This is a genomic window from Streptomyces sp. NPDC037288, assembly GCF_055603265.1.
On the sequence record NZ_JBVJVY010000013.1, the window covers coordinates 114,394 to 195,666 of the forward strand.

General features: G+C 71.7%; 68 protein-coding genes and 3 pseudogenes (1 of these 71 only partly in view). 40 read left to right on the forward strand and 31 right to left on the reverse strand.

Going from position 1 to position 81,273, the window contains the following annotated elements; genetic code table 11:
- The 3 genes and pseudogenes from ACZ7GZ_RS17720 to ACZ7GZ_RS17730 form a co-directional block, all read left to right on the forward strand.
- A pseudogene (locus ACZ7GZ_RS17720) lies at positions 1-126 on the forward strand (aromatic amino acid lyase); its annotated part reaches 267 nt to the left of the window's first position; the annotation flags it as partial.
- Positions 123-1,013: a MurR/RpiR family transcriptional regulator gene (locus ACZ7GZ_RS17725; protein WP_471025003.1), complete on the forward strand. Its 891-nt coding sequence runs from the start codon at positions 123-125 to the stop codon at positions 1,011-1,013. The pseudogene ACZ7GZ_RS17720 and the gene ACZ7GZ_RS17725, both read left to right, overlap by 4 nt.
- A 97-nt stretch (positions 1,014-1,110) precedes the next feature.
- Positions 1,111-1,695 (forward strand): hypothetical protein, encoded by a 585-nt coding sequence (locus ACZ7GZ_RS17730; protein WP_471025004.1) that lies wholly within the window; start codon positions 1,111-1,113, stop codon positions 1,693-1,695.
- On the opposite strand, the gene ACZ7GZ_RS17735 is transcribed toward ACZ7GZ_RS17730, so the two are convergent.
- The 5 genes from ACZ7GZ_RS17735 to ACZ7GZ_RS17755 form a co-directional block, all read right to left on the reverse strand.
- Positions 1,696-2,070, reverse strand: coding sequence for a roadblock/LC7 domain-containing protein (locus tag ACZ7GZ_RS17735; RefSeq protein ID WP_471025006.1), 375 nt, complete (start codon positions 2,068-2,070; stop codon positions 1,696-1,698). It lies immediately after the preceding gene.
- A 30-nt stretch (positions 2,071-2,100) separates the two neighbouring features.
- Positions 2,101-2,613 (reverse strand): roadblock/LC7 domain-containing protein, encoded by a 513-nt coding sequence (locus ACZ7GZ_RS17740; protein WP_471025007.1) that lies wholly within the window; start codon positions 2,611-2,613, stop codon positions 2,101-2,103.
- Between the two features lie 31 nt (positions 2,614-2,644).
- Positions 2,645-3,463 carry a transcriptional regulator gene (locus ACZ7GZ_RS17745; RefSeq protein WP_471025009.1) on the reverse strand — a complete coding sequence of 273 codons (819 nt, stop codon included), beginning with the start codon at positions 3,461-3,463 and terminating at the stop codon, positions 2,645-2,647.
- Positions 3,460-3,843 carry a hypothetical protein gene (locus ACZ7GZ_RS17750; protein WP_471025010.1) on the reverse strand — a complete coding sequence of 128 codons (384 nt, stop codon included), beginning with the start codon at positions 3,841-3,843 and terminating at the stop codon, positions 3,460-3,462. The genes ACZ7GZ_RS17745 and ACZ7GZ_RS17750 overlap by 4 nt, the downstream gene beginning before the upstream one ends.
- Positions 3,844-4,022: 179 nt before the next feature.
- Positions 4,023-5,447 (reverse strand): type III PLP-dependent enzyme domain-containing protein, encoded by a 1,425-nt coding sequence (locus ACZ7GZ_RS17755; RefSeq protein WP_471025011.1) that lies wholly within the window; start codon positions 5,445-5,447, stop codon positions 4,023-4,025.
- Positions 5,448-5,553: 106 nt separating this feature from the next.
- Here ACZ7GZ_RS17755 and hutU point away from each other — a divergent pair, with 106 nt between their 5' ends.
- The 4 genes from hutU to hutI are packed head-to-tail and all read left to right on the forward strand — an operon-like array spanning position 5,554 to position 11,091.
- Positions 5,554-7,218 (forward strand): urocanate hydratase, encoded by a 1,665-nt coding sequence (gene hutU / locus ACZ7GZ_RS17760; protein ID WP_471025013.1) that lies wholly within the window; start codon positions 5,554-5,556, stop codon positions 7,216-7,218.
- Positions 7,215-8,561 carry an allantoate amidohydrolase gene (locus ACZ7GZ_RS17765; protein ID WP_471025014.1) on the forward strand — a complete coding sequence of 449 codons (1,347 nt, stop codon included), beginning with the start codon at positions 7,215-7,217 and terminating at the stop codon, positions 8,559-8,561. The genes hutU and ACZ7GZ_RS17765 overlap by 4 nt, the downstream gene beginning before the upstream one ends.
- Positions 8,558-9,895 (forward strand): formimidoylglutamate deiminase, encoded by a 1,338-nt coding sequence (locus ACZ7GZ_RS17770; RefSeq protein WP_471025015.1) that lies wholly within the window; start codon positions 8,558-8,560, stop codon positions 9,893-9,895. Before ACZ7GZ_RS17765 ends, ACZ7GZ_RS17770 begins: the two co-directional genes overlap by 4 nt.
- A gap of 20 nt (positions 9,896-9,915) precedes the next feature.
- Positions 9,916-11,091, forward strand: coding sequence for an imidazolonepropionase (hutI, locus tag ACZ7GZ_RS17775; RefSeq protein ID WP_471025017.1), 1,176 nt, complete (start codon positions 9,916-9,918; stop codon positions 11,089-11,091).
- 15 nt (positions 11,092-11,106) lie between these two features.
- Here the strand turns inward: hutI and ACZ7GZ_RS17780 are convergent, their stop codons facing one another.
- A complete protein-coding gene (locus tag ACZ7GZ_RS17780; RefSeq protein ID WP_471025019.1) occupies positions 11,107-12,675 on the reverse strand; it encodes a ricin-type beta-trefoil lectin domain protein in 1,569 nt (522 codons plus the stop codon).
- A gap of 298 nt (positions 12,676-12,973) precedes the next feature.
- The gene (locus ACZ7GZ_RS17785) at positions 12,974-13,870 is read right to left on the reverse strand and encodes an RNA polymerase sigma factor SigF (protein ID WP_471025102.1); all 897 of its coding nucleotides are present in this window, start codon (positions 13,868-13,870) and stop codon (positions 12,974-12,976) included.
- A 245-nt stretch (positions 13,871-14,115) separates the two neighbouring features.
- On the opposite strand from ACZ7GZ_RS17785, the gene ACZ7GZ_RS17790 reads away from it, so the two are divergent.
- From ACZ7GZ_RS17790 to ACZ7GZ_RS17820, 7 genes are all read left to right on the forward strand, one after another.
- Positions 14,116-14,493 carry an STAS domain-containing protein gene (locus ACZ7GZ_RS17790; RefSeq protein ID WP_471025020.1) on the forward strand — a complete coding sequence of 126 codons (378 nt, stop codon included), beginning with the start codon at positions 14,116-14,118 and terminating at the stop codon, positions 14,491-14,493.
- A 317-nt stretch (positions 14,494-14,810) separates the two neighbouring features.
- Complete coding sequence (locus ACZ7GZ_RS17795; RefSeq protein WP_471025022.1) at positions 14,811-15,371, forward strand: ATP-binding protein; 561 nt, start codon at positions 14,811-14,813, stop codon at positions 15,369-15,371.
- 338 nt (positions 15,372-15,709) lie between these two features.
- Positions 15,710-16,993, forward strand: a complete 1,284-nt coding sequence (gene serS / locus ACZ7GZ_RS17800; protein ID WP_471025024.1) for a serine--tRNA ligase — start codon at positions 15,710-15,712, stop codon at positions 16,991-16,993.
- 190 nt (positions 16,994-17,183) lie between these two features.
- A complete protein-coding gene (locus ACZ7GZ_RS17805) occupies positions 17,184-17,906 on the forward strand; it encodes an LPXTG cell wall anchor domain-containing protein (RefSeq protein ID WP_471025025.1) in 723 nt (240 codons plus the stop codon).
- A gap of 140 nt (positions 17,907-18,046) precedes the next feature.
- On the forward strand, positions 18,047-19,330 hold the full coding sequence (locus ACZ7GZ_RS17810; protein WP_471025027.1) for a COG1470 family protein: 1,284 nt from the start codon (positions 18,047-18,049) through the stop codon (positions 19,328-19,330).
- Positions 19,327-20,430 carry a hypothetical protein gene (locus ACZ7GZ_RS17815; RefSeq protein WP_471025029.1) on the forward strand — a complete coding sequence of 368 codons (1,104 nt, stop codon included), beginning with the start codon at positions 19,327-19,329 and terminating at the stop codon, positions 20,428-20,430. Before ACZ7GZ_RS17810 ends, ACZ7GZ_RS17815 begins: the two co-directional genes overlap by 4 nt.
- Positions 20,427-21,701 carry a hypothetical protein gene (locus ACZ7GZ_RS17820; RefSeq protein WP_471025031.1) on the forward strand — a complete coding sequence of 425 codons (1,275 nt, stop codon included), beginning with the start codon at positions 20,427-20,429 and terminating at the stop codon, positions 21,699-21,701. The genes ACZ7GZ_RS17815 and ACZ7GZ_RS17820 overlap by 4 nt, the downstream gene beginning before the upstream one ends.
- Before the next feature lie 64 nt (positions 21,702-21,765).
- On the opposite strand, the gene ACZ7GZ_RS17825 is transcribed toward ACZ7GZ_RS17820, so the two are convergent.
- Complete coding sequence (locus tag ACZ7GZ_RS17825; RefSeq protein WP_471025033.1) at positions 21,766-23,271, reverse strand: peptide MFS transporter; 1,506 nt, start codon at positions 23,269-23,271, stop codon at positions 21,766-21,768.
- Between the two features lie 528 nt (positions 23,272-23,799).
- Here ACZ7GZ_RS17825 and ACZ7GZ_RS17830 point away from each other — a divergent pair.
- Together ACZ7GZ_RS17830 and ACZ7GZ_RS17835 are read left to right on the forward strand one after the other, a co-directional pair.
- Positions 23,800-24,477: a response regulator transcription factor gene (locus ACZ7GZ_RS17830; protein WP_030653180.1), complete on the forward strand. Its 678-nt coding sequence runs from the start codon at positions 23,800-23,802 to the stop codon at positions 24,475-24,477.
- A 41-nt stretch (positions 24,478-24,518) separates the two neighbouring features.
- A complete protein-coding gene (locus ACZ7GZ_RS17835; RefSeq protein WP_471025034.1) occupies positions 24,519-25,790 on the forward strand; it encodes an ATP-binding protein in 1,272 nt (423 codons plus the stop codon).
- A gap of 18 nt (positions 25,791-25,808) precedes the next feature.
- Here the strand turns inward: ACZ7GZ_RS17835 and ACZ7GZ_RS17840 are convergent, their stop codons facing one another.
- Positions 25,809-26,315, reverse strand: a complete 507-nt coding sequence (locus ACZ7GZ_RS17840) for a GtrA family protein (protein ID WP_471025036.1) — start codon at positions 26,313-26,315, stop codon at positions 25,809-25,811.
- Positions 26,316-26,497: 182 nt separating this feature from the next.
- On the opposite strand from ACZ7GZ_RS17840, the gene ACZ7GZ_RS17845 reads away from it, so the two are divergent.
- Genes ACZ7GZ_RS17845 through ACZ7GZ_RS17855 form a run of 3 tightly spaced genes read left to right on the forward strand, consistent with a single transcriptional unit; the run spans position 26,498 to position 29,372 of the window.
- Positions 26,498-27,661, forward strand: coding sequence for a 5-(carboxyamino)imidazole ribonucleotide synthase (locus tag ACZ7GZ_RS17845; protein WP_471025037.1), 1,164 nt, complete (start codon positions 26,498-26,500; stop codon positions 27,659-27,661).
- Positions 27,658-28,179 carry a 5-(carboxyamino)imidazole ribonucleotide mutase gene (gene purE, locus ACZ7GZ_RS17850; RefSeq protein ID WP_471025038.1) on the forward strand — a complete coding sequence of 174 codons (522 nt, stop codon included), beginning with the start codon at positions 27,658-27,660 and terminating at the stop codon, positions 28,177-28,179. The genes ACZ7GZ_RS17845 and purE overlap by 4 nt, the downstream gene beginning before the upstream one ends.
- 5 nt (positions 28,180-28,184) lie before the next feature.
- Positions 28,185-29,372 carry a dipeptidase gene (locus ACZ7GZ_RS17855; RefSeq protein WP_471025040.1) on the forward strand — a complete coding sequence of 396 codons (1,188 nt, stop codon included), beginning with the start codon at positions 28,185-28,187 and terminating at the stop codon, positions 29,370-29,372.
- On the opposite strand, the gene ACZ7GZ_RS17860 is transcribed toward ACZ7GZ_RS17855, so the two are convergent.
- Entirely contained in the window at positions 29,312-30,451 is a 1,140-nt protein-coding gene (locus ACZ7GZ_RS17860) for an alkene reductase (protein ID WP_471025041.1), read from the reverse strand. The two genes, ACZ7GZ_RS17855 and ACZ7GZ_RS17860, sit on opposite strands and share 61 nt — an antisense overlap.
- Before the next feature lie 60 nt (positions 30,452-30,511).
- Between ACZ7GZ_RS17860 and ACZ7GZ_RS17865 the strand changes: the two genes are divergently transcribed.
- Positions 30,512-30,871 carry a MerR family transcriptional regulator gene (locus ACZ7GZ_RS17865; RefSeq protein ID WP_471025042.1) on the forward strand — a complete coding sequence of 120 codons (360 nt, stop codon included), beginning with the start codon at positions 30,512-30,514 and terminating at the stop codon, positions 30,869-30,871.
- Between the two features lie 19 nt (positions 30,872-30,890).
- Here the strand turns inward: ACZ7GZ_RS17865 and ACZ7GZ_RS17870 are convergent, their stop codons facing one another.
- Both ACZ7GZ_RS17870 and ACZ7GZ_RS17875 read right to left on the reverse strand, forming a co-directional pair.
- Complete coding sequence (locus ACZ7GZ_RS17870; protein ID WP_471025044.1) at positions 30,891-31,277, reverse strand: VOC family protein; 387 nt, start codon at positions 31,275-31,277, stop codon at positions 30,891-30,893.
- Between the two features lie 340 nt (positions 31,278-31,617).
- A complete protein-coding gene (locus tag ACZ7GZ_RS17875; RefSeq protein ID WP_471025045.1) occupies positions 31,618-32,961 on the reverse strand; it encodes a UDP-glucose dehydrogenase family protein in 1,344 nt (447 codons plus the stop codon).
- Between the two features lie 180 nt (positions 32,962-33,141).
- Here ACZ7GZ_RS17875 and ACZ7GZ_RS17880 point away from each other — a divergent pair, with 180 nt between their 5' ends.
- Positions 33,142-34,299, forward strand: coding sequence for an acyl-CoA dehydrogenase family protein (locus tag ACZ7GZ_RS17880; RefSeq protein WP_471025046.1), 1,158 nt, complete (start codon positions 33,142-33,144; stop codon positions 34,297-34,299).
- A gap of 377 nt (positions 34,300-34,676) precedes the next feature.
- Here the strand turns inward: ACZ7GZ_RS17880 and ACZ7GZ_RS17885 are convergent.
- From ACZ7GZ_RS17885 to ACZ7GZ_RS17905, 5 genes and pseudogenes are all read right to left on the reverse strand, one after another.
- Positions 34,677-35,024, reverse strand: a pseudogene (locus ACZ7GZ_RS17885) (hypothetical protein); the annotation flags it as partial.
- 82 nt (positions 35,025-35,106) lie between these two features.
- Positions 35,107-35,331, reverse strand: a complete 225-nt coding sequence (locus ACZ7GZ_RS17890) for a DUF397 domain-containing protein (protein WP_471025048.1) — start codon at positions 35,329-35,331, stop codon at positions 35,107-35,109.
- Positions 35,332-35,858: 527 nt separating this feature from the next.
- A complete protein-coding gene (locus ACZ7GZ_RS17895) occupies positions 35,859-36,689 on the reverse strand; it encodes a helix-turn-helix domain-containing protein (protein ID WP_471025049.1) in 831 nt (276 codons plus the stop codon).
- Complete coding sequence (locus ACZ7GZ_RS17900; RefSeq protein ID WP_471025050.1) at positions 36,686-37,210, reverse strand: DUF6879 family protein; 525 nt, start codon at positions 37,208-37,210, stop codon at positions 36,686-36,688. The genes ACZ7GZ_RS17895 and ACZ7GZ_RS17900 overlap by 4 nt, the downstream gene beginning before the upstream one ends.
- Positions 37,194-37,383, reverse strand: a pseudogene (locus tag ACZ7GZ_RS17905) (hypothetical protein). The gene ACZ7GZ_RS17900 and the pseudogene ACZ7GZ_RS17905 overlap by 17 nt, the downstream one beginning before the upstream one ends.
- Before the next feature lie 496 nt (positions 37,384-37,879).
- Here ACZ7GZ_RS17905 and ACZ7GZ_RS17910 point away from each other — a divergent pair.
- A complete protein-coding gene (locus ACZ7GZ_RS17910; protein ID WP_471025052.1) occupies positions 37,880-38,242 on the forward strand; it encodes a four-helix bundle copper-binding protein in 363 nt (120 codons plus the stop codon).
- 63 nt (positions 38,243-38,305) lie between these two features.
- Here the strand turns inward: ACZ7GZ_RS17910 and ACZ7GZ_RS17915 are convergent, their stop codons facing one another.
- Complete coding sequence (locus ACZ7GZ_RS17915) at positions 38,306-39,637, reverse strand: LCP family protein (RefSeq protein WP_471025053.1); 1,332 nt, start codon at positions 39,635-39,637, stop codon at positions 38,306-38,308.
- A gap of 119 nt (positions 39,638-39,756) precedes the next feature.
- Here ACZ7GZ_RS17915 and ACZ7GZ_RS17920 point away from each other — a divergent pair, with 119 nt between their 5' ends.
- Positions 39,757-40,317 carry an acyl-CoA thioesterase gene (locus ACZ7GZ_RS17920; protein ID WP_471025054.1) on the forward strand — a complete coding sequence of 187 codons (561 nt, stop codon included), beginning with the start codon at positions 39,757-39,759 and terminating at the stop codon, positions 40,315-40,317.
- Positions 40,318-40,389: 72 nt separating this feature from the next.
- Here the strand turns inward: ACZ7GZ_RS17920 and ACZ7GZ_RS17925 are convergent, their stop codons facing one another.
- Positions 40,390-41,889: an LCP family protein gene (locus ACZ7GZ_RS17925; RefSeq protein WP_471025056.1), complete on the reverse strand. Its 1,500-nt coding sequence runs from the start codon at positions 41,887-41,889 to the stop codon at positions 40,390-40,392.
- Between the two features lie 128 nt (positions 41,890-42,017).
- Between ACZ7GZ_RS17925 and ACZ7GZ_RS17930 the strand changes: the two genes are divergently transcribed.
- Complete coding sequence (locus tag ACZ7GZ_RS17930) at positions 42,018-43,058, forward strand: glycosyltransferase family 2 protein (protein ID WP_471025057.1); 1,041 nt, start codon at positions 42,018-42,020, stop codon at positions 43,056-43,058.
- 38 nt (positions 43,059-43,096) lie between these two features.
- Here ACZ7GZ_RS17930 and ACZ7GZ_RS17935 read toward each other — a convergent pair whose 3' ends face one another.
- The 4 genes from ACZ7GZ_RS17935 to ACZ7GZ_RS17950 all read right to left on the reverse strand — a co-directional run bounded on the left by ACZ7GZ_RS17935 (position 43,097) and on the right by ACZ7GZ_RS17950 (position 48,945).
- Entirely contained in the window at positions 43,097-44,695 is a 1,599-nt protein-coding gene (locus tag ACZ7GZ_RS17935; RefSeq protein WP_471025103.1) for an LCP family protein, read from the reverse strand.
- A 130-nt stretch (positions 44,696-44,825) separates the two neighbouring features.
- Positions 44,826-46,586 (reverse strand): LCP family protein, encoded by a 1,761-nt coding sequence (locus tag ACZ7GZ_RS17940; RefSeq protein WP_471025059.1) that lies wholly within the window; start codon positions 46,584-46,586, stop codon positions 44,826-44,828.
- Between the two features lie 230 nt (positions 46,587-46,816).
- Positions 46,817-47,980, reverse strand: a complete 1,164-nt coding sequence (locus ACZ7GZ_RS17945) for an LCP family protein (RefSeq protein ID WP_471025061.1) — start codon at positions 47,978-47,980, stop codon at positions 46,817-46,819.
- A 209-nt stretch (positions 47,981-48,189) separates the two neighbouring features.
- Entirely contained in the window at positions 48,190-48,945 is a 756-nt protein-coding gene (locus tag ACZ7GZ_RS17950) for a TIGR03089 family protein (RefSeq protein WP_471025062.1), read from the reverse strand.
- 129 nt (positions 48,946-49,074) lie between these two features.
- Between ACZ7GZ_RS17950 and ACZ7GZ_RS17955 the strand changes: the two genes are divergently transcribed.
- From ACZ7GZ_RS17955 to ACZ7GZ_RS17965, 3 genes are all read left to right on the forward strand, one after another.
- Positions 49,075-50,505 (forward strand): peptidoglycan recognition protein family protein, encoded by a 1,431-nt coding sequence (locus ACZ7GZ_RS17955; protein ID WP_471025064.1) that lies wholly within the window; start codon positions 49,075-49,077, stop codon positions 50,503-50,505.
- Between the two features lie 185 nt (positions 50,506-50,690).
- Entirely contained in the window at positions 50,691-51,773 is a 1,083-nt protein-coding gene (gene manB, locus ACZ7GZ_RS17960; protein ID WP_471025066.1) for a mannose-1-phosphate guanylyltransferase, read from the forward strand.
- A 271-nt stretch (positions 51,774-52,044) separates the two neighbouring features.
- On the forward strand, positions 52,045-53,334 hold the full coding sequence (locus ACZ7GZ_RS17965; RefSeq protein WP_471025068.1) for a serine hydrolase domain-containing protein: 1,290 nt from the start codon (positions 52,045-52,047) through the stop codon (positions 53,332-53,334).
- A 99-nt stretch (positions 53,335-53,433) separates the two neighbouring features.
- Here the strand turns inward: ACZ7GZ_RS17965 and ACZ7GZ_RS17970 are convergent, their stop codons facing one another.
- Positions 53,434-54,678, reverse strand: coding sequence for an MFS transporter (locus ACZ7GZ_RS17970; RefSeq protein ID WP_471025069.1), 1,245 nt, complete (start codon positions 54,676-54,678; stop codon positions 53,434-53,436).
- A 137-nt stretch (positions 54,679-54,815) separates the two neighbouring features.
- On the opposite strand from ACZ7GZ_RS17970, the gene ACZ7GZ_RS17975 reads away from it, so the two are divergent.
- Positions 54,816-55,751, forward strand: coding sequence for a LysR family transcriptional regulator (locus ACZ7GZ_RS17975; protein ID WP_471025071.1), 936 nt, complete (start codon positions 54,816-54,818; stop codon positions 55,749-55,751).
- A 327-nt stretch (positions 55,752-56,078) separates the two neighbouring features.
- On the opposite strand, the gene ACZ7GZ_RS17980 is transcribed toward ACZ7GZ_RS17975, so the two are convergent.
- The 4 genes from ACZ7GZ_RS17980 to ACZ7GZ_RS17995 form a co-directional block, all read right to left on the reverse strand.
- The gene (locus tag ACZ7GZ_RS17980) at positions 56,079-57,101 is read right to left on the reverse strand and encodes a DNA-3-methyladenine glycosylase family protein (RefSeq protein ID WP_471025073.1); all 1,023 of its coding nucleotides are present in this window, start codon (positions 57,099-57,101) and stop codon (positions 56,079-56,081) included.
- Positions 57,102-57,170: 69 nt separating this feature from the next.
- Positions 57,171-58,478, reverse strand: coding sequence for a coenzyme F420-0:L-glutamate ligase (locus tag ACZ7GZ_RS17985; RefSeq protein WP_471025075.1), 1,308 nt, complete (start codon positions 58,476-58,478; stop codon positions 57,171-57,173).
- The gene (gene cofD / locus ACZ7GZ_RS17990; protein WP_471025076.1) at positions 58,475-59,434 is read right to left on the reverse strand and encodes a 2-phospho-L-lactate transferase; all 960 of its coding nucleotides are present in this window, start codon (positions 59,432-59,434) and stop codon (positions 58,475-58,477) included. The genes ACZ7GZ_RS17985 and cofD overlap by 4 nt, the downstream gene beginning before the upstream one ends.
- A gap of 33 nt (positions 59,435-59,467) precedes the next feature.
- Positions 59,468-59,962 (reverse strand): cysteine dioxygenase, encoded by a 495-nt coding sequence (locus tag ACZ7GZ_RS17995; RefSeq protein ID WP_471025078.1) that lies wholly within the window; start codon positions 59,960-59,962, stop codon positions 59,468-59,470.
- A 601-nt stretch (positions 59,963-60,563) separates the two neighbouring features.
- On the opposite strand from ACZ7GZ_RS17995, the gene ACZ7GZ_RS18000 reads away from it, so the two are divergent.
- The 3 genes from ACZ7GZ_RS18000 (at position 60,564) to ACZ7GZ_RS18010 (ending at position 66,204) form a co-directional block, all read left to right on the forward strand.
- Positions 60,564-60,827 (forward strand): WhiB family transcriptional regulator, encoded by a 264-nt coding sequence (locus ACZ7GZ_RS18000; RefSeq protein WP_010986447.1) that lies wholly within the window; start codon positions 60,564-60,566, stop codon positions 60,825-60,827.
- Positions 60,828-61,009: 182 nt separating this feature from the next.
- Positions 61,010-64,681 (forward strand): glycosyltransferase family 2 protein, encoded by a 3,672-nt coding sequence (locus ACZ7GZ_RS18005; protein WP_471025080.1) that lies wholly within the window; start codon positions 61,010-61,012, stop codon positions 64,679-64,681.
- Entirely contained in the window at positions 64,678-66,204 is a 1,527-nt protein-coding gene (locus ACZ7GZ_RS18010) for a DUF5719 family protein (protein WP_471025081.1), read from the forward strand. Before ACZ7GZ_RS18005 ends, ACZ7GZ_RS18010 begins: the two co-directional genes overlap by 4 nt.
- A 469-nt stretch (positions 66,205-66,673) precedes the next feature.
- On the opposite strand, the gene ACZ7GZ_RS18015 is transcribed toward ACZ7GZ_RS18010, so the two are convergent.
- Positions 66,674-67,057, reverse strand: a complete 384-nt coding sequence (locus ACZ7GZ_RS18015; protein ID WP_351247885.1) for a metallopeptidase family protein — start codon at positions 67,055-67,057, stop codon at positions 66,674-66,676.
- A 473-nt stretch (positions 67,058-67,530) separates the two neighbouring features.
- Here ACZ7GZ_RS18015 and ACZ7GZ_RS18020 point away from each other — a divergent pair, with 473 nt between their 5' ends.
- From ACZ7GZ_RS18020 to ACZ7GZ_RS18045, 6 genes are all read left to right on the forward strand, one after another.
- The gene (locus tag ACZ7GZ_RS18020) at positions 67,531-67,956 is read left to right on the forward strand and encodes a DUF3499 domain-containing protein (protein WP_471025083.1); all 426 of its coding nucleotides are present in this window, start codon (positions 67,531-67,533) and stop codon (positions 67,954-67,956) included.
- A 135-nt stretch (positions 67,957-68,091) separates the two neighbouring features.
- Positions 68,092-69,456, forward strand: a complete 1,365-nt coding sequence (locus tag ACZ7GZ_RS18025) for a phosphomannomutase/phosphoglucomutase (RefSeq protein WP_471025084.1) — start codon at positions 68,092-68,094, stop codon at positions 69,454-69,456.
- A 157-nt stretch (positions 69,457-69,613) separates the two neighbouring features.
- Entirely contained in the window at positions 69,614-69,784 is a 171-nt protein-coding gene (locus ACZ7GZ_RS18030) for a Trm112 family protein (RefSeq protein WP_073901335.1), read from the forward strand.
- A 51-nt stretch (positions 69,785-69,835) separates the two neighbouring features.
- A complete protein-coding gene (locus ACZ7GZ_RS18035) occupies positions 69,836-70,963 on the forward strand; it encodes an SIS domain-containing protein (RefSeq protein ID WP_471025086.1) in 1,128 nt (375 codons plus the stop codon).
- A gap of 114 nt (positions 70,964-71,077) precedes the next feature.
- Positions 71,078-72,229, forward strand: coding sequence for a mannose-6-phosphate isomerase, class I (gene manA / locus ACZ7GZ_RS18040; RefSeq protein ID WP_471025087.1), 1,152 nt, complete (start codon positions 71,078-71,080; stop codon positions 72,227-72,229).
- A gap of 162 nt (positions 72,230-72,391) precedes the next feature.
- Positions 72,392-73,372, forward strand: a complete 981-nt coding sequence (locus tag ACZ7GZ_RS18045) for a cation diffusion facilitator family transporter (RefSeq protein ID WP_471025089.1) — start codon at positions 72,392-72,394, stop codon at positions 73,370-73,372.
- Between the two features lie 178 nt (positions 73,373-73,550).
- Here the strand turns inward: ACZ7GZ_RS18045 and ACZ7GZ_RS18050 are convergent, their stop codons facing one another.
- Positions 73,551-75,689, reverse strand: coding sequence for a fructose-specific PTS transporter subunit EIIC (locus ACZ7GZ_RS18050; RefSeq protein WP_471025090.1), 2,139 nt, complete (start codon positions 75,687-75,689; stop codon positions 73,551-73,553).
- A 514-nt stretch (positions 75,690-76,203) separates the two neighbouring features.
- Here ACZ7GZ_RS18050 and ahcY point away from each other — a divergent pair.
- Positions 76,204-77,661 (forward strand): adenosylhomocysteinase, encoded by a 1,458-nt coding sequence (ahcY, locus tag ACZ7GZ_RS18055; protein WP_471025091.1) that lies wholly within the window; start codon positions 76,204-76,206, stop codon positions 77,659-77,661.
- A 173-nt stretch (positions 77,662-77,834) separates the two neighbouring features.
- Entirely contained in the window at positions 77,835-78,449 is a 615-nt protein-coding gene (locus ACZ7GZ_RS18060) for a hypothetical protein (RefSeq protein WP_471025093.1), read from the forward strand.
- Between the two features lie 106 nt (positions 78,450-78,555).
- Here ACZ7GZ_RS18060 and ACZ7GZ_RS18065 read toward each other — a convergent pair whose 3' ends face one another.
- Complete coding sequence (locus ACZ7GZ_RS18065) at positions 78,556-79,518, reverse strand: RDD family protein (RefSeq protein ID WP_471025105.1); 963 nt, start codon at positions 79,516-79,518, stop codon at positions 78,556-78,558.
- A 143-nt stretch (positions 79,519-79,661) separates the two neighbouring features.
- Here ACZ7GZ_RS18065 and ACZ7GZ_RS18070 point away from each other — a divergent pair, with 143 nt between their 5' ends.
- Complete coding sequence (locus tag ACZ7GZ_RS18070) at positions 79,662-80,669, forward strand: stage II sporulation protein M (RefSeq protein ID WP_471025094.1); 1,008 nt, start codon at positions 79,662-79,664, stop codon at positions 80,667-80,669.
- Positions 80,670-81,273 lie beyond the last annotated feature (604 nt).

An 81,273-nucleotide genomic window follows, 5' to 3' on the forward strand; every position in this document is an offset into this window, starting at 1 on the left:
GCGTTCGCGCTCGCCGGGACGGTCCTCGACGCCGATCCGGCCGACCGGCCGCTCACGGGCGACGTGACGGCGGCGGCCGCACTGCTCGACCGGTTCACGGACATCTGGAGGGGGAGCGCGTCATGAGCGTGGACAGGAGTACCGGTGTGGCCTCCGGCGATGTGACCTCCGGTGGCGGGAGCGACAGCCCCGCGAACCGCCTGCAGGCGCTCTTCGAAGGGCACCGGCTCACGCCGACCCAGCGCCGGATCGCGCACAGCATGGTGCGGCGGGCCGCCGACGTGCCCTTCCTGTCCAGCGTGGAGCTGGCCGAGCTGGCCGGGGTCAGCCAGCCGTCGGTGACCCGGTTCGCCGTCGCGCTCGGCTTCGACGGCTATCCGGCGCTGCGCAAGCACCTGCGCGAGGTCGTACCCGCCGAACCGGCCGCCGAGGCGGGCGCCTTCAACGAGTACCAGCAGGCCGTCGAGGCCGAGATCGAGAACCTGCGGCACCTCGCCGACCTGCTGGCCGACCCGCGTCCGGTGCAGAGGGCCGGCCGGATCCTGGCCGCCTCGCGTGCGCTGCCGGTGCTCGGCCTGCGCGCCGCCGCCTCCCAGGCGTACGGCTTCGCCTACTTCGCCGCCAAGGTGCACCCGGACGTCCGGCTGCTCAACGAGGGCGGCACGATGATCCAGGACCGGATCGACGCGGCCGTCCGCGCCGGTGCCTCCGCGCTGCTGTGCTTCGCGCTGCCCCGCCATCCGCGCGAGGTCGTCGACACCCTCGCCTACGCCAAGGACGTGGGCCTGACGACCGTCACGGTCGCCGACTCCGCGTTCGCTCCGGTCGCCAAGTACTCCGATCTGCTGCTGCCCGCCGCCGTCGGCACCGGGCTCGCCTTCGACACCGCGTGCGCGCCGATGCTGCTCGGGCGGGTGCTGCTGGAGGCGGTCTGCGACGACCTGCCCCAGGCGCAGGCCCGGCTGGAGGAGTTCGACGCGAAGGCGGCGGTCCGGGGTCTGTTCGTGGAGTGACCGGCCGTCCTCCGCGTGTGCTCTCAGATTCGTCTCACGTTCTGCCGCTAGGTTCCCTGCGAGGCATGTTCGCGGACACGTGACACGGGAGGATGACGTGGCGCGCGGAGGACAGGGGCTGGCCCGGGTGGCCGTCGTCGTACGGGCGGGGGCCGCACCGCTGTGGTGGTCCGGGGTGTTCGCCACCGGGATCGGTGTGCTGCCGCAGGGGATGACCGGGCGCCGGATCGGGGTGCTCGCCGGGGCCGCGTTGTTCCTCGTGGGCGCGGCCGCCATGGCGCTCGTACGACGCCGGCGGTACGGCGACCTCGCTCGCGGTGCGGCCCGCGCGGGCAAGTACGACGTGCTGCAGGACCGTGCGGTGACGGTGCGCAACTGGCGCCGGGGGCACCGCGGGTGGCTGCTGCTGGCCTGCGCCGCCGCGCTCGGTTCGGCCTTCGCCGTGCCCGCGGCCGGCGGCATGCTGCTGGCCGGGCTCGGCACCGGGCTGTGGCTCAAGGCCGCCTGGATCGGGCGGCGGGAGCGAGCCGGGGAGACGCTGCTGTGGGTGCGTGTCGACTGGCTCGACCGGCGCGGCGGGGGCCCGGCGGGCAGGTCCGTGAAGGGTCTGCGCGGTACGGGCATCGCGGCCGGCGACGCGGCCCCGGGCGGGGCCCGCCGCCGTACCGCGGCCCTCGTCTGACTAGACCTCCAGCTCCTCCTCGATCCTCTTCAGCTGGTGCCGGGCCATCGCCAGGTTGGCCCGGGAGGAGTCGAGGACCAGGTAGAGGAACAAGCCGTTGCCGCCGCGGCTCTTGAGCAGGCGGACCAGGTGGTACTGGTCCGTCAGTGTGATCAGGATGTCCTCGATGCCGCCCTTGAGGCCCAGCATCTCCATCGTGCGCATCTTGGCGCGGATCACGTCGGTGTTGCCCGCTGCGGCCACGTTCAGGTCGAAGCTCTTGCTGCCGCCCATCGTGCCCAGCGCCATTCCGCTGGTGTAGTCGACGAGCGCGACGCCGGTGGCGCCCTCGATGGACGTGAGGGCTTCCTTCAGCGCGGTCTCGGTGTTGGCCATGGTGGTCCTTTCGGAACGGTCGGGTCTGTCTCAGCCGTCGGTCGCGGTGTGCGCCTCGGCGGCCGTGGTGCGGGGGGTGCGGGTGGTGCGGGTACGGGTCGGGGGCGCGGTGCTGACGGCGCCCAGGGGCCGCACGGGCCGGCGGGCCTCCCGGGCGGCGGCCTCGGCGGCGTCCAGCAGCTCCCCGATGCGGGCGCCGGCCCGGCGGCCCTCCAGGTGCAGCCGGCCGACGTTGACCCGGCCTTCGGCGAGCAGGGTCAGTACGGCGGTGCGGCCGGCCGTGTAGGTGGCGACGTAGCCGCTCTCGCCGCGCACCAGCAGTTCCCGGAAGCCGCCGTTGCCGGTGGCGTCGGTGACCCGCACGGCGACGCCGAGGGCGGCGGCGGTGAGCGCGGACAGGCCCTCCGGGTCGACTCCGGGAGTGTCGTGGGCGACGACGAGTCCGTCGACGCCGGCCGCCAGGGCGCCGGTGAGCTGCGGCACCCGGGTGCGCAGCCGGTGCAGCTCGGCCAGGACGGCCTGGAGGTCCTCCTCGGACACCATCAGCTCTCTCCTCTCGGCGGGGCGGTGCCGTTCAAAGCGCCTCCAGCGCATCCCTGAGCCTCTTCAGCAGCGCGATGTCGGGGTCGGTGACCGGGGGTGGGGGCGGGGGCGGCGGGGCGGGCTCCGTGACGACGGGTGCCAGGGGGGTGACCCGGCCGGCCGCCGCGAGCCGGCGTACGTCGACCAGCGTGTGGAAGGCCTGCCGGCCCAGGTTCCGGGCGATCGCGGTGGCCGTGCGGACGCCGTCCACACGGTCCAGGACGGCCCGCTGCCGGGGTGTGACGGGCGCGGTGGCGGCCGGTCCGGCGGCCGGGTCCGCGCGGATCAGCGGGGCGCTGTCGGCGGCCGGGTCCGGCCACAGCCGGTGCAGCATCAGGCGGCGGCGCAGTGTCTCGCGTTCCAGGGCGACGACCGGGACCGAGGGCAGCGGGCCGATGCGGGGCGCGTTGTCGTAGCGGAAGTGTCCCGGGGTGCTGCTGGGGGCCAGCGTGAAGTACCCGGCGTCGTACAGCGCGTCCAGATGGCACAGCTCCAGCGCGCCGGCCGGTAACAGCCCGGCCTCCAGGAGGAGTTCGGCGGCCTGCAGCGGGCCGGCGGCCTGGGAGGCGGCCCGCTGCCAGGCGGCGGTCGCGAGGGTGCCGTGGGCCGTGAGGAGCACGTCGAGACCGGGGGCGAGGGGGCTCTCGGCGTGTACCACCCGGCCCTCGGCGAGGTACAGGGTGCCGTGCTCGCGCACCAGGACGCCGGTGGCCCGCTCCTCGGCGAGCCGGGTCAGCATCGGCGACAGCGCCCGGGGGGCCGACTTGTCCCGCACGGGCAGCGGCGGCGGAGGTGTCTGGACCACGGTCATCCGAGCACCAGCCGGTCCGCCATCTCGCCGAGCCGGATCCGGGCGAGCGCGAGATTGCCCTCCTCGCGGCCCAGCCACAGGTGCAGGAAGACGCTGCTGTCGAAGGACGTGTCCACGAACCGCAGCAGGTGGTAACTGTCGTGGTTGCTGACGATCACGTCCTCGACGGGCGGGTGCCCGTCCCCGTGGACCGCGAAGGCTCCGTGCTCGGCGGCCATCCGCGCCAGTTCGGCGGCCTCGGCGGCGGTCGTCTCGTGATCGCCGCCGGGCGCCTCCCCGACCGTGCCGAGAGCCAGTCCGCTCGTCCAGTCCACCAGTGCCGCACCCCGCGCACCGGGTAACCGCATCGCTTCCAGCAGGCACTCGTCGATTCCGGGCACCGTGGGTTCCCCTCCCGCCTGGGACTCCGGCTGAGTGACAGTGACACTACGCACCGTGCGCGCGGAAGTGGGAGCCTTTGGCATTTTCCAGTGGAACATGCGTCCGGCGTACTAGTGTGGGTCAACTGACGTGTGCCCTCAGGCGGTTGACCTATTTGTTCGAGGGTGCCGGGGGCGTGTCAACGGCTCCCGGGCGCCCGGAGGGTGGTGAGCGCGGGCGCGTGCGCTCCGCCGGACTCCGCCACCACCTCGGCGACCGTCTGCGGCTCCCGCACGGTGGCGAAGGCCACCCCTCCCGAACCGTCCGGTGCGAAGCCGTAGACGCCGGGCCGGGCCAGGGAGTTGTAGGCGTAGTGGTGGGCGAAGTAGTACGCGCCCGTGTCCAGCGCCGCCGCGTAGTCGCCCTGCTCCAGCAGCGGCAGTGCGCGGCCCTCCGCCAGCAGGTCGCCCGAGAAGCAGGCCGGCCCGGCCACGTCCTGCACCACCTCCGGCCCCGGCTTCGGCCGCCCCTTGGCGTCGTACGCGCCGATCCTGAGCGGCCACGCCCCCGGTGCGTACACGGTCCGCGTCGCCACCTGCACGCCCGCGTGCGTCACCGCGATCCGCCGCCCGCCCGCGCTCTTCGTGTACTCCACCCGGGCCACCACCGTGCCGTGCTTGGCCAGCAGCGACCGCCCGAACTCGGTCACCAGCCCGTACCGGCCGTCGAACAGCCCCGGCACCTGTTCGGCCAGCAGCCGGGCGTACCGCGCGTACGACGGCGCCGTCGCCTCGGCCGCGAAGTTCACCGGCAGTCCGCCGCCGATGTCGAGCGTGTCGATCTGCCGCCGCCCGGCCCGCTCGTTGACCTCCTGCGCGAGCGCGTACGCCTCCGCCGCGCCCCGCGCCAGCAGCGACAGCGGGATGCCCTGCGAGCCGGTGTGCGCGTGCAGCCGGGTCAGCCACGGCCGGTCCAGGTACGCCCGTACGACCCACTCGCGCGCGCCCTCGTCGCGCAGCGCCACCCCGAACTTCGAGGTCTCGGTCGCCGTCGAGGTCGCCCCGATCGTGCCGCCGCCGACCTGCGGGTTCACCCGGATGCCGAGCGGGGACCGGCTGGGCGTGGCCCGGACGAGGGCGTCCAGGCGGTCCAGCTCCTGCGGATTGTCGGCGTTCACCGCGATCCCCAGCGCCAGCGCCTCGCGCAGCTCCGCCGGGGTCTTGGCGGGCGAGTCCAGCACGGTCCGGCCGGCCGGCACCCCGGCCGCGCGGGCCAGCGCCAGCTCGCCCGGGCTGGCCACCTCCGCGCCGATGCCCGCCTCGTGCAGCAGCCGCAGCACCGGCACCAGCGGGGTCGCCTTCACCGCGAAGGCGTGCAGTACGGGTGTCCCGGGCGGCAGGACCGCGTCGAAGGCCGCCCGCAGGGCCGCCGCCGACTCCCGGATCCCGGTCACGTCCAGCAGCCCCGCCACGGCGGCGTCCGGCCCCAGCAGTCCCTGCTCGACGGCGGCCCGCACGGCCTCGTCCCGCCGGGCGGCGCGCTCCCGCGCCTCGGCGGCCTCCGTTTCGATCTCCCGCTCCACGACCTCTCCCCTCGTGTCCCCTCGTGCCCGTTCCGCGTACATCCAGCCAAACACCGGCGGCACGCGGACGGGTGCGCCCCGACGTATTGACTAGTTCTATTCAGGGCTGCAGGATGTGAATAGATGTAGTAACAGGAGGAGGCAGACGATGTCGGGACCCCGCCCCGTACGAGCACCGCGCGGCACGGAACTCAGTGCCCTGGGATGGCAGCAGGAAGCCGCCCTGCGCATGCTGCAGAACAACCTCGACCCCGAGGTCGCCGAGCACCCCGACAAGCTCGTCGTCTACGGCGGCACCGGCAAGGCCGCCCGTGACTGGCGCTCCTTCGACGCCATGGTGCGCACCCTCAGGACCCTCAAGCAGGACGAGACCATGCTGGTCCAGTCCGGCCGCCCGGTCGGCGTCATGCAGACCCACGAGTGGGCCCCGCGTGTCCTGATCGCCAACTCCAACCTGGTCGGCGACTGGGCCAACTGGGAGGAGTTCCGCCGCCTGGAGGCCCTCGGCCTGACCATGTACGGCCAGATGACCGCCGGCTCCTGGATCTACATCGGCACCCAGGGCATCCTCCAGGGCACCTACGAGACCTTCGCCGCCGTCGCCGCGAAGAAGTTCAACGGCACCCTCGCGGGCACCATCACCCTGACCGCCGGCCTCGGCGGCATGGGCGGCGCCCAGCCCCTCGCCGTGACGATGAACGACGGCGTCGCCCTCTGCATCGACTGCGACCCGCGCGCCATCGAGCGCCGCATCGAGCACCGCTACCTGGACGTGAAGGCCGACTCCCTCGACCACGCGCTGCAGCTGGCCGTCGAGGCGCGTGACGCCCGCCGCCCGCTGTCCATCGGTGTCCTCGGCAACGCGGCCGAGCTGGTCCCGCAGCTGCTCGCGATGAACGCCCCCATCGACATCGTCACCGACCAGACCTCCGCCCACGACCCGCTGGCCTACCTGCCGGTGGGCGTGGCCTTCGAGGACATGGCCGACGCCGCCGCGAAGGACCCGGCCGGCTTCACCACCCGTGCCCGGGAGTCCATGGCGAAGCACGTCGAGGCCATGGTCGGCTTCATGGACGCCGGCGCCGAGGTGTTCGACTACGGCAACTCCATCCGTGGCGAGGCCCAGCTGGCCGGCTACGGCCGGGCGTTCGCCTTCCCCGGTTTCGTGCCCGCCTACATCCGCCCGCTCTTCTGCGAGGGCAAGGGCCCGTTCCGCTGGGCTGCCCTGTCCGGCGACCCCGCCGACATCGCCAAGACCGACAAGGCGATCCTGGAGCTGTTCCCGGAGAACGAGTCCCTGGCCCGCTGGATCAAGATGGCCGGCGAGCGGGTCCACTTCCAGGGTCTGCCCGCGCGTATCTGCTGGCTCGGATACGGCGAGCGCGACAAGGCCGGCGAGCGCTTCAACGACATGGTGGCCTCCGGTGAGCTGGCGGCTCCGCTGGCGATCGGCCGCGACCACCTGGACTGCGGGTCGGTGGCCTCGCCGTACCGCGAGACCGAGGCGATGCTCGACGGGTCCGACGCGATCGCCGACTGGCCGCTGCTGAACGCGATGGTCAACGTGGCCTCGGGCGCGTCGTGGGTCTCCCTCCACCACGGCGGCGGTGTCGGTATGGGCCGTTCCATCCACGCCGGTCAGGTCACCGTGGCCGACGGTACGAAGCTGGGCGGCGAGAAGATCCGGCGCGTGCTGACCAACGACCCCGGCATGGGTGTCATCCGGCACGTCGACGCCGGGTACGACATCGCGGAGTCGGTGGCGACCGAGCGGGGGGTTCGGGTGCCGATGCGTGAGGGTGACGAGGCGTGACCACTGGTGAGGGCGGGCCCGGCAACTCGTCGGCGGGGGTTGAGCTCTCGTCGCCGCCTGCGGGTTCGGCTGTGCCCGCCCGTTCCGCCTTGCGGAACGACTGCCCGCGGCCCGTGCCGGCCGCCCGTTCCTTCCACGAGATGTGGACGGAACTGCTTCCCGTCGGGCGGCACGCCGACTCCGGTGGTTACCGCCGTTACGCCTGGACTGGGGCCGATGCCGAGTGCCGGGACTGGTTCAGGGAGCAGGCCGAGGGGCGCGGGCTGACGTACGAGGTCGACCGGAACGGGAACCAGTGGGCCTGGCTGGGCGACCCGACCGCAGGTGACGCCGTGGTCACCGGCTCGCACCTGGACTCCGTGCCGGACGGCGGGGCCTTCGACGGGCCGCTCGGCGTCGTGTCCTCCTTCGCCGCGCTGGACGAGCTACGCGGCAGGGGCGCGCGGTTCGGCAGGCCCCTGGCCATCGTCAACTTCGGTGACGAGGAAGGGGCCCGGTTCGGGCTCGCCTGTGTCGGGTCCCGGCTCACCGCCGGGCAGTTGAGCGTCGAGCAGGCCCATCGGCTCACCGACGGCGACGGGGTCACCCTGCCGCAGGCCATGGAGGCCGCCGGGTACGACCCCGAGGGCATCGGGGCCGACCCCGAGCGGCTGGCCCGGATCGGCGCCTTCGTCGAGCTGCACGTCGAGCAGGGACGGGCCTTGGACCTGTCCGGGGACCGGGTGGGCATCGCCAGTGCCATCTGGCCGCACGGGCGCTGGCGGTTCGACTTCCGGGGCGAGGCCAACCACGCCGGCACCACCCGGCTGGCCGACCGGCGCGACCCGATGCCGTCCTACGCCGAGACCGTGCTCGCCGCCCGCCGCGAGGCCGAACTCGCCGGTGCCGTCGCCACCTTCGGGAAGATCATGGTGGAGCCCAACGGGGTCAACGCGATCCCCTCCCTCGTGCGCGGCTGGCTCGACTCCCGCGCCGCCGACCAGGAGACCCTGGACACGGTGGTCGGGGGCGTGGAGAAGGCCGCACGCGAGTACGCCGACGCCCACGGCATCGACCTGGACGTCGTGCGCGAGTCCTTCACCCCGGTCGTGGAGTTCGATCACGCGCTGCGCGACGAACTCGGCCGCATCCTCGGCAAGGACACCGGCCTGAAGGTGCCCGTCCTGGGGACCGGGGCCGGACACGACGCCGGAATCCTCTCCGGCAGCATTCCGACCGCCATGCTGTTCGTGCGCAACCCCACCGGTGTCTCGCACTCCCCGGCCGAGTTCGCCGCCGAGGACGACTGTGTGGCCGGGGTGCGCGCGCTCGCCGACGTACTGGAAGGGCTGGCCTGCAGGTGACCAAGCGGACCTACTGGTTGGAGCACGCCTGGCTCGGCACGAACGTCGAGCCGGGGGTCGTGCTGGAGGTCGAAGGCGGGCGGATCGGCACAGTCCGCACCGGCGTCGCCACCCCGCCGCCCGGTGCCGAGATACTGCGCGGGCTGACCCTGCCGGGGCTCGCCAACGCCCACAGCCACGCCTTCCACCGGGCACTGCGCGGCACCGTCCAGGTCGGCTCCGGCACCTTCTGGACCTGGCGCGAGGTGATGTACTCCGTCGCGGACCGGCTGACCCCGGACACCTACCACGCCCTGGCCCGCGCGGTGTACGCCGAGATGGCCCTGGCCGGCATCACCGGTGTCGGCGAGTTCCACTACGTGCACCACGCGCCCGGCGGCACCCCCTACGCGGACCCCAACGCCATGGGGGAGGCGCTGATCGACGCCGCCGCCGAGGCCGGCATCCGGATCACCCTCCTCGACACCTGTTATGTGTCGGCCGGCTTCGGCGAGCCGCCCAACACCCACCAGCTGCGCTTCTCCGACGGCGGCGCGGAGGCCTGGGCCGAACGCTGTGCGGTTCTCAAGGCGCGGGACCACGCGCGGATCGGGGCGGCGATTCACTCCGTACGGGCCGTACCGGCCGACCAGTTGGCGACCGTCGCCGGGTGGGCGCAGGAGCGGCGGGCACCGCTGCATGTGCACCTGTCGGAGCAGACCGCCGAGAACGACGCCTGCCTCGCCGCACACGGCTGCACACCCACCCGGCTGCTCGCCGACCACGGTGTCCTCGGTGCGCGCACCACCGGTGTGCACAACACCCACCTCACCGACGAGGACATCGCTCTGCTCGGCGGCTCCCGTACCGGCACCTGCATGTGCCCGACGACCGAGCGGGACCTCGCCGACGGCATCGGCCCGGCCGTCGCCCTGCAGCGGGCCGGCTCACCGCTCTCCCTCGGCTCCGACAGCCACGCCGTCATCGACCTGCTCGAAGAGGCGCGCGCGATGGAGCTGAACGAGCGGCTGCGCACCCGCACCCGGGGGCACTGGACGGCCGCCGCCCTGCTGCGCGCGGCCTCGGCGGACGGTCACACGGCGTTGGGCTGGGAGGAGGCGGGCACCCTGGAAGCGGGGGCACTGGCCGACTTCACGACCCTCGCCCTCGACTCCGTCAGAACAGCGGGGCCGGTGCCGCGTCTCGGCGCCGAGACGGCCGTATTCGCGGCGAGCGCGGCGGACGTACGGCATACGGTCGTGGGCGGCCGGCATGTCGTACGCGACGGGGCGCACACCCTCGTACCCGATGTGCCGCACGCCCTCGCGCGGGCAGTCGAAGCCCTCCGCGCCTGACGACCACCCACGAGGACACCATGAGCAGCAGCACCGTCATCACCAACATCGCCACGCTGGTCACCAACGACCCCTCCCTGGGTGACGGCTCCCCCCTCGGTCTGATCCAGGACGCGGCCGTCGTCATCGACGGCGACCGCGTCGCGTGGACCGGTGAATCCAGCAAAGCACCCGCCACTGACAACCGGGTCGACGCGGGCGGCCGGGCGGTGCTGCCCGGCTTCGTGGACTCGCACTCCCACCTGGTCTTCGCCGGGGACCGCACCCAGGAGTTCAACGCCCGCATGTCCGGCCGCTCCTACACGGCGGGCGGCATCCGCACCACGGTCGCCGCCACCCGCGCCGCGACGGACGCGGAACTGGAGGCGAACCTCACCCGTTACCTCGACGAGGCCCTCCGGCAGGGCACCACCACCTTCGAGACCAAGTCGGGATACGGCCTCACCGTCGAGGACGAGTCCCGCGCGCTGCGCCTCGCGGCGCGGCACACCGACGAGGTGACCTACCTCGGCGCGCACATCGTCTCCCCGGACTACGCCGACGACCCGGCCGCCTATGTCGCCCTGGTCACCGGCGAGATGCTGGACGCCTGCGCGCCGCACGCCCGCTGGATCGACGTGTTCTGCGAGAAGGGCGCCTTCGACGGCGACCAGGCCCGCGCGATCCTCACCGCCGGCAAGGCGAAGGGCCTGCACCCGCGCGTCCACGCCAACCAGCTCTCCTATGGCCCCGGCGTCCAGCTGGCCGTCGAGCTGGACGCGGCCAGCGCCGACCACTGCACCCACCTCACGGACGCGGACGTCGACGCCCTGGCGAACGGCGACACGGTGGCCACGCTCCTGCCCGGCGCCGAGTTCTCCACCCGCGCCGAGTGGCCGGACGCGCGCCGCCTGCTGGACGCGGGCGTCACGGTCGCCCTGTCCACGGACTGCAACCCCGGTTCCTCCTTCACCTCCTCCGTGCCCTTCTGCGTCGCCCTGGCCGTCCGCGACATGCGGATGACGCCCGACGAGGCGGTCTGGTCGGCCACGGCGGGCGGCGCGGCGGCCCTGCGCCGCACCGACGTCGGTCACCTCGGCCCCGGCGCCTGCGCGGATCTCACGCTGCTGGACGCCCCCAGCCACGTCCACCTGGCGTACCGCCCGGGCGTCCCGCTGGTGACCGGGGTGTGGCGGCGCGGGGTGCGGGTGGTGTGAGGGGCGGCGCGTCGGTCACCTCGCCCCGGCCCGCCACCGCTGGTCGCCGCTGCCGTCCAGCGGCTGCAGGTCCACCCCGTACCGGCCGTCCGGGGTCACCGCCGTCTCGATGGCGATGTCCGGGCGGATCGTGCCGTCGGGGTCGACGGTGAAGCGCAGGTTGTCGCCGTTGTCGCTGTAGACCGCGTCGCACTCCCAGATGCCGACGCCCCGGTCCGCCGAGCCCCGGCTGTCCAGGCAGAAGCGGTCGTCGGCCGCCGAGCGCAGCACGCCCAGGTACGGGTCGAAGCGCCAGCGCTGGGTGCCGGCGGAGGAGCAGCGGGCCGTGATGACGTCGTTGCCCTCGGACAGATCGCCGTCGCGGATGTCCAGGCAGCGGCCCGTCGCCAGGTTCACCACCTGGGCGAAGGAGGTGCCGGGGGGTGCGAAGGAGGGTGTCGGCCGGGGGGTGGTGGTGTGCCGGGGCGGCGGCGGGGGTGTGGTCGTCCGGTGGGCTGGACTCCGCGTCGCGGAAGGGGACTTCGAGGGGGACGCGGACGGGGGCTTCGTGGGGGAGGCCGTCGGGGACGGGGTGAGGGAGACCGTCGCCGTCACCGTCACCGGGGGAGGCGTGGGCGTCGCGGCCGTCGGCTGCTGGTCGTCGCCGTGGGCCGGGGTGAGCAGGAACACCAGCAGCGGAGTCAGGGCCACACCCACGGCCGCAGAGGCCAGCAGGACGCGGCGCCGGGGCGGCAGGGTCACCCGTACGGCAGGCGGACCGGGGACGGCCGGCGGCTCCTCGGCGCGTAGGTACGCCGTTGCGCCGAACGGCAGCAGGCCCTCCGCCAGGGTCTGCCGGGGCGCGTCCCGCAGGGCCCTCAGCTCCTCGAACGCGGCCGTGCAGTGCGGACAGCGGGCCATGTGGGCGTCCAGGTCGGCGCTGTGGCGCGGCCCGTCCGGCCGTACCGCCTCCTCGATCAGCCGCCGGAAGTCGGCGCAGCGCGGGTCGTCGGAGGCGGCGAGGCGCCGGCGCAGGCAGGCCTGGGCCAGGGCCTTGAGGGCCTGCGGGGTGCCGTAGGCCACGTCCGCGCGGTTCAGCCCGAGAAAGGCGGCGGTCCGCTCCTGCGGCTCCTCCTCCAGTACGCCGTACCAGACCAGGCCCTGGGTACGGGACGGCAGCGACTGGAACGCGGGGAGGAGGGGCGGGGTGGGGCCGTCGGGGAGGCCGGACGTGTTCAGGACGAGCAGCACTGCGGGGTCGACGCCGGCGGAGCGCTCGTCGCGGGCCCAGCCGGCCGCCAGTCCGGCGGTCAGCAGCAGGAGCCGGTGGCGCAGCGGGACGGCCGGCTCGACCCCGCGGGCCGTCTCGCGGGCCGCCGCGGTGACGGCCTCGGCCGCCAGCCGGCGGGCGGCGGACTCGCTCGCGGCGCACAGCCGGGCATAGGCCAGCACCGCCGGGTGGTGCCGGCGGCGCAGTTCCTGCAGCGCGGGGTACGCCGTCGCGGCGGCGGAGCGCAGCAGTTCGGTCAGCCGGGCGTCGGGTACGTGCTCGTACTCACCGCCCGCCTCGGTCCCGCCCGTCCCGGCCCCGTCCCCCTGAGCCATCGTCCCGCCTCCTCGCACCACCGGCGGCCGCGTCGTTGCGGTCCCGGTCCGGCCTACCAGCCGGTATGGGGGGCCATAGTGGTCGAGGGGGACGGCTGGGGAAAGAGGTTTCCGCGGGTAACCCCATAACGGTTGGGACGCCGGGGCGAGTTCGCCCCGAAGGGCGGCGGGAATCCGGGAATGGCCGCACGGACCGTGGATACCCGCGCACTTCGAGAGGTGGGCCACGGCACACGGAAGCGGTCCGGCTCCGACGGCCGGGCCGCTTCCGCGTGTCACCGCGGCGGGGGTGCGCCGGTCACTCCTCGAGCGTCAGCCCCTTGCGCAGCCGTACCAGCGTGCGCGACAGCAGCCGGGAGACGTGCATCTGGGAGATGCCGAGCTCCTCACCGATCTCCGACTGGGTCATGTTCGCCACGAACCGCAGGGAGAGGATCTTCCGGTCCCGCTGCGGGAGTCCGGCGATCAGCGGCTTGAGCGACTCGATGTACTCGATGCCCTCGATCCCGTGGTCCTCGTACCCGATGCGGTCCGCGAGCGCGCCCTCCGTCTCGTCCTCCTCGGGCTGGGCGTCCAGCGAGGAGGCGGTGTAGGCGTTCGAGGCGGCCATGCCCTCGACGACCTGGTCGTTGGAGATGCCCAGCTGCTCGGCCAGTTCCGCGACCGTCGGCGCGCGGTCCAGCCGCTGGGCCAGCTCGTCCCCGGCCTTGGCCAGGTCCAGGCGCAGCTCCTGCAGTCTGCGCGGCACCCGCACGGACCACGAGGTGTCGCGGAAGAAACGCTTGATCTCGCCGATGATGGTCGGCATCGCGAAGGTGGGGAACTCCACACCGCGGGCCAGTTCGAAGCGGTCGATCGCCTTGATCAGGCCGATGGTGCCGACCTGGATGATGTCCTCCATCGGCTCGCTGCGGGAGCGGAAGCGGGAGGCGGCGAACTTGACGAGCGCGAGGTTCAGCTCGACGAGGGTGTTGCGGACGTACGAGTACTCGTGCGTCCCTTCCTCCACCGACTCCAGGCGCTCGAAGAGGGTCTTGGACAGGGCCCGCGCGTCGACCGGGCCGATCTCGTCGTACGGGGGGATCTCCGGGAGTCCCTCGAAGGCGTCGAGGGCGTCGATGGGATGATCCAGTTGTTCCGGTGGGGGTGTCGACGTCGCGAGCGGGGTATGCGATGCGTCGAGCCGGGGTGACATGGTGTCCTCCATCGTTCTCGGCATATGGCTGCCGAAGCCGTGCGTGCACTGCGGTGTGCGGCGCCTCCAAAGCCGGCGTGTAGCGGTAGGTGTCCTTACTAGCCCTACCCGCTTCACCGAGACGATCGCAAGTGCGTTCTGTTCGCGTATGTCCGTTTCTGTGAGGTTCTTCGGGTGCCGGAGTGTGCAGGGAAGGCGTAATGTTCGACAGCAGTCAGCGTCCACGACCTCGGGAGAGAGACGGCATGGACCACGGGACGGTCGGCAGCGCACAGTCGGGCCGGCTTCTGGTGGAGGTGCGGGAAGAGGGCTCCAGCGCCGTTGTGACACCTGCGGGTGAACTCGACCACCACACCGCCGATCTTTTGCGTGAGCCCCTCGACGACCTTCTGGCCAAGGGCTTCTCGCGCCTCGTCGTGGACTGCTCGCGCCTGGAATTCTGCGACTCCACGGGCCTGAACGTCCTGCTCGGCGCCCGGCTGAAGGCGGAGGCCGCCGGTGGCGGGGTCCATCTGGCCGGGATGCAGCCGGTGGTCGCCCGGGTGTTCGAGATCACCGGGGCCGAGGCGGTCTTCACCGTGCACGACTCCGTGGAGGCGGCCCTGGTCGACGGCGCCGACTGAGCCCGCCGTCCCCGCCCTCCCGTGTGCCGCCGGCTCCCGGGCGTTGCGTTCGTCACGCCGAAGACGGGGGTGTCGTGCCGGATCGGCCGGGCAGGAGAGGGCAGGAGAAGCGGGAGACCCCCGACAACCGCCGGGCGCCCGGACCGCCCCGGGACCGGCGAAACGACTGAACGGGACGCACGTGCGACGGACGGGCGAGCAGGACACCCCGCGCGGGCGACGGGCGGCCGACGTACGGCCGACGTACGGACCCGCCGGCACGGACCGGTGCCGGCCTTTTGAATCGTGAACCGGTGAATCGGTGAGGTGAAGCGCTGATGAGCACCACCCGGCCTTACTCGCCGGGCGACCGCGGCCCGGAGCCCAGCGGCGCTTCCGGGGCGTCCGAGGGGGGCACGCCGACCGCAGGCGTGCCCACGGGGGCAGCCGCGCCGTCCGGACCCGCCGGCGGCACTCATGACACCGGCGGGCCGCAGGTCCGCAGACTCGGCCTGCTCGGCGAGAGCGGGGTCGTCCCGCTCGCCCGCGACTTCGCCCGCCAGGCGCTGTACGCCTGGGGCTGGCTGCCCGCTGGCGGCGCCGACCAGCGGGCCGCCGCCGAGGATGTGCTGCTCGTCGTCTCCGAGCTGGTCACCAACGCCTGCCTGCATGCCGAGGGGCCCGACGAACTGCTCCTGGCCTGCGACAACAAGGTGATCCGGGTGGAGGTCTCGGACCGCGGCACCGGTCAGCCGGCACCCCGCACCCCGCACCGCGCCGGCCGCCCCGGCGGCCACGGCATGTTCATCGTGCAGCGGCTGTGCCTGGACTGGGGCGTCGTCCGCGCGGCGGGCCGGCCGGGCAAGACGGTGTGGGCGGAGCTGGGCGCACCGGCGTAGGCCATCGGTACCCCGGCGCACGTGGCGCGGGGAAATTCGGTTTCCGCCGGGTACGGCACTGCCTACGCTGGGCGCAACGCGCTGACGGAGACAAGTAGCCCGGGGCCGGCGAGCCGAGAGAGCCGCCACCCGCTGTGAAGGCGGCCTCGCACCCCGGGGTGAATCCCCTCCCGAGTGCGGGGAGGAAATGCCCCGCCGGCCGGCCCCCGTCATCGGGCCCGACGAGGCCGTCGTACGACGGCGAAGGCGTGGTGGCACCGCGAGCACCCTCTCGCCCACGCCCCGAGGGACCGACCCGGGGCGGACCGTGCCGTCCCGCCGCACAGTTGGGCAGCGCCATGCTTGACATCACCCTCATCCGCCAGCACCCCGAACGTGTCCGCGAAGGCCTGGCCAAACGCGGCCTGGATGTGGACCTCGACACCTTCCTCGCCCTCGACGCACGGCTGCGTGAGGCCCTTACGGCCCTGGAACGGCTGCGCGGCGAACGGCGCCGCGCCTCGGCGGACGTCGCGGCCCGGCGCCGGGCGGGCGAGCCGGCCGGCGAACCGCTCGCCCGGGCCGCGGAACTGGCCGACCGGGTCGCGGCGGCGACCGCGGCACACGGCCGGCTGGAGGCCGAACACCGCGCGTTCCTCGACGTCCTGCCGAACCTCCCCGACCCGGACGTGCCCGCGGGCGGCAAGGAGCACAACGAGGTCGTCCGCACCGGGGGCGCCCGCCCCGGGTTCGGTTTCCCGCCCCTGGACCACGTGCGGCTCACACAGGACCTCGGCCTGGTCGACCACCGGCGCGGCGCCGCGCTCGCCGGCAGCGGGCACTGGGTCTACCGGGGCGAGGGCGCCGCCCTGGAATGGGCGCTGCTCAACCACTTCCTGGACGGGCACCGCCGGGCCGGCTACACCTTCGTCCTGCCGCCCCACCTGCTGACCTGGCAGGCCGGCTACACGGCGGGCCAGTTCCCCAAGTTCGCCGACGACGTCTTCGTCACGGACCGCGCGGCCGACGGCCGTCCCGAGCGGTTCCTGCTGCCCACCGCCGAGACGGCACTCGCCGCCCTGCACCACGGCGAGACCCTGGACGAGCGCGAGCTGCCCCTCAAGTACGTCGCCTACACACCCTGTTACCGCAAGGAGGCCGGCGGCTACCGCACCGCCGAGCGGGGCACCCTGCGCGGCCACCAGTTCAACAAGGTCGAACTGTTCCAGCTCACCCGGCCCGCCGACTCGGACGCGGCCCAGCGCGAACTGCTCGCCCGCGCCGAGGAGTTGGTCGCCGGCCTGGGCCTGCACTACCGCGTCACCCGGCTCGCCGCCGGGGACACCGGCGCCGCCCAGGCCGGCACGTACGACGTCGAGGTCTGGCTGCCCAGCCTGGGCGCCTACGCGGAGGTCAGCTCGGTGTCGAACGCCCGCGACTACCAGGCCCGGCGCGGCGGCATCCGGTACCGCCCGGCCGGCGGCGGCAGGGCGGCGTACGTCCACACCCTGAACGCCTCGGGCCTGGCCACCAGCCGTCTGGTGCCGGCCCTGCTGGAACAGCACCAGCGGCCCGACGGCACCGTCGCCGTGCCCGAGGTGCTACGGCGCTGGGGTCTGCCGGAGGTGCTGCGCCGGCCGTAGGGCGCCCGGGCCCACCCTCCACTCCAGCCACCCGTCACACACGCCGGATCGCCACAACTCCGGCGTGTGATGCGTCTTCCCTCCTCACGGCGCCGGGCGTACCTTGACGGCCGAATCTGATGTGCCGTCAGGAATGCTGGCGGAAACGCTGTCCGGAACTCTCATCGGGAATGAATGGGGTGGACCGACCGTGTCGTACCCGAAACGAACCGCCGCGCTCGCGTCCGCCGCGGCCCTGGCCGGCTCGGCGGTGCTGCTGTCCGCGCCGGCCGCCCACGCCGGCGTGGTCGACGTCGACTACCGCTGTCAGACCCCGATCGGCGTCAAGAGCGCCGTCTCGCCCATCGACATCACGGGCGTCCGGAGCGGCAGCGGGTACAAGATCACTATGACCTGGCAGAAAGGTGTCTCCTCCAGCCCGGTCGAGCTGGGCAAGGGCGCGATGAGTCCGAGCGCCACCATCAGGCTGGGCGGCGCCGACAGCGGCACGCTTGCGGTCAGCGGGCCCCCGAACGCGGCCGCGATCCCCGCCGACACGCCCATCAGGATCAGCGACTTGAGCGGGACGTACACGCCGAGGAAGACCGGCAAGGTCACCTTCACGCCGGGCAGGCTCGTCATCAAGGCACTCGGTACGACGACGACCTGCACGCCGGCCAACAGCCCCGAACCGGGCCTGACCCTGGACGTCACCGCAGCCGGCGGCTCCTCGTCCTCGTCCTCGTCTTCTTCGTCTTCTTCGTCTTCTTCCTCGTCCCCGGCTTCCGGTGGCTCCTCCTCCGGCGGACAGCTCCCGCAGACCGGCCCCGACGACTCCGCCGTCGCGCTCGGCACCCTCGGCGGCACGGTGCTCCTCACCGGCACGGCGGGCGCGCTCTGGCTGACCCGGCGGGGGCAGACGGTACGGCGTTGATGTGCCGGACCGGCGGTACGGGTCCCGCCCCGCCGAGCGCACCCCTTGCTGAACCCCGCCCTGCCGAGCGCACGCCTCGCTGAACCGAGGCCCACTCAACCCGAGGCCCCACTGCGTCCTGGGCCCCGCTGGAGCCGCCCATGCCGTCCGCCGCCCGCGCCCTGATCCGCCAACGGCGCCTGCCCCGGGCCCGCGCCCTACTCCAGGCCTGCGCCGTCCTGCCCGCGACCCTTTGCCTGTGCGCCGCGCCGGGTGCCGCGCCCCGTCTCCCGGCCGCCGTGGGCTGGTCCGTCGCGCCCGGGGGCGGTGGCCGCCCGTCCTTCTACGCCGAGGGCACGCCCGGGACGGTCCTGCAGGACACGGTGTCCGTCACCAATCCCGGACGGGCGCCGGTCGTCGTACGGCTGTCCGGCACCGGCGTGCGGACCGCGTTCGCCGAGAAGGCCGGGAAAGGGATACGCGTCCCGGCCCGCACTCGCGCCGAGGTGCCCTTCACGGTGACCGTGCCGGTCGGGGCGGCGCCCGGCGACCGCTCCGGTGCCGTCGTCGCACGGGACACCGGGGGTCATACGGCGACCGTCCCGGTCCGGCTGCGCGTGGGCGGCCCCGCGCTCGCCGCGCTGACCGTCGAGCACCTCGCCGTGCGCGCCGACCGCATCACGTACGAGCTGGTCAACCGTGGTACGACCGTCCTCGTGCCGAGGGTCGCCGTGCGTGCGGAGGGCATCCTCGGCCCCGTACTGGACCGTGCACCGCGCACGCTCCCCGTCCGCCTGCGCCCGGGTGCACGCCTGAAGCTCACCGAGCCCTGGCCCGGCCGGCCCGCGCTGGACGCCGTCGACGTACGGCTGACGGTCACGGCCCCGGGGGGAGCCCACGGCACGGCGACCGCGACGGCACACTTCGTGCCGTGGCCGGCGCCGGCGACCACGGGCGGCGCCGTGCTGCTGACCACGGCCGGACTGCTGGCCGCACACCGGCACCGACGCCGTCGGCGGGCCCGCGACTCGGCCCCCGTCGGCCTGCTGCCGAGCGCCCAGACGTCGGACGATCCGGCGGCCGTACCCTCGACACCCGCCCGCCCGACGGCCGGCGGCTCGGCGCCGCCTGGCCCGCGGCTCGACGGCTCGGCGACCGGTGGCCCGGGAGCCGGACTCCTGCCGACTCATGTCCGGTCGCCCGCCCGCCCGGCGCTCGGCGGCCCGCCGGCCGACCACCCGCCGGCCGACCGCTCGGCCGCCGACCAGCCGTCGGCCGGCCAGCCGGCCGCCGGAATCCCGGCGACCGTCCTTCCGGCGGTCGAACACGCGGCAACCGGTGCCCCGATGAGCGGGAGGGGCGGCGGTGTGCCGACCGGTGGGGTGGAGGGCGTCGGCGGGGGCGGTCCTTGTGGTGATGCGTCGGCGGAAGGGGCGGTGAAGTGAGCGGGAACGTACGGGCTCCGCGGCTGTCGGCGTGGGCGGTGGTGCTCGCGCTGTTCGCGGTGTCGTTGTCCGGGCGGGCGGCGGTCGCGGCGGACGGGCCGGTGGTGAAGCTGTCGGTGTCGCAGGGGGGTGCCGGGGGAGCGGTCACCGTGAGCGGCAGCGGCTGGCGGTCGCACACGTTGCTGATGCTGTTGGTGTGCGGGCGGGCCACACCGTCCCGGGGGGTCGTCGGCGGTACCAACTCCTGTGCCAACGGCGACGGCCGCGCCGTGACCACCGACGCCCGGGGCACCTTCAGCCGGAAACTCCCGGTCGCCGAACCGCCCGTGCCCTGCCCCTGTGTGGTGCACGTGGCCACCGTCACCGGCGCCGAGGCGCAGGCGGACGCCGTCCTGCAGGTCGCCGGGCACCCCGTCGCCCCGCTGCCCGCCGAACAGTCCGGGGGCCGGCTGGCGGTTCTGTCCGACACCCGGCTGACCGGATCGAGCGGACCGCTCACCTGGTTCGGGGCGCCTCCGAGCCGCACCCTGGTCTTCACCGTCGGCAACACCGGCACGAGCGCGCTCAGGGACCCCGTCTTCCAGGTCGGCTCCGCGCACGGAGTCTTCGCCCCGCAGTGGGACGACCGGCGGTGGCACGGCACCCTGGCGCCCGGCGGACGCGCCGAGGTCAGGCTGCCGGTCGAGCTGTCCGCCGGGGCGCACGGCGACTACACCGTGTCCCTGAAGTACGACGGCAAGGTCCTCGCCGAACAGCCGTGGGGCGTGGGCCGTCCCTGGGGCGTGACGCTGTTCTGGATCCTGCTCTGCCTGGTGGTCCCGGCCGCGCTGTTCCGCATCGGCATGGCCGTGGTGGACCGGGTACGGCCGAGCCGCCCGGGCGGTTCCCGCGGCAGCGGCCACAGGCTGCCGTCCCGGCCCGTCCTGCGGCTGCCGCTGTCGCCGCCGCGCGCCCGCCCCTCCGAACCGCCCCCCACGAACCCGACCCTGCCGTGGTTCGCCCCGGGTTCCGTCCCGGGCGACCCGGCCGGCCGGCTCTCCGCACCGCACTCCGACAGCCCGTCGAGTCCTACGACTCCCACCACGAAAGGACCCACGTGAGCATCCGAAGGAGAGGTACGGCCGCGGGCGCCGCGCTGGCGCTGAGCGGTGCGGGCGTCCTGCTGGGCCTCGCCGCGAGCCCCGCGCAGGCGGCCGAGGTGTCCTACGCCACCCACTGCGTGCCGCCGGCGGGCATCAGCCCCGTCGACGGCACCACGAAGGTCGAGATCACCGCGCCCGCCACGGCGAAGGTCGGTGACACGGTGGACGTCGTCTGGAAGTTCGTCCAGGCCGCGTCCAAGAACCCCGACATCATCGACCTGCCCGCCAACTCGGTCCAGCCGTCCGGCGTGCTGAAGGCGGCCGGCGCGCAGACCGCCGACCTCGCGATGCAGGGGACGCGCACGAACCCCGCGATCCCCAAGGGCGGCGACATGGTGCTGTCCGACATGAAGGGCAGCCTGAAGCTGACGGCGGCCGGTGCGGTGACGCTGACGCCGGACGTGTACACCGTCAACGCGATGTCGACGGACACCAAGTGCACGCCGAAGGAGACCGTGCAGAAGGCGGCGACGATCCGGGTGACGGGTGGGGGTGGCGGCACGTCGAGCACGACGCCGACGCAGTCGGCCACCGCGACCGGGTCGGCGACCCCGACCCGGTCGAGCACCCCCACGGCCACCGCGACCGGCGGCAGCGGGCAGAGCGACTTCACCGGCAAGGAGGTGCAGATCCCCTACGCCTGCAAGACGCCGATCGGCGACAAGAACGCGACCTCGCCGGTGCAGATCAACGCAAAGAGGAACGGCGGGGACTTCGACCTCACCGTGCAGTTCAAGAAGTCGGTGATGAACAGCCCCGCCGACATCCCGAAGGACTCCGTGAAGCCGTCCATGGAGGTGGTGCTGGGCGGCGCCGACAAGGGCACCGTGCACGTGGAGGGGCCGGCCAACGCCAACCCCGTCAAGTCCGGCGACCCGATCCAAATCCCCGACCTCACCGGCACCTACAGGCCCGGCGCGAGTGGCAGCTCCACGCTGTCCCCGGGTGTCCTGACGGTCAAGGCACTCGGCACGACCACGACGTGCACCCCGACCAGGACGGAGGTCTCGCTCACGCTGGACACGAGCCGGCAGCCGGGCGGCTCGTCCGGAGGTACGTCGACGTCGGGAGGCACCTCCTCGGCCGGCGGCAGCAGCGGCTCCGGCGGTCTCGCCGAGACCGGCGCCGGCGACCACGGCGCCCTGAAGGCACTGGGCCTGGTGGCGGGCACGGCGATCCTCCTGGGCGGCGCGGTCTTCACGTTCCTGCCGGGACGCAGGACACGCTAGGCCCGGACGTACGCAAGAGGGCCACCGCATCCGGGGATGCGGTGGCCCTCTTCGGCGGGTTACGTCAGCGGACGTCGCCCATCAGCTTGTTGACCTTCTTGCGGTACATCCACACCGCCAGACCGGCGATCACGGCGAGCGCCGCCTCCAGGCCGACGTAGCCCATCTTGTCGAGATTGACCCCGCCGATGGCCGGGTTCGACATCAGCGCGGTGAGCGAGTCGCCCGCGGTGACGGCGAGGAACCAGACGCCCATCATCTGGGAGGCGTACTTCGTCGGCGCCATCTTCGTCGTCACGGACAGGCCCACCGGCGACAGCGTCAGCTCACCGATGGTCTGCACGAAGTAGATCGCGACCAGCCACATCGCCGCGGCCTTGTGACCGCCCTCGGCGATCGACAGCGGGGCGAGGAAGACGAAGAAGGACACACCGATCAGCACGAGGCCGGAGGCGAACTTCACGATCGTGCTCGGCTCCTGGCCGCGCCGGTTCAGCCACAGCCACAGCCAGGCGAAGACCGGCGCCAGGGCCATGATCATGACCGGGTTGACCGACTGGTACCAGGAGACCGGGAACTCCCAGCCGAAGATCGAGTTCTTGGCGCTCTTCTCGGCGAACAGCGACAGGGTCGAACCACCCTGGTCGTAGATCATCCAGAAGACCGCGGCGGCGACGAAGAACCAGATGTACGCCCGGACCTTCGACTTCTCGGCCGAGTTCAGGTCCTTGTCGCGCAGCATCCGGGCGATGACCAGGATCGGCACGATCAGACCGATGACGGTGAGCGGGATCAGCGCCCAGTTCAGGGTGAAGTGGCCGGTGCCGCCGACGACGCCGTAGAAGACCGCGGCGACGGCCAGCCAGGTCAGGCCCTTGCGCAGGGTGACGGACTTCTCGTCGGCCGACAGCGGGGTGGGGACCTCGCTGCTCTTCGCGCTCAGGTGACGGCCGCCCAGCAGGTACTGGGCCAGACCCAGCGCCATGCCGAGCGCGGCGATGGCGAAGCCCAGGTGCCAGTTGACGTTCTCACCGACGGTGCCGATGACCAGCGGCGCGACGAAGGCACCGGCGTTGATGCCGATGTAGAAGAGCGTGAAGCCGCCGTCCCGGCGCGGGTCCTCCGGACCCTTGTAGAGGTGGCCGACCATCGTGGAGATGTTGGCCTTCAGCAGGCCCGAACCGATGGCGACGAGACCCAGGCCGACGAAGAAGCTGGCGGCCACGGGCAGTGCGAGGCACAGGTGGCCGAGCATGATGATCAGGCCCGCGACGGCGACCGTCTTGCGGGGGCCGAGGAAGCGGTCCGCGACCCAGCCGCCGGGAAGGGTGAGCAGGTACACGAGCGACACGTACACCGAGTAGATAGCGGTCGCCGTGCCCGCGTTGAGGTGCAGGCCACCCGGGGCCACCAGGTACAGCGGGAGCAGCGCCCTCATGCCGTAGTAGGAGAAACGCTCCCACATCTCGGTCATGAAGAGAGTGGCCAGGCCGCGGGGGTGGCCGAAGAAGGTCTTCTCGGAACCGGGGGTGCCCGGGCGGACCGAGTCCTTCATCAGGCTGGACGCCATGTCGTTCCTTGCTGGTCGGGGCGCGCTGCCGGTGGGGGCGCCCCCGGCCCGAGCGGAGCCGAGGGCTGGGGGAGTTGCGCGCCCGTGGGGGTGCGGCCGGCACCGGCAGGGTCGGTCGTCCACCCCCAACGCCCAGGGGGAGCCCGTTCCCGGATCGCGGAAGCGGCGGACGGCGACCACCGGGATCCACGCCCCGACGCGACGATGCGTCCGGAGCCCGGCCAGAGGTCATTCCTTCAAGGCTGATCTTGATCAGCCCGCACACAAAAGAGACCCTCAGCGTCATGTGCTCGCCAAAGGTCCCCGGTGTACTACAGGCGTTCAGGTCACCATACGGCAGGACACTGCCGGATATGGAAGGACTTGAGACGGGGATCACAGGTGTCGGGGGAACCGCAAACCCGGATTCGAAGGTCTCTCCTACGATCGCATCCCCGGACCAATGGTTCGTACCAGCAGGTACGAAGGTAAGAGTCCGTGGAAGCGATCACACCCCAGCACCGTGTGCGGGCGGTCTACCATCACTGCATGACCCGTGTACTGCTCGCCGAGGACGACGCGTCCATCTCGGAGCCGCTGGCCCGCGCCCTGCGCCGGGAAGGTTACGAGGTCGAGGTGCGCGAGGACGGACCCGCCGCGCTCGACGCCGGAATGCAGGGCGGCGTCGATCTGGTCGTACTGGACCTGGGCCTGCCGGGTATGGACGGCCTGGAGGTCGCCCGCCGGCTGCGGGCCGACGGCCACACCGTGCCGATCCTCATCCTGACCGCGCGGGCCGACGAGGTGGACACCGTCGTCGGCCTGGACGCGGGCGCCGACGACTACGTCACCAAGCCCTTCCGGCTCGCCGAACTGCTCGCCCGGGTGCGGGCGCTGCTCAGGCGCGGTGCCGCCGAGCCGCAGCAGCCGCCGGCCACGCACGGGGTACGGATCGACGTCGAGTCGCACCGGGCCTGGATGGGCGACGAGGAACTGCAGCTCACCGCCAAGGAGTTCGACCTGCTGCGGGTGCTGGTGCGGGACGCCGGCCGGGTCGTCACACGCGACCAGCTGATGCGCGAGGTCTGGGACACCACGTGGTGGTCGTCCACCAAGACCCTGGACATGCACATCTCGTGGCTGCGCAAGAAGCTCGGCGACGACGCGGCGAACCCGCGCTACATCGCCACCGTACGAGGCGTGGGCTTCCGCTTCGAGAAGAGCTGAGCCCCTGCCGGGGGCCCAGCGATCACCCCAGGTAACGGAACATGCGCCGACGTCTCATCCAGTCCACCCTCGCCGTCGTCCTCGTGGTGATCGCCGTCTTCGGCATCTCCCTGGTGATCGTCGAGACCCGGACGATCAGCAACAGCGCCCAGGAGCGGGTGGAGTCCGAGGCGGTGCGGCTGGCCAGCATCGTGGACAGCCGGATCCTCGCCGCCGAGAACGTGAACGCGGACGTGCTGCGCAACCCGGTCAGCAAGGACCAGTACGCGGTGATCCGCATGCCCGGCAGGCCGCCGATAGAGATCGGCACCCAGCCGCGGGGCGACGTCATCAGCGCCTCGCAGACGGGCGAGGAGGGCGAGCAGGTCACCGTGCAGGAGCCCCGCTCCGCGGTGACCCGCGAGGTCGGCCGGACCCTGCTGATCATCGCACTGGTGGCGCTGCTCGCGGTCGTCGCCGCCGTCCTGCTCGCCGTACGGCAGGCCAACCGGCTCGCCTCCCCGCTGACCGACCTCGCCGAGACCGCCGAACGGCTCGGCTCCGGCGACCCGCGCCCCCGGCACAAGCGGTACGGCGTTCCGGAGCTGGACCGGGTCGCCGACGTGCTGGACTCCTCCGCCGAGCGGATCGGGCGCATGCTGACCGCCGAGCGGCGTCTCGCGGCCGACGCCTCCCACCAGCTGCGCACCCCGCTGACCGCGCTGTCCATGCGCCTGGAGGAGATCACCCTCACCGACGACCCGGACACCGTGAAGGAAGAGGCGAACGTCGCACTCACCCAGGTCGAGCGGCTCACGGACGTGGTCGAGCGGCTGCTGACCAACGCCCGCGACCCGCGCACCGGCTCCGCCGTCACCTTCGACCTGGACGAGGTCATCCAGCAGCAGCTCGCCGAGTGGCGGCCCGCCTACCGCAGTGCCGGCCGGGCCGTCGTCAGCTCCGGCAAGCGGCACCTGCAGGCCGTCGGCACGCCGGGAGCGGTCGCCCAGGTGCTGGCGGCGCTGATCGAGAACTCCCTCATGCACGGCGGCGGCACGGTCGCGCTGCGCACCCGGGTCACCGGCAACCAGGCCGTGGTCGAGGTCACCGACGAGGGGCCCGGCGTCCCGGCCGACCTCGGCGCGCGCATCTTCGAGCGGACGATCAGCGGACGGAACTCCACGGGGATCGGCCTGGCCGTCGCCCGCGACCTGGCGGAGGCCGACGGTGGCCGCCTTGAGCTGCTGCAGGCTCAGCCGCCGGTCTTCGGTCTCTTCCTGTCGCGCACACCACCGGCCCGCAGGCCGGAGGAGGACCGGCCGACGGTCCGCTGAGACCGGCTGCGCGTGGGGTCAGAGAACCCGCTGGGACTTCGCCTCGGGCTCGGGGTGGGGCCTCTTCGACTCGGCCACCAGGATCGACTCCGCCTCCTGCGCCGGCTGCACGCGGAACACCCACGTGCGGTACGACCAGAAGCGGAACAGGGTCGCGATACCGATGCCGACGAACTTGAAGACGTTGCTCTGCAGCGGGCTGTCCCAGCCGAACCCGTAGGTCGCCGCGAACAGCACGCCGTTCTCGATCACCAGGCCGATCGCGCTGAAGAACAGGAACAGCGTGAGTTCCTTGGTGCGGCCGCCCTTGTCGCGTTCCCGGTACGTCCAGTAACGGAAACCGACGTAGTTGAACGCGATCGCGACCACCGTCGCGATGATGCTGGCGCGCACCACCGGCAGGTCGGAGACGTGCCGGACCAGGTTGAATACGCCGAGATTGACAAAGATGCCCGCAACGCCGACGGTGCCGAACTTGGCCACCTCGCGTACGAGCCGTTGCAGCCCCGAGGAACGAGGTTCCATGGCTGTGCAGCTCCCGTCGGTAGGTTTCGTCAGCCCAGCCATGCTATCCAGGCGGGCTCACCGATGCCTCCGCACTGGGCCACAGCTCGGAAACAGGTCGGAAAGAGGGCGGAAAGCTACCGGTAAGAGACCGTGAGAGGGACGCGATCCGGCCGCCCCGCCGTGGCCGATACGCTAGGGGTGTGACGTTCCCGGTAGTCGGCATGGTCGGCGGGGGGCAGCTCGCGCGTATGACGCACGAGGCGGGCATCCCGTTGGGCATCAGGTTCAAGCTTCTCAGTGACACCCCTCAGGACTCGGCGGCGCAGGTCGTGAGCGATGTCGTCATCGGCGACTATCGCGACCTGGACACGCTGCGTGAGTTCGCGCGCGGTTGCGATGTGATCACCTTCGATCACGAACATGTACCCACCGAGCACCTCAGGGCCCTGGAGGCGGAGGGCATCCCCGTGCGTCCGGGGCCCGACGCGCTGGTGCACGCCCAGGACAAGGGTGTGATGCGCGCGAAGCTCGACGCGATCGGCATCCCGTGCCCGCGGCACCGGATCGTGGCCGATCCGGAGGACGTGGTGCGGTTCGCGGCGGAGCTGGGCGGGTGGGAGGGAGGTGGCACAGGCGGCTTCCCGGTCGTCCTGAAGACCGTCCGCGGCGGCTACGACGGCAAGGGCGTGTGGGTCGTGGAGACCGCCGAAGAGGCCTCCGACCCGTTCCGGGCCGGCGTCCCGGTCCTGGCCGAGGAGAAGGTCGACTACGTCCGCGAGCTGGCCGCCAACGTCGTACGCTCCCCGCACGGCCAGGCCGTCGCCTACCCCGTGGTGGAGTCACAGCAGGTCAAGGGGGTCTGCGACACGGTCATAGCCCCCGCTCCGGACCTGGATGAGTCCCTCGCGCTGCAGGCCGAGCGGATGGCGCTGACCATCGCCAAGGAGCTGGACGTCGTCGGGCACCTCGCCGTGGAGCTGTTTCAGACCCGCGACGGCCGCATCCTCGTCAACGAGCTGGCGATGCGCCCGCACAACTCCGGCCACTGGACCCAGGACGGCGCGATCACCTCGCAGTTCGCCAACCACGTCCGCGCCGTCCTCGACCTCCCGCTCGGCGACCCGCGCCCGCGCGCCCCGTGGACCGTGATGGTCAACGTCCTCGGCGGCGACTACCCGGACATGTACTCCGCCTACTTGCACTGCATGGCCCGCGACCCCAAGCTCAAGATCCACATGTACGGCAAGGACGTGAAGCCCGGCCGCAAGGTCGGACACGTCAACACCTACGGCGACGACCTGGACGACGTGCTGGAGCGCGCCCGTCACGCAGCCGGCTACCTGAGAGGCACGATCACCGAATGAGCCCTGTTGTTGGCATCGTCATGGGGTCGGACTCCGACTGGCCCGTCATGGAGGCCGCCGCCAAGGCCCTGGACGAGTTCGAGATCGCCTACGAGGTCGACGTCGTCTCCGCGCACCGCATGCCGCGCGAGATGATCACGTACGGCGAGCAGGCCGCCGACCGCGGCCTGAAGGTGATCATCGCCGGGGCCGGGGGCGCCGCCCACCTGCCGGGCATGCTCGCCTCCGTCACCCCGCTGCCGGTCATCGGTGTGCCGGTGCCGCTGAAGTACCTGGACGGCATGGACTCGCTGCTGTCCATCGTGCAGATGCCGGCCGGTGTCCCGGTCGCCACGGTCTCCGTCGCCGGTGCCCGCAACGCCGGTCTCCTCGCGGCCCGCATGCTCGCCGCGCACGACGAGGACCTGCTGCACAGGATGCGCGACTTCCAGCAGGACCTCAACGACCAGGCCACCGAGAAGGGCAAGCGGCTGCGTACCAAGGTCGAGGGTCAGGGCCACTTCGGCTTCGGGAAGTGACGCGGATGACCTCCCTGGACGAGGCCCGCGCGCTGCTGCGTGACTTCCCGGTCGTCGACGGCCACAACGACCTGCCGTGGGCGCTGCGCAAGAAGGCCGGCTACGACCTCGACACGCTCGACATCGCCACCCGCCAGACCGCGCAGCTGCACACGGACCTGCCGCGGCTGCGCGAGGGCGGCGTCGGCGCGCAGTACTGGTCGGTGTACGTGCCCTGCGAGCAGCCGGAACCGGTGGCGGCGACACTCGAGCAGATCGACTGCGTCCGGCAGCTGCTGGCCCGCTACCCGGCGGACCTGGCGCCCGCGCTGACCGCCGGTGACATGGAGGCGGCGCGCCGGGACGGCCGCATCGCCTCGCTGATGGGCGCCGAGGGCGGCCACTCCATCGCCAACTCGCTCGGCACCCTGCGCGGCCTGTACGCGCTCGGGGTGCGCTACATGACGCTCACCCACAACTCGAACGTGGACTGGGCGGACTCCGCGACCGACGAGCCGAAGGCCGGCGGCCTGACCGCCTTCGGCCGCGAGGTCGTCCGCGAGATGAACCGGCTCGGCATGCTGGTCGACCTCTCGCACGTGGCGGCGACGACCATGCGGGACGCCCTGGACGCGACCTGCGCGCCGGTGGTCTTCTCGCACTCCTCCGCCCGCGCGGTGTGCGACCACCCGCGCAACATTCCCGACGACGTGCTGGAGCGGCTGCCGGCCAACGGCGGGGTAGCGATGGTGACGTTCGTGCCGAAGTTCGTGCTCCAGGCGGCCGTGGACTGGACGGCCGCGGCCGACGAGAACCTGCGCGCCCACGGCTTCCACCACCTCGACACCGGCGCCGAGGCGATGAAACTGCACCGCGCCTTCGAGGAGCGCACCCCGCGCCCGGTCGCCACGGTGGCCACGATCGCGGACCACCTGGACCACATGCGCGAGGTGGCCGGCATCGACCACCTGGGCATCGGCGGCGACTACGACGGCACCGCGTTCACCCCGGACGGCCTCAGCGACGTCTCCGGCTACCCGAACCTGCTCGCCGAACTGCTGGACCGCGGCTGGTCCAAGGCCGACCTGGCCAAGCTGACCTGGCAGAACGCGGTGCGGGTGCTGGGCGCGGCCGAGGACGTGGCCCGTGACCTTCAGGCGACCCGGGCGCCGTCCCACGCCACGATCGAGTCACTCGACGACGGCACCGCCTGACCGTCCAGGGCGGGGTAGTCGTTGTAGCCCTCCGCCCCGCCCACGTACATGAAGTACCGGTCCCGGACCGGGTTGAGGGGTGCGCCCAGGCGCAGCCGCTCGACCAGGTCCGGGTTGGCGAGGAACGGCCGGCCGAGCGCCACCAGGTCCGCGCCGGCCGCCAGCATCTCCCGCGTGGCCCGGGTGACGGCCTCGGTGGAGAGGCCGGCCAGGTCCGGGTTGCCGATCAGGAAGCCGGGCCAGTCGGCGCGGATCCGCCGGTACCAGCCGGTGGCCGGGTCGGAGCGCACCAGGTGCAGATAGGCGAGGCCCAGCCCCTTCAGGCGGTCCAGGAGCGCGGCGTACAGACCGTCGGTGTCGTCCTCGCGGACGCCGTTGACGCTGCTCGCGGGGGAGATGCGGCTGCCCACCCGGTCCGCGCCGACCGCGTCGGCCACCGCCTCGGTCACCTCCGCCGCGAACCGCACCCGCCGCCGGGCCGAGCCGCCGTAGCCGTCCGTACGGCGGTTGGTGTTGTCGGCGAGGAACTGGTGCAGCAGCATCCCGTTGGCCGAGTGCACCTCGACGCCCTCGAAGCCCGCCTCGATCGCCCGGCGGGCGGCGGCGGCGAAGTCGGCGACCGTGGTGCGGATGTCGTCCGCCGTCATCTCGCGCGGGACGGCGGCCGGCTGGTGGCCCCTCGGAGTGAAGATCGTCTCCGGCAGCGGGACGGGCGAGGGCGCCACGGGGGTCAGTCCGGTGGTCGCCGGGTGGCTGACCCGGCCGCCGTGCTGGAGCTGGAGGAACATCCGCCCGCCGGCCGCCCGCACCGCGTCGGTGACCTGCCGCCAGCCGTCCGTGTGCCGGTCGGTGTGGATCGCGGTGATGTCCGGGTACGTCTGCCCGGCCGCGTTCGGCGTCGAGCCCTCCGCGACGATCAGTCCGGCGGAGGCGCGCTGGGCGTAGTGGGCGGCCATGAGCGCGGTCGGAGTGCCGTCGGCCTCCGCGCGGTTGCGGGTCAGCGGGGCCATCACCAGGTGGTTCGGGAGGGCGAGCCGGCCGAGGCGGGCCGGGGCCAGGAAGTCCGTTGTCTGCGTCATGCCGGCACGGTAGAACTTGACACTGATGTCAGGTTCAAGCCCTCTTCGAGGAGGCGGCAGATGCGGATCGGCGAACTGGCCCGGCGCACCGGCGTGAGCGAGCGGTCGCTGCGCTACTACGAGACCCAGGGGCTGCTCCTCGCCGAGCGCACCCCCGGCGGCCACCGCGACTACCCCGACGCGGCCGTCGACCGGGTCATCCGCATCCAGGAGCTCTACGCGGCCGGGCTGCACAGCGAGAAGATCCGGCGACTGCTGCCCTGCATGCGCGACCGGGACGGCGGACCCTCCGCGACCGCCACCCCGAAGCTGGTCGCCGACCTCACCGCCGAACGCGACCGCATCGACCGGATGATCGCCGACCTGCGGCGCTCCCGCGAGACCCTGGACGAGGTGATCCGCACGGCCCGCGGGGCCTGAGCGGACCACCCCGAACGCCTCACTCGATCCGGCACAGGCAGAAGGGGTGGCCGGCCGGGTCGGCGTACACCTGGAAGTCCTTCTTGTCGCGGTCCTCCAGGTCCAGCGGCCGGGCGCCCAGCGCGAGCACCCGCTCATGGGCCGCGTCGACCTCCGCCCAGGTCCGGCCGGCGTCGAAGTCGAGGTGGAACTGCTGGCCGTTGCGGTCCGCGCGCGGCCACTCCGGCGGGGTGTGTCCCTCGGCCCGCTGGAAGGCCAGCCGCGGTCCGTCCGGGACCTTCAGCACGACCCAGTCGTCGTCCTCGGCCTGCGGGGTGCCGCCGGCCACCGCCGCGTAGAAGGCGGCCAGCGCATGCGGATCGGGGCAGTCGAGCACGACGGAACGGAATCGGGCGACGGACGCCATGATGTCCTCCTCGGGACGGCTCAGCAGGCGCACGGACGTTTCAGCGGACGCGCCGACGTTTCACAGACGCGCCCACGTTTCAGCAGGCGCGCGCGGACGTTTCAGCAGGCGCGCGCAGAGAACGGGTGCCCCGCCGGGTCGGCGCACACACGAAAGGCCCGCCCGCGATCCTCGCCCCTGCCGACGCCCCCTGTTCCCCCGCTTCCCTCCGCGTTCCCCCGCGCGACATGCGCCGGTACCGGGCGTAGGGGCCGTGACGGACAGGGTCTTGGGGCAGAATGCGGAAAGACGCCGGTTCGGCCGACTGAGCCTCGGCCGAACCGGCGTCACCCGTACGTCCTCAGGCCGTCGGGCGGCCCATCGCCCGGTACGTCCAGCCCGCCCGGCGCCACAGTTCCGGGTCGAGCGTGTTGCGGCCGTCCAGGATCACCCGGTCCGCCGCGACCTCGCCGAGCGCCGCCGGGTCCAGCTCGCGGAACTCCCGCCACTCGGTGAGGTGCAGGACGACATCGGCGCCCCGGACGGCGTCCAGCGCCGTGTCGGCGTACCCGAGGGTGGGGAAGACCCGGCGGGCGTTCTCCATGCCCTTCGGGTCGTACACGGTGACCTGGCCGCCCTGGAGGTGGATCTGACCGGCCACGTTCAGCGCCGGCGAGTCACGGACGTCGTCCGAGTCGGGCTTGAACGTGGCGCCGAGCACCGCCACCCGCTTGCCGAGGAACGAGCCGCCGCCGAGCGCCTCCCGGGTCATCTCCACCATCTGGCCGCGCCGGCGCATGTTGATGGAGTCGATCTCGCGCAGGAAGGTCAGCGCCTGGTCCGCGCCCAGCTCGCCGGCCCGCGCCATGAACGCCCGGATGTCCTTCGGCAGACAGCCGCCGCCGAAGCCGATCCCGGCGCGCAGGAACTTGGCCCCGATCCGGTCGTCGTGCCCGATGGCCTCCGCCAGTTTCGCCACGTCACCGCCCGCGGCCTCGCAGACCTCCGCCATCGCGTTGATGAAGGAGATCTTCGTCGCGAGGAAGGAGTTCGCGGCCGTCTTCACCAGCTCCGCGGTCGGGAAGTCGGTCACGACGAACGGCGTGCCCTCTCCGACCGGCGTCGCGTACACCTCCCGCAGCAGCTTCTCGGCGCGCTCGCTGCGCACGCCCGCCACGATCCGGTCCGGGTGCAGGGTGTCCTGTACGGCGAAGCCCTCGCGCAGGAACTCCGGGTTCCAGGCCAGCTCGGCGTCGCCGCCCGCCGGGGCGTGCTCGGCGAGGTAGCCGGCCAGCCGGTCGGCGGATCCCACCGGCACGGTCGACTTGCCCACGACCAGGGCCGGGCCGTGCAGATGCGGGGCGAGCGAGGAGACCGCGGCCTCGACGTAACTCATGTCGCAGGCGTACTCGCCGTGCTTCTGCGGCGTGTTCACGCACACGAAGTGCACGTCACCGAAGGCGCCGACCTCGGCCCAGTCCGTGGTGAACCGCAGCCGCCCGGTGGACCCCTCGAAGCCCGCCACGTGCTTCCTCAGCAGCTCCTCGAGCCCCGGCTCGTACATGGGGGTCTCGCCGCGCTCCAGCATCGCGATCTTCTCGGGTACGACATCGAGCCCCAGCACCTCGAATCCCAGCTCGGCCATGGCCGCGGCGTGCGTGGCGCCGAGGTAGCCGGTGCCGATCACGGTGATCTTCAGGCTCATGGATGTGCTCCAGATCGGGTACGTCGGTGATGCGGAGCCGAGCATAGTCGGGCCGTGCACCGGGCAATTTCCCCGCTGTCGCCAAGCTCACGTAGGCGTCCCACGGGCCGCCCTCTAAAATTTGAGTTACTTAACGGTAATTAGCGTCAGTATCACTGCGTCTTTGGAGCGTGAGAGACCGTGGCCGGATCGGCTGACTTCGACCTGTACCGCCCGTCCGAGGAGCACGACATGCTCCGGGACGCCGTTCGTTCCCTGGTCGAGGCGAAGATCGCGCCGTTCGCCGCGGCGGTGGACGAGGAGGCCCGCTTCCCGCAGGAGGCCCTCGACGCCCTCGTCGCAGGCGACCTGCACGCGGTACACGTCCCCGAGGAGTACGGCGGCGCCGGCGCCGACGCGCTCGCCACGGTCATCGTGATCGAGGAGGTGGCCCGCGCCTGCGTGTCCTCCTCCCTCATCCCCGCCGTGAACAAGCTGGGCTCCCTCCCGGTGATCCTCTCCGGCGGCGAGGAACTGAAGAAGAAGTACCTGGGCCCGCTCGCCAAGGGCGACGCGATGTTCTCGTACTGCCTCTCCGAGCCGGAGGCGGGCTCGGACGCGGGCGGCATGAAGACCAAGGCGGTCCGCGACGGCGACCACTGGGTCCTCAACGGTGTGAAGCGCTGGATCACCAACGCGGGCGTCTCCGAGTACTACACGGTCATGGCCGTGACCGACCCGGAGAAGCGCACCAAGGGCATCTCCGCCTTCGTCGTCGAGAAGTCCGACCCGGGCGTGTCCTTCGGTGCCCCGGAGAAGAAGCTCGGCATCAAGGGCTCCCCGACCCGCGAGGTCTACTTCGACAACGTCCGCATCCCCGCCGACCGCATGATCGGCGAGGAGGGTACCGGCTTCGCGACCGCGATGAAGACGCTGGACCACACCCGCATCACCATCGCCGCGCAGGCGCTCGGCTGCGCCCAGGGCGCCCTCGACTACGCCAAGGGCTACGTCCAGGAGCGCAAGCAGTTCGGCAAGGCGATCGCCGACTTCCAGGGCATCCAGTTCATGCTCGCCGACATGTCGATGAAGATCTCGGCGGCCCGCGCCCTCACCTACCAGGCCGCCGCCGCCTCCGAGCGCGGCGACGCCGACCTCACCTATCTGGGCGCCGCCGCCAAGTGCTTCGCCTCGGACGTGGCCATGGAGGTCACCACGGACGCCGTCCAGCTCCTCGGCGGCTACGGCTACACCCGCGACTACCCGGTGGAGCGCATGATGCGCGACGCGAAGATCACCCAGATTTACGAGGGCACGAACCAAGTCCAGCGGATCGTGATGGCGAGGAACCTTCCCTAGCAGGGGCAGATGCCGGGCTGAAAACGGCCACTGACCTGCACAAACAACACAGCCCCCGGCATGACGCCGGGGGCTGTTGTCGTATGCGGATCAGGCGACCTCTGATGCCTCCGTCGGGTCGTCGGCGCCGGGCGTCAACATCATTGCGATGGCGGCCCGACCACGCTGCTCGGGTAGAAGTACGACGCGTAGAGGTAGCCAGTCCGCGTCACGTGGGGGAAGAGGAGCCGCCGCTCCGGCTGATGTGCCGTCGAAGCTCGAAGGCGACGTTCGGCGGGAGGGGGACGGTACGCCCTGGCTCGCCTTCATCACGAGCCTTGATGTGCCGACGCTGGATCGCGCCGTTTAGTGAATTGCCCCGCCCTATGAGGTGGGCCCAGTTCTTCGGCAGCAGCATGCACTATCCGGGCCAGGCGCGTGGTGTCGCGGTACCTTTCCGACGCGAACCGAGATGCGTACTCGGCCAGCCGCTCACCGAGCCATGATGCCGCCTTCTTCGCCTCATCCCACGTGCCTCGAACCACTGAAGGGGGCTTGATGAGCCAGTACGCCGTTTCAAGAGGCGGGAGGTCCGACGTGGGGAACTCTAGGGCGACCTCGCGGTAACGCTGGATCAGTTCCGGCTTGCTGCCGGCCGGGGGTGGGTCAGGGTGCGGGGGACGTCGTAGAGCCTCGTTGTCGAAGCGCTCTTTCGGGCCGGTCCATAGATAGCCGTGGTGGTGCACCAGTCGTTCCCGTTCGAGAGGTGCCAGCCGGGCCGGACCCAGGGACGGGGGATGGACCCGGCACGACTGGCGGGAGGGGGGATCAGACGTTCAGGCCGAAGCGCGCCGGGTCGATACCGGCCGCGTCCAGCTCCTCTGTGGTGAACCGCAGAGGCTGCGCGTCCGGCCGCTTGCTGTCACCGAGCGCCCAGAGACCGTCGCCGATCCGGGCCAGTGTCACGCACCCCTCCGTGCAGGGGCCGCCGCACGCCTGGGCGAACGAGGCCCCGCTGATGTCGAGCGCGTACAGGTCGGTTCCGTTCTGCATCACTGCACCTTCCTGCTAACTGATCACGGCCATGGCTGGCCGTCGCCGCCCGAACGGGCGGGAGTCAAAGGGGGAGAGCCGCGCTTCAGCGGTTGGAACGCTTGCCGGACTCGGCGCATCGCGCGCACTCGCACGGCGGCCACGCGGAAGTCACGAGAGGTGCCAGATCATCGCTCGCGGATACTGCCTGCTCGGGCCCCCACGATCGCCCGGAGTCACGGGAAACGCGCATCGTCATCAGCGGCCGGTCAGCGAAGAGACGCTGCGCCGCTCCCTTGCGCGTCACGCGTGTACCTCGGCTTGGTGGCGGCGGAGCTTTACGTTGCCGTCTGAAACCCCGCTGTAGTCCCCTGCGGATCGCGCGTTCTCCCGAGCGACCGACAGCGAGAGGCACGTACGGCATCCAGGCTTAGGGGACGGCTCACTTGTCCCCTCCATCAGGCTGATTGCCGATGCGGTCGACTTCGGCTCGGAAGTTCTCTCTTCGCTCCCCATGACGCCATCTTCGGCTGGCCGGGGGCGCGCCTCTAGGCTGTTTCCTGTTCCCGCAAAAAGTCGTTGCGGATGTCTTCGAGTAGGCCCCGTATTCTGTCCCCCGACAGAGCTACGGCCGCGAACCCATTGAACTTATCTACGTACAGCCCAACGTCTCTCGGGTCCGTAACGACCACTTCAGCGTGCACGGTCTCTATCGTCACCATGTGGTCATCGCGGATAACGAACGCGTGATTGGCGATGTCGTGTTGCTGAATCGCCAGCGGCACCACCCGAACATCCACGTGAGGCAGGCGCGATATGGAGGCGATGCGGTCCAGCTGCGCCGCCATCATCTGCGGTGGGACGATTCTCCACCTCAGCACGGGTTCCGTGATGACGAACTGAAGTGATTTCGTGCTGTCGTACAGAACCGCTTGCCGTTCGAGCCTTCCGTTGATCGTGCGTGTGAGGGCGTCTTCACTCAGGTCGTGCCGTTTCAGAACGGCCCGGATGTACTCCGGGGTTTGGAGCAGGCCGGGGACCAGTGCCGGTTGAAAGAGCCGCAGCGTCGACATCTGGGCTTCCAGGGCCTTGGCGGCTTGCTGCCCCTTGTGGACGCCGATGCGCTTCAGCAGCCGCCACGCTGTCGCTTCGGTCGCGGATGCGCGGGCGGCCTCCGTGTACTCGGCCTTGACTGCATCCGAGACGCCGATGGCGGTCAGGATGCGTTCAACATCCGTGGCGCTCGGTGCGAGCTTGGCATTCTCGATCTTGGACAGCTTGGACGGAGACATGAGGGCGCTGCGGGCCACTGCCTTGGCTTCTTTTCCAGATGCCATTCGCAGCGCTCGCAGCGCGGCCCCCAGCTGTGCTCTGTTCACGCCCCGTACTTGGCCCACCATTCGGTAAATGGCTCCGCGTGGGCGAGTGCCATGTCGCGGTACCTGGTGAACTTTGCCACATGTTCCGGCTCCAGTACTTCCGAGCCCAGGTACTTTCCCGCCTCGTCGTAGTTCATCACGGCCACGGACTCGGAATCGAAGCACCAGAAGTCCGGCACGCCGGCCAGGGGATTGGGTTCCTCGGTGACGTCGAGGATGAAGAACTCTTCACCTCCGGTCATGTTCTTCCGGTAGCCCCACCCGAGTTCGAACAAAAGATAGTCCGTGAGTGGGCGCGACAGAATGTGAACCCGATAGACCCGCTTACCGTTCCCGATATGCGAGCGGAGTTCTTCCACCCACCCGGCGTTGTAGTCCTCCGGCTGCGGCTCCCCGGCCAAGTAGGCGTGATACGCGTCGACGTTCCCGGACTTGCTGTAGTCGTTCAGGATTTCCAGACGGAAAGCCTCACGCTGGAAGGAGTCGAAGAGGTCGCCGAGGGTCTTAGATGAGCTTGTCACGGATGGCCTTCTGGAGCAGTTCCATCGGAATCTCGACCAGGGTTTCATGAGGGAATCTGAAGCCCGTGGTCCGTTGGCGTCTCACCCTGCACCAAGAAGGTGCCGCGATCCGTCGCGTAGATCGTCGGGCAGTCCTTGATGTCGCACGTGCTGACCAGCTTGGTGACCTTCATGGTCCGGGTTCCCCTCCCATGCCGCTGTCAGTGCCTCGCGTCTGGAGTGATGCTCCCGAAGGCCGGGCGTGTGGGTCAAGCGATCACGGTTGACGGAACGGGAAACCGCGTGACGCCCTCCAAGCCTGCTCGTCTGCTGCCGTCTCAGGCTCGGCTTCAAGGCGGCTGGGGTGACCTGCGCAGACTGTTGACGATCATGGGGAAATGCTGGGGAGCCCTCCTCTGAGAGGGCTGTTCATGCAGGTCAGGGCCGTGTGACCTGTAAAGCACCCAGATTTACGAGCACGAACCAGGTTCAGCGGATCGTGATGGCCCGCAACCTGGCGTAACGGCCCGGGAGGGGCCTTTGGATGGCTTCGGAAGGCGCCCTGCGGGGCGCCTTTCCGCTGCCCGGGACGCACCTGCCGACCGGTCGGTCACATGCGGGGCGGGGCGTGGGGACGTAGGACGGAAGCACACGGGACCCGTCCCGGGTCCCCGCCTCCGAGGAGGAGCCATGACCCAGCCCGGAACGATGACGCCCATGACCCAGCAGATGCAGGACTGCGTCAACGCCTGCATGGCCGCGCACACCATGTGCGAGGAGACCATGAGTTCCTGCATGCAGATGGGCGGCCAGGCCCAGATGCAGATCATGCGCGCGCTCATGGACTGTTCCGAGACGACCCGTATGTGCGCCGACATGATGATGCGCCGCTCGCCCATGTCGGGCGAGATGTGCGCGATGTGCGCCAAGGCGTGCGAGATGTGCGCCGAGGCGTGTATGGCGATGCCGGACGACCCGCAGATGATGCGCTGTGCGGAGGCGTGTCGCCGCTCGGCGGAGATGTGCCGCGCCATGGCGGGCGCCAAGATGTGACCCACGCCTGAACGCGGTCGGGGCACCCGCGCGGGTGCCCCGACCGTCGTACGGCGATGACCGTCAGTTGCCGGAGACGGTGATCTTCTGGTCGTTGTTCAGTTCGTCCACGAGCGTCTTCACCTTCGCCTTGTCCCAGACCAGGTTGCCGCCGACGGAACCGGAGATCGGCATGTTCAGCGACGTGCCGTCACCGCCCTGGACGCCCTTCATCGCCCAGAACATCGAGGCCAGGTCCCACAGGGACATGTCCTTGTCGACGATCAGGGAGTCCAGGCCCGAGCCCATGACCGGGTAGAACTTGAAGGGGTTGAGCACCGTGGACGGCGTGGCCACCTGGTGGGCCAGTGCCGACAGGAACTTCTGCTGGTTCTTGGTGCGCTGCAGGTCGGAGGCGGCGAAGGCGTGCCGGGTGCGGACGAAGGCGAGGGCCTGCTGGCCGTTCAGGGTCTGCTTGCCGGCCTTGAAGTCGGCGCCGGACCACTTGTCCTTGAAGCCCTTGTCGATATCGATCTCGACACCGCCCACCGCGTCCACGATGTTGGCGAAGCCCTGGAAGCCGATCTCCACGTAGTGGTCGATGTGCAGGCCGGTGTTGGCCTCGACCGTGCGGACCAGCAGGGTCGGGCCGTCCTCGGCGTAGGTCGCGTTGAGCTTCTCCTGCCGGCCCGTGGCGGGGTAGGTCTTCCCGGACGTCCCCTTGAACGACGGGACGGTCACGTTCGAGTCGCGCGGCAGCGAGACCAGCGTGTCGCCGTTGTCGCCGACGTGCAGGATCATCATCGAGTCGGTGCGCTTGCCCTCGGCGCCGCCGGTGTGCAGCTTCTTCTCGTCCGCCTTGGACATGCCCTCACGGCTGTCCGAGCCGACGATCAGGTAGTTCGTGCCGGAGCCCGAGGCGGGCCGGTCGATGACCGTGGACAGGTCGACCTCGCGGCGCAGCTTGGAGTCGGCCCAGAAGTAGGTCGCGACCGAGGTGACGACCAGCACGGTCGCCAGGGTGATCGTGGTCCACTTGATCCGGCGGCGCCAGTTCGGGCGCGGGCGGTACCGGCCGAGCTCCGGGTCCGGGTCGTTGTCGTTGGGTACGAAGCCGCCGCCGCGGCGCCCGCCGCCGTAGACCTGGCCGGTGTTGTAACCGCTGTCGTAGTCACCGTTGCCGGCGCCCTCGTCGTATCCCCGGCCGTCCACGTACGACGGCTGCTGCGGGACACCGGCCCCGTACGGCGGCGCCGACGGGCCGGGGTCGCCGTACGAGCGCTGCCCGGGCGGTACCCCCGGGCCGCGCCGCACCTGACGCATCACGCGGGCGCTCTCCGGCTGCGCGCCGCCACTGCCGCGTCCGTACCGCGGGCCGCGGTTGTCGTCGGACCATGCCTCGGGCCAGTCATTCATGCGCCCCAGTGTGCAGGGCACCGCCATGGGCCGTACAAGGGCTGTCGGAAAATAAGAGCGGCGCTGTTGCGAAGCTGACACAAATTCCGCGAATGTCGCTTCGGCATAAGGTGGAGGGCATGACAGACCAGGCCACGGACGCGGATCCGGACATCGAACCGGGCATCCCCGGCAAGCCGACCTCCGCCTCGCGCACCACGCTCAGCCACATCATGACCCACAACGACACCAACCTGCTGGGGACGGTGCACGGCGGTGTGATCATGAAGCTGGTCGACGACGCGGCGGGCGCCGTGGCCGGCCGGCACTCCGGCGGCCCCGCCGTCACCGCGTCCATGGACGAGATGGCCTTCCTGGAGCCGGTCCGCGTCGGTGATCTGGTCCATGTGAAGGCCCAGGTGAACTGGACCGGCCGGACCTCCATGGAGGTCGGTGTGCGCGTCCTCGCCGAGCGCTGGAACGAGTCGGCCCCGCCCACCCAGGTCGGCTCCGCCTATCTGGTCTTCGCCGCCGTCGACGCCGACGGCAAGCCGCGCCGGGTGCCGCCGGTGCTCCCGGAGACCGACCGTGACCGCCGCCGCTACCAGGAGGCCCAGATCCGCCGCACCCACCGTCTGGCCCGCCGCCGCGCGATCCGCGAGCTGCGCGAGAAGAGGGTCGCGGAGGGTTTCGAGGACTGACCAACTTGCTTCCTGAGCCGACCAGGTCAGGTGCCCCCTCCTGAGCCGGGCGGGGCGGGTGCGCCTCGTCGGCTAGCCGCCGGAGCACACCACCTCGTTGCCGCGCACCACGTTCTGCTGCGGCTGCTGCGGGTCGTCGAAGCGGACCTTGCGCACGTCCTTGAAGTCGGTCCCGGCGATCACCTTCAGCAGCGGCCCCTGGCCCGGTACCGGGCGCAGCTCGGCGCCGGGCAGGGCGGCGGCCAGGGAGCGGGCGGAGCGGTCCCAGCGGGGGTCGTAGGAGATGACCGTGCGCGGCACGTGGGCGGGGGCGTCCACCGGCTGGTGCGTCGTGGCGAAGCCGGTCGCCGCGAGCGCCGCGTCGGCCCGTTTCGCCAGGCCGGCCGTGCCGGTGCCGTTCGCCACCAGGACCCGGATCTGCCGCGGATCCACCTCCACCGGTGTGGCCGGTGCCGGGCCGTGCTGCGGGCGGTCCGCGGTGAGCGGCTTGTCGTCGCGCAGGGACGCGAAGAGCCGGGCCGTCCTGGCCTCGTCCCACTTCAGGGTCGAGCCGACGCCCTTGACCGGGTAGTTCATCTGCCCGATGGGCACGGTGGTGAACTCGGAGGAGGACGGGGAGAAGTTCCGCATGGCCCGGCCGAGGTCGAGCAGCTCGTCGGTGCCGAAGCCCACGTCGGCGCGGACCGAGCCGAGCACAGCCCGGGTCACGTCCCTGAACCGCATCGGGTTCAGCAGCACCCCGGAGGAGGTGGCCCTGTCGATCAGCTCGGCCAGGAACTGCTGCTGCCGCTTCATCCGGCCCAGGTCGCTCGCCCCGTCGATGTGCCGGGCCCGCACGTACTGCAGGGCCTGGCCGCCCATGAGGGTGTGGGTGCCGGGGGCGAGGTCCAGGCCGGTGTAGGAGTCCTTCAGCGGTGTCGTCGTACACACGGGGACGCCGCCGAGGACGTCCACGGTCTTCATGAAGCTGGCGAAGTCGACCTCCAGATAGTGGTCGATCTTCACATGGGTCATGTTCTCCACCGTGCGCACGGTCAGCTGCGGGCCGCCCTCGGCGTAGGCCGCGTTGAGCCTGATCGGGTGCGGTCCGTGCTGCAGTCCGGTGGCCGGGTCGGTGTGCGCGGGCACCTCGGCGTAGGAGTCGCGGGGCAGGCTCACCACGGTGGCCCGGTCCCGGTTCTCCGAGATGTGCACGATCATCATCGTGTCGGTGCAGTGGCAGGGCGCCCCGCCCAGCCGGTACGCCCGCCGGTCCTGCTCGGTGATCCGGTCGCGGCCGTCGGTGCCGACCAGCAGCACGTTCGTGCCGTGGCCCGCGCGCGGCCGGTTCTTCATGTCCTTGAAGGCGTCGACCCGGGCGATGCCCGCGTCCAGGCTGCTCATGACCGCGTGCCCGATCCCGGCGGAGGCGAGCACCACGACCGACAGCGTGGTCACCGCCCGCATGGCCCAGCGGGGCCGCGGCCGGGGCGGCCGGACGGACCGCACGGGCCGCTCGGGCGGACGCGGCACACGGCGGGACGGCTGCGGTCGGCGCTGCGGACGCGCAGGGGACCGAGGCGGGCTGGCCAAAGGGGACACCTCCGGACGAGGCCGTACGTGGGATCCGTGAGCACCGTAGGCCGATACGATCTCCAGCCCGGTCTTACGCCCCTGCGGCGCGCACCGGTGTCCCCCGTTCGCGGTAACGTGAGGCCCCTATGAACGCCAAGCCCGACGTGCAGCTCCCCGCTGTTTCCGTGATCATGCCCGTCCTCAACGAGGAGCGGCATCTGCGCGCGGCCGTCCAGGCGATCCTCGCGCAGGAGTACGCCGGTGAGATGGAGGTCGTCATCGCCCTCGGTCCCTCCACGGACCGCACGGACGAGATCGCCGCCGAGCTGGTCGCCGAGACCGCGTCCAGCGCGAGCAAGCGCGTGCACACCGTCCCGAACCCGACCGGCCGCACCCCCGCCGCGCTGAACGCGGCGATCAAGGCCTCCCGGCATCCGATCGTGGTGCGCGTGGACGGCCACGGCATGCTCTCGCCGGACTACATCGCCACCGCCGTGCGGCTCCTGGAGGAGACCGGCGCGCAGAACGTCGGCGGCATCATGCACGCCGAGGGCGAGAACGACTGGGAGCACGCGGTCGCCGCCGCGATGACCTCCAGGATCGGTGTCGGCAACGCCGCCTTCCACACCGGCGGTGAGGCGGCCCCCGCCGAGACCGTCTACCTCGGCGTCTTCCGCCGCGAGGCCCTGGAACAGCAGGGCGGATACAACGAGGAGTTCATCCGCGCCCAGGACTGGGAGCTGAACTTCCGCATCCGTGAGGCGGGCGGACTGATCTGGTTCTCGCCCGAACTGAAGGTGTCGTACCGGCCGCGGCCGAGCGTGCGTGCGCTCGCCAAGCAGTACAAGGACTACGGCCGCTGGCGGCACGTCGTCGCCCGCTACCACTCCGGGTCGATCAACCTGCGCTACCTGGCCCCGCCGGCGGCGGTGTGCGCGATCGCCGCGGGAATCGTGGCCGGTGCGGCGCTCACCCCGTGGGGCTTCGTCGTCCCCGCCGGCTATCTGGCGGCGATCGCCGCGGGCTCGGTCCCGGCGGGCCGGGGGCTGCCCCTGAAGGCCCGGCTGCAGATCCCGGTGGCCCTGGCCACCATGCACATGTCGTGGGGCTGGGGCTTCCTGACCAGCCCGAAGTCGCTGGCCAGGAAGGTCATCGCGGCACGGCGGCCGGCGGTCCTCAGCGCCTGATCATCCGTCGGGGCCCCGTTCTGGGGCCCCGACACCGGTCACCACTGGTAGGGCCTGTACACGTCCATGCACGTGCTGGTGTCCGCACCGTTGATCGAGTCGGTGTTGCCCGGCATGTCCCCGGCCTTCGGCTTGGACTGCTGGGGGTAGCCGGGGCCGGTGCGCCAGTCCGCGCCGACGACGACCGTGACCCCGGAGACGGCGGTCGACTGCTTCACCGCGCTCATCGGGATGCCGAGCGCCTTGGCCACGGCCTGCGCGTCACCCTGCAGGTCCGCGCTCGGGTACTGCACGAGCGTGCTCTGCTCGGACAGCGTTTGCGAGGTGTCGGCCGTCGCGCGGGTGTAGCCCTTCTGCGCCAGCACCCGGCTGATGTCGCTGGCCCGGCCGCCGACCGCCGTCTGGGTGGAGGTCTGGGTGGCGTTGCGCACCAGCACCCCCAGCCGACCCGGGTCCGTGGAGGGCGACTTGGCCGCCGGGGTCTTGTTCGCGACCTGCTTCGTGGCCGACGCCTTGCCGTTCTTGTCGAACGGCACGTCGTCGCGCAGCATCTCCCACACCTTGTCGGCGTTGGTCCCGTCCGGCACGACGTGCTCGCTGTTGTGCGAGTCCTCGACGTGGGGCATCGTCATCGACGTGATGCGGTTCGTCGGCACCGACTTCAGCTCCATGGCCAGGTCGTACAGCTTCTTGACCGAGCCGATCTCCTCGGAGACCTGGAGCGACTTGGTGGCCGCCTCGGCCAGGTCCATCAGCCGCCCGCTGTCCGTGAAGACGTTCTGGTGCTTCAGGGAACGGACCATCGAGTTCAGGTACATGTGCTGGGCGCGGGCCCGCATCAGGTCGCTGCCCCAGGCGTGCCGGGTGCGCAGCCACTGCAGGGCCTGCTCGCCGTAGACCTTCTGGGTCCCGGCCTTCAGCTTCAGCCCGGAGCCGCCGGGCTGGGCCTGCGTCGGGTGGTCCCAGACGTTCTGCTTCACACAGACCTCGACGCCCCCGATGGCGTCCGCCATGTTCACCACACCCGCGAAGTCGATCATCATCCAGTGGTCGATGTAGACCCCGGTGAGGCTCTCCCAGGTGGCCAGCGTGCAGCCGGCCCCGCCCCGGGCGAGGGTGGTGTTGATGATGTCGTCGGTCTCCGGGTACTTCTTACCGGTCTTGGGGTCCGTGCACTTGGGGATGTGCACGCGGGTGTCGCGGGGGATGCTCACCATGGCGGCGCTCTTGCGGTCCGCGGACAGGTGGATGAGCATCTGCACGTCGGCCAGCGGAGGCGCGCCGACGCTCTGCCGGTGTCCGCCGAGCTTCAGGTCCTGTGGCGTGTTGCGGCTGTCGGAGCCGATCAGCAGGATGTTCATCGGCGTCTGTCCGGCCGCGTTCGCCGGCGTCTTGTACGCCTTGGAGTCGTCGGCGCTGCTGCGCTCACCCTTGCGGATGTTCGCGTTCAGGTGCTGGTAGTACAGGTATCCGGCGCCCGCCGTGCCCAGTATCACCACCGCCAGCACGGTCGCCGACCAGCGCAGGGCGCGCCGTCTGCGCCGTGGCCGCTCGGGCCGGGAATCTCCTCTGCGCCGCCCCCCGTCGTGCCGGCCGGACCCCTCAGCTGTCTTCCGGGTCTGCGGTACGAGCGACATCGTGTCGTCGACCGCAGGATCCTGCCCGCGCACATCGCTCTGCGCCAAACTTCCTGCCCTCCCCACCCTTGCGCCCTGCAACGGGTCCGTCCCGCGCCCAGTTAGACGCACGACGGACCCGTTGGGTTACCTACGAGGCGCACTTCACCTTGTCTGCCGTGGACTTGTCGACGTCCGGCGCCTTCGACGGAGCGCTGAGGGAGACTCCCGCACCCTTGAAGTCCTTGCCCAGGGTCAGCGTCATCGCCGGCAGGCCCTGGGAGTTGGTCACGCTCCTGCCGGGCTTGAGCGCGGCACCGGGCAGGCCCATGAGGTGGGCCAACTCCCTTGCCTGGGCGGCCTGGTCGGGCGCGTACTCGAGGGTGGTGCTGCCCAGCGGTGCCGGCGCGTTGCCCGCGTTCTCGGACTTGAGCACGCCCTCCTTGGTCTGCAGCCAGGACAGGGTCTCCTGCGCGCTGCCGGCGTCGGCACCGCCGTTGAGGATCCGCACCCGGACGTCGGAGGGGGCGGACCGGCTGCCCTTGAGGCGCGCGGCCTGCGCGTCCTTCTCCGCCTTCTGCTTCTTCTTCACCTCGGTGAAGGAGACGTCGTTCTTGATGGCGTCGAAGACCTGGGGGGCGGTGGTCTGGTTGACGATGACGGTCTTGTGGACGACGCCGTCGGCCGGGTTGTCGATCACCGGCACCGTCACGAACGAGATGTTCTTCGGCGGCACCTTCTTCAGCTCCAGCGCGATGTCCTTGAGCGTGCTCACGGAGCCGATGCCCTTGTCGACGGTCAGCGCCTTCGTGGCGGCCTCGGCGAGGTCGAGCAGCTTGGCCGGGTTGGTCAGCGTGTTGCCGGAGGACATCTTGCGCATCAGCGAGGCCATGAACTGCTGCTGCACCTTGATGCGGTCCAGGTCGCCCTGGTTGCCCCAGCTGTGCCGGGTCCGGACGAAGGCCAGGGCCTGCTCGCCCTCGATCTTGTGCTCGCCGGCGGGCAGGTTCAGGTGCGAGTCCTTGTCGTTCACCGCGTGGGCGAGGCACACGTCCACGCCGCCGACCGCCGTCGTCAGCGTCTTCACCGCGTTGAAGTCCACCATCATGAAGTGGTCCGGCACGATCCCGGTGACTTCCTGCACGGTGCGCATGGTGCAGCCGGGGTCGCGTCCGTCCTGGCCCAGGCTGGTGTTGAAGCGCACGTCGTCCGTGCCGGGGATGACCTTGGTCGAGTCGTCGGGCTGCTTGGTCGGGCAGTCCGGCACGTTCACCATCAGGTCTCGCGGAATGCTGAGCGCGGTCGCGTTCGTCCGGTCCTTGGAGACGTGCAGCAGGATGTTGGTGTCGGCGTGCCCGACGCTGCCCTTGTCGCCGTAGCCCTCGTTGCCCTTGCCGGTGCGTTTGTCGGTGCCGATGATCAGGATGTTGAAGGCGTCGTCCTTGCTGAAGCCGTTCTTGGCCGCGCTGCCGACGTCCGTCGTGGTGACGTTGCCCTCGAGGTGCTTGAGATACAGGTAGCCGGCGGTGCCGATGGCGACCAGCACGAACGCCGTGCTGCCGGCGGTCCACGCCAGCACCTTCTTCGCCTTGGACTTCTTCTTCACCGGCCGCCGGGCCGCCCGCCGCCCCTGCGGCGTCTCCGGCTCGCCGCCCCGGCGCCGGGCCGAGCGCGGCGGCGGTACGTCACCGCCGCGCGCCTGGCGCGTCTGACGGCTGGCGCCGGGCGCCGCGTCGTGACGGCGGCGCGGCGCACGCGCGTTGTCACCGGGAGCGGGTCTGCGGGGACTGGGGACCGACGACTGCGGTGCGGAAGGACTCAGTCGCAGTTCGTATTCGCCGGTGTTCGGATTGAGCACCCACTGGTCTGCGGGGTCGATGTTGTCCGCCCGCCCACGGCCTTGCGCGTCCACGGTTGTCCGAATCCTCCGTCGGGGCCACGCGGCGCCTTCCCCCCAAAGGCGCTCGGGTCTCGGTGAAACAGTGCACGACCCCAGGACGGACCTCGCGGCCAGGTGCACCGGGTCGCTCACCCTATCCGCCCAGTTCAGCGTCGAGCGACGCCGATGACAAATTCCACCTTCCTACAACTGGGCAATCCGGCGCATTTCCTGGATGGAGGTTCGGTGTCTTGATGTGCGCATTACTCGCAGCTGTGTTCGGCGGCGGTGTTCCCCTGGAACGTGGGCACGGGCGAGGGGTCGCTCTTGCCGTCCGCCCCCGAGGCGTCCCGAGGCGTGTTCCGGGCCACCGTCACGGGCTGGTCGGACCGCAGCCGCGCGAACAGCTTCTCGGCTTCCGGCTCCACGAGTTGGTCACGGTTGGCGTCGTAGACGTACGACTCCCTCGGTACGGTCAGGAACTGCACCCGTTCGGTGGGGATGTCGCGCAGTCCGCGCACCAACTGGTACAAGCCGCGCAGACTGGCCAGTTCCGGATCGGTGGTCAGCGAGGAGGTCGCCGCGTCCAGCACCGGATACAGCTTCACCGGGTTCAGCAGGACGTCGTTGCTCTGCATCTTGTCGACGAGCGCGCCGAGGAACCGCTGCTGGCGTTCCATCCGCTCGGTGTCGCTGCCGTCGCCGAGCGACTTGCGGGCCCGCACATACCCGAGCGCCTGCTCCCCGTCGAGGACGACCTTCCCCGCGGGCAGCCTCAGCTTGGCCGCACTGTCGTCGATGGGTTCCTTCAGGCAGACCTGCACCCCGTCGACGGCGTCCACCATCTCCTTGAAACCGCGGAAGTCCACGACCATGTGATGGTCGATCCGGATGTCCGTCAGCTTCTCGACCGTCCGGATCGTGCACGCCGAACCCCCCACCTGGAAGGCGTGGTTGAACATCGCGAACACCGGCAGGCTGCGGCTGCCGTCCGACTGCCGGCAGCCGGGGATGTCCACCATCAGATCCCTCGGCAGCGACACGGCGGTGGCGCTGCGCCGGTCGGCGGCCAGGTGCAGCAGGATCGTCGTGTCCGACCGCTCGCTGCCCAGATCCCGGCCGTACGCGGAGTTCCCGTCCCCGGCCCGCGTGTCGGACCCGATCAGCAGGATGTTCTGCGCGCCCCGCACCAGCGCGGTGGGCCGCTCCCGCTCGTAGCGGGCCAGTTCGCGGGCGGCCGCCTCGTCCGGGGTGATGTTCGCACTGAGCTTGGCGTAGACGGCCCAGCCGGTCCCCGCGGCGGCCGCGACGAGCAGGAAGAGCCCGACCGCCGCCCCCTTCACCCACCGCCGACGCCGCCGCACCCCGTCCCCGGCGGCCGAGGCCCGCGGACCGCGCCCGGAAACCCTGCGAGCGGAGTCGGTCACGGCCGGGGCACCCCCTCATGGCGTACGAGCGTCGTGTCCTGCTCTTACGACGATGGAGGGGGAGGGGGAGGGAAGCGCCCTGTACTACTCCAGTCGGGGGACGGCGGTACCGCTGAGGGGCGCGGGGCCGTACCGATGTGCGGCTCCGCCGTGCGGGCGCGGGAAACCCCGGCGACGCCGCACCCGCCGTACGGGCGAAGCGCCCCCTGTCAGCGGCGTACCGCGGTCACCCGCTCACTCTCGACCCGCTCGGCAAGCGCATCCTCATCCAGCCGCTCCAGGTGCCGGCACAACACCACGGACCCCCCGACGGCCAACGGCGAGTACAGCCCCGCGCTGACCCCCTCCCACGTGTCGTACGACAGCCCCGACAGCAACCTCGACCCCGGCCCCGTCAGACCCAGCGCAGGCGCCTCCGCCAGGGCCCGCTCGACGACCTCCGCCCCGCTGAACTCCCGCCCGGCGACGATCAGCGCGGCCTCCTCCGCGTCCACCGGAGCGAACGGCGCGAACCGGTCGCCCTGCCCCGGCACTTCCACGGCGTAGTCGGCGAACCCCGCGGGAGGCTGAGGGAACCGCCCGCCCAGCGGCCGCAGCGCGAGGGCCACCCGCTCCCCGCGACACGCCCGCGCCGCGTCCAGCGCGTCGGGCCCGCTGACGACGACATCCGCGGCGGCCGGATCCCCGCCGAGGTCCGCGACCGCACCCACCGACGAACAGGCCAGCAGCCACACCGCCGTCTGCCAGTGCGCGGGCAGCAGCAGCGCGACCCGGTCACCGGGCGTGGCGCAGAGATCGCCCTGCAGGAGATTCGCGGTCTTGGCCACCCAATTGGCGAAGGTGGCCACGGACAACTCGACGCGTTCGCCCGTGGCGTCGTCGTAGAAGGTCACCAGCGGGCGGCCGGGGTCCGCGGCGAGCGCGGAATCCAGCAGGTCGGCAGGGGTGCGATCGGTGGCGTTCACCCGGGAAAGGGTACGCGCGGGCGGACGCCCGCAGCGTGCGGTGGGGGCACCGGTTCGGCGGAACGGTCGCCGACGGCCCGTCAGTTCGCCGTTGGACATATTTGTATGACTATGTTCAAGATCGTACGCATGCGTGGATTCCTGACTTCGCCCATCGGCGCACCGTCCGCCGGCGCACCGTCGATCGCCGTCTGCTCGATCGGCGTGCCCTGCGCCGCGGCCCTCGCACTCGCGCTGCCCCCGCCCGTGTCCGCCGCGCCCGCACCCGCTGCCGTCACCCGGAGCGCCGCCGATCCCGCGATCCCCGGAAACACCCGTTCGCTGCCGCTCGTCCCGCTCTCCGACGAGCGTGTCCTCGGCACCGCCCCGGAACAGGGGCTGTACCGGCCCGAAGGCGAGCACTTCTCCCTCGTCGGGGTCGTCTGGCGCGACCCGGGCAGTGAACTGCGCGGCCGGGTCCGGGTGCGGACCCGGTCGGCCGCGACGGGGCAGTGGTCCGGCTGGCAGGACCTCGACACGCACCACGCCGACCACGGCGCCGACCCGGGCACGGCGGAACGGGACGCGCGGCGGGTGCGCGGGGCGACCGCACCGCTGTGGGTGGGCGACGCGGACGGCGTGGACGTACGGGTCCGCGCCGACGGCACGGGCGCGCGGGGCGGCCGTACGGACGCGCGGGGCGGCCGTACGGGCGGGCCGCGTCCGCCGCGGGCGTCGCGTCCGCCGCTGCCGTCGGGGCTGCGTCTGGAACTCGTCGACCCCGGCGACGAGGCGCCGCACGCGGGCGCGCCGGCCGACGCGCCGCACACCGGCCTGCACACGACCGCGGCACGGGAGGCCTCGGCCGCCAACACCGACATCACCGGCTTCGGCGCCCTGCAGATCCCGGCGCTGGGCAAGCAGGCCACCGAGCGGGAACTCACCCGCCTCCAGGGGCCGGTGCGGGGCAAGCCGCACATCGGGCCGCGCCCGCGGATCGTCACGCGCCGCGGCTGGGGCGCGGACGAGTCACTGCGCCAACGCGGGTTCGCCTACGCCAAGAAGATCAAGGCGGCCTTCGTGCACCACACGGCCTCGGGCAACACGTACACCTGCTCCCAGTCCCCCTCCGTCATCCGCGGTATCTACCGCTACCACGTCACGAGCATGGGCTGGCGGGACATGGGCTACAACTTCCTCGTCGACAAGTGCGGAACCATCTACGAGGGCCGGGCCGGCGGCGCGGCGAAGGCGGTCCTCGGCGCGCACACCGCCGGCTTCAACACCGACACCATGGGCATCGGCGTGATCGGCACGTACGGCTCCACGAAGCCGTCGAAGGCCGCGGTGACGGCCGTCGCCCGGCTCACCGCGTGGAAGCTTGGGCTCTACGGGGTCAATCCGCGTGGCAAGACATATCTCACGTCGGCCGGTGGCAACCTCTACCGCAAAGGTAAGAAGGTACGACTGAACGTGATCTCCGGTCATCGGGACGGATACGCCACCGAGTGCCCCGGCAAGCGGCTGTATGCCAAGCTCGGCAAGGCCCGGTCCAGCGCGGCGCACTACCAGGGGCGCTGATGCGGCCGGGGAGCACGTTCGGAGCCGTCTCGGGGGGCCCGCCGGTCTCACACCGTTCTCATACCGGTCTCGGGGGGAAACGCGTGGTCGTCAAGGGCGCCGCCGCTACGGTCTGCATACACTGACCGGCCGAAACGAGTAGAGCGAGCAGTTCGGCCGGTCCCGGCAGGAAGCAGAGACGACAGGTGACAGAAGCGATCCTCCTGGTCGGCGGCAAAGGCACCCGGCTGCGTCCGCTCACGGTGCACACGCCCAAGCCCATGGTCCCGGCCGCCGGGGTGCCGTTCCTCACGCACCAGCTGGCGCGCGCCAAGGCGGCGGGCGTGGACCACATCGTCCTCGCCACCAGCTATCTGGCAGAGGTCTTCGAGCCGTACTTCGGCGACGGCTCCGCGCTCGGTCTGCACATCGAGTACGTGACCGAGGAGGAACCCCTCGGCACGGGCGGCGCCATCCGCAACGTCGCCTCCCGCCTGCACTCCGGACCCGACGACCCGGTGCTGATCTTCAACGGCGACATCCTGACGGGCCTGGACATCAAGGCTCTGGTGGACACGCACGAGTCGACGTCCGCCGACGTCTCCCTGCACCTGACGAAGGTGACGGACCCGAGGGCCTACGGCCTGGTCCCCACGGACTCCTCCGGCCGGGTGCTGGCCTTCCTGGAGAAGCCGCAGACACCCGAGGAGATCGTCACCGACCAGATCAACGCGGGGGCGTACGTCTTCCGCCGCTCGGTCATCGACACGATTCCGCTGGGCCGCCCGGTCTCGGTGGAACGCGAGACGTTCCCCGACCTCCTCTCGGCGGGCGCCCACCTCCAGGGCATGGTCGACTCCACGTACTGGCTGGACCTCGGCACCCCGGCGGCCTTCGTCCGCGGCTCGGCCGACCTGGTCCTGGGCCGCGCGCCTTCCCCGGCGGTCCCCGGCCGCTGCGGCGACCGCCTGGTCCTGCCCACGGCCACGGTGGCGCCGGGCGCGAAGCTGACCGGCGGCACCGTGGTCGGCGAGGGCGCGTTCGTCGCCGAGGGAGCCCGTGTCTTCGGTTCCACCATCCTCCCCGGCGCCGTCATCGAACCCGGCGCGGTCATCACCGACTCCCTCATCGGCACCCGGGCCCGGGTGGGCGAACGCACCGTGCTCACCGGCACGGTCGTCGGCGACGGTGCGATCGTCGGTCCCGACAACGAGCTCCGCGAGGGAGTGCGCGTGTGGTGCGACGCCCGCATCCCAGCGGGGGCGCTCCGCTTCTCTTCGGACCAGTAGCCGCAACGCGGTTCACCCGGGGCACCCCCACGGCCGAGGGGCGGAGTCATGGCCGAGGGGCGGAGTCATGGCCGAGGGGCGGAGTCTGACAGGCCCTCACCCGCGGGCACGCCGTGGCCGCACGCGCGGTTCTCCGCGCCCCCGGGGAACTGCACCCGCCCGATGAGTCACGCACCCGCCCACGTCCCTGACGGAGCATCAGGGTCGGGTCAGGGCAGGGTGGGGTTTCTCCCTGATGGCCGGGGGCGGCCGGGTCGGAAGCATGGTCCGCATGACGTTCTTCTCCGCCTATTCAGCCGACTCGGCCTCCTCCGCCTCCTCCGCTTCCTCCGCGCCGGAGTCCTTCGCGCCCTCGGCTCCCGCCGCACCGCGCCGTGTGCTCGCCCCGTCCCGCCGCGCCCTGCTCGGCGGAGCCCTGGCCGGGGCGCTCCTCGTGACGGGTGCCCTGCCGGCCGGTGCCGCCGTGGCGGCGCCCGCGCCTGCCCACGCCGGCCGGGAGACGGCCCCCAAGCTGGACATCCGGGCCCTCCGGGCCGCCGTCGCCGTCCTCGACGACCCGCAGGCCACCGCGGCGCAGATCCGCGTCAGCGGTGCCTCGGGCCGCTGGTACGGCACCTCCGGCGTGGCCGACCTGCGAACGGGCCGCAAGGTGAGCGCCGACGACAAGTTCCGCATCGGCAGCATCACCAAGGTCTTCGTCGCCACGGTCGTGCTGCAGCTGTCGGCCGAGGGCAGAGTGGACCTGAACGCGCCGGTGCAGCGCTATCTGCCCGGCGTCCTGCCTGCCGAGTATCCGCCGATCACCGTGGGACAGCTCCTCAACCACACCAGCGGGCTGCCCGACGAGAGCGGCCCGGACCTGCCGGACGTGAGCACGCCCGAGAAGGTGCTCCAGCACCGTTACGACCAGTGGACGCCGCAGCGGTTGGTGGCCGAGGTCAGCCACGGCCCCATGAAGTTCGCACCGGGCACCCGGCAGGAGTACCGCGGTATCAACTACGTGCTGGCCGCCCTGCTCGTCGAGAAGGTGACGGGCCAGTCCTACGGCACGGAGATCAGCAAGCGCATCCTGCGCCCCCTGGGCCTCCACGCCACGTCGGTGCCGGGTAACGACCCCCGCATCCACGGCCCGCACGTCCACGGCTACCTGGCGCTGGCCGACGGCACACTGAGCGATGCCACCGTCTACAACCAGTCGGAAGCGTGGGGCGAAGGCGAGATGATCTCCACCAGCCAGGATCTGGAACGGTTCATGACCGCGCTCTTCTCGGGGGACCTGCTGCCGCGAGCCACCCTGGACAAGATGTTCACGCTGCCCCCCGACGACGTCCGCATGGTGGACGGCAGCCCGGCCCGCTACAGCATGGGCCTGCAGACGGCCACGGTGAACGGCATGACCCTGTGGGGCAAGACCGGTGAGCGCTACGGCTACAACTCCGGCATGTTCTCCACCCGCGGCCAGCAGCGCCGGGTGGTGTACTCCTTCAACCCCACGCACCGTGACCAGACCCAGACGCGGATGACGCTGCGCATAGCCGACGCGGTGACGCGCGACGGCTGAGCGCTGTGCCAGGTCGTCGCGTGACAAGGCCGCCGGCTGCGAACCCCGCCGACGGCCATCGGCTCCGGCCTGCGGGCTGCAGCACCGAGTTGCGGTGTGTCATGAGTGGCTACGGGCCCATTCCGGCTCGTGCTGCGGCAAGTGGTCGTGGCGGGGGAGCAGGAGCGGGGTGGTCAGGATGAGCAGTCCCGCGACCGTGAGAGCGGTACGTGGGCCGGTGACGTCGGCGAGCAGTCCGCCGAGCGCGGTGAGGACGGCGATGGACGCCTGCTGGCCGATCGACCAGGCCGACAGGGTGCGGGCGACGAGATGCCTGGGGGTGTGTTCGAGCCGGTAGGTGGCGAGCACCGGGGTGTACAGGCTCATGTTGACGATGATCGCCAGCTCGACGGCCATCACGGTGACGAGGCCGACGAGACCGGGACGGACGAAGGCCAGGCCGATCAGCCAGATGGCGCGCAGGGTGCCGACGGTCCGGAAGACCCTGTGCCGGCCGTAACGGGCCACGACACGCCGGGCCAGCCGGGAGCCGACGAGTCCGCCGAGGCAGGGGGCGGCGAAGGCGAGGCCGTACTGCCAGGGTGGGAATGCGAGCTGGCGAAGGAGGAGCACGGCCAGCAGCGGCTCGGTGGCCATGATCAGACCGGAGACGAGCATGTTGTTGAGGTAGAGCGCCCGCAGATCGGGACGGCCCATGATGTGTCGCCAGCCGTCGAGCAGCGCGCCCGCCCGGACCGGGCCGTTGCCGGTGGGTCGCGGCGCTTCTTCTCGGCCGCGGATCGCCGTGATGCCCAGCGCGGAGAGCAGGTAGCTGAGCGCGTCGGCCACCATGGTGGTGACCGGCCCGAACAGGCCGATCGCCGCCCCGCCCAGCGGCGGCCCGACCGCGATGGAGCTCCAGTTCGTGGACTCGAACCGCGCGTTGGCCACGAGCAGGTCATCCGGCCGGACGAGAGCCTTGAGGTAGGCGCCGCTGGCCGCGTTGAAGGCGATCTTGGCTGCGGCGACCACGGCCGAGACCCCGAGCAACTGGACGAAACGGAGCCACCCGAAGGCGTAGGCGACCGGGATCGTCGCCAGGGCCGCACACCGGGTCAGGTCCATCGCGATCATCACCGGGCGCTTGCGCCGGAACTCCACCCACGGCGCGAGTGGCACCGCGATCAGCGCGCCCACCGCAGGCCCCACCGCGGACAGCGCGGACACCTCAGCGGGGCCGGCGTGCAACGCCAGCACGGCGATCAGCGGGAACGCCCCGAACCCCAGCCCGGACCCGTAGGCGCTCACCGCGTATGCCGCCCACAGCCAGCCGAACTGCCGGCCCAGCCGGCTCCTGCCCACCATGCTCAGCACGCCCCTAGACGTCCCACCCGAACAAACTGACGTTGACCAGTGAGAGCTAAGCGAGCAGCACGGCGGCGGGTCAAACAACCTCCTTGCCGACCATCCACAACCATCCGTTGTTCACTAGGGTGCTCGGCGTGGAGCCCGAAGCAGTGCGTACCTTCGTCGCCGTCGCGGAAGCGGGCCAGTTCCAGAAAGCCGCCGCGGACCTGTCGATCACCCAGCAGGCCGTCTCCAAGCGCATCGCCGCGCTGGAGCGCGACCTCGGGGTGCGGCTGTTCACCCGCACCCCGCGCGGCGCCGAGCTCACCATCGACGGGCAGGCGTTCCTGCCCCACGCACGCGAGCTGCTGCGCGTCGCCGAGCGCGCGGTCGCGTCCGTGCGCACCGGCCGCCGTCCACTGCGCGTCGACATCATCGCCTCGCGCGTCGCGCCATCGGGCCTGATGCGCGGCTTCCACCACGCGCACCCCGAGATCGACCTCGACGTGGTGATGCTGTTCGACGTCGAGACGGCCGTCGCCGCCATCCGGTCCGGGGCGATCGACGCGTCCTTCCGCGCCGTCGCCGCGCCCGGCCGGCCCCTGCCCGAGGACATCGAGTCCGTCCGGGTGCTCGACGAGCCGCACCAGCTCCTCACCGGCCCCGCCCACGCGCTGGCGGGAGCCCGGTCGGTCACCGTCGCCCAGCTCGCCGGGCACCGGATCTGGATGCCCGGCCTCGTCCCCGGCACCGAGTGGGCCGCCTACTACGACGACCTCGCCGCCGAGTTCGGCCTCACCATCGAGGCGACCGGCCCCAACTTCGGCTCCGACGCGCTCCTCGACACCGTCGCCGACACCCCGGCCCTGGCCACCTTCACGACCGAGCAGACCCGCCTCGTCTGGCCCGCCGGCCACGGCCTGCGCCGCATCCCGGTGACCGACCCGACGCCCGTCTACCCGCACTCGCTCCTGTGGCACCGCGACAACCCCCACCCGGCGCTGGCCACCCTCCGCGCCCACCTCGCCGCCACCGCCGGCGGCCACGCCGCCGCCGGGACCTGGGTGCCGGGCTGGGTGGTGCCGCGCTGAACGCCACCGCGCCGTCGATCACCGTGACCCGATCGAGGGACGGTGACCCGGCCTGCCGGACCAGAAGATGGCACATCGACCACTTGGCCGGCCCTGTCGGGTGCAGGTGGTCAACGGGCAGGTGGTCAGCGCGGAGTGAGGCCAAGTTCTCGGAGTCCGGCACCGTCAGCCGCTTCCCCCGGGCCGCGACCACCGGACCGTCGTGGCCGTGCTCCGCCCCAGCCGAGACAGGTTGTCATCGGTGGGAAGACTTCACGGCGGCCCGGCAGGCCGACGCTCCGTCACCCGCCCACCCGGGGCCGACGACAGCACCCGGCACCCCTCACGTCAAAGCAACCCGATGTCGACCCGGGGCATCTTCGGCGCCCTCCGCCCCGGCACCCGCCCACTCAGCAAGATCAGCCGAACCGCCCGATGCCGCTGCCCGGCATACGGCTCCAGCAAGCGCAGCATCTGCGCATCGTCGGCATCCCGGTCCCCCGCCAACGCCCACCCCACGATCCCCGGCAGATGCAGGTCCCCCACCGTCACCGCATCCGCCGCCCCATGACTGCGCTGCACCACCTCCGCCGACGTCCACGGCCCCACCCCCGGCACGACCTCCAACCGCGTCTGCGCCTCAGCCGCCGGCATCCCCACCGCCTGCTCCAGCCGCGCGGCGACCCGCACGGCCCGCAGGATCGTCGACGCCCGCTTGTCGTCGACCCCGGCCCGGTGCCACTCCCAGGAGGGAATCAGCGCCCAGGTCCGCGGCTCCGGCATCACGGACATCGGCCGTTCCCCGGCCCCCGCCGGCCCCGGCGCCCGCTCCCCGAACCGCCGCACGAGCAGCCGCCACGCCCGGTACGCCTCATCCGTCGTGACCTTCTGCTCCAGCACCGACGGGATGAGGGACTCCAGCACCAGTCCCGTCCGCGTCAGCCGCAGCCCCGGCCGCTGGTGCCGCGCCAGCGCCACCACCCGGTGCCGGGGCACGAACGCCTCCGGCTCATCGGACGCGCCGAGCCACTCGGGCAACCGGTCCAGCAGCCACTCCGCCCCCGGCCCCCACGCCTCGCCGACCACCTCACCGCCGTACGCGCGCACCCGCAGCGTGCCCGGCCCGGCGGGCGTACGGCAGGCCCGCCACACGGATCCGTCCGCGGTGGCCCGGAACGTGGGGTCGGCGGGTCCGCGCCGCAACGGTCCGAGCACCAGACCGAGATCGAGCGGCCCCGTGGGAACCCACCGCCGTACCCGCGCCGGCCCCGTCACCTGCCGCGGTATCCCGGCACCGGCACCCGTGGGCACGCCGACATGGCCGCCGCGCACGGTCGTACGCGTGGGCCGCTGAGCGAAACGTCCTGCCACGAATGGGGTCCTAGGGGAGCCGGTGCCGTCCTATGAGCCTAGGCGCTGCCCGGGCCGTTGCACCGCACCTCACCGCACTTCGAGGAACCCGCTGGCGTCCCGCTCGGGCCGCGGTCTCGGCTCCTCGGCGGGATGCCCGACCGCCACCGCGCCCATCGGGTCCCAGTCCGCGGGCAGCGCGAGCACCTCGCGCACCACGTCCGGGCAGAACATCGTGGAGGACACCCACGCCGAGCCCAGCCGCTCCCCGGCCAGCGCGACCAGCAGGTTCTGCACGCCCGCGCCCATCGCGACGACGAACATCTCCCGCTCGGCGCCGTCCCGCCGCGCGTCCCCGTAGTGGTGCGAGCCGTCCATGACGAGGCACGGCACGACCAGATACGGCGCGTTGCGCAGGAGGTCCCCGCGGCGCACCCGTTTCGCGATGGACTCCTCGCTCTTGCCGTCCCGGCGCAGGTCGGCGATCCACGCGTCGCGCATCGCGTCCAGCAGCCGGGTCCGGGACTCCGCCGACTCCAGCAGCACGAACCGCCACGGCGTGGTGTGGTGCGGGGCCGGTGCCGTGACCGCCGCCGCCACTGCGCGCCGCACCGCGCCGGGGTCCACCGGCTCGTCCGTGAAGGCCCGGACCGTACGCCGCCGGGTCACCGCCTCCCGGACCGCCTCGGACGTGCCGAGCCGGAACATGTCGTCCCGCGCGGTCCGCACCAGCGCCCGGGCGCCCTCGGCGCCCTCGCCGTCCACGACATGCGGCAGTCCGCGCACCACGGCCACCGGCAGGCCCGTCGCCTTGCCCTTGACCAGGTCGCCGGCGGCGGCCAGCTCGTCCGCCGTGGCGACGACGGTCGCGCTGAGGGGATTGCCGTGCCCGTCCGTGCCCCCGCGCAGATCGTCCAGCACGCGCACGCCGGCGGCGCCGATCGCCACGTCCGTGAGCCCCGCGCGCCAGGGACGCCCGAAGGTGTCGGTGACGACGACACCCACGTCGACGCCGAGGGCCTCCCGCAAGCCCGCGCGGATCGCCCGCGCGGACGCGTCCGGGTCCTCGGGCAGCAACAGCACCGTGCCGGCGGGGGTGTTGGAGGCGTCCACCCCGGCGGCGGCCATGACCAGACCCTGCCGGTTCTCCACGATGCGCAGCGCGCCGCGCCGGGCCACGACCCGGACGGTCTCGGCGTCGATGGCCGCCTCCCGGTCGGCCGCCTGTACGACCCGGCCCTCCGCCTTGGAGACGATCTTGGATGTGACGAGCAGTACGTCCCCGTCGGCCAGAGCCGGCTCGGCGGCGGCGATCAGCTTGGCGAGGTCGTCGCCCGGCTGGACCTCGGGGATGCCGGACAGGGCCCGGACCGTGTACTGCGGGCGCTCCTCGCTCACGCTTCCCCCACCTCCTCGGCCAGCGCCAGCGCCTCCCGGGCCATCCGCGCGGCCGCGTCGACGTCGGTCATCATCAGCGGCACGGCGCGGCAGCGGATGCCGTCCGCCTCGACCCGCTCGACCGCGGTCGCGTCCACGGTGTCGACCAGCCAACCGTCCAGCAGGCCGGAGCCGTAGTGCTCGGCGACCGCGGCGGCCGTGGACTCCACGCCGACCGCGGCGAGCACCTTGTCGGCCATGCCGCGCACCGGCGCGTCCCCGACGATGGGGGACAGGCCGATCACGGGCACGCCCGCGTCCGCGATCGCCTCCCGGACACCGGGCACGGCGAGGATCGTGCCGATGGACACGATCGGGTTGGACGGCGGGAAGAGGATCACGTCCGCCTCGGCGATCGCCTCCAGCACACCGGGTGCCGGCTTGGCCTGCTCCGCGCCCACGGGCACGACCGCCTCCGCCGGGACCGACGCGCGCAGCCGCACCCAGTACTCCTGGAAGTGGACGGCCTTGCGCTCACCGTCGACCCGCACGGCCACGTGTGTCTCGACGCGGTCGTCGGTCATCGGGATCAGCTTCACGCCCGGCTGCCAGCGGTCGCACAGCGCCTCGGTGACGGCGCTGAGCGGATAGCCCGCGCCGAGCATCTGCGTACGCACGATGTGCGTGGCGAAGTCCCGGTCACCGAGGCCGAACCACTCGGGTCCGACCCCGTAGGCCGCCAGTTCCTCCTTGAGGTGGAAGGTCTCGTCGGCCCGCCCCCAGCCCTGCTCCTCGTTGATGCCGCCGCCCAGCGTGTACATCACCGTGTCCAGGTCGGGGCAGACCTTCAGCCCGAAGAGGTGGATGTCGTCGCCGGTGTTGCCGATCACCGTGACGTCCGCGTCCGGCACGGCTTGCTTCAGACCGCGCAGGAAACGGGCACCGCCGATGCCGCCTGCCAGAACCACAATGCGCATGCGCCAAGTCTCGCAGGCGGGTACGACAACGCGTCAGGCGGTCACCGGACGAGCCTCGCAGTGCGGGGCCGTGTGCATCGGCATCTGCGTCAGGCCCGGGTAGTAGACGTGCAGGCTGACCGCCGGCTCCAGCGCGTCGTTGACGACCTCGTGGACGTAGCCCGGCGCGAACACCCGCTGCGCCCCCGCCGTCAACGCGCGCGTGTCCCGCTCGGTGCGCTCGGTCAGCGTTCCCTCCAGGACGGTCAGGACGCCGGAGGAGCGGCCGTGATCGTGCAGCCCGCTGCCCTGCCCGGGCACCCAGGACAGCAGCCACACCTCGTAGCCGGGGCCGGTGCGCAGCCGGTGGTACCAGCGGGTGGTCGCGTCGTAGCGGACGAGGTGGGCCCACTGGGCGCGGTCGGCGGCGATCGAGCGGGCGAGGCCCGCGAACTCGGCGACGGTGGCCGGGTGCTCGCGCGGTGGCTGGAGCAGGTGCGGGACTTCGAGGATGTCGCCGGCGATCTGGAGGTCGTTGTCGCTGTTCATGGGTGCGGTGGTTCCTCGGTCAAGGAAGGGCAGAGGGGATGAACACCGAGTCGCGGTGACTCGGCCCACAGCTGGAGCAGGCGTGGCTCAACAGCTGGAACAGCAACAACAGCTACAGCGGCCCTGGGCAGCACCGTGGGACCCGGCGGTGCGGGTCGAGGTGAGTGCCAAGTTCGCGAGCATGCCCACTAGGACACCGGCTCACACCTGGACTGTCAACTCGACGCCCGGTATGTGGGACACGTTTCACCTCATCCGGTTCATCTGTCAGGTGAAAGGTTTGTTCACCCGGACCCGGGGACACATGGGGCACATCCGAGCGCTCAAGCCTCGTGCAACGCGATCGAACACGGGGACGTCCTTCTCCGTACAGAGGGCTGTACGGGGTTCGACCGCCTCCTCGGTCCCTCGCCTGCGTGGCAAGGTTTATGCCGATTTGAACACTTTCCGCATGGCCTTGGTTCCGCAGAGTGAATAACGGGCTCAATAGCAGATCTCGGCTTGACTCGCCCGGAGCAGCACACTTGTAATTTCACTCGTGTCGTTCAGCCGAAACCGGTAACGGCAACACGGGGACGCGAAAGACAGACGAGGGGCGCACATGACCGAACTGGTGCAGCAACTGCTGGTCGACGACGCGGACGAGGAACTCGGCTGGCAGGAGCGCGCGCTGTGCGCCCAGACCGACCCCGAGTCCTTCTTCCCCGAGAAGGGCGGCTCCACCAGAGAGGCGAAGAAGGTCTGCCTCGCCTGCGAGGTTCGCTCCGAATGCCTCGAGTACGCCCTCGCCAACGACGAGCGGTTCGGCATCTGGGGCGGCCTGTCCGAGCGGGAGCGCCGCCGGCTGAAGAAGGCCGCCATCTGACCGGACATCGGCCCCCAAAACGTCACGAACGGCCCGTCGCCGGTGGGTTATCCACAGGCGACGGGCCGTCGTCTTGGCCAGCCGCTAGTGTGGTCGCTCGTCCGAGACGCCCCGCTGTCCCCTCGGCACCCGAGAGGGCACAGGCGTCCACCGCAGTCCATCGAACCGGGGCCCGTACCTCGATGTCCGTGCACAGCCATACGGCAGCCCAGCAAGACACCGCTGCCACCCCTGAGTTCCCGCGTCACGTGGTGACCGCGGTCCTCGTCGCCCACGACGGTGCCCGCTGGCTGCCCGACGCCCTCGCCGGGCTGCTCGGCCAGGAGCGCCCCGTGCAGTACGCGGTGGCCGCCGACACCGGCAGCGCGGACGACTCCGCCCGGCTGCTCACCGACGCCCTCGGCGACGCGGGCGTCCTGCACCTCGCCCGGCGCACCGGCTTCGGCCAGGCCGTCGAGGAGGCGAGTCGCAACGCCCCGGTCCTCACCCCGGAAGAGCTGCCGTACCTCAAGCGCCCCAGCGGCTGGGACCCGGTCACCCGCTCCTGGCGAGACGACGCCTACGACCTGCCCGAACTGCCGCACGGCGAGCCCATCCAGTGGCTCTGGCTGCTGCACGACGACTGCGCCCCCGAACCCGACGCCCTCGCCCAGCTGCTGCGGGTCGTCGACACGGAACTGGAGCTGGGCCGCGACGACGTGGCGGTCGTCGGCCCCAAACTGCGCGGCTGGTACGACCGCCGGCAGCTGCTGGAGGTCGGCGTCTCCATCGCCAACTCCGGCCGCCGCTGGACCGGCCTGGACCGCCGCGAACAGGACCAGGGCCAGCACGACCACGTCCGCACCGTGCTGTCCGTCTCCACCGCCGGCATGCTCATCCGCCGCGACGTCTTCGAACAGCTCGGCGGCTTCGACCGCCGGCTGCCCCTGATGCGCGACGACATCGACCTGTGCTGGCGCGCGCACGCCGCCGGCCACCGCGTCCTGATCGCCCCCGACGCCGTCGTACGGCACGCCGAGGCCGCCTCCCGCGAGCGCCGTACCGTCGACTGCGTCGGCCGCACCGCCGCCTCCCCGCACAAGGTCGACAAGGCCGGCGCCGTCTACACCCTGCTCGTCAACGCCCGGGGCGCCGCGCTGCCCTGGGTGCTGCTGCGGCTCGTGTTCGGCACCGTGCTGCGGACCATCGCCTATCTGGTCGGCAAGGTGCCCGGCCAGGCCGTCGACGAGATCCGCGGCCTGCTCAGCACCCTGCTGCGCCCCGAGCGGATCATCGCCGCCCGGCGCCGTCGCGGACGCCCGCAGATCGACAAGGCCGAACTGCGCCAGCTCCTGCCACCACCCGGCGCCACCGTCCGCGCCACCGTGGAACAGCTCGCCGCCAACTTCACCAGCGGCTCCGACGAAACCTCCCGGGCGGGCCGGCACGGCGGCGCCGTCGAGTCCGGGCCCGGCGACGAGGCCGACTTCCCGGAGGTCGAGCAGTTCGTCCGGCTCAAGCGGATCGCCCGCAAGCCCGGCCCCGTACTCTTCCTCGCGCTCCTGCTCATCTCCCTGACCGCCTGCCGCGCCCTCCTCAGCGGCGGCGCGCTCGCGGGAGGCGCCCTGCTGCCCGCTCCGGCCGGCGCCGGCGACCTGTGGGCGCGTTTCGCGGACGCCTGGCACCCGGTCGGCGCGGGCGGCACCCCGTCCGCCCCGCCCTACCTCGCCGTCCTCGCGACCTTCGCCGGCATCCTGTTCGGCTCCACGGGACTCGCCGTCACCGTCCTGCTGGTCGCCTCGGTACCGCTCGCCGGATGCACCGCCTACTTCGCCTCCCGGCCGCTCGTCACCTCCCGGCTGCTGCGCGCCTGGGCGGCCATCGCCTACGCCTTCCTGCCCGCCACCACCGGCGCCCTGGCCGGCGGCCGCATCGGCACCGCCGTCCTCGCCGTCCTGCTGCCGCTCATCGCGCGCGCCGGCCTCGCCGCGAGCGGCCTCACCAACCGCTCCGGCGCCCGCGGCAGTTGGCGCGCCACCTGGGCCTACGCGCTGCTGCTGACCATCACCACCGCCTTCACGCCGATCGTGTGGCCCATCGCGCTCCTCCTCGGCACAGGCGTGCTCGTCCTGCGCCGCGGCGACCTCGTCGCCCACACCCTGCGCTTCCTCACCCAGCTCGGCACCCCGCTGCTGGTCCTCGCCCCCTGGTCGCTGACCCTGCTCCCGACCGGCTTCTTCAAGGAAGCGGGCCTGGCGTACGGCCCTTCCGCGGCCTCCGCGTCCGACCTGCTCGGCGCCAGCCCCGGCGGCCCGGGGACCGTGCACGGCCTGATGTTCCTCGGTATCGTCCTCGCCGCCCTCGCCGCGCTGCTGCGCTCCGAGCGGCAGCGCGCCATCCGCACCGCCTGGGCGGTCGCCCTGGTGGCCCTCGTCTTCGCCGTCCTGTCCAACAGGTCCGCCTGGGCCGGACCGGCCACCCTCGTCTACGGCGTCGCCCTGGTGGCCGCCGCCGCCCTCGGCGCCGACGGCGCACGCGCGCGCGTGGCCGAGCAGAGCTTCGGCTGGCGCCAGCCCGTCGCCGCCCTCATCGCCTTCGCCTGCGCCGCGGGCCCCCTGCTCGTCGCCGCCGGCTGGATGATCCGCGGCGCCGACGGCCCCGTGGAGCGCCGCGACCCCACCCAGGTGCCCGCGTTCGTCGCCGAGGACTCCGCCACCGGCGACCGGGCCCGCACCCTGATCCTGGACAGCGACTCCACCGCGCGCGTGCGCTACTCCCTGGTCCGCGGTTCCGGTGCCCGCATGGGCGACGCCGAGGTCAGCGCCGCCGACGGCGAGGACAACCGGCTGGACAAGGTCGTCGCCAACCTCGTGGCCGGCTCCGGCGCCGACCAGGCCGACGAACTCGGCGGCTTCGCCGTGCGCTACGTCCTCGTCCACAAGGGCGCGCCCCGCGACATCACCCGCGTCCTGGACACCACCCCCGGCCTGACCCGGCTCAGCCAGCAGCACGGCAGCGCCCTGTACCGCGTCGACCAGGAGGTCTCCCGCGCCACCATCGTCCCCGCCGGCGGCTCGGGCACCGCCCGGTCGGTCACCGCGGGACCGGTGGAGATCCACACGACCGTCCCCGCCGGTTCGGGCAGCCGCGTCCTGCGCCTCGCCGACACCGCCTCCGACGGCTGGACGGCCACCCTGAACGGCAAGCCGCTCACCCGCACCACGGTCGACGGCTGGGCCCAGGGCTTCCAACTGCCCGCCGACAGCGGCAGGCTGGACGTCACCTACACCGACCCGCTCACCCACACCGCCTGGCTGTGGGCCCAGGGCACGCTCGCCGTCGTCCTGGTCGTCCTCGCCCTGCCCGGCCGCCGCCGCGACGTCGACGACGACCTGCCCGAGGAGGAGCCGCTGCCCGCCCAGGCCACCGCAGGCGAGGGCCGCCGCGCCCGCCGCCTGCGCGCCCAGGCCGAGGAACATGCCGCCGAGGAACAGTCCGCCGGCGAGCAGCCGGCCGCACCCCCGCTGCCGCAGGAGCCCCCGGCCGCCGTACCGCACCAGCAGTCCTACGACGAGTGGGACCAGGGCTCCTACGCGAACAACGGATACGCGGATTACGGAACCGACCAGTACCAGACCGGCACCCCGTACCAGCCCTCCGGCTACGACCAGCAGGCGTACCCGGCCGCCGACCCGTATCAGACGGGACAGTACGACCCGTACGCCTACGGCGGTACGGCCGGCCAGATGCCGTACGACCCGACGGCCTACCAGCAGGGCTACGACCCGGCGTACGACCCCGCCCAGCAGGGCTACGACCCGGCCCAGCACCCCCACGGCACCGGCAGCGAGCGCCCCGACGGGAGCCAGCAGTGAACCGCACGACCCTGTCCCTGATCGCCGGCGCCACCGCGCTGGCCGCCGTCACCGCGTTCGCCGCGCTCGACGGCCCGTCCGCGTCCGGGGCCGCCGCCCCCAAGCCGGCCGCGAACCTGCCGGTGCAGCGCACGAGCCTGCTGTGCCCGGCGCCGAGCATCTCGGACATCGCCGACACGGCGTACACGTCGTTCACGCCCGTCACCCGGTCCACGCCGAGCAGCGGCAAGGCCCAACTCCAGGCCGCCGACGAGCAGACCGCGGACGGCACGGACAACTCCCAGACCGGCAAGGGCGCCAAGGCGCCCAAGAACGGGAAGAAGACGGCGGACAAGCCGGTGCTCACCCCCAAGGCACCGGGCACACCGGTCACCGGGGACACCTCCGGCGCCGACACGCCCGCGCTCATCGGTACCGCCGACGGGAAGTTCGCGCCCGGCTGGACCGTCCAGGAGACCACCGAGGTCGCCGCCGGCACCGGCCGCGGCCTCCAGGGCGTCAACTGCACGGCCGCCGACACCGACTTCTGGTTCCCGGGCGCGAGCACGGCCACCGGCCGCACCGACTACGTCCACCTGACCAATCCCGACGACTCCGCAGCGGTCGTCGACATCGAGCTGTACGGCAAGGACGGCGCGATCAAGTCCCCGCTCGGCGAGAACCAGACCATTGCGCCGCACACGAGCAAGCCCATCCTGCTCTCCACGCTCACCGACGAACAGCAGGCCGACCTGACCGTGCACGTCAGCGTGCGCAGCGGCCGGGTCGGCGCGTCCGTGCAGGCCCTGGACGACAAGGCGGGCGGAGACTGGCTGGCCGCGGCCGCCGACCCGGCCGGCAGCCTGGTCCTGCCCGGTATCCCGAAGGACGCCACCGACGTCCGCCTGATCGCCTTCACGCCGGGCGGCGACGACGCCGACCTGAAGGTCCGCCTGGCCTCCCCGGACGGCCTGATCACCCCGGCGGGCAACGAGACCCTGCACGTGAAGTCGGGCATGACGACCACGGCCGGCCTCGGCGCCGTGACCAGAGGCGAGGCGGGCTCGCTCGTCCTGACCCCCACGGACCAGTCGGTCCCGGTGGTGGCGGCCCTCCGGGTGGTCCGGGGCAAGGGCGACAGGCAGGAGACGGCCTTCATCCCGGCCACCGCCCCCGTCGGCACCCGCGCGACGTCGGCCGACAACAGCGCCAAGGGCACGACCCTCGCCCTGACGGCGCCCACCGCCACGGCCACGGTGAAGGTCACCGCCTCGGCGGGCAGCGAGGGCGGCACGGCGACGACGAAGACGTACACGATCAGATCCGGCACGACGCAGAACGTCCCGGCCCCCGCCCCGGCCGGCCTACAGGGCACCTATGCCCTCACCGTCGAAACCGTCTCCGGCGGCCCGGTCTACGCCTCCCGCACCCTCACGGCCACCGAGGCGGGAGTCCCCGGCTTCACCATCCAGACCCTGCCGTACGACCGAGGAATGGTGGCGGTACCGAAGACGGCGGAGGACTTGTCCATCCTCCAGAAGTAGGGCCCGGCCTCCCGGCCCACCCGGCAGCGGGGTCGTGCCCGCGCAGTTGCGGGCAGTCGTGCCGGAGGGCGGGGACTCAGCTGGCGGCGGGGTCGTGCCGCGCAGTTGCGGGCAGTCGTGCCGGAGGGCGGGGACTCAGCTGGCGGCGGGGTCGTGCCGCGCAGTTGCGGGCAGTCGTGCCGGAGGGCGGACACCCACCCGGAGGCGGGGTCGTGCCCGCGCGGTTGCGGGCAGTCGTGCCGCTTGGGGCGGCACGGGTGGGCGCAGCGGCACCCCGCCGGCGCGAGCAAGCGGAGCGTGCCCGTTGGTCTGGCGGCAGTACTGCGCACCCCGGCGGCGGGGGCAAGCGGAGCGTGCCGTTGGTCCGGCTGCAGCACCGCGCACCCCGCCAGCGCGGCCGAGCGCAGCCCACCCCTCCCGGCCCCAGCACAGCGCACGCACGAGCCCCCGAGCCCCAGCCCGGCCGGACCTAGTCCTCTCCGTACCGCGGATCCACAGTCTCCGGAGTCAGCCCCAGCAACTCGGCCACCTGCTCCACGACCACCTCGTGCACCAGCGCGGCCCGCTCATCCCGCCCCTTCGTCCGGATCTCCACCGGCCGTCGATACACCACCACCCGCGCCCGCCGCCCGTCCCGCGCGGGAACGACCCCGCCCAACGGCACGGCCTCATCGCTCCACGCCTGCTCGCCCCGCCCCTCCAGCCGGGGCACCTCCAACACGAGGAAATCGATGTCGGCCAGCTGCGGCCACCGCCGCTCAAGACGGTCCACGGAGTCCTGCACCAGGTCCGCGAACACATCGGCACGGCTGGCCGCGAGCGGCACCTGCGGCGGTGCGATCGGCCCCCGCATGCCCCGTCCGTGACGATCACGGCGACGGGGCCCGGGTCCGGCGGCACGAGGCGGTACACGGTTGTCCATCACTGGGGAAGCGTAGTCCCCGCACACTCCGCCCGCCCGGCCCCACACGGCAACCCGCCCGTCCCCCACGGCAACCCACCCCTCCCTTCCCCCCACGGCAACCGGCCGCTTCCCCCGGACCGACCAGCACCCTCCGCCGATCAGCCCGCCGCCGATCGGCTATTTCCCTCTGATCAGACCCATCCACTCCCATGTCACAGGATGACCATTCCAGCCAACGAATGGCGTGTTTCCTTACCCCTCCAAGACCGCCGGACTCAAGGCAATTGACGGTATTCGTACCGACTCATGACCGTATCGAGTCCCGCCCAAATTTCGCCGAGAACCCGTCCCCGCAGGTCAACAAGGTCCCCCCCGAAGGGGTGTGTGGGAGGTTTCACAGCACGACACAGTGGAGTGACGTGGTGGGGAGTCGTCGCGGCCCGCTCAAGAGTGCGGTACCGTCCAACGTCGTGAGCCCTGTACGTCGCTGTTCGCGCACCGCCTGCGGTCGACCCGCCGTCGCGACGCTGACGTACGTCTACGCCGACTCGACCGCGGTCCTCGGCCCGCTCGCCACCTACGCCGAGCCGCACTGCTACGACCTGTGCGCCGAGCACTCCGAGCGCCTCACCGCCCCCCGCGGCTGGGAGGTCGTACGCCTCCTCGACGGCTCCGCTCCCGCACGGCCCAGCGGAGACGATCTGGAAGCGCTTGCCAACGCCGTGCGCGAGGCGGCCCGCCCCCAGGAGCGCGCAGCCGAGGCGGGCGGCGGCGGAGCCCGTACGGCCGACCCCATGGAGGTCGCCCGCCGTGGCCACCTGCGAGTCCTGCGCTCCCCGGACAGCTGAGCCACCCACACCATCCGCCCGTCCTCGCCGACCCGTCTCGGTCACGACTGGGCGTCCACCTGGTGTCCGCACACCTCCCCCTTACCCCCAACGGGTAGTTTGTGGGCACCCATAGGACTTTCAGGAGGGTTGGCCGTGACTGCTGATCTGTCGCAGATCGTGAAGGCGTACGACGTACGCGGAGTGGTCCCGGACCAGTGGGACGAGTCACTGGCCGGACTGTTCGGCGCTGCCTTCGCGGAGGTGACAGGAGCGGCGGCGATCGTCGTCGGTCACGACATGCGGCCCTCCTCCCCGGGGCTGTCCCGCGCCTTCGCCCGCGGCGCGGCGGACCGCGGTGTGGACGTCACCGAGATCGGGCTGTGCTCCACGGACCAGCTGTACTACGCATCGGGCGCGCTGAACCTGCCCGGCGCGATGTTCACCGCCTCCCACAACCCGGCCCAGTACAACGGCATCAAGCTGTGCCGCGCGGGCGCCGCCCCGGTCGGCCAGGACACCGGCCTCGCGCAGGTCCGCGAACTGGTCGAGCGCTGGCTGGAGTCGGGCGCCCCGGAACCGGTGGCCCAGCCGGGAACCCTGTCCTCCCGGGAGACGTTGGACGAGTACGCGACGCACCTGCGCTCCCTGGTCGACCTGACCTCCATCCGCCCCCTGAAGGTCGTGGTCGACGCCGGCAACGGCATGGGCGGACACACGGTCCCCACGGTCTTCGCCGGCCTGCCCCTGACACTCGTCCCGATGTACTTCGAACTGGACGGCACCTTCCCCAACCACGAGGCCAACCCCCTCGACCCCGCCAACCTCGTGGACCTGCAGAAGCGCGTGCCCACGGAGGGCGCCGACCTGGGCATCGCCTTCGACGGCGACGCCGACCGCTGCTTCGTCGTGGACGAGAACGGCGACCCGGTCTCACCGTCCGCGGTCACCGCGCTGGTCGCCGCCCGCGAACTGGCCCGCAACGGCGGGAAGGGCACGATCATCCACAACCTGATCACGTCCCGCACGGTCCCGGAGGTCGTCAAGGAGCACGGCGGCACCCCGGTCCGCACCCGCGTCGGCCACTCCTTCATCAAGGCCGAGATGGCCCGCACCGGCGCCATCTTCGGCGGTGAGCACTCCGCGCACTACTACTTCAAGGACTTCTGGAACGCCGACACGGGCATGCTGGCCGCCCTGCACGTCCTCGCGGCCCTCGGCGGCCAGGACGGGCCCCTCTCCTCCCTCGTCGCCCAGTACGACCGCTACACCGGCTCCGGCGAGATCAACTCCACGGTCGCCGACCAGTCCGCCCGCCTCGCCGCGATCCGCACCGCGTACGAGGGCCGCGCCGACATCGCCCTCGACGACCTCGACGGCCTCACCGTCGCCGCCCCCGACTGGTGGTTCAACGTCCGCCCCTCCAACACCGAGCCGCTCCTGCGCCTGAACGCGGAGGCGAAGGACGAGGCGACGATGACGAAGATCAGGGACGAGGCCCTGGCGATCATCAGGGGCTGATGCCCGGATCTTCCGGCCGGCGGTTCCGGGTGGCGGGCGGGCGCAAGCCGGTGTCCAGGGGGCGCAGCCCCCTGGACGGCACGTGAGCCCAGCTCAGCCCGTCCACCAGCGGTACGCTGACCACCGGCCACAGAACCAACCCTCGAAGGGACACCCCATGCCGCTCGAAGCCGGCCTCCTGGAGATCCTCGCCTGCCCGGCCTGCCACGCCCCCCTCAAGGAGCAGGACACCGAGCTGATCTGCACGAGCCAGGACTGCGGCCTGGCCTACCCCGTCCGCGACGGCATCCCGGTCCTGCTCGTGGACGAGGCCCGCCGCCCCGAGTGACGACGCCCTTGACGTCGTAGACAACCCGCAGGCGATCGGAGGCTGCCGCCCATGCTGGACGAATCGCTGCTCGACACCCCGGAGGGCCTCGCCGAGGCCGACCGCCGGGGCCTGCTGCGCGGTGCCGCCGAGGCCGGCGCCCGCGTCCGTACCGCCGCCCGGCACGCCGCCGAGGCCGGCGTCGGGGACCTCAAGCCCGACGGCCGCCCCCGCGCCGTCCTCATCGCCGGCCCCGGCGCCGCCGCCACCCACACCGCCGACCTCCTCGGCACCCTGGCGGGCGTCGGCAGCCCCGTGGTCCGCCTGGCCCCGACCGGCGTCGCCCCGGCCGCGGGCGCGCTGCGCTGGGAACTGCCGGGCTGGATCGGCTCCGTCGACCTGCTGCTGATCGCCACCCCGGACGGCACCGAACCCAGCCTCTCCCTCCTCGCCGACCAGGCCTACCGCCGCGGCTGCTCGGTCGTCGCCGTGGCTCCGCCCGGTACCCCGCTCGCGGAGGCGGTCGCCGGCGCCCACGGCCTGTTCGTACCGATGGCGACAGCGCCGTACGACCAGGAGGAACCGCTCGCCGCCTCCTCCTCGGGCGTCTTCTGGGCGCTGCTCACCCCGCTGCTCGCGTTGCTGGACCGCGTCGGCCTGCTCAGCGCCCCGCGGGAGGCCCTGGAGAAGGTCGCCGACCGTCTGGACCACGTCGCCGAGCGCTGTGGCCCCGCCATCGCCACCTACAGCAACCCGGCCAAGACCCTGGCCGCCGAACTCGCCGACGCGCTCCCCGTGGTGTGGACGGAAGGGACCTCGGCGGGCCCCGCCGGGCGTCGTTTCGCCGCCGCCCTCGCCGAACTCGCCGGCCGCCCCGGACTGGTCGCCGAACTCCCCGAGGCGCTCGCCGCGCACAGTGCCCTGCTGGCCGGCCCGCTGGCCGCCAGCGCCGACCCCGACGACTTCTTCCGAGACCGCGTCGAGGAACAGCCCGCGCTGCACGCGCGCGTAGTACTGCTGCGCGACCGCCCGATCGGCGGCTTCACCGCCGCGCCCGCCGCCCGCGACCTGGCCCTCAGCCATGACACGCCGATCAGTGAACTCGAACCGGAGGAGGGCGGCGATCTGGAGGCCCTCGCGGAACTGATCGCCGTCACGGATTTCGCCGCTGTTTACCTGGCGCTCGCTTCGGGGGCCTGATCTTTGCTCCGGGCCGGCCGACCCGCGCCCATCACCAGCACGGCGACCAGCACGGCGACCGGCTCGACCGCAGCCGTCGGCTGAGCCGCGTACGTACGGAGACAGAGAAGACACATGGACCGCCTCGACAACACCGTCCGCCCCTACGCCTGGGGTTCCACCACCGCAATCCCGCACCTCCTCGGCGTCGAGCCGACCGGTGAACCGCAGGCGGAGATGTGGATGGGCGCACACCCGGGAGCCCCCTCGCGCACCGCGCGCGGGACACTCGTCGACGTCATCGACACCGACCCGGAGCGCGAGCTGGGCCCGGAGGCGATGGCGAAGTTCGGCCCCCACCTGCCCTTCCTGTTCAAGATCCTCGCCGCCGGCGCCCCTCTCTCCCTCCAGGTGCACCCCAACCTGGAGCAGGCCAAGGAGGGTTACGCCGACGAGGAGCGCCGCGGCATCCCGGTCGACGCCCCGCACCGCAACTACAAGGACGCCAACCACAAGCCCGAACTGATCTGCGCCCTCACCGAGTTCGACGGCCTGTGCGGCTTCCGCGACCCGGTCCAGACCGCCGACCTGCTCGACGGCCTCGGTGTCGCCTCCCTCAAGCCGTACGTCGACCTGCTGCACGCCCACCCCCAGGACGCCGCCCTGCGCGAGGTCCTCACCGCGATCCTCACCGCCGACCCGCAGGACATGGCCCGGACGGTCACCGAGACCGCCGCCGCCTGCACCCGCATCAGCGGCGCCTACGCCCCCTACGCCGTCCTCGCCCACCACTTCCCGGGCGACCCCGGCGTCATCGCGGGCATGCTGCTCAACCACGTCCGCCTGCAGCCGGGCGAGGCACTGTTCCTCGGCGCCGGCATCCCGCACGCGTACATCAGCGGCCTCGGCGTCGAGATCATGGCCAACTCCGACAACGTCCTGCGCTGCGGCCTGACCCCCAAGCACGTCGACGTCCCCGAACTCCTGCGGGTGGTCCGCTTCGAGGCGGGCGACCCCGGCGTGCTGCGCCCCGAGGCCTCACCGGACGGGGAGGAGGTCTACGAGACGCCGATCGACGAGTTCCGCCTGTCCCGGTACGTCCTCCCCGAGGGCGGCACCGCCCACGACCTCACCCTCACCACCCCGCAGATCCTGCTCTGCACGGCCGGTTCGGTCCGCGCGGGCGAGCACGAACTGCGGCCGGGGCAGTCGGTCTTCGTCCCGGCCGCTGAGAAGGCGGAGATCTCGGGCGCGGGCACGGTCTTCCGCGCCACGGTGATGGCTTGACGGGCTTGTGGATATCCGGCGCTGTGATCGTATGACCGGGGTTGTGGATACCTGACGCGCCGGGGTCCGGCCGGGCTGCAAGAATGACCCACCGGCAAAGGCCGGGCAAAGCCGGAACACGCCACGAGGGCGACGACAAGGTCGAAGGGACAACGCGGACACATGAGCGCGTCAGGCGGTACGAAGGCGATCGTGGCGGCACTCGGCGCCAACCTCGCGATCGCGGTGTCGAAGTTCGTGGCGTTCGCGTTCAGCGGCTCCTCCTCCATGCTCGCCGAGGGCGTCCACTCGCTCGCCGACTCCGGCAACCAGTTCCTGCTGCTCATCGGCGGCAGGAAGGCCCAGCGCGAGGCGACCCCGCAACACCCCTTCGGCTACGGCCGCGAGCGGTTCATCTATGCCTTCCTGGTCTCGATCGTCCTGTTCTCCATCGGCGGCATGTTCGCCATCTACGAGGGCTACGAGAAGATCAGCCACCCGCACGAACTGGCTAACTGGTACTGGCCGGTGGGCGTCCTGGTCTTCGCGGTCATCGCCGAGGGCTTCTCGTTCCGCACGGCCATCAAGGAGTCCAACGAACTGCGCGGCAGGCTGTCCTGGGCGCAGTTCATCCGCCGCGCCAAGGCCCCCGAGCTGCCCGTCGTCCTGCTGGAGGACTTCGGCGCGCTCATCGGCCTGGTCCTCGCCCTGTTCGGCGTCGGCCTGGCCGTACTCACCGGCGACGGCATCTGGGACGGCATCGGCACCGTCTGCATCGGCGTCCTGCTCGTCCTGATCGCCCTGGTCCTGGCCGCCGAGACCAAGTCGCTGCTGCTCGGCGAGGCGGCGGGCCTCGATGTGATCAAGAAGATCGAGGAGGCGACCGTCGACGGCGACACGGTCACCAGCGTCATCCACATGCGCACGCTGCACCTCGGCCCCGAGGAACTGCTGATCGCCGCCAAGATCGCCGTCCAGCACGACGACACGGCCGCCGAGGTCGCGAACGCCATCAACGCCGCCGAGGCCCGCATCCGCGCCGCCGTCCCCATCGCCCGCGTCATCTATCTCGAACCGGACGTCTACAGCGAGGCCGAGGCCGCCAAGGGCCCGGACCCGGAGGCAACCCCGGGCGGCCCGAACCCCCACGCAACCGACCACTGATCCCACCTCTCCGTGCCTCTGCCCGGCCCAGGACCAGAGGTGCGGGCCCGGCCCGGAGCGTACGGGTCCCGGCCCAGGAGGCCAGGGGACCCGCACGCGTTTGCTCACTTCACCGGACGCACCCCTCACCCACCAAGCGGACCGAGCGGACTGAGCGGACTAGGCGGAATCACCGAACTCACCCGACGTCGCCGAGGGCGTCGAGCACCGCCCCCTCGTCCGGAGCAGCGAGCAGCCGCTCCCGGAAGCCGGGATCCATCAGCTTGCGCGAGAGCAGCGCGAGGATCCGCAGATGCTCGTCGCCCGCGGCCACCTCCGGCACGGCGATCATGAAGACCAACCGGGCCTTCGTACCGTCCGGCGAACCCCACTCGACCCCCTCGGCCGACCGGGCGAAACCGACGACCGGCGCGGTCACCGCGTCCGTCTTGGCATGCGGGATCGCGATCTCCTCACCGAGCCCGGTCGTCCCCTGAGCCTCGCGCCGCAACGCGGTCGCCACCAGCTCGTCCACATCGGCGACCCGCCCGCTGCGCGCCAGCAGTTCCGCCATCTCGCGGATCGCGGCGTCCTTCTCCACCGCCCCGAGCGCGCCCTGCACGGTCCGTTCATCGAGATACCCGGACAACACCTCGGCCCGGTCGCCCTCAGCCGCGCCTTCCCGGTCCGCAGGGACGGGCACCGAGCTCTCCGAGCCGCCCACCGGGGCCTCCCCCCGCTGCCCGGGCACAACCACCCCGGATCCCGCACCCACAGAGGACACACCGGCACCCCCCGACGAGGCAGCCGCAGCAGCACCCACACCCGCAGACGCCCCGGCGGACACCCTCCACCCCCGACGCCCCCTCACATCAACCATCGCCACGGTCGCCAACGCAGTGACCGACGCCCCGATCGCCACGGCCACAAAGAACATCGGCACCCCGGTCACCGCGCCCAGCACCGCCACGATCGGCCCCCCATGCGGCACCGCGTCCTTCACTCCGGCCAGCCCCGCCACCGCACCGGCCACCGCGCCACCGAGCATGTTCGCCGGAATCACCTGCGCCGGCCGCGCCGCCGCGAACGGAATCGCACCCTCCGAGATGCCGAAACATCCCATGAACAGCGCCGCCAGCCCCGTCTCCCGCTCCTGATCGGTGTACAACCGCCGACGGATCAACGTGGCCAGCCCCTGCCCCAGCGGCATCACCGGAATCGCCGCGGCACACATGCCCATCACCGTCTGGTTGCCGCTCGCGATGAGCCCCGCACCGAACAGGAACGCCGTCTTGTTGACCGGCCCGCCCATGTCGAACGCGATCATCAGCCCCAGAATCGCGCCGAGCAGAACCGCACTCGTTCCCGTCATCCCGCCGAGCCAGCTCGTCAGGTGCTCGAACACCCACGAGATCGGTTTGCCGATGACATAGACGAAGAACAGCCCGAGCGCCGTCGTGGCCACGATCGGGATCACGATGATCGGCATGATCGGCTGCACGAACCTGGGCACCCGGACCTTCTTGATCCAAGACACCAGGTACCCGGCGAGGAACCCGGTCACGATCGCCCCGATGAACCCCGCGCCCGCCTTGGAGTCGTACAGCGCGCCCGTGTTGGCGATCCAGCCGCCGATCATGCCCGGCACCAGCGCGGGCCGGTCGGCGATGGCGTAGGCGATGTAGCCGGACAGGATCGGGATCATCAGCTGGAAGCCGATCCCGCCGATCGCGTTGACGTGCGCCCAGAACGTGCCGTCCGGGATCACATAGCCCTTGGCCGTCGCATGCCCGCCGAGGGCCAGCGAGACCGCGATCAGCAGACCGCCGACGACGACGAACGGGATCATGTACGACACGCCGTTCATCAGCGCCTTGTACACCGTCCCCCGTTCTCTGCCACCGCCACCGCCACCGCCACCGCCACCGCCACCGGCCGACACGGTGGCCGGACCGCCCGCGCCCCCGCCCGGCGCGTACACGGGCGCCGACCGCACCCGCTCGATCAGCCGGTCGGGATGGTGGATGCCCTCGGCAACCCCGACCGTCAGCACCCGCTTGCCCGCGAAGCGGCTCAGGTCGACGTCCTTGTCCGCGGCGACGATGACGCCGTCCGCGCTTCTGACATCGTTGTCATCCAGGACGTTCTCCACACCGATGGATCCCTGGGTCTCCACTTTCATCTCTATGCCACGGCTCGCCGCGGCCTGTGCGAGCTTCTCCGCCGCCATGTAGGTGTGCGCGATGCCGGTCGGGCAGGCGGTCACCGCCAGCAGCTTCACCTGCCGCCGCTCGTCATCGCGGCCATCCGTGGAGGGAGGGCCGGCCGGACTCGTCACGTCGATCTCCTAACGCCTTCGTCTAACGCCTTCGTCTAACGCCTTCGTCGCAACGAGGCGCCGTTCCGGACGCCCCGCGAGCGGAACCGGACGGCCCCGGTTCCCCTGCATCCTGCACCACCCCACCCGCGGCCCAAAGGTGCGAAAATCCCTGTTCATACCGGTCTGTGGGCTACCGTTCCGCGGTTCCACACCTTTGCCGGCCCGCACCTGCCCCCGCGCCGCACCCCGAAACCGCCTCTCGGAGTGTGCGAACCGACCGGAGGCGGACTGGGGCCGACCGGAGGCGGACTGGGGCCGACCGGGCCGTCCGGTGTAGCTTGGGACGGAGCCAGACGTCGCTGCTGATGGCGGTCGGGCGGCCCAACGCGGGCCGGCCGAGGGAGAGAGGGCCTCCGACGGACTGTGCTGCGCGTACGTGGGCACGCCTGTGTCCTCCTCCGGGCACACCTGTGTCCGCCGCCGCGCAGACCAGCCGTACCCACCTCGACCCAACCCCGAGGAGCAGCTCGCAATGACGACTGTCGACAACCGACAGGACTTCAAGGTCGCCGACCTCTCCCTGGCCGAGTTCGGCCGCAAGGAGATCTCCCTCGCCGAGCACGAGATGCCGGGCCTGATGGCGATCCGCAAGGAGTACGCCGAGGCCCAGCCCCTCGCCGGCGCACGCGTCACCGGCTCCCTGCACATGACCGTGCAGACCGCCGTCCTCATCGAGACCCTGGTCGCCCTCGGCGCCCGGGTCCGCTGGGCGTCCTGCAACATCTTCTCCACCCAGGACCACGCCGCGGCCGCCATCGCCGTCGGCCCGAACGGCACCCCCGACGACCCGCAGGGCGTCCCGGTCTTCGCCTGGAAGGGCGAGACCCTGGAGGAGTACTGGTGGTGCACCGAGCAGGCGCTGACCTGGCCGGACAGCCCCACCGGCGGCCCCAACATGATCCTGGACGACGGCGGCGACGCCACCCTCCTCGTCCACAAGGGCGTCGAGTACGAGAAGGACGGCAAGGTCCCCTCCGTCGACACCGCCGAGTCCGACGAGCACCGCGTCATCCTGGAACTCCTGCACCGCACGATCACGGACGGCTCGCAGAAGTGGACCCAGCTGGCCTCCGAGATCCGTGGCGTGACGGAGGAGACCACCACCGGCGTCCACCGTCTGTACGAGATGCAGCGCGACGGCGTCCTCCTCTTCCCGGCGATCAACGTCAACGACGCCGTCACCAAGTCGAAGTTCGACAACAAGTACGGCTGCCGCCACTCCCTCGTCGACGGCATCAACCGCGCCACCGACGTCCTGATCGGCGGCAAGACCGCGGTCGTGTGCGGCTACGGCGATGTGGGCAAGGGCTGCGCGGAGTCCCTGCGCGGCCAGGGCGCCCGCGTGATCATCACCGAGATCGACCCGATCTGCGCCCTGCAGGCGGCGATGGACGGTTACCAGGTCACGACCCTCGACGAGGTCGTCGACAAGGCCGACATCTTCATCACCACGACCGGCAACAAGGACATCATCATGGCCTCGGACATGGCCAAGATGAAGCACCAGGCGATCGTCGGCAACATCGGCCACTTCGACAACGAGATCGACATGGCCGGCCTCGCCAAGGTCCCCGGCATCGTCAAGGACGAGGTCAAGCCGCAGGTCCACACCTGGACCTTCCCGGACGGCAAGAAGATCATCGTGCTGTCCGAGGGCCGCCTGCTGAACCTGGGCAACGCCACCGGCCACCCGTCGTTCGTGATGTCCAACTCGTTCGCGGACCAGACCCTGGCCCAGATCGAGCTGTTCACCAAGCCCGACGAGTACCCGACCGGCGTCTACGTGCTGCCCAAGCACCTCGACGAGAAGGTCGCCCGCCTCCACCTGGACGCACTCGGCGTCAAGCTCACCAAGCTGCGCCCGGAGCAGGCCGCGTACATCGGCGTGGAGGTCGACGGCCCGTTCAAGTCGGACCACTACCGCTACTGAGCCGGCGACTGCGCAGTCCCGCCCGCCGGGGAGCACACCGGTGCACCGCCGCGCTCCCCGGCAGCAGGCCCTACGAGACAGGCCCCCGCACCCCCGTGCCGGGGGCCTGCCCCTTTGACTGGTCCTGCCCGTGACCGGTCCTGCCCGTCAGCCCATCAAGCCCCAGGACCCCCATGCCCCGCGGCCGCTATTCGCTCCACGATCCGCACGATCACACCCCCCTCGCTGAAGAACACTTCCAGTGCGCCCCCGGGCCGTCCGGCTGGCGCTATGTCTCCCGGGTGACCAGCCCCGCCGGTGATCACCGCGGCTCGGTCGACCTCGCCCTGGACGAGCTCGGCCGCCCCATCCGCCTGGAACTCCACGCGGGAGGATGGCAGGTGCGCGGCGCCGCCCTCGACGGCGTCACCTGGGTTCGCACCGACCCCACCGGAATCCATGCCACCGAAGGCAATGTGCGCGCCCACGCCTTCACCGGCACGTCCCCCGCGTTCCTCGTCGCCACCGCCCGTCTCCTGCGCCTCACCCCCTCGTCCGACGCGACCCGCGTGCGCCTGGTCGCCTTCACCGACCCGGTCCTCGCCCCCCGCACCGTGGATCAGTCCTGGGCCTTGGTGAACAGCGAAGCACACGCCACTGACAACGGCCCCCTGACCGTGGACGAATACCAGGTCACAGCCCTGGACACGGGCGAACGGCACACCGTCCACATCGCCGGCGACGTCGTTCTGGCCGCGCCCGGGATCGAGCTGGAGGACCTCCGGTCACCGCCGTCGACGTTCGACTGAGACGCCGGACCGCCGAGACCTGCGAGACCGCCTGGACCGGGGCGGACGTCTTTCCGGACGATCGTGGAGACGAGACCACAGGAACGGCGGCCGAGCGGGCCTCGCGCTACGCCGGCGGTGCGAAACCGGTCGCCGGACGGTCGGTCTGCGGCTCGTTCCGCGCAGGTTCGGCCGACGGCACGACAGGAGCCTGCGGCTGTCGGGTCCAGTCCTGTGGCTGATCGGACCGACCGGGATTCTGCGGCGACGGGGCCGCCGCGGAAGCGGGCGGCTGGTCCGCGGCCGGTGCGCCGGGCGCGGCCACCGGCGGAGCGAATCCAGCGGCGCCGAACGCCTGCCGGGCCTCACGCGACTGCCGCTCATGCACCACCGCCGCCAGGAATGCGGCCGCCGGCAGATCCTGCGGTACCGACGCGCCCGTCCGCGTCGCGACATCGGCCGCGAGCCGCTGGGCCATACCCAGCGAGACCTGCGGATCGAGCTGCGCCATCCGGGTCAGGTACTGCCGGATCGCAAGCCACAGCCCGTCGGGCACCGCCGACAGGTCCAACTCGGCGAACCGTCCCGCAAGCCACGGAGGCGGCGGCGGAACGAAGGCGGCCCGACCGGCCGGTATCCGCTCCCGTACGACCAGGGTGCCTGCGAACACGTCCCCCAGCCGCCGGCCTCGCGCCGACACCAACGAGGCGATGCAGGCGATCACACCGAACGTCAGAAGGATCTCGACCACACCTATCGCGCCTCGTACCAGCGCGTGCCGGAACCGGATCGGCCCGCCGTCGTCCCGCACCACCCGCAGCCCGAACGCCAGCTTCCCCAGCGAACGCCCGTGACTGAGCGTCTCCACCGCTATCGGCCCGCCGACCAGCACCAGCAGAAACGTCGCGATCGACAGTGCCACCTGCGCGGCCTCGTCCAGAGAAGCGGTCGACAGCACCACCGCGATGCTGACGACGACATACGCGACCATGGCCGCCACGAGGTCGAGCAACACGGCCAGCGCCCTGCTCGGCAGCTTGGCCGGCCGCACTTCGAGCGCCACCGCCTCGCCCGTCACCAGCTCACTCACGTCCGTCGTCCTTCCCTGGTCTGCCCCCGGAAGCGCAAGTCTGCCAAGCTGTGGGCGCATCGCGTCGCAGTACGACAAGCTGACCGCGATCGTGAGCATCCGCGACGAGCCGTCGACGACCAGCCGAGGAGCAGGCAGACCCGATGGACCTGGACGTCTTCGTCTCCGTACACCGAGCCGAATGGGACCGCCTGGATGCCCTGCTGCGCCGCCGGCGCCGCCTCAACGGCGCCGAAGCCGACGAACTCGTCGCCCTCTACCAGCGCACCGCCACGCATCTCTCCCTCATCCGGTCCAGCGCCCCGGACCCGCAGCTGACGGGGCACCTCAGCCAACTGGTGGCACGCGCGCGCAGCGCCGTCACCGGCACCCGCCGCGCCTCATGGCGTGACGTCACACGCTTCCTTGGCCACGGCTTTCCCGCCGCGGTCTACCGCGCCCGCCACTGGTGGGTACCCACGGCGCTGGTCTCCACGGCCATCGCGATCCTCCTGGGCTGGTGGATCGGCACCCACCCGGACGTGCAGTCGTCCATCGCGGCGCCCAGCCAGCTGCGCGAGCTGACCCGCCCCGGCGGTGAGTACGAGACGTACTACTCCAGCCATCCCGCGGCGGCCTTCGCCGCCCAGGTGTGGACGAACAACGCCCAGGCAGCCGCGATGTGCCTGGTCCTGGGCGTCTTCCTGGGCCTGCCTGTCCTCTGGATCCTCTTCGAGAACATGCTCAACCTGGGCGTCGGCTTCGGCCTGATGTCCTCAGCCGGCCGCCTCGACACGTTCCTGGGCCTGGTGCTTCCGCACGGCCTGCTCGAACTCACCGCCGTCTTCGTCGCCGCCGGTACGGGACTGCGCCTGGGCTGGACACTCATAGACCCCGGCCCGCGTACCCGGCGCGCCGCTCTCGCGGAAGAAGGACGCGCGGCCGTCGGCATGGCGATCGGCCTCGCCGTGGTCCTCTTCGTCTCGGGCGCCATCGAAGGCTTCGTCACCCCGTCCGGCCTGCCCACCTGGGCCCGCATCGGAATCGGCGTCCTGGCCGAGCTGGCGTTCCTGACCTACGTCTACGTCCTGGGCGGCAGGGCGGTACGGGCGGGTGAGACCGGCGACCTCGAAGCGACGGACCGCAGCGCCTCGGTCCCCACCGCGGCTTGATGTGCGTCTCACCCCTGTGAGCTGCTACTCTCCTCTTCGCCCCACAAGACCCGTTGACACGGACGGCGTGGGGAGGTAGATTCAAACAGTTGCCTGGAACTGGACAGGTTCACAGGTCGCCGTTAGACTCTATGAGCTTCCTGAGAAAGTCGAGAACGACATCTCCGAGAAGCACCTCCCGATTAATCGGAAATGAACGGCCGGTCAGACTGGCCAAGATCTTCTGATAAAGTCGGAACCGCCGGAAAGGGAAACGCGAGAGCGGGAACCTGGAAAGCATCGAGGAAATCGGGTCGAGAAAAGATCTGATAGAGTCGGAAACACCGAAGGGAAGCCCGGAGGAAAGCCCGAGAGGGTGAGTACAAAGGAAGCGACCGTTCCTTGAGAACTCAACAGCGTGCCAAAAATCAACGCCAGATATGTTGATACCCCGTCTCCAGCATCTGCTGGGGCGAGGTTCCTTTGAAAAACACAGCGAGGACGCTGTGTGCGAGGGGATCATTCCTCCCCTCGCACCGCTCTCGTGGTGTTGCACCGGATTACCGGTAAACATTCACGGAGAGTTTGATCCTGGCTCAGGACGAACGCTGGCGGCGTGCTTAAC

Bases quoted from the DNA above. Each gene is read 5' to 3' on its own strand.
- ACZ7GZ_RS17910 (WP_471025052.1), top strand. From the start codon at position 37,880: ATGACCCAGCCCGGAACGATGACGCCCATGACCCAGCAGATGCAGGAC.
- ACZ7GZ_RS18030 (WP_073901335.1), top strand. From the start codon at position 69,614: ATGCCGCTCGAAGCCGGCCTCCTGGAGATCCTCGCCTGCCCGGCCTGC.
- ACZ7GZ_RS17795 (WP_471025022.1), top strand. From the start codon at position 14,811: ATGAGCACCACCCGGCCTTACTCGCCGGGCGACCGCGGCCCGGAGCCC.
- ACZ7GZ_RS17995 (WP_471025078.1), bottom strand. From the start codon at position 59,962: ATGAACAGCGACAACGACCTCCAGATCGCCGGCGACATCCTCGAAGTC.
- ACZ7GZ_RS17890 (WP_471025048.1), bottom strand. From the start codon at position 35,331: ATGCAGAACGGAACCGACCTGTACGCGCTCGACATCAGCGGGGCCTCG.
- ACZ7GZ_RS17840 (WP_471025036.1), bottom strand. From the start codon at position 26,315: ATGGAACCTCGTTCCTCGGGGCTGCAACGGCTCGTACGCGAGGTGGCC.
- ACZ7GZ_RS18000 (WP_010986447.1), top strand. From the start codon at position 60,564: ATGACCGAACTGGTGCAGCAACTGCTGGTCGACGACGCGGACGAGGAA.
- ACZ7GZ_RS17915 (WP_471025053.1), bottom strand. From the start codon at position 39,637: ATGAATGACTGGCCCGAGGCATGGTCCGACGACAACCGCGGCCCGCGG.
- ACZ7GZ_RS17860 (WP_471025041.1), bottom strand. From the start codon at position 30,451: ATGACGCAGACAACGGACTTCCTGGCCCCGGCCCGCCTCGGCCGGCTC.
- ACZ7GZ_RS17740 (WP_471025007.1), bottom strand. From the start codon at position 2,613: ATGGTGTCCGAGGAGGACCTCCAGGCCGTCCTGGCCGAGCTGCACCGG.
- ACZ7GZ_RS17790 (WP_471025020.1), top strand. From the start codon at position 14,116: ATGGACCACGGGACGGTCGGCAGCGCACAGTCGGGCCGGCTTCTGGTG.
- ACZ7GZ_RS17965 (WP_471025068.1), top strand. From the start codon at position 52,045: ATGACGTTCTTCTCCGCCTATTCAGCCGACTCGGCCTCCTCCGCCTCC.
- ACZ7GZ_RS17870 (WP_471025044.1), bottom strand. From the start codon at position 31,277: ATGGCGTCCGTCGCCCGATTCCGTTCCGTCGTGCTCGACTGCCCCGAT.
- ACZ7GZ_RS18060 (WP_471025093.1), top strand. From the start codon at position 77,835: ATGCCCCGCGGCCGCTATTCGCTCCACGATCCGCACGATCACACCCCC.
- cofD (WP_471025076.1), bottom strand. From the start codon at position 59,434: ATGCGCATTGTGGTTCTGGCAGGCGGCATCGGCGGTGCCCGTTTCCTG.
- ACZ7GZ_RS18045 (WP_471025089.1), top strand. From the start codon at position 72,392: ATGAGCGCGTCAGGCGGTACGAAGGCGATCGTGGCGGCACTCGGCGCC.
- ACZ7GZ_RS17810 (WP_471025027.1), top strand. From the start codon at position 18,047: ATGCCGTCCGCCGCCCGCGCCCTGATCCGCCAACGGCGCCTGCCCCGG.
- ACZ7GZ_RS17935 (WP_471025103.1), bottom strand. From the start codon at position 44,695: ATGTCGCTCGTACCGCAGACCCGGAAGACAGCTGAGGGGTCCGGCCGG.
- ACZ7GZ_RS17755 (WP_471025011.1), bottom strand. From the start codon at position 5,447: ATGTACGCGGAACGGGCACGAGGGGACACGAGGGGAGAGGTCGTGGAG.
- ACZ7GZ_RS18035 (WP_471025086.1), top strand. From the start codon at position 69,836: ATGCTGGACGAATCGCTGCTCGACACCCCGGAGGGCCTCGCCGAGGCC.
- ACZ7GZ_RS17780 (WP_471025019.1), bottom strand. From the start codon at position 12,675: ATGGCTCAGGGGGACGGGGCCGGGACGGGCGGGACCGAGGCGGGCGGT.
- ACZ7GZ_RS17725 (WP_471025003.1), top strand. From the start codon at position 123: ATGAGCGTGGACAGGAGTACCGGTGTGGCCTCCGGCGATGTGACCTCC.
- hutU (WP_471025013.1), top strand. From the start codon at position 5,554: ATGTCGGGACCCCGCCCCGTACGAGCACCGCGCGGCACGGAACTCAGT.
- ACZ7GZ_RS17735 (WP_471025006.1), bottom strand. From the start codon at position 2,070: ATGGCCAACACCGAGACCGCGCTGAAGGAAGCCCTCACGTCCATCGAG.
- ACZ7GZ_RS17835 (WP_471025034.1), top strand. From the start codon at position 24,519: ATGCGCCGACGTCTCATCCAGTCCACCCTCGCCGTCGTCCTCGTGGTG.
- ACZ7GZ_RS18070 (WP_471025094.1), top strand. From the start codon at position 79,662: ATGGACCTGGACGTCTTCGTCTCCGTACACCGAGCCGAATGGGACCGC.
- ACZ7GZ_RS17920 (WP_471025054.1), top strand. From the start codon at position 39,757: ATGACAGACCAGGCCACGGACGCGGATCCGGACATCGAACCGGGCATC.
- purE (WP_471025038.1), top strand. From the start codon at position 27,658: ATGAGCCCTGTTGTTGGCATCGTCATGGGGTCGGACTCCGACTGGCCC.
- ahcY (WP_471025091.1), top strand. From the start codon at position 76,204: ATGACGACTGTCGACAACCGACAGGACTTCAAGGTCGCCGACCTCTCC.
- ACZ7GZ_RS17855 (WP_471025040.1), top strand. From the start codon at position 28,185: ATGACCTCCCTGGACGAGGCCCGCGCGCTGCTGCGTGACTTCCCGGTC.
- serS (WP_471025024.1), top strand. From the start codon at position 15,710: ATGCTTGACATCACCCTCATCCGCCAGCACCCCGAACGTGTCCGCGAA.
- ACZ7GZ_RS17875 (WP_471025045.1), bottom strand. From the start codon at position 32,961: ATGAGCCTGAAGATCACCGTGATCGGCACCGGCTACCTCGGCGCCACG.
- ACZ7GZ_RS17955 (WP_471025064.1), top strand. From the start codon at position 49,075: ATGCGTGGATTCCTGACTTCGCCCATCGGCGCACCGTCCGCCGGCGCA.
- ACZ7GZ_RS18005 (WP_471025080.1), top strand. From the start codon at position 61,010: ATGTCCGTGCACAGCCATACGGCAGCCCAGCAAGACACCGCTGCCACC.
- ACZ7GZ_RS18015 (WP_351247885.1), bottom strand. From the start codon at position 67,057: ATGCGGGGGCCGATCGCACCGCCGCAGGTGCCGCTCGCGGCCAGCCGT.
- ACZ7GZ_RS17865 (WP_471025042.1), top strand. From the start codon at position 30,512: ATGCGGATCGGCGAACTGGCCCGGCGCACCGGCGTGAGCGAGCGGTCG.
- ACZ7GZ_RS17745 (WP_471025009.1), bottom strand. From the start codon at position 3,463: ATGACCGTGGTCCAGACACCTCCGCCGCCGCTGCCCGTGCGGGACAAG.
- ACZ7GZ_RS17825 (WP_471025033.1), bottom strand. From the start codon at position 23,271: ATGGCGTCCAGCCTGATGAAGGACTCGGTCCGCCCGGGCACCCCCGGT.
- ACZ7GZ_RS17930 (WP_471025057.1), top strand. From the start codon at position 42,018: ATGAACGCCAAGCCCGACGTGCAGCTCCCCGCTGTTTCCGTGATCATG.
- hutI (WP_471025017.1), top strand. From the start codon at position 9,916: ATGAGCAGCAGCACCGTCATCACCAACATCGCCACGCTGGTCACCAAC.
- ACZ7GZ_RS17830 (WP_030653180.1), top strand. From the start codon at position 23,800: ATGACCCGTGTACTGCTCGCCGAGGACGACGCGTCCATCTCGGAGCCG.
- manA (WP_471025087.1), top strand. From the start codon at position 71,078: ATGGACCGCCTCGACAACACCGTCCGCCCCTACGCCTGGGGTTCCACC.
- ACZ7GZ_RS17785 (WP_471025102.1), bottom strand. From the start codon at position 13,870: ATGTCACCCCGGCTCGACGCATCGCATACCCCGCTCGCGACGTCGACA.
- ACZ7GZ_RS17970 (WP_471025069.1), bottom strand. From the start codon at position 54,678: ATGGTGGGCAGGAGCCGGCTGGGCCGGCAGTTCGGCTGGCTGTGGGCG.